We start from the raw sequence: 81,850 nt of genomic DNA on the forward strand, positions 1-81,850 counted from the left end.
TTTAGATGTCTTTGCAAACACTATTTTATCAGAAAGCTATGAATCTTTTTTAGTTGCACTTAGATCATAAATTCAAGGCATAAAAAATATACCTTGGGGGTAGCTTTTGCTGTCCCTCCAAGGTATATTATAGAACCATAAAAAATAGAGAAAAATTGATTAAATTACATCAACTTTTCTCTGTTTTTATATTTCAATATGTAAAAGGGTATGTGGATCCCTTTTTTATTATAGTATAGTCTATTTGGATAGACCCTTACTATTAGAATTTAAATTTTTATGAATAGTTCTTTCAACCTTTTTTACATCTTTTTCAGGCGGCAACTCTTCAGGTTTAATGCCTCGATTTACTAGCATTTTACGAATGGTTGAGTTATTTTGGATGTGCTCATCTGTAATAGGAGATTCTCCGTACATATCATTTTGTTCTACATTATGATTCGTCATTTCTGTAGCTAAATTCTTTGCTGCAATAGTTACTGTTGGGAGGAAATCAGCTAATGGACGATTTCCCTTTACACCGAGTTTAGTTTTCATAACTTGTGTAGAGTGTCCACCAAATAATGCAGTATCACCTTTTGAACGTATTCGCGCAAAACCATTGCTGTCAACACCGCGTTCATAGATATTTTGAGATAGTCTTTTTTCTGATTCTTTTAGCTGAGCCCTAGCCTCTACACGCTTGACATCTTTCTTGTATTTTTCATAACATTCTATATCTTCACGTTCATTAGTTTTTACTACGAAGTATGTTTGAGCGAGTGCTATAACTTCCTTTCGTGGATCTCCATTCATTGCGATTAAATAACAAGCGTATTTAGTTAACTTTACATCTTGTACATATCGTTCAGTGGAGCTCCCGATTAGAACCATTTTGTTGACGTCAACAAAATGCAAGGAAACCGCATTATTACTGGATTTACAAGCAATTTTTGCTTTCTCAATTACTTTTGAAAAGTTTCTCCATTCTGAGTACTCGAGAATTTCTTGCAAATCTCGGGCATACCAAAATGCATTTCCTGATTCATCTATCTGTTTAATAGATTCAAAAGGAGATATATAAGTATTACCTACACCACCATGAACTTTCTCAGAAAAAAAGAAAAACATTTTAAGCTCACCTCCTAGTATAATTTTTAGGTATAAAGTACTATTAAAGCACTGCAAGACATTTACAAAATCTACTGCCATATATGAATTTAAGCTTTTAAGTGTATAATACAATAAAATTGCACAAAAGGAAAGACGTCGAAAAATATTTTGTTTGTAAATACTTTACAATAGGGTAATCCCAATTAGTGTAAAATATTTGACTACTATAGATCGTATCTGACTCAGTATCACTACTTAAATTGTATTTCCCCCTCTTCTCGTGTATAATAACAACTATAAAGATTTTTAAGGATAAAGAATTAAACAGGAGGCATGGAATGAATCGATTCCAAATGGAACTTGCTGGTCGCACGTTATCGATTGAAACTGGCGAATTAGCAAAACAAGCAAGTGGTTCTGCATTAGTACAATATGGTGATACGGTTGTATTGGTTACAGCAACGGCATCTAAAGAGGCAAAAGACATTGACTTCTTCCCATTGACAGTGGATTATGAAGAAAAAATGTATGCTGTTGGTAGATTCCCAGGTGGTTTTATTAAACGTGAAGCGCGTCCACCAGAATCTGCTATTTTGAATAGCCGTTTGATTGACCGTCCAATCCGTCCTTTATTCGATAAAGGTAGCCGTAATGAAGTACATGTAGTAGCTACTGTATTATCTGTTGATCATGACCATGCACCTGAAATCTGTGCATTGATTGGTGCTTCTGCGGCATTATCCATTTCCGATATTCCTTGGGCAGGTCCTATCGCCGGCGTGCGCATGGGTCTTGTAGAGGGCAACATTGTAGTAAACCCAACAAAAGAACAATTAGAAGCAACTACATTAAATATGGTAGTTGCTGGTACGAAAGACGCTATCTTGATGGTAGAAGGGGAAGCGAATGAAATCCCTGAAGATATCATCTTAGAAGTGATCATGACAGCTCATGAAGAAATCAAAAAAATCGTAGCTTTCCAAGAAACTATGGTAGCTGAAATTGGTCATGCTAAACGAGCGTTCCCAATTAAAGAAGTAGACCCAGTGGTAGCAGAAGCAGTTCGTGCTTACGCACATGCAAAATTAGATGCAGCTGTACGCTGTGCAGATAAAGTGCAACGTGAAGAGCAACAACAAGCTGTATTTGAAGAAGTGTTGGCTCATTTCGTAGAACAATTCCCAGAACAAGCTAGCGATATCTACGCTACATTAGAAAAAATGGTGAAAGAAATTGTACGCCACATGATTACGGTAGAAAAAATCCGTCCAGATGGTCGTCAATTAGACGAAGTGCGCCCTATTTCTTGTCGCGTAAGTGCATTGCCACGTACGCATGGTTCTGGCCTGTTTACACGTGGTCAAACACAAGTATTAAATATTTGTACTTTGGCTCCATTGTCTGAAAAACAAACCATCGATGGCATTGGTTTAGATACAGAAAAACGATACATTCACCATTACAATTTCCCATCTTTCTCCGTAGGGGAAACTCGTTCTTCTCGTGGTCCTGGACGTCGTGAAATTGGTCATGGTGCGTTGGCTGAAAGAGCTTTATTAGCAGTACTTCCAACAGAAGCAGAATTCCCATATGCGATGCGTTTAGTATCTGAAGTATTAGAATCCAATGGTTCTAGTTCCATGGCCAGCGTATGTGGTTCCACATTATCCTTGATGGATGCAGGGGTACCAATTAAAGCTCCAGTAGCAGGTGTGGCAATGGGTCTTGTAACACAAGATGAACATTACACAATCTTAACAGATATCCAAGGTATGGAAGATGCTTTAGGCGACATGGACTTTAAAGTAGCTGGCACGACAAAAGGTGTAACAGCTATCCAAATGGATATTAAAATTTCCGGTTTATCTCGTGAAATCTTAGAAGAAGCATTAGCACAAGCTCACAAAGGTCGTATGCACATCATGGGTAAAATGATGGAAGCTATCCAAGCACCACGTGAAGAAATGTCTAAATGGGCTCCTCGCATCGTAACGATGAAAATTGATCCAGATAAAATTCGTGACGTTATCGGTACAGGCGGCAAAGTTATCCGTGGCATCATTGAAGAAACTGGCGCTAAAATCGATATCGAAGATGATGGCACTATCTCCATTGCTGCAGTAGAAGGGGAAGCAGCTGAAAAAGCAATCCAAATCATTACGAACTTGACAAAAGAAGTGGAAGCAGGCGAAGTGTACATGGGTAAAGTCACTCGTTTGATGAACTTCGGTGCTTTCGTAGAAGTATTGCCAGGTAAAGAAGGTTTGGTTCATATTTCTCAATTAGCAAAAGAACGTGTGGAAAAAGTAGAAGATGTAGTGAATGTAGGCGATGAAATTATGGTCAAAGTTATCGAAATTGATGACAAAGGTCGTATCAATTTATCCCGAAAAGAGCTATTGAAATAATCGAGGTGCACTATGGATATTCGTGGATTTGAAGTAGTGTCTGCCTTTGAAGGGCAAGGCATCAATTTGCCGAAGCGTAAGACTTCTGAAAGTGCAGGCTATGACATTGAATGTGCAGAATCTGTTGTGGTAGGACCTAAGGAAACGGTATTAATTCCGACAGGACTGAAAGCGTTCATGCATTATGATGAATATTTGGCGATCCACGTTCGCTCGAGCATGGCCATTAAACGAGGTTTGATGCTCACAAATAGTACAGGGATTATCGACTCTGATTACTATAACAATGAAGATAACGAAGGTCATATTATGATTGCTGTGTACAACATCACAGACGCTCCTGTTGCCTTGGAAAAAGGGGAACGAGTAGCGCAAGGTATCTTCTCGAAATACTTGCTGACCAATGATGACGATGCGCGTGGTATTCGTACGGGTGGTATCGGTAGTACAGGAAGTAAATAACAACATATACTAGGGAATGTAGTGACATTTCTTTCACTAGAGAGTTTTAAGCGGTAGTCTTAGGACTCTCTAGTTTTTATGAAACTATACTTTCATAGAAAATGCAATGACCTATGAGGGGTACACATTGAATTTCATTGTTAAAATGGAGTATAATATAGCTTGATATAGTCTATCCTAAGGAGGATGAACCGTGTTTACATATGCAAAACAACAATGGGAATTAGGTAAAAGAATCTATGGATACCATAGCTGGCGTGAAAAACGACGTATCTTTTTGTTCACCGCCCGTTCCTATAAAAATAAATCTCAGCTGAAACAGTTAGAAGCATATTTTGCAAACTATCGTAGCTATTCTAATTTGCTACAAGATCAAGAAGGGATTTGGGAGATTATTAATCGCGTATTCTTGTATAAAGAATCGACAGCCCAAGAACGCTTGACGTGTATTACTCAACATTTTGATGCATTACCAAAATATTTCACGGACGGTGCAATTCGTGCTTTGTACAGTCCCTCTGAAAGTGGTATTCGTTTATGGCATTCTGAAGAATTAGCTTTAGAGTCTATTCTACAATATATGCCTGGGCAACGAAAAGAAGGATTACTTAGTTTGATCTTAACCTACGAAGGGGATGGAATCTATCATATTAACTTCCGATTAGGTGTGGATCCATCGGGACAACCATGTATTTGGGTTGGTACTATTCAGGGATATAAAGAGGGTTTAGATAAGGCGAAAAAGCTAACGAAAAAAATGCATGGCTACCGTCCTAAAAACTTTATGTTCTTTTTATTACGCCAATTAGCCACTTGCTTAGGTATTGAGACCTTGTATGCAGTGTCCGACGAAGGGTTCTATACAAATACACATTTAATTCGTTTCAATCGTCATAAGTTAGTGAAATTTGATGACTTTTGGGAAGAATTAGGTGGTCATGTATGGGAGAAAGATTCTAGGTTCTTTGTGATTCCTTTAGCAGAGGAACGTAAAACTTACGAAACGGCGAAAACACATAAACGAAATATGTATCGCAAACGCTATGAAATGTTAGATACTTTTATAGAAGAAATTCAACAGCAAGGAAAGACCTTCTTGCACAACCAATAGGAGGATACGGTATGAAATGTCCTTATTGTCATCATGATGAAATCAAAGTGACAGATTCACGGTCTACAGACGATAATAATATTCGTCGTCGTCGAGAATGTATGAGCTGTGGCAAGCGGTTCACGACCTATGAAGTCATTGAAGATTTACCGATTATGGTGATCAAACGAGATCAGAAAAAAGAATTATTTGATCGATCTAAATTGATGAATGGCTTGTGGAGATCTTGTAGTAAACGAGGGATTTCTACGGATCAATTAGAATCGATTGTGAATGAAACAGAAAAACAAATTCGTATGGAAGTAGAGCAAGAAGTGACTACGGAACGAATTGGTGAAATTGTATTATCCTTGTTGAAAGATGTAGACCAAGTTGCGTATGTGCGATTTGCCTCCGTATATCGACAATTTAACAATGTAGAAAGTTTCTTGCAAGAATTACACGAATTATTGGACAATTATGGAAAGGATACAACACATGAGTGAATTACATCCAATTGTTAGTGCCCGTTTTTCAGATCATGTAGACACATTGAGTGCTACGTATGAAGTGATGGGTGTTATTGAAGCTATGGCGGAGCGTTGTAAAGTAGCGCTAGCAGCAGGCAATAAAATTTTATTTTGTGGTAATGGTGGATCTGCTGCAGATTCTCAGCATTTAGCAGCAGAATTAGTAGGACGGTTCCAAAAAGAACGCCGTTCTTTGGCTTCTATTGCATTGACTACAGATACGTCTATTTTGACAGCCGTAGGCAATGATTATGGCTATGATGAAGTATTTGCACGCCAAGTAGATGGCCTAGGCCGTTCCGGAGATATTTTGATTGGTATTTCTACATCTGGGAATAGTAAAAATGTAGTGAAAGCCGTAGAGTCTGCCCGTAATATCGGTATGCATACCTTTGCCTTTACTGGTGAAGGAGGTGGAAAGATGGCAGAATTATGTGATTTAACGTTTGCAGTGCCATCAAAAGTGACAGCCCGCATTCAAGAAATGCATATTTTAGCGGGTCATATTTTATGTGAACTGGTGGAAGAAGACTATGCCTAATCGTACATTACAATCCTTTTTACTTCGTGATTTGCCACAGTTACAAGTAGGGGTTATTGGAGATTGCATGTTAGATCGCTATATTTTTGGTGATGTAAGTCGTATCTCTCCAGAATCTCCGGTACCTGTGAACTTAGTACAACGTGAAACGGAAGTTTTGGGCGGTGCCGCTAATGTGGCGAATAATTTAGCGCAATTAGATTGCCAAGTGCATATGGCATCACGGATTGGTGATGATGTACATGGCAAAATTGTACGTCAATTATTAGAAGAGAATGGCATACAAAGTACAGGCGTTTTTACAGAAGAGTCTATTCCGACTACAACGAAAACACGTATTTTAGGTGGGCAACAGCAAATGATTCGCTTAGATTATGAAGTGAATCAGCCCTTGTCCAGTGATAGTGAAACAGAGATACTTACTTGGCTAGATGAGTTGTTACGCAAAGGTTTACAAGGTCTTGTGATTTCTGATTATGGGAAAGGTATTTGCCAACCATCCTTGCTAAGCCAAGTATTCAGTAAAACTCGAGCTGCTGGCATTATGACTATTGTGGATCCGAAAGGTTCTGATTGGTCAAAATATAATGGTGCCACTTGCATTACTCCGAATGTGAAGGAACTTAGTGAAGCCGTAGGCTATGAAGTACCGAATACAGATGAAGAAGTTGTGAAAGCAGCGCACCATATTTTACATAAGATGGAACTAGATTTTATCATTGTTACTCGTTCGGCTAAAGGGATTACCTTAGTTCGTAAAGATGGTAATGTATGGCACAATGCAGAGACAAAACAGCAAGATGTATTCGATGTGAGTGGTGCTGGTGATACGGTTGTAGCTATGATGCTTACTACATTAATTGCGGGCTTATCTATCCGAGCCGCTTTAGTAGCTGCCAATGCAGCAGCGGGTGTAGTGGTGTCTAAAGTTGGTACTTATCCGATCCATCGTCAAGAATTATTAGATTTATTGTCTTCTATGAAAGCTAAAAAAGAAGATAAAGAAAGTGTCTATTCTGTAGAAGCATTAGCCCAAAAGATCCGGTTTTGGCAAGATCGGGGCGAAGTGGTTATCTTTACAAATGGATGCTTTGATATTTTACATCGGGGTCATTTGACTTATTTAAAAGAAGCAGCTAGACTGGGTGATCATTTGGTGGTGGCCCTTAATTCAGATAGTTCTGTACGCCGTTTAAAAGGGGATAGTCGTCCTATCAACCATGAACTAGATAGAGCCTTGTTGATGAGCTCTTTAGGTTATGTCGATGGTGTGGTTCTCTTTGAAGAAGATACACCAGCAGAGGTGCTTTCACAGTTGCGACCAAATATATTGGTCAAAGGTGGAGATTACAAGCCAGAAGAAGTAATTGGCAAAGAGTTTGTAGAAAAAGTGCAAATTTTGCCGTTCCAAGATGGATATTCCACAACAGGAATCATTGAACGTATTCAAGGATTAATAGAGGAAGGAAAACTATGATTATTGTTACTGGTGGTGCTGGCTTTATCGGCTCCAATATTGTAAAACAGTTGAATAATAAAGGTCGCAATGATATTTTGATTGTTGATGATTTAACGGATGGTCGTAAAATCCGCAACATTGAAATGTTGGATTTTGCAGATTATATCGATTATGAAGATTTTGATACTGCGGTAGAACAAAATACCTTTGATTGTGGACCTATCGAAGTGGTATTCCACGAAGGTGCTTGTGCAGACACTATGAATTATGATGGTAGATATATGATGAAAAATAACTATGAAGGATCTAAAAATCTCTTTCATTATTGCCAAGAACGTCGAGTTCCTTTCATCTATGCATCTTCTGCATCCACCTATGGACATGGGACTAATGGATTCCGCGAAGACCCATCTTGCGAACAAGCTTTAAATCCATATGCGTATTCTAAACTACTATTTGACCGCTATGTAGCAAAATTTAGAAACCAATTACAATCTCAATGTGTGGGCTTACGCTATTTCAATGTCTTTGGACCGAATGAAACACATAAAGATAAGATGGCATCTTTGGTGCGTCAAATGTATTATAAATTGATGGAAACTGGTGAAATTACACTCTTTAAAGGCATCGATGGATATGGTGACGGTGAGCAAACCCGTGATTTTATCTATGTAAACGATGTGGTAAATGTGAATTTCTATTTCTGGGAACACCCTGAAATTAGTGGTGTATTCAACTGTGGTACAGGTCATGCACATACATTTAATGAGTTTATGAAAGCTGTTATTTCCTTCGCTGGAAAAGGCGAGATTCGTTATATCGATTTCCCAGAAGTATTAAAGGGTAAATACCAAAGCTATACGCAAGCAGATACAACAAAATTGTTAGCTGCTGGCTATGACAAAGGATTTACACCATTAGAACAAGCAGTCCATGAGTATTGTGCGTTATTACGTGATAATGAAGGGTATGTAAAATAATGGAAACTAGAAATGTATTATTTTTAGATCGTGATGGGGTTATTAACGTGGATGTAGGATATTTGAGTAATCCTGCACAATTAGAATTTATTCCTGGTGCTATTGAAGCTATGAAAGAAGCCCAAACACGTGGGTATGATATTATTGTAGTGACAAACCAAAGTGGTGTCGCTCGTGGATACTACACAGAAGACGATGTGCATACGTTACATGAAGAAATGTCTCGACGATTAGAGGCAGAAGGTGTGAAAGTATTGGCGTATTATTACTGCCCACACCATCCAGAAGGAACGGTGGCAGAGTACAAGAAAGACTGCGATTGTCGTAAACCAAATCCAGGGATGTTAACGAAAGCAATTCAGGAATGGAATGTAGATGTGGATGGCAGTTTCTTAGTGGGTGATAAACCGTCTGATGCGCAGGCTGCGGAGTCCATTGGCATGCGTGCCTACCCATTTGAAGAAGAAAACTTAATGACATTCTTAGAACCTATTTTTGCTTGGGAAGAAGGCAGAAAGCTATTGGGGCTGTAATGGTAGAACGAACACTTGTATGAGGCACCTCATAAGGTGTTCGTTTTCTTGTAGTGTAAGAAAAGTTACATTTTATGATTGACGGAATAGCTGATTTGTACTACTCTATACGAGGAACTAACTGTATAGTCTGTATCAAGAAGAACAGAACTGAGTTCCATTTTTTAGTATTGGTTCGACTTATATCCTAAGGGAATAAGAACGGAGGAAAACATGGAAAAAGAAACAGCGTTGCAAACACAACCATCGCAAAAATTTACGGTACGTCAATTAACGATTATTGGCTTATTGGCAGGGATTACGATTGTACTTGGCATGACAGGATGGGGCTTTGTGCCAATCCCACCAATTAGTGGGACCATCTTGCATATTCCAACCCTTTTAGGTGGTATCGTAGAAGGTCCTAAAGTGGGGATGTCAGTAGGGTTCTTATTTGGTGCTTACAGTATGGTACGAGCGTATATGTCACCGAATGTTTTATCTTTCGTGTTTATGAATCCAATCATTTCTATATTACCAAGAATGTTGATTGGTTTAGTAGCAGCGTTGGTATATATGTACTTGCCAGTTAAGGTAAGAGCTATCCGTATTGGTGTAGCCGCTTTCTTAGGAAAAGTCACAAGTACTATTCTTGTATTGACTGGTATTTATACAATCTATGGTGTAGAATTTGCAAAGGCAACACACATTTCACAAGAAGCTGTATTTGATGTGGTGATGGGTATTGCATGGTCTCATGGTATTCCAGAAGCACTATTAGGAGTAGCCGTTGTAACACCTGTGGCACTAGCTGTCATCAAAAAATTTAAATGATAATGAAATTGAGTGTATAGACTGCTCATGCATTCAAGTACGGATTTTTTAAATCGGATATAATCAAGAAGTGAATTAGCAAAGACTGATCACTTCTTGTTTTTTTATGTGTTAGGAGGAGTATACTCATGAATTGGAAAAACGATTAATCTACTTTGTGGGTGATAAACCTTCTGATGTACAGGCTGCTGAAGCGATTGGAATGCGTGCCTATCCATTTGAAGAAGAAAATTTAATGACATTCCTAACACCTATCTTCGCTTGGGAAGAAGGCAGAAAATTGTTAGGGCTGTAATGGTAGAACGAACACTTGTATGAGGCACCTCATAAGGTGTTCGTTTTCTTGTAGTGTAAGAAAAGTTACATTTTTTGATTGACAGAAGCGCTGTTTTGTACTACTCTATACGAGGAACTAACTGTATAGTCTGTATCAAGAAGAGCAGAACTGAGTTCCATTTTTTTATTATTGGTTCGACTTATATCCTAAGGGAATAAGAACGGAGGAAAACATGGAAAAAGAAACAGCGCTGCAAACACAGCCATCTCAAAAATTTACGGTGCGTCAATTAACGATCATTGGTTTATTGGCAGGGATTACCATTGTACTTGGCATGACAGGATGGGGCTTTGTGCCAATTCCGCCAATCAGTGCCACAATTTTGCATATCCCAACTATCTTAGGTGGTGTTGTGGAAGGCCCTAAAGTTGGTATGTCCGTAGGGTTCCTATTCGGTGCGTATAGTATGGTACAAGCTTACATGGCGCCTAATATTTTATCTTTTGCATTTATGAATCCTATCATTTCTGTATTGCCAAGAATGTTGATCGGTTTAGTAGCAGCGTTGGTATATATGTACTTGCCAATCAAGGTGAAAGCCATTCGTATCGGTTTAGCAGCTTTCCTAGGAACAGCGACAAATACAATCCTTGTGATGACTGGTATCTACACAATTTATGGAGTAGAATTTGCTAAGGCAACACACATTTCACCAGAAGCTGTATTTAATGTGGTCATGGGTATTGCATGGTCTCATGGTATTCCAGAAGCCCTATTAGCAGTAGCTGTAGTAACACCAGTGGCAGTGGCAGTGATTAAGAAATTTAAATGATAATGAAATTGAGTGTATAGACTGCTCATGCATTCAAGCACGGATTTTTTAAATCGGATATAATCAAGAAGTGAATTAGCAAAATCTAATCACTTCTTGTTTTTTTATGTGTTAGGAGGAGTATACTCATGAATTGGAAAAAACGATTAACCTATTTTGTACTAGGAGCTACTATGGTGGCGACTGCAGTAGGTATTGCTGGATGTGGTAGCGATACAAAACAAGCAGCACCAGCTGAAAAAATGAAAGTCGTTACTACCGTATTCCCTGTATATGATGTAGCGAAACAAGTTGGGGGCGATAAAGTTGATGTGTCTTTATTAGTGCCTCCAGGAGCAGAACCGCATGATTGGGATCCAACTGCAAAAGATTTAAAAGAAATTGGTACTGCAAAAGTATTCCTATATAGTGGTGCGGGCCTGGAACCAACAGAAAAGATCTTAGCAAAAGATGTATTACAACAAGCACAACCAGTAGAATTAGCTAAATCGTTAACATTGTTGCCAGCTCCAGATGAAGATGAAGACGAACATGATCATGACCACGATAAAGATCACGATCATGACAAAGATCATAAAGAAGACAAACATGACCATGATAAAGCTCAAAAAGAAGACAAACATGAGCACGAACATGAACATGGCGAGTTTGATCCACATGTATGGTTAGACCCAATGAATGTTGCTAAAGAAGTAGATGCTGTTGTAGAAGCCTTCTCCAAAGCAGACCCTACGAATGCAAAATACTATGAAGCAAATGGCAAAGCATACAAAGAAAAATTACAAGCTTTACATGCTAAATATGAAGAATTTGGTAAAACACAACACGATAAACACTTAGTAGTTAGCCATATGGCATTTGGTTACTTAGCAAAAGCATACGGCTTTGAACAATTAGGTATCATGGGTGTATCTCCAGATGCAGAACCAACACCAGAACGTATGGCGGATATTGTGGCTTTCATCAAAGAACATAATGTAAAAGCTATCTTCAGTGAAGAATTGGTAAGCCCTAAATTGGCGAATGCCATCGCTGCTGAAACTGGAGTAAAAGTGTATGTATTGAACCCAGCTGAAGGTTTAACAGAAGAACAAACACAAAAAAATGTGACATACCTTGACATCATGGAAGAAAACCTTAAAACATTGAAAGAAGCGTTAGCTCACTAATTCCTGTTCCTTGCGCTTGCTTGAATCGGTATTAGATGATAATATATAAGAGTAAGTTTGTGCTTAGGAGGAATGAAGATGTCTAAACGTATTCGTACAATTAACACTGAATCCCTACAAAAAACTGCTAAAACAGGCGGCTGTGGCGAATGTCAAACATCTTGCCAATCTGCTTGCAAAACTAGCTGTACAGTAGGCAACCAAGTGTGCAAACAAAAATAATCATTGGATTAGCAACAAGCTGTTCACCATTCGGTGGACAGCTTGTTTGCTTTATATTGTATCTAGGATTATACTAAAGTGTTACAAGAAAACCAAATCCGTAACAGGAGGAGGTGACAGTATGTATAACCCTTTAAAATCTTTTATAGTAGCAGTCATGGCAAGTGTAGCTAGCTACTACATTTGCAAATGGATTGATATGTTACTTTGCTTGTAACAATCCTAGATTTTGTATGAATCTATAAAACATACAAAAATCCCCTTAGATGTACCAGATCTAGGGGGATTCTGTATGCTAACCCTTTATATCTTTAGCTTGTCTAAATTATAACATATGTACTTCAAAAGTACAATTTTTTGCATACTATAATTTTAGAAAAAGTATACCCTATATTGATAGGTTTCTATACGTTGCGACTATAAAGTGATATAATACAAGTTAGACTTTAGTAAGTTAATGGAGGTATGAATGTTAGAATTACAACCGATGATTCATAAATTTAAAATGAAAGATAAGTTCTTTCTACTAGACGTGAATAGTGGCATTATCCATGTTATCGATGAGCTTATCGATCGCGTATTAGATATCTATAATGGTACAAACCGTGAGGCTGTACACAGTGCGCTAGATGCGACAGAGGATGCAGCAGAATTAGACGAAATTATGGATGAGTTAGATGAACTCATCAAAGAGGAAATGCTCTTTGCTCCTATGTCTGCAGAGTTCAAACTTGTAGTGGATGAAAAGCCAATCGTCAAAGCTCTTTGCTTAAACATTGCTCATGATTGTAACTTAGCTTGCAAATATTGTTTTGCCAGCCAAGGTGATTACGGCGGAGTGAAGCGAGAATTAATGAGTTTTGACGTGGCGAAACGTGCCGTAGATTTCTTGATTTCCATGAGTGGCCCACGCCAACATTGCGAAATTGACTTCTTCGGTGGCGAGCCTTTGTTGAACTGGGATGTAGTGAAACAGACCGTAGAATATATTGAATCGATTCAAGATAAATATGGAAAGATTTTTAAATTAACCTTAACGACGAATGGTGTGTTACTGACACAAGATAAAATCGATTATGTGAATGAGCATAATATGAGTTTAGTTCTTTCTTTAGATGGTCGAGAAGATGTACACAATAGCATGCGTCCAAGTGCAGGTGGTAGAGATACGTACCAAACGGTAGCGAAAAACTTAGTCAATGCAGTCAAACAGCGTGATGGTCGTGAATACTATGTACGTGGTACTTACACGCATAATAATTTAGACTTCTGCAAAGACGTAGAAGCTATGTCCGACTTAGGCTTTGAGCATTTGTCTATGGAACCAGTGGTTGGGGAAGACGGCGCTTATGTATTGCGTCCAGAAGATATGCCAATCATTGAAAAAGAATATGAAAAATTGGCAGACTTATATTTAGAACGTCAATTAGCTGGTTGGGGTGAGAAGTTTAATTTCTTCCACTTCCGTATGGATTTATATCGTGGACCATGTATGGCAAAACGTTTACGTGGTTGCGGAGCGGGTCATGAGTATATGGCGGTTGTACCAAATGGGGATATTTATCCATGTCACCAATATGTAGGTAAAGATGGGTATGTAATAGGTACTGTTTTCGATGGTTTGAAAAACTACGATATACCAACGCAGTTTAGAAACACTCACGTATTTACGAAAGAAACATGTGCTAATTGCTGGGCAAAATTCTTCTGCTCTGGCGGTTGCCATGCGAATAATGAAACATTAGGTGGAGACCTTAGCACACCATACGAAATGGGATGTAAATTACAGAAAAAACGGATTGAATGTGCTATTATGATCCAAGCTGAACTTGATGCAGCGGGGATCCGACAAGAAAATCACTAAAATTATATAACAGAAGGGAGGCGGGTTCTATGAAGGCATACACCATACATGTAACGGGCATTGTACAGGGCATAGGATTCCGCCCCTTTGTGTCTAAACTAGCTCACGAATTAGGAATCGTGGGCACAGTGAGAAATGACACGAGCGGTGTGGAGATACACGTACAAGGTGTGGATGCAGATTGCCAACTGTTTGTAGAGCGATTGCAATCTGAGTTACCTATACATGGACGTATCGATACCTTACAAATGGAACCGACGGAATTACAGACTTTGGATGATTTTACCATCATCCTTTCTCATGGTGTGAAAGGACATGCCTTTATTGGGGCTGATATGGCGCCTTGCGAGGCGTGCTTGCAAGAGATACAAGACCCTGAAAATCGACGCTTTCACTATGGGTTTACGAATTGTACGAATTGCGGTCCTCGGTATACGATTATTGAAAGCACCCCTTACGACCGTGATACAACATCAATGAAAGTATTCCCTATGTGTGAAGACTGTCAGAAGGAATATGACGACCTAAGCGGTCGGAGATACCATGCAGAGCCCAATGCTTGCGAGCACTGTGGCCCTATGTTTACATTGAAAGGTACAGATGGTACGGTGTTTGCTAATGGACTGGATGCGATAGAGCAAGCCAAAGAGCATATACAAAATGGTTCCATCGTAGCACTAAAAGGCGTGGGCGGCTATCACTTGGTGTGTGATGCTCTACAAGAAACAGCAGTGCAAACCTTGCGACAGCGCAAAGGACGACCTCGAAAACCCTTAGCGGTCATGGCAGGGTCCTTGGAGACTGCCAAACAGTATGTATACATTTCTGAAAAGGAAGAAGAACTATTGTTGAGTCCTGCAAGGCCTATTGTATTGTTGCAAAAGATAAAAACGTATAATACGAATACTATACATTTAGAAACATGTGCCACTTCTGAGTGTGATACGGTTCTTAAAGAGATGACTGATGTAAATCAGAAAAAACATGTTTTTAATCAGGAATGTTGTAATGCATGTACTCAAAAGACGGCTATAGACGTGACGTCACAGATAGTGCCTGTAGCCCCTAGTGTAGCCCCTGGTATGGCAACATTAGGTATCCTTTTACCTTATGCACCGTATCATTACAGCTTGATACCCTCTGATGCTTTGTGGGTGATGACCAGTGCCAACCGCAGTGGTGATCCTGTGCTATATGATGATGCACAGGCAGCAGAAGAGCTACAGGGCATTGCAGATTATATATTGACGCACAATCGGGAGATTATTTCCCCAGTGGATGATTCGGTGGTGCAAGTGGTTCAGAATGAGCCGATTCTAATCCGCCGTAGCCGAGGATACGTTCCTTTGTCCATTCCTGTAGTACCATTAGAGAAGAGCTCTACCATGCTTGCCATGGGTGCCGATATGAAAGCTTCTTTCGGCATGAACCGTGGGTCTCATGCCATCCTTAGTCCCTATATGGGGGATATGGAACATGAGCGAGTGCAAGATTTATTGTGGACTACGACGAAGCGTTATGAAGACTTATTTCAATTACAGCCTACTCAAGTCATTGTGGATGCCCACCCGAATTATTATACCTCGCAGTGTGGTAGAATCTATGCAGAGAAGCATCAATTACCCGTCATGGAAGTGCAGCATCATCATGCCCATGTGGCAGCGGTACTGGCGGAGTATAACATTCAGGAACCAGTATTAGGGATCTGCTTTGATGGGACAGGATATGGCACAGATGGCACTTTATGGGGTGGTGAATTTTTATATTGCCACAAAGAACATATGGAACGGAGGGCACATTTGAGTTATGCCCCTTTGCCAGGTGGTGAAGTAGCCGTACGAGAACCGTGGCGCCAAGCATTATGGTATGTAAATCAGCTGTATCCAACAGGAGCGCCTACCGTGATAGAACAGTGGAAAGAATCACTGCCTAAAGGGTGGCAATTGTTAGAGAAAATGATGTCCCATATGCAGATGATACAGTCTTCTAGTAGTGGTCGTTTATTTGATACCGTCGCATCTTTGTTGGGGTTAGGTCATGTCCATCTCTATGATGCTCATCTTGCCATAGAGTTAGAGCAACTGGCGCTTTCAGAGAAGGGCACTATCCTAGACATGAAGATGGATGGAAGCGTATTAGATACAATGAGTTTAGTACGATCTGTGATAGAACAATTAAAAGATGGTGAAAGTGTAGCAAAAATCTCAGCGAACTTTCACAGAACTTTGATATATTATATAGGACAGATGGCGAAACGATGTTGTGAGGAACGACACATTTCGCATATTGTCTTGTGTGGAGGAGTATTCCAAAATCGCATTCTTCTAGAAGGAGTGATGCAAGAATTACAGGAATACACAGTCCACATGCCTACCCAAAGCCCGATGAATGATGGCGGTATCGCTTTAGGGCAATTATGGTTAGGAAGTTATATGAATAGATAGGAGATACTATGTGTTTAGCAGTACCAGCACAATTGGTGCATATTAATGAAACAATTGGTACCGTGGAATTAACAGGGGTGCAACGAGAGTGTAGTCTGTTATTGGTGCCAGAAGCAAAAATTGGAGATTGGTTATTAGTCCATGCGGGCTGTGCCGTACAAATTGTAGATGAGGAGGAAGCGCGTTTGACCCTTGAGGCATTCCGCGAATTAGAAGAACTTGAACAAGATTACTTTAACGGAAAAATCGAAAGTCGCAGCTAGTTTACTAGAGCGCATTCACGAATTACATAATCCAGAGGAAACTGTACGATTCATGGAAGTCTGTGGGACCCATACAGTGGCTATTTTTCGAGAAGGGATCCGTCAAATGTTGCCGAAAGGTATAGAATTGATCAGCGGTCCTGGATGCCCTGTGTGTGTGACAGACCAACAATATATGGATCAAGCCTTGGCGTATGCGGCTCGAGAGGATGTAGTCATCGCTACCTTTGGAGATATGCTGAAGATTCCTGGTACCACAGGTAATTTATGGCAGTCGAAAGAAAATGGGGCTCATATTGAAATTATTTATAGCCCCATGGAAGTACTTGGATTGAGTGAACAATATCCAGATAAAAAGATTATTTTCTTGGGTATCGGCTTTGAAACGACTATTGCTGTTATTGCAGCTACTATTCAGGCGGTGCATGCTAAGGGAGTAAAGAATGTATTTTTCTTAATTTCTCATAAACTGGTGCCTCCTGCATTACGAGCTCTATTAAGTAATCCAGATCATCAAATTGATGGATTCCTATTGCCAGGTCATGTAAGCGTTATCATTGGAGAACAGCCGTATCAGTTTTTGGCCGATAAATATCATATGCCAAGTTGTATTGCTGGCTTTGATGGTGTGGAAATTTTAGCAGCTATTGTCAATCTCTTAGAACAACGTAAAGAAAAGAAATTTTATGTAGGAAATACGTATCGGTCCGTAGTGGCGAAAACGGGAAATTCCGTAGCACAACAATTAATGGATACCTTGTACGAACCGTCTGATGATGGTTGGCGTGGTATTGGTGTACTGCCCGCATCGGGTTTAAAATTGCGCGGAGAATGGTCTGCCTATGATGCGTTGGTGCAACTACCTTTAGAAACATTTACAACTAGTGATGGACCGAAAGGCTGCCAATGTGGCTCTGTCATTCAGGGGATGATTCATCCTGATGCATGTCCTTTATTTGGTAAACTTTGTACGCCAGAGCATCCAGTAGGAGCTTGTATGGTATCGGTAGAAGGCAGTTGTTCAGCTTGGTATAAATATGGTTTTTCCAGTGGTGGAATGACCTGGGAGGAATAAATGGAACGTATTCGCTTAGTCCACGGTAATGGCGGTAAATTTAGCCATGAATTGGTGGACCAATATATTGTGAAATATTTTTCGAATCCAATATTAAATGAATTACATGATGGCGCTGTATTTCCTGTTACAACGGGACGTATGGCTATGAGTACAGACTCCTATGTAGTGACACCGCATATTTTCCCTGGTGGCAACATTGGGAAATTAGCTGTATGCGGTACGATAAATGATTTAGCCATGATGGGCGCAGTGCCTCAGTATTTGTCTTGTGGACTTATCTTAGAAGAAGGATTGCCTATTTCTACCTTAGAAACCGTGCTACAAACCATGTCAGATATGGCACAACTTTCAGGAGTGTCCATTGTCACAGGGGATACGAAAGTAGTAGAAAAAGGTTCCGTTGACGGCATCTACATCAATACTGCTGGCGTAGGTATCGTACCGGACTATGTACAGTTAGGTACGTCTTATATTGAAAGTGGTATGAAAGTCATCATTTCAGGCACTTTGGGTGACCATGCGATTGCTGTCATGGGAACTCGGTATGGATTAGATCTGCCTGATACGATACAAACAGATTGTGCGCCTTTACATAAAATGGCTCATAAGTTGCTAGAAACCTTTGGCAAAGATATTGCCTTCTTTAGAGATCCTACTCGTGGTGGATTAGCGACGACGCTCCAAGAGATTGCCAACTCCGCACAAAAAGGGATTCGCCTACAAGAATCTGCTATTCCTGTTCGTGAGGAAGTGCAAGCCGTATGCCAAGTGCTAGGGTACGATCCATTGTATTTGGCAAATGAAGGGAAGATGATTGTCATTGTACGCGCTGATGTGGCAGATGAGGTAGTGCAGATGATGCGAACTTTCACAGAAGGTCGTGATGCGGTTATCATTGGCGATGTGGTGAATGGCAATGCCGGCAAAGTAGGATTACAAACGGCAGTAGGTGGGATTCGCCTCTTGGATATGCTGGGAGAGGATCAAGTGCCACGAATTTGCTAGAAAATTGTAATATTTCATGAAAAAATCATACATATCCCGTATACTTTGTATAGAATAAAAATGTATTTTTTGATACAATGGAAAGGAAAAGGAGGATATTACGATGAAAAAACAAATCGTAGCTGCTATGGTAGCATTCTCAGTAGCCACTGTAGGTGTTGTTGGCGTTCAACAAGCACAGGCATTTAATTTAGGAAGCTTAGTAGGAGGCGTATTAAAAGTAGGGGGCGTGGGCTTTCTAGTGGATAAGTACGGTGACTCCATCAATAATTTCTTGAATAATTTATTAAAGCAAAATAATTTGAGTACTACGTACTCAACAAAAGTAGTTCCTATTGTAAGTCTAGGTAAAGGCGGCCATATTGGTGCGGCGCAGGTAACAGGCCCTAGTAGTGAAGTGGAACGTGTTGAGGCGGTAGCGCAAATAGAGGCTAGTTTTAATTCCGTAGCTCGCGTAAAAGGACTAGTACCGATTGATAGCACAAACCCAACGACTGCTAATCGCATTCAAGGGGTCGGTGTATCGGCAATTATAGATTTGAAGATTTAATGGATTAGCACGGGCTTGCCCGTGCTATCTATGTGTTAGTAGAGATGAGGAGATACTATGAAACGTTCTGCTGTATTGGGAGCCGTATTCGCTCTTTTAACAACAAGTGTATGGGCTGCACCAGACACTGTTTTAGAAAAAACAGAAGCCTTAGAAAGTACTGTATATGGTAAAGTGCAAGTAGGGGCCTTAACAGATCGAGTGCATCAATTGCAAGATACTATTTTGGGAGCCAAACAACAAGGCAGTATTACTGGTCAAGTGGAATCTTTGTACAAATCTGTAGAAGGGCAAGGTACAAAGGTAACGTTACATCAGGAAGTGAATGCTTTGGAATGGATGTATTTCGATGAAGTTCATAGTGGATCTCTTGTAGAGCGCATTGGGGAAATGGAACGCAGTGTGAATGGGCTAGAAACAAAAGGCTCCTTACAAAGTCGTGTACAAAAACTAAAACAATCTATTTTTGGCACACAAGTAGCGTTAAAAACTAAGACTGGCACAATTGGAGCAGATCAAGTATTTACTCTAGAGTTGACAGAACCTGTGACATCTCAAAAAAATGTAAAAGATGATGTGGTACATGTCAAAGTAGCCGAAGATGTAATGGATGGAGAAACTTTGTTGATTCCTAAAGGTACGGTAGGAACTGGGCATATTACAGAAATTACAAAAGCTCGTTCCTTTGGTCGTAATGCCAAATTGAACATTGTATTTGATCAATTACAAGGTATTGATGGCACAATTTTCACAGCTATCCAAGGGGAAGAAGCAAAAGCGAAAACAAAAGGCGAATTAAAAGCGGCTGGTGCCTCTGTAGCGGGAGCTGTGTTATTGGGGCCAGTGGGCTTAGTAGGTGGTTTCTTTGTAAAAGGTAAATCCATTGATTTACCAGCAGGAACGCTTGTATATGTACAACCGGAATCTTCTGTTACTATTTCTGGTATAGAAATACATGGTGTGGATACCGGCATAGCTCCTAAAGCTCCAGTAGAGCCAGTGGCGGCGCCAAAAGCAGCAGAGCCAGTTGCTACACAAGCGCCAGTTGTAAAAGCAAAAGCAGAACCAGTGCAAGTAGTACCAGATGATACATTAACAGAAAAACCTGTTATTATTGTAAAACGCGAGCAAAACTAGGAGATGGGCATGAAAAGATATTCTGTAACAGCCGCTGCTATTTTGACGGCATTGGCGTGTACACAAAGCCATGCACAAACAGTAGATACGACAGCTCCAGTATTTGAAGCGGAGCCCCAAGTAGCTACGGTTCAGTATGTGCAAACTCCTATGGGTTCCACTGTATCTACGGATACAAAGTATGTACCAAATCTGCAAGTGAAGCCAGTAGCTCCTAAAGAAAAACAAGAGGTACAAAAGCCAGCTGTGCCAGTTCGTATTGATGCAGATAAAATGTATTATAATGATACCACTGGTCGTGTATGGGCTAATGGCTCCGTAGAAGTTGAACGTGGCAATCAACAACTATTGTCGCAAAACATAGAAGGTAATGCGAAGACACAACAGTATGAAAGTACATCAGATTATCGCTTTTTAGAAGATAAAGGGGACACAAAAGACCTAAAAGGTTCTCATATTACCTACAATGCGACTACTGGTGAAGCGCATACAAAGGACGTATTTGGCTATGCGGATCCATATTGGGTGAAAGCAGAAGTAGGGGACTTTGATGGTAAAACTGGGCGTATTGAAAAAGGTTGGTTAACCACAAAGCATGCCATTGCTTTCAAAGGGGCACCGGATTATCGTGTAGAAGGGGATTATATAGAAGTATTTCCTGGAGATAAAGCCGTTATCCATAACGCCAGCTTTTATATTAAAAATAAACGAATCATTTCTGTTAAAAAATATACGGTATCTTTGCGTCAAGATAAACAAGGTCAAGTGAGTGTATTTTCCTTTGTGCCAAGACCAAAATATAATTCCTCTGATGGATTGAGTTTAAATGGTAAAATTGACTATCCTGTATCTAAGCGTGGAGAATTATTCTTGCATTATACATGGGGAACCAATATTGGTTTTAAACCATCCTTTGGATATGTGCATTTCTTGCCTTGGGGTGAAGCAAAGGTCGCGTACAGCCGTGAATCTGCTACACTAAATGCGAAAAAAGTATGGGTTGAGAAGAAGCCAGAAGTATCGCTTCATACACATGCCTATCATGTAGGGGGCACACCGTTCACCATTCGTGGCGGTGCTAGTTATGGTAAATGGTATGAGGGCAATATCAAAGGAACTCATGCAAAATACTTTGGAGAAGTTTCACATGATCCAATCCATGTAGGTAAGCATACCCATGTTACCTTCTATGGAGGCTACCAACGAGATTACTATGGATATAATTCCACGGTTCGCTCCATGCCATACTGGGGCGTTGGAGCTAATACAGATGTGGGACCACGAGTGAAAGTTTGGACAGGGTATCGTCAAAGTAATGTATCTGCCTTAGTAGATTCTCCATATCCATTTGACCAAATTGATGTGAAGTACAACTTGTATTATGGATTGAGTGTGCAAGCTACACGATTGGACCGTTTCAGCGTGCAATTCCAAAAAGACTTGCAAAATCATGTATTGCGCTATGTGGATGTGACGTGGCATCGAGACTTACATTCCTTTGAAGGCTCTTTGACATATCGCACGAAACAAAAGAAATGGGAATATACATTGGTAGCGAAAGATTTTTAATCTAAGGGGACGCCATGAAAAAAGTTAGAAAAGCAGTCATTCCAGCGGCAGGCTTTGGGACGCGCTTTTTGCCAGCCACTAAAGCACAACCAAAAGAGATGTTGCCTATTGTGGATACACCAACTATACAATATATTGTGCAAGAGGCCATCGATTCTGGTATTGAGGATATTTTGATTATTACAGGGCGCAATAAGCGTGCTATTGAAGATCATTTTGATACTAGTGTGGAGTTGGAGCAACTATTGCAACAACAAGGCAAACAACAACATCTAGAGATGGTACGAAACTTGGCGAATATTAAAGTTCATTACATTCGTCAGAAAACAGCCCGTGGCTTAGGTGATGCGATTTACTGTGCGAAGTCTTTCATAGGGGATGAGCCATTTGCTGTTCTCTTGGGAGATGATGTGGTGTATAATCCACAAAGTCCATGTTTAAAGCAGTTGATTGATTGTCATTACGCCCATGATGGAGTGACAATTTTAGGTACTCAATTTGTAGATCCCGAAAAAGTTAGCTCTTATGGTATTGTGTCAGGACATGAAATTGAACCGAATGTGTACGAAGTAGCTGGGCTAGTGGAAAAACCACCACTTGAATATGCTCCATCGAATTTGGCCGTATTGGGTCGTTATATTTTGACTCCAGACATATTTGACGAGTTAGAAAAAACGCCTCAAGGAGCGGGCAATGAAATTCAGCTGACTGATGCTATTGCTAGACTTTCATCAAAAATTCTAGCCTATTCCTATGAAGGGGTACGTTATGATATAGGTGATCGATTAGGCTATTTAAAAGCTACTGTAGAATATGGATTACGCAATCCGCAGTTGGCAGAGGCTTTCAAAACCTATTTACAAGAACTAGACATCGATTCTGTTATGAATCATAAAGCCTAGTTGCAGATATATAAGTAACGGATGTTATGAGGTGCATGCCTCGTGACATCCGTTTTTGCATATCTACTCACTGCATAGTAAGAATACATTGTGATACATATCACAGATACTTGTATTTACTAAGGCTAATACCGTGTATATGATGGGGCTCATATTGTGAAATACTTAATTAAATGTTAGAATATAAGAGAATATACATAAGTATAATAAGTTACAACGAATGAGGAAACTATGGCAACAAGATTAAAATGGAAACAGTCCGAAATTAAAGAAAACCCGCTTTTTTCTAAATTGAGAAGTACGATAGAAACAGCGTTTTATGGAAATAATGTAACACCTGTTAAATCCATTGCACAGGCCTATGAGTTAGCAGCTAAGGAACCTGGTGTCATTGTATTAGATATGCCAATCTACCGTGCGGAAGAGCAAGGTTTACCACAAGATGCAAAAGTATTAGTTACTAATAATGGTAAAACTACAGGTCGCTATGCAAAAGCACGTCGTATCATCGGTGATGAAGGTATTAACGAAGTAGAATTATGTGATATTGCTCGTGAAGCTGTGTATGATAGCCGTCATAAAGAGTGGATTTCTGCGCAAGCTATTGTAGGCTTGGATGAAGCTTTCACCGCTCGTGCACATTTAATGATTCCTAAAGAACATGCTTCTATCTTGTACTCCTGGGCTATCAACTTCCAATTTTTCAATGAGGAAGTAAAGGCTTTTTACAGAGAGAGTAAGGAAATTCCTGAAGGGGATATTTTTATCTATTCTGATCCAGATTATGTGGTAGAAGGATACCCTGGAGGACTAGCTATTTTTGACCCTGCTCATAACTGCGCTATGATTTTAGGTATGCGCTATTTTGGGGAACATAAAAAAGGCACTCTTACATTAGGATGGTCCTTGGCAAATCGTTATGGTTATGTGGCATGCCATGGTGGTATGAAACGATATAACTTACAAGATGGTTCTTCCTATACGATTGGCGTATTTGGGTTATCGGGCTCGGGTAAATCTACCTTAACCCATGAACAACATGATGGACGCTATGATATTTCTGTGTTACATGATGATGCGTATATCATTCATACAGAAGATTTATCCTCTATTGCTTTAGAACCCACATATTTTGATAAAATGCAAGACTATCCGGTGGAACATCCTGCCAATAAATATCTATTAACATTGCAAAATGTTGGGGTCACCTTAGATGAAGATGGCAATAAAGTTGTTTTAGCAGAAGATGTGCGTAATAACAATGGTCGTGCTATTAAATCGCAATTCTGGACAGACAATCGTGTGAACTTTGTGAAAGACCCAGTAAATGCTATCGTGTGGTTGATGAAAGATAAAACGTTGCCACCGATTTTAAAAATTGACGATCCAATTTTGGCGGCTACTATGGGTGCTACGCTAGCAACACGTCGTTCTACAGCGGAAAAATTAGATGACAATGTAGATCCTAACGCATTGGTTATTGAACCTTATGCAAATCCATTCCGGACCTATTCCTTGCGTACCGATTATGAAAGCTACAAAAAATTATTCACTCAATCTGGTGTAGATTGCTATATTATGAATACAGGTTTCTTCTTGGATAAGAAAATTCCAAAGGAAGTCACATTAGGCTTGTTAGAGGGCTTAGTGGAAGGTAGCCTTAATTTTGAACCATTCTATAAATATGAAAACTTAGAATATGTAAAAGTAGAAGGTTTTGAACCAGATTTTACAGTTCGTGAGTATCATCATATTCTTCATAAAGCATTTGAGTTCCGTTATGATTACATTGAAAACTTAAAAGGAACAAAAGATGAGTTGCCTGACGAAGTATTAGATGTGTTAAAAATCATTATGTAGGGGGACTAACAATGAAGCAAACATTATCTTGGGGTTCCGTAGCCTTTATTGGAACTATGCTGTTCGGCATGTTCTTTGGGGCAGGTAACTTAATTTTCCCAGTTCACTTGGGGCAAGAAGCAGGTCAAGCCTTATGGCCAGCTATTATAGGTTTTTTAGTAACAGCTATCGGGCTACCATTCTTGGGTATTGTTGCTATGGGCGTGTCTCGTAGTAATGGCTTACAAGATTTAGTGAGTCGCGTACATCCAATGTACGGAAAAATCTTTACCTTATTATTGTACATTACCATTGGTCCTGCATTTGCCATCCCAAGAACGAGCACAGTATCCTATACTATTGGATTTGAACCATTTCTTGGTGGTGTCAATCCAGATCTTGCATTAGGTGTATTCTCTGCAGTGTTCTTTATCATTGCTATTTTGTTCTCTTTGAACCCAGGCAAGTTGATGACCTACATCGGCAAGGTATTAACACCATTATTCTTAGTATTTCTAAGTATTTTATTGATCACTGTAATGGTTATGCCAATGGGCGATTACACATCAGTGGCGCCACAAGGGGAATATGCGACTCATCCGTTCTTTAAAGGTTTCACTGAAGGTTACAACACGTTAGATGTATTGGCATCCTTAGCATTTGGTATTATTGTCATCCGTGCTCTACAAGGAGTAGGAGTGACAGAACCTAAGGATATTGCTATGGGGCTTGTGAAAGCTGGACTTATTGCGTGCTCCATTATGGCTGTTATCTACGGTTTCTTAGCCTACAGTGGTGCTACTAGTGTAACCACATTAGGCCTTGCGAAAAATGGTGGTATCACCATGGCGCAAATGAATGCGTTCTATTTCGGCAACATAGGGGCAGTGTTATTGGCGATTATCGTTACCTTAGCATGCTTAAAAACATGCGTAGGCTTAATCGGTGCTTGTGGTGAAACATTTGATGAAATGTTCCCGAATACATTGGGCTATCGTGGCTATGCATACTTAACAACAGCAGTGGGTTTCTTAATTGCTAATGTGGGATTAACAAAAATTATCGAACTCGCCATCCCTGTATTGATGTTCTTGTACCCATTGTCCATTACGATCATTTTGTTATCTTTTGCAGCACCAATCTTCAAAGGAAGACAAGCGGTATATGCTTGGACAACAGCTTTTGCTTTATGGGCGGCACTAGGCGATGCTATGGCAACGGCGCCAGCATTTATCAATCAATCTGGATTTGTCCAATGGGCATTACCATATTACGGAATGCTTCCATTTGCCTCTATCGGCATGGGCTGGATTGTGCCATCCATTATCGGTTTCGTTGTGGGTATGGTGCATATCGGTATTGTGCGAAAATAATAGTATATGCTTGTACATACACTAGTTGATATGTTTAGTGTCGCGGTGTAAGTATCTTGTAAGACAAATTAATAGTGTAATATAGATAAACGACTAGGTTGTAAGGATCTAGTCGTTTTGTCTATCTTGACAAGTATGTTTCGATGTTCATTATTATAAACATGGGCATTAATTTTCCGGGCCTTAAATATATTTTACATAAAAATATTGGATTCTATAGAAATTTCAAATTATATATTTTCTATTACTTTCACATGTGGTATAATCTCTATATCTTTCCCATAGAAAGACTGTAGGAGGTAGCGCGAGGCTACCAATGTAGTATAGTAGAAAGGAGATTTTTATGTGGAAAAAAGGACTGGCCCTGTTGGTGGTCTGTCTGGTGGGGTTCTCGGTATGGCATGAATCTTCACTAGAAGCACCAGGAGGAGGCAAGATGTACCGAGTAGGTATCTTGCAATTAGCGGAGCATCCCGCATTAGATGCAGCAAACAAAGGTTTCGTAGATGGATTACGTGAAGAGGGATTTGTAGACAATGTGATTCTTGATCACCAAAATGCGCAGGGAGATCAATCTAATCTAAATACCATTGCCCAACGATTTGTGGCACGTAATTCCGATTTAGTGGTGGCCATTGCGACCCCAGCAGTACAGGCTATGGCGAATGCGACGAAGGACATTCCTGTATTAGGCACTGCGGTGACGAGCTTTACTACAGCACGACTTGTGGATAGTGATGAACATCCAGGTGGTAATGTGTCGGGCACCACGGACATGGTACCTATGGAAAAACGGGTCGAACTAGTACATCAATTATTGCCGAATGCGAAAAAAATCGGCACCATCTATTCATCTAGTGAAGTGAATTCACAATTACAAGCAGAGAGTTTTAGAAAAGAAGCGCAGAAATACGGTATGGAATTAGTGGAAATTACCGTATCCAATGTGAATGATGTACCGCAAGCAGCGAATCAACTAGCTATTATGGGTATTGATGCAGTGTACTTTCCAACAGATAATATCATAGCTTCATCCTATGCGAACATCGTCACTATTTTTAGTAGCGCTAACTTACCAGTGTTTCCCTCTGATGAGACATGGTTAAAAACAGGTGGATTAGCAGCCTATTCTGTAGACTTTTATAGATTAGGGGTTCAAACTGGACATATGGCGGCTCGTGTACTTCGCGGTGAAAGTACGCCGGATAGTATGCCAATCGAGATGCAAGAGCCTATTAAATTTGTATTCAATCAAGATGAAGCAGATCGCTTGCATATTCAGATTCCAGAGTCATTGCGACAACAGTAGTATAGTAGTGGGGGTAACCCCGAGTAGGAGGATCTATGACAAACTTAATTATTAGTACCATTGCACAAGGCCTATTATGGGCATTGTTGGCATTGGGTGTATTTATTACTTTCAGAATTTTAGACGTAGCTGATTTAACAGTGGAAGGTAGTTTCCCTATGGGCGCTGCTAATTCAGCGGTATTGATTACCATGGGTGTGAATCCTTGGCTGACAGTGGTGATAGCAGGTATTGGCGGTATGGTTGCCGGTGCTGTGACGGGATGGATACATACAAAATTAAAAATCCCTGCATTGCTAGCGGGGATCTTAACGATGATTGCCTTGTATTCTGTGAACTTGCATATTATGGGGAAAGCAAACATCTCTTTATTACGTATGGATACAGTGTACTCTGCTATTCATAGTATGGGTGTTTCTAATGCGGTGGCATTGACGATCATTGGTGTAGTGGTAACGGTAGTAGTGGGATTATTCTTATTCTGGTTCTTCGGTACTGAACTAGGAACATCCATCCGTGCCACAGGTGTAAATCCACAAATGATTCGTGCCCAAGGGGTGAACACAGACACTATGATCGTTCTTGGTTTATTATTGTCCAATGGATTTGTAGCTGTGTCAGGTGCTTTAATTGCCCAATCTCAAGGCTTTGCAGATATCGGTATGGGTGTAGGCACCATCGTTATCGGTTTAGCATCTGTTATTATCGGGGAAGTACTATTTGCTTCTTCTTCGGTAGTGCGCAAACTATTTGGTAACTCTTCCTTCGTGTTGAGCCTCGTGGCAGTTGTATTCGGTTCTATTATTTACCGTATTGTTATTGCTGCTGTGCTATACCTAGGTATGCCTCCAAATGATTTGAAATTATTTACCGCTATATTAGTAGCTCTTGCCTTATCTTTACCAACGTGGCAAGGTAAATTTCGTCGTAGTTAAGAGGAGGGTGCACATATGTTAGAATTAAAAGGTATTGTGAAAGCCTTCCATAAAGGCACTGTGAATGAAAAAATTGCTCTTCGTGGCATTGATTTACGCTTAGAAGATGGCGACTTCGTGACTGTTATCGGTGGTAATGGTGCCGGTAAAAGTACGTTGTTGAACTCCATTGCAGGTGTATTCTCCGTGGATGAAGGTACATTGCATATTAATGATGTAGATGTGACGCATATGGCAGAATACAAACGAGCCAAATACATCGGTCGTGTATTCCAAGATCCTATGTTAGGCACAGCTGGGAATATGCAAATCGAGGAGAATATGCTCCTTGCTTTGCGCCGTGGAAAACAAATGGGATTGTCTTGGGCGTTCAAAGAAAATGAAAGAGAATTATTTAAACAACAGTTGGCACGTTTAGATTTGGGCTTAGAAAATCGGTTGTCCTCCAGTATGGGATTATTAAGTGGTGGTCAACGCCAATCCATTACTTTGTTGATGGCCACTATGTTGAAACCAGAAGTGCTGTTGCTAGATGAACATACGGCAGCCTTAGATCCTAAAACGGCAGAAAAAGTATTACAACTCACTGATGAACTAGTCAAAGAACATCATTTGACTACTCTGATGATTACCCATAATATGCGTGATGCTTTACGATTTGGTAATCGCTTGATCATGATGGATAATGGTAAAGTTATTTATGATGTACGAGGAGAAGAAAAAGCTAGCTTAACGGTACAAGATTTATTAGAGCGCTTTGAAGTAGCCAGCGAAAATACCCTCAGTGACCGCATGATGTTAGGGTAAGTACTTTACTTTTACCACAAAGTATAGTATCATAGATACCGATGTATTAACCTAGGCGAGGTAATTGAGTCTCCGCCCATTACTTTGGCCTATGGAATTGTAATTTTTAGGAGGACATGAAACATGTTAACTACAGAAGCTAAAGCAGCTATTATTAAAGAATTCGCTGTTCACGAAGGTGACACTGGATCCCCAGAAGTACAAATCGCGATTTTAACTAACCGCATTGTATACTTAACTGAGCATTTAAAAGAACACAAAAAAGACCATCATTCCCGTCGTGGTCTTTTAAAATTAGTTGGTCAACGCCGTAATATGCTTGACTACCTTCGTCGTAAAGACATCGAACGCTACCGTGCGATCTTAGAAAAATTAGGCTTACGTAAATAATCTTACGTATTACAAAAAGCGGCTTCGGCCGCTTTTTTGTTATATATGAAGATATTTTCACAAAATGATTTGCAATATTGAAAATGAATGCTATACTAATAGGAAACCTAATGTTTGTTTTATAGTAAGAAGGGAAGTACGAATGAAACAAGTGAAACGAAATGCAACGCGGTTACTATTATTATCTATGGTTACGGTAGCGTTGGGCAGTTATACAGGGTATGCTCATGATGCGCAAGCGATAGAAGAAACGGTGATATTACCAGATGTAACGGTAACGGCAACGAGAACCTTACAAGATATTTCAAAAACGCCTAGTTCTATTTCTGTGGTGACAGCGAAGGATATTGAAAATCGAAAAGTGGATACGGTTGCAGATGCGATACAATTATTACCAGGGGTGTATAAAAGTCAAGCTTCGGCAGGTGAAATACAAATCCGTGGATTCAATTCTAAAAATATATCGGTACTCGTTGATGGCGTGCCGATGAATAATTCTTACGATAATAAGGTGGACTGGGAAGTGATTCCCGTTCATTCCATTGAACGCATTGAATTAGTGAGAGGTGCTAGTTCCTCCTTGTATGGTGGCAAGGGTGTTGCAGGTGTTATTAGCATCACAACGAAGCAAGTAGCTCCGAAAGCTGATCGCAAGGATATTCGTTGGCACGGTAAGGTGAATGGTGGTACCTATGGTACATGGAATAATGAACTTGGATTTGATGCTCGAGTGTCTGATACGGTAGCGATTGGTGTATCTGCAGAAGAGCGTCGCACAAATGGGTTCCCAGGATTTTTTGTGACAGACAAGAGCAAAGCAATTACTAGTAAGGTAAAAGCGATTACACCAGATATGCCGTTGGAACAATTGAAAAGTGGTAAATATGTGTTAGGGAATCGTGGGGATAAATCTTTGCATAATAGAAATCTATCTTCTTATATCACGTTAGATTTGGGTGATAAACAAACATTAACTTATCGCTACACCTATGCAAATCACAAATATTCTTATCATAATCCAACAAGTTTAGTAATAGTGAATAGAAACCCCACTTTCACTGGAAATATCAAAATCGATGATACAAAGTACGTAGAAGTGAAAGGCGATGGATTCTTAGGGTATGATGCAGAGCGTGAGTATCAAAGCCATAGCTTGCAATATAAAAATGAAGCGAATAAATTGCATATTTCTTTGGGCTACTTAGATAAAAAGAAAGATGGCTATTCTGTGCCAGAAAAAGCTACAACTGGTGATTATGAAGGACCAGGTTCTCACTCCTTCTATCCTGGAAAAGCATACAATCTAGATGTACAAAAGGCATGGAAGGCTCAAGGAAAACATCAAATTGTAGGGGGATTGAATTGGAAACAAGAACGGTTTGATCAAGAAAAGATTTCTTTACAACATTGGCGTGATAAAAGATCTAAAGATACTAATGTATTCCCTAACGGCGTGAGTGAAACGAATGCAGGGGCATCTCGTACGGTGGCAGCCTTTGTACAAGATACGTATCGTCCTAATGATGATTGGGCCGTTTATGCAGGTCTTCGCTTAGACCATTTTAAAAAGTACGATGGATCCCATGGGGAGTATAAAAAGGAAACGAAATCCTATGATGTAGTACACCACAACGATGGTTCTTATATTGAAGTGAGTCCTAAGTTGTCTGTAGAACGATACCTTGACGATTCCACTAACGTCTATGCATCCTATGGTCATTCTTTTGCACCGCCAACCTTGTACCAAGTGTACCGTTACGGAAAAACATCTAAAACTCCTATTCATGCAAATCCAGAGTTAAATCCAGAACATTCTGATACCTTTGAACTTGGTTTGAAAAAATCTTGGAATGAAAGCACAAAATTAAACGTAGCCGCCTTTTATGTGAATACAAAGGATAAAATTCAATATGTTACATTTAAAAAGACAGATGGTACTGAGGATTACAAAAAATATATTAATGTAGGATCAGAAACACGTCGTGGTGTAGAACTAGAACTTCGTCACAAATTGTCTAACAAATGGTCTGTCTTTGGCAACTATACATGGCAAATGGGATATATAGAAAGCAAAGCTTTGGTCAATACAGATCAAAGTGATGGAAAAAAACAAAACTTTGATATTCCAAAACATCTATTCCATGGTGGTTTTGAATACAATAGTGGCAAGTGGAATGCGATTTGGGATATGCAATACGTAAGCTCCCGCAACAGCAAAGATACTGCCGGTGGTGAGCCGGAGTCAGAAGATGCGTACTTCTTGACTAATGCGTCCGTAAATTACAAAGTATCCAAAGAAGCAACATTGCAATTCGGAGTACAAAATATCTTCAATCGTGAATACTATGCGAGAGAAGCAACAGGTGGCCGTACGTATAATGTAGGCATGAAATTCAAATTCTAATACAACTATAATATTAATAATATGAGACGTTCCGACGAGGGGCGTCTCATTTTGTTACCTACTAGATGTTGTATAACCAATTGGAATAGTACTACCATAGGCAATGACCTATACCAATGGTATACTAAAGGCGATATAAAAATATTCATAGTAGAGGTCCAAGTGATTCGTAAGGGGAGTATGTATGAATTATAAACGGAATGTATTGGCAGGTCTTGTTATAGCATGCTTGAGTGCTGTACCGGTTGTACGTGGGGCAACAGCAGAGGTAGACTTTCAACAGGTGGTGACGCAACCAGAGCACATTGAGGTAAATACAGCAGGGCGAGCGGTGGCAATGCGCAAATACCATGAAGTGCTCAATTATCCAGAGGGGGTACACATTAAGGTGAACGGTGTAGGGTACGATACGGTGCAGCAGAAGCATCATAATGTAACCGGTATCTATGCGTTAGATGGTACAAATGTGACAGTCTACAAGGGATTGCAAATTGATATGAAGAATGCTAAACCCTATGACCAAGCGGATGAGCTGGCACATTATTACATGAGCGGCATTTATGCAGGCTTTGGACGAAAACAGATTGATGATCCTAAGTACGATACGAAAATTGTGGTTCATGGTCCAACGGTGATTCATGCTATTGGCAATGGCGTGCAGGCTAATAAAGATAGTTATATTACGTTGGATGGTCCTGTGAAAATTGAAACTGTGCCATTTGAGCAGGCAGATGTGTATGCTGCTATTGTCGAAGAAGGTAGTATTGGTATTGGCACTAGTCGGTTGGCTGATACCTATACAGGCACAACGATTTCTTCTGTGGGGCAGGTTGATCAGTATCCGACAGTACAAGTGACGGGTAATCTTGGGGTGCTTAATAAAAACTATGGATTGAATCCTAATCCTGGACGTCATGGTTCGTATATTGTGATGAATTTAGGGACGAAGGACTCCGTGTGGACTGGGGCGGCATTAAATGAATTTGCTGAAAGTGGCGATAATCCGCACCAATCAGGGATTTCCTTGGTATTAAAAAATAATGCCACTTGGCATCATCAATGGATGGGAGCTAAGCGACATCGTACTGGTCATGAAGAACTGCTGTTGGCTACAGGGAAAGGATATGCTTTCACAGGAAGCCACATTCAAAATCTTATTGGTGGGGATACTCCAGAAACGGCAGGTATCATATACCAAGAAGATGTATATCCTATCGTAGTGGATGTATTAAAAGGGTATATTAAAGTAGTAGACCGTAGACCTGCTACAATGGATGGAAGCGCACCAATCCATGTAAGAAGCAAGGAAGGAATGTTGACCATTCTCAAATAGCTATGCATATTTTGCATAGTAATAAAGAAAAGCTTGCATGCTATTATCATTTTAGAGTATAATTGTATGGAAGTATTATTACTTGGTCATAAAAGGTGGTTATATGAGTCGTATAAAGAAGGAAGAACGACAACAGTTATTGCGCGAAAAACTGAATATAAGTCCCTTCACGACAGATGAGGAATTGGCCACATATTTTGGTGTCAGTGTTCCTACCATACGATTGGATCGTTTGGCTCTAGGCATTCCTGAATTACGTGAACGGATTAAGGCAATGGCACAAGAGCATTCTGATGATCGACAGCATATTGATCGGGCAGATGTGGTAGGAGATGTCATTGATTTAGCAGTAGGACAATACGGCATCAGTGTTCTTCGCACTACAAAAGACATGCTGGATCGCTCTGGTTACGTGGAGGCACAATATTTATATGCGCAAGCGAACTCATTAGCGAGAGCCATTGTAGGTGTACCTACGGTAATCGCTGGAGTTGGTAACATTAAATATAAAAGTCTCGTTAAGAGTGATGTCAATTTGGCGGCGAAAGCAGAGTTAGTGCGACAACGAGGAGAAAAATTCTTTATAAAAGTAACAATCAAAGATAACATAAAAGAAGTGTTTCGCGCTAAATTCATTATGGAATCTGTGGTAGAATAAAGGTGAATTATGAAGATTGCAGTAGATGCTATGGGTGGCGATTTTGCTCCCCTCGAAATAGTCTTAGGCTCTATTGCCGCTGTGCACGAATACGATACGATGGATATCGTGCTTGTCGGTGATGAAAACAAAATAAAAGAAATATTAGAAGCAGAAGGTGAACTGGATAATCCACGAATTTCCATTCATCATGCCAGCGAAGTCATTGAAATGCATGAGCATCCAAGTATTGCGTTACGCAAGAAAAAAGATGCGTCTATTGCAGTGGCTACACGTTTAGTTCGTGATAAGGTATGTGATGCGGTCATTGCACCAGGTAGCACTGGGGCAGCTGTGGCATCAGCTTTGTTAGGATTGGGAAGAATTAAAGGGATTGAACGTCCTTGTATTGCAACACCACTACCAACAGCGAATGGAGTGACCATTATGCTCGATTCTGGTGCGAATGCAAATAGTAAACCGAAACATTTAGTGCAAGGCGCTATCATGGGATATAACTATGCACAATTGTTGCTTGGTAAACCTAACCCAACGGTAGGTTTGTTGAATATTGGAGAAGAATCGACTAAAGGTAATGAAGTTGTGTTGGAAACCTATCCTTTATTGCAACAACTAAAAACAATTCCTTTCAAAGGAAATGTAGAAGGTCGTGATATTCCCAAAGGAACAGTAGACGTAGTAGTTTGTGATGGATTTGTAGGTAATGTGGTGCTCAAGTTTGCGGAAGGTCTTGTAACTGTGGTACAAGATATTTTAAAAGAGGGCATCAAACAAAGTAGTATTATCTCTAAACTGGGAGCCTTATTGATTGTTCCTGTGTTTAAGAAAATAAAAAAACGACTAGATCATACAGAAAATGGCGGAGCGCCTCTATTAGGCGTCAATGGTGTATTTATCATTTGCCATGGTAGCTCAAAGTCTAAGGAAATTATGACAGCTATTAAAATTGCTGGAGATTTGGTAGATCGGAAATTGATTGAACATATTTCCTCAAGTATTCAAGAAGAAGGGACCCTAACATATGACAATGCTGAATAAGCCAGTCGGAATTATTGGTACCGGTAGCTATGTGCCAGAAAAAGTTCTTACAAATGCAGACTTAGAAAAAATGGTGGATACTAGCGATGCTTGGATTCAAGAACGAACAGGCATTAAAGAACGTAGAATAGCACCAGAAGGTGTAAATGCTTCAGATATGGCTACAGAAGCGGCAAAAAAAGCCTTAGAAGCAGCTAAGTTAACAGCAGAAGATATCGATTGCATCATTGTTGCCACCTTAACAGGCGATATGGCAATTCCATCTACGGCATGTTTAGTACAAGCGAATCTAGGAGCTACAAAAGCGGCAGCCTTTGATTTATCGGCAGCTTGCTCAGGATATGTATACTCTTTGATTACGGCTAGTTCCTATATTAATGCAGGATTATTTAAAAATGTCCTTGTAGTAGGCGTTGAAGTATTATCTCGAGTAGTAAACTGGGAAGATCGAAATACATGTGTTCTTTTCGGCGATGGCGCTGGAGCTGCTGTAGTGTCTACAGTAGAAGAAGGGTATGGTATGCTCGGTATGGATATGGGTGCTGACGGAAGTGGTGGAATGCATTTATGTATTCCATCTGGAGGTACTGCATTGCCACCGACTACGGAACGCCGTGAAGAGGGGTTAACTTTCATTCATATGAATGGACAAGAAGTATATAAATTTGCTGTAAAAACTATGGGTAAAACTGTATTGAAAGCTCTAGAAATGGCAAATATGGAACTGGAAGAATTAGACTTCTTCATTCCACATCAAGCGAATACTCGCATTATCAAATCTGCAGCAGATCGTTTACATCTGACAGAAGATAAAGTATTTATTAATTTACCTAAGTATGGAAACACATCAGCAGCATCCATTGCGATTGCTTTAGATGAAGCAGTGCGTGCAGGAAAATTACACAAAGGAGATAATCTTGCCGTTGCTGGATTTGGTGCAGGATTAACTTGGGCAAGTCTAGTAATGAAATGGTGCTAAGGAGGAAAAGATGATTAAGACTGATATTTGTGATTTATTAGGGATAGAGTATCCTGTTCTTCAAGGTGGTATGGCTTGGTTAGGTACAGCTGAATTAGCAGCTGCAGTATCTGAGGCAGGCGGTTTAGGAATTATCGGTGCAGGACATATGCCTCCAGACGTATTCCGTGCTGAAATTCATAAATTAAAAGAACGTACAAGTAAACCATATGGTTGTAACATTATGTTGATGTCTCCATTTGTGAACGAAGTTATGGAAGTTGCTTTAGAAGAACGTGTTCCAGTAATCACAACGGGGGCAGGTAATCCATCTACATGGGTGCCAGCTTTCAAAGAAATCGGTACAAAAGTTATTCCAGTAGTGGCATCTGTGCTACTAGCAAAACGCTTACTTCGTGGCGGTATTGATGCAGTCATTGCAGAAGGTACTGAGTCTGGCGGCCACGTAGGGGATATTACTACTATGTGTTTAATCCCTCAAATCGTAGATGCAGTGGACGTACCTGTAATTGCAGCTGGTGGTATTGCTGATGGTCGCGGTATGGCAGCAGCCTTAGCATTGGGCGCTAGCGCTATCCAAATGGGTTCTCGTTTCGTTGTATCTGAAGAATGTATTGCTCATGAAAATTATAAAGATGCAGTATTAAAAGCAAAAGATCGTTCCACAGTAATGACTGGTTTGACAACAGGTCACCCAGTTCGTATTATTGAGAACTTATTGGCTCGTAAATATCAATCCCTTGAGTTCAGTGGAGCACCAAAAGAAGCTCTTGAAAATCTAGGTGCTGGTACACTTAGAAAAGCTGCTATTGAAGGGGAAACTAAAAACGGTTCCGTTATGATTGGACAAATTGCAGGTATGTTAACAGACGTAAAACCTTGCGCAACAATCATTCAAGATATTGTTCGTGAAGCAGAAGAAGTTATGTTGAACTTGAAATCTGTTATCCGATAAGCAGGAGGAAAGCTTATGAAAACAGCATTTGTATTCCCAGGTCAAGGGTCTCAAAAAGTAGGTATGTTAAAAGATTTGTACGAAGCGTATCCTATCGTAAGAGAACGTTTTGCACAAGCCGATGAAGCATTGGGATATTCCATTTCACAATTATGTTTTGAAGGTCCAGATACAGAATTAGTAAAAACAGCAAACACACAACCTGCTATTTTAACAGCTAGTGTGGCGTGTTATGAAGTGTTAAAAGAAAAAGGCTTTACACCTGATATCGTAGGTGGTCATAGCCTTGGTGAATATAGTGCTCTCGTAGCAGCAGGGGTTCTTGATTTTAAAGATGCTGTGTATGTTGTACATAAGCGTGGTGAATATATGCAAGAAGCAGTGCCATTAGGCGAAGGTGCTATGGCGGCTATCTTAGCATTGCCACGTGAAGAAGTAGTTCGCATTTGTGCAGAAGTGAACGATACGGTAGGATCTGTACAAGCAGTTAATTTTAACTGCCCAGGACAAATCGTGATTGCAGGTGCTACTAAAGCTGTAGAAGTAGCAGCTGAAAAAATGAAAGAAGCTGGTGCTAAACGTGCCGTTATGTTACCAGTAAGTGCTCCTTTCCACAGTCGCTTGATGGAACCAGCAGCAAAACGTTTGCAAGAAGAATTAGACAAAATCGAAGTGAAAGACGCTCAAATTCCAGTTGTAGCGAATATTACTGGGGAAATCTTAAAAGATGGAGCTACTATTAAAGTAGCCTTAGTAAAACAAGCAGCAGCACCAGTACTTTGGGAAGATTGCGTGGCTACTATGGTAGACTTTGGGGCTACTCGATTTGTAGAAGTAGGTCCTGGAAAAGTATTAACAGGTTTCACTAAAAAAATTAACAAAGCAATGGAATTAGCCAATGTTGAAGATGAAACATCCTTAGCAGCAGCGATTGCATTCTTACAAGGAGAATAAAATGAATTTAACAGGTAAAGTAGCGTTAGTTACTGGTGCGTCCCGTGGTATCGGTCAAGCCACTGCTATCGATTTAGCAAAAGCGGGAGCAGATATAGTAGTAAACTTTATTGGTAATGAAGCAGTTGCACAAGAAACTGTAGAAGCCATTGAAGCATTAGGTCGTAAAGCGATTAAAATTAAAGCGGATGTTGGCAATGCAGACGATGTACAAGCTATGGTAGATGAAGCAGTTGCTGCATTCGGTCATATTGATATCCTTGTTAATAATGCAGGTATCACTCGTGATGGATTATTGATTCGTATGAAAGATTCTGATTGGGATGATGTATTAAACATTAACTTAAAAGGTGTGTACTTAGTAACTAAAGCAGTTGCTAAATTGATGGTAAAACAACGCGCTGGTCGCATTATCAATATGACATCTGTATCTGGTGTCACTGGTAATGTAGGACAGGCCAATTATGCCGCTGCCAAAGCAGGGGTAATTGGCTTTACTAAAACTTGTGCAAAAGAATTAGCAGCTCGTGGTATTACTGTGAATGCAGTAGCACCAGGATTTATTGAAACAGCAATGACAGATGTATTACCTGAAAAAATTAAAGAAGGTATTGCAGCGACAGTTCCGTTTGGTCGTATGGGTCAACCGGAAGAAATTGCTAGTGTAGTAACGTTTTTAGCGTCTGACTTTGCAAGTTATATTACTGGCCAAGTTCTCAATGTAGACGGCGGAATGGTGATGTAAACGCAAGATTCTATAGATAGACTACGTGAAAGGAGGTGTACGTAATGAGCACATTTGACAAAGTAAAAGCTATTGTTGTTGAACAATTGGGCGTTGACGAATCTGAAGTGGCTATCGATTCCACTTTCATCGATGATTTGGGCGCTGACTCTCTTGACATCGTTGAATTGATCATGGCATTTGAAGAGGAATTCAATATCGAAATCCCTGATGATGTTGCTGAAAAAATCAAAACTGTAAAAGATACAGTTGATTACATCGATTCTACAAAATAAGTCTTAGCACTTATGCACCACGAAAGGGGGCCTAGCCCCCTTAGTGGATGTGCACATAGGAGGAATAATAGTGAAACTCCCTGAACTTAGAATAGGGAAATTGGTAGCCAAAGTACCGGTAATTCAAGGTGGAATGGCAATCCGATTGTCTACAGCTCGGTTGGCTGCAGCAGTTGCAAATGAAGGTGGTATCGGCCTGATTGCAGCATCTGGCATGCCTTTTGATGAATTACGATACGAAATACAATTAGCAAGAAAATTATCGCCTACGGGCATTATCGGTATAAATGCAATGGTAGCCGCTACAGAATTTTTAGGCCTTGTAAAAACGGCCATTGAAGAAGGCATTGACCTTGTTGTAGCTGGCGCTGGATTTTCCAGAGATATGTTTGCCTTAGGACGTGAATCTGGTACGCCTATCGTACCTATCGTATCCACTCCTAAATTAGCTCGTATTTCTGAAGGATTAGGAGCCTCCGCAGTCATCGTGGAAGGTTGTGAAGCAGGTGGTCACTTAGGTACAGACCGCTCCTCTCGTGAGCTAGTGCCAGAAGTAGTAGCAGCTGTAAAAAACATTCCAGTCATCGGTGCTGGTGGGGTTCTTGATGGAGCAGATATTGTGGAGATGATTAAACTCGGTGCTAGTGGTGTACAAATGGGAAGCCGTTTTGCTGCTAGTGTGGAGTGTAATGCTTCTGATGAATTGAAAAAAATGTACGTTCGTGCAGATGCTCCAGAAGATATTGTCTTGATTCAAAGTCCAGTGGGACTTCCAGGACAAGCATTGCGTAATAAGTTTGCAGAAACAGTGTTAGACGGTACAGTACCGCCACCTACAGAGTGTCATCGATGCTTAAAGCATTGTTCTCACAAATTCTGTATTATTAAAGCCCTTTCACGTGCTCAACAAGGGGATGTTGAAACGGGATTAGTGTTCTCAGGTAATAATATGCGAAAAGTAGATTCCATATTACCTGTGAATGAGATTTTTGCTCGCCTAGTTTCAGAGGCAGCAGCCATTGATTAAATGAGATTATAAAGAGGTGGAATAATGGAAAGACGTGTTGTTATTACTGGTTTAGGTGCTGTGACACCAGTGGGAATCGGTAAAGATGACTTTTACAATGCATTACTACGTGGCGAATCCGGTATCGGTCCAATTACTCGATTTGATGCAAGTGATTATGCGACTCGTATTGCAGGGGAAATTAAAGATTTCGATCCAACACAATTTGGAATCGACAAAAAAGAAGCGCGCCGTATGGATCGCTCTGCAGCATTTGCTATTGCAGCGGCTGTGCTTGCTCAAAAAGATGCTGATTTAGATTTAGATAAAGAAGACGCAGATCGTTGCGGAACAGTAGTTGGTACTGGTATTGGCGGTATTGATTCTATCCACGATGTATATGTGACTTTATTTGAAAAAGGCCCAGGTCGTGTAAGTCCATTTGCAGTGCCTATGATGATTGCCAACATGGTATCTGGTCGTGTATCTATCCAATTGGGATTAAAAGGACCAGTAGAAACTGTGGTGACAGCTTGTACATCTGGTACTAATGCAATTGGTGAAGCATTCCGCATGATTGCACATGGTCAAGCAGACGTTATGTTCGCTGGTGGCACAGAAGCGGCAGTTTCCCCAGCAGCAGTAGCTGGCTTTGCATCTATGAAAGCTATGTCTACACGCAATGATGAGCCTACAAAAGCATCTCGTCCATTTGCAGCTGATCGCGATGGATTTGTAATGGGTGAAGGTTCTGGTATCGTTGTATTAGAAGAATTAGAACATGCGAAAGCACGTGGTGCTCATATCTACGCAGAAGTAGTTGGATATGGTACAAATGGCGATGCATACCATATTTCTTCTCCAGCACCAGGTGGCACACAAGCTCGTAAATGTATGGAATTAGCATTGAACGATGCAGGTATTAAACCTGAAGAAGTTGATTATATCAACGCTCATGGTACATCTACATCCATTAATGATGCAAATGAAACATTGGCAATTAAACAATTATTTGGAGACCATGCTAGTAAATTAGCTGTTAACTCCACAAAATCTATGACAGGTCATTTATTGGGTGCTGCGGGTGCTATTGAGGCGATTGTTATGGCTATGGCTATAGAAACTGGCAAAGTACATCCAACAATTAACCTTGATAATCCAGATCCAGAATTGGATTTAGATTATGTATCTGACGGAGCTCGTGATATGAAAGTTGATGTAGCTCTTTCCAACTCCTTTGGTTTTGGTGGACACAACGGTACTATCGTTGTTCGTCGTTATGAGGCGTAATTGTGAATGCTCCTAAAAGTAGCAAAGTAAGTAGCAAAGCTCGTGAAGAATCACTTCACGAGCTTGTTGCGAATTTACATTTGCCATTACAAAATATAGGTACTTTAAATCGTGCCTTAACACATTCTTCCTATGCGAATGAACATAAGTTATCCCATGAACACCATAATGAACGTTTGGAGTTTTTAGGGGATGCTGTACTAGATCTTATTATAGGTGAATATTTATTTATTACATATCCAGAAATGACTGAGGGTGAACTGACTCGCTTAAAAGCTTGTACTGTATGTGAAGGTTCTTTAGCTGAATGTAGTCGTATGTTGGAATTAGGTACCTACTTACGACTAGGTAGAGGAGAACGTCACTGCGGTGGAGCTGATCGAAACTCTATTTTAGCAGATACCTTTGAGGCTGTCTTAGGAGCTATCTATTTAGAGTGTGGTTACGAAGTGGGAAGACAGTTCGTTTTGAGTCATTTGCATGGATATCTCCAAATGGCACTTTCAGGAAAAGTAGGAAAAGACTTTAAAACATTGCTCCAAGAGTTGGTACAACAAAAAGGAGAATCTGTGATACGGTATCATGTCATTAATGAAGAAGGACCAGATCATAATAAGTTCTTTACTATGGAAGTAGTGATTGATGGAGTGCCATCAGGAGTAGGTTCTGGGCGAAATAAAAAAATAGCAGCTCAAGCGGCTGCTAAAGAGGCTTATGAAAAGCTCATACAACAGTAAGGATTGAGGGGTGGGGAACCACTCCCTTTTTCTTTGATGAGGGTTACATACACGAAATATCTATAGTTAAGGGGGATTCTATGAGGAAAGTAAAACAAGAGAAAACTAGACTACTTCCATTTTTTATTCCTCATATTGGGTGTCCTTATATTTGTGTATTTTGTAATCAGCCACGTATATCGGGTCAACAAGAAATGGTATCGGTGGATACTATCCGTAGGTCCATTCGTGAGGCAATATCTGAGCAAGGTCACAAAGGACAATGGGAAGTGGCATACTTTGGCGGTAGCTTTACGGCTATCCCGCAAGAAGTGCAAGATACATTATTGGAACCTGCTAAAGAAGCATTTCAGCAGGGAATCATCCAAGGAATACGATTATCTACGAGACCAGATGCCATAACAGTAGAACGACTGACAGAGCTTTACGAGAGTGGTGTACGGACCATTGAATTAGGGGTACAAACATTAGAGGAGTCCATGCTAGTGGAGGCTAAACGAGGACATACGGTAGAGGATGTTGAACAGGCTTGTAAAATGATTCGAGAACAAGGTATGACACTAGGCATACAGTTACTTCCTGGATTACCAGGAGAGACGTGGACGACTTTAGTAAATACGGCGGTGAAAGCAGGACAATTACAGGCGCATTTGTGTCGTATTTACCCTGTGATTGTTATTGAAGATACAGAACTAGCTGATCGTGTGCGTCAAGGTAGTTATGTACCATTAACCATAGAACAAGCGATAGCATATAGTGCTTTTTTAAAATCTTATTTAGAACGTAAAGGCACACAGATTATACGTGTAGGATTACAAAGTACAGAAGATTTTGATGCTGGTCGTGGCATTGTAGGAGGACCCTATGCACCTGCGTTTGGAGAATTAGTGGTGAACTATGAATGGCGCCAGCAGATCCAGCAAACAGTAGAAGATCACCTAGAAGTGTTTGGTGTGATTCATAAGGTTATCGTAGAATATCCAAGGCCTTTCACATCAAAAGTGCGTGGATTGAAGAATAGAAATATAGAGTACTTTGGGCAGGAATATGAGCAGATAGAATGGGCTTGGAAACAAAAAGCGGAAGATAACCATACTGGAATCGTGCATGTCACGATAGATGATGTATTATATAGCTTGGGTCTTTAATGGGACTCCTACGGTTATATAACACTGGATTGACTCATGTTTTGTATAGATAGTATATGATAAGGTGTGGAACATAGGTATAAGTATAAAACGAAAACTATAGACATTGTATAATTTTAGAATGTACTTATTTATAGATAGAAAGGAAGCAGTCATGCAATTATTGCGATTAGAAATGAAAGGATTTAAGTCCTTTGCTGATAAAACTGTAGTGTCTTTTTCTCCAGGCATGACTGGGATTGTAGGCCCTAATGGTAGTGGTAAAAGTAATATTACTGATGCGATTCGTTGGGTTTTAGGGGAATCAAATGTGCGCCATTTACGTGGACAAAAAGCAGAAGATATTATTTTTTCTGGCACAGAAGCTCGTCGCCCGCACAATACGGCAGAGGTAAACTTAATCTTTGATAATACTGATGGCACTTTGGGTAAAGAATTGGCTGAAGTAGTTATCACACGCCGTATGTATCGAAATGGTGAAAGTGAGTTCCAAATCAATAAGAGAAATTGCCGGTTGAAAGATATTCATCTATTATTAGCTGATACGGGCTTAGGCAAAGATTCTATGGCCATCATCGGACAAAATCGTATCGATGCTATCTTGAATAGTAAACCAGAAGAACGGCGCTTAATTTTTGAAGATGTGGCAGGTATTTCTCGCTTTAAAATGAATAAAGAAGATGCTATTCGACGCATCAATAGTACAGATCGTAATATGGAACGATTAGATGATGTAATGAGTACTCTTGGAGATCAATTAGTAGAATTAGAAGCAAAAGCTAATGTAACACGTGAGTACAATGCATTATCACAAGAGAAACGCAGCTATGATGGGGCCATTGCGTTTCATGAGTATAAAACGGCAGATCGTCTATTTACTCGACAAGAGAATGAAAACTTATCCTATCTTCGTGAGCAAGAAGAATTAGAATCTACTTTAGATACGATCCAAGAGTCCTATAAGGCTACACAAAATGAATTGCAAGCATTTCGTGAAACTCAACAAAGTATGGAAGATGAATATGCTACCCTGCAAGGCAAACTAGGAGAGCTCACAGGGCAAATTGAAGTAGCCCGCCTAAAAGAAGCCAATATGGTGGCAGAGTTAAAAGATGGGGAAGAACAGTTAGTAGCTTGGAAAGAAGAAATTAAGGAGAAAGAGCAACAATACGACCGAGATGTAGAATCCTTGAAAGACCAGGAAAGCACTCTCACATCCATTGGAGAAGAGGTGAAACAAGCTGAATCTCATCTACAAAGTACCCGAGATGCTCTTAGTCAAGTGAAGGCTAATTTAGATAGTATGCGCGTTGCTGAGCAACAGGCTCATGAGCGTCATATCAGTGTGGTGCGAGAGTTGGAAGAAGCTCGTCATCAACTAGCAAGAGCAGAAGAATTAGAGACACAAAAGAAAGATGATGCGCAACGCTTACAAGCTACTTTACAAGATTTAGAGCAGTCTATGACACAGGCAAGAGCACAGTTAGAGGCACAGCAACAGGTTGTCAATGAAGCGCAAGAAGGATTGCAAAGAACCCGTCAATCTTTACAACACTTAGAGGATAGACGTCGACAAAACAATCAGAAATTAGTAGACATACAAAGAACACTGCAATCTAAAGAAGGCCGATTAGAACTATTACATAGTTGGGAAGAACTACACGAAGGCTATTTGGATGGTACAAAACATGTATTACAAGCAAAAGAAACGTGGTCTTCTCATATTCGTGGAGCTATCGGGGATGTATTCACTGTGGAAGAGAAATTCTTAGTAGCCATTGAAACAGCCTTAGGTGGAGCTATCCATCAGGTGATAACGGATACTGCAAAGATTGCCTCTGAAGCAGTACAATACTTAAAACGCACACAAGGTGGCCGTGTTACGTTCTTACCAATGGATATGGTAAAGGGAAAACGACTTGATCATAAAGCGTTACAATCTCCTTATGTATTGGGGCTCGGTGTAGACTGTATTCAATTTGACACACAATATACAGGTATATTTAACCAGCTCTTAGGGCGCACATTGATTGTAGACACATTAGATCACGGATTAGCATTGCAAAAGGAATATCATCAACAATTGCGGATTGTTACCTTAACAGGAGAGCAATTGCAACCAGGTGGTGCCTTAACGGGCGGTGCCACAAAACGTAAAAAAGTATCTATCTTATCTCGTAAAGAAGAGCAAGACACATTACAACAAGATATTCGTACATTACGTGACAAAGCACAGGAATTAACACAGTCTTTACAAGAATTAGACAAAGAAATTGAAACTTTGACACAGTCTGGTAAGGATTTACGCCAAACCTATGAACAAGAAGAATTGCAGTTACGTAGCTTACAGCAAGAGAAACAACGATCCCAAGGTGAGCAAGCTAACTTAAGTGGAATGGCGCAGACCTATGATGAGGAACTACAAAAGACTAAAGAAAAACAAACTACATTAGGGGAGACAATTAAAAAGCTGGCAGGTGAGCTTTCACAGTTGGAAAACCGTGAAGGGCATCAAGAGCAAGTCACAACCTTAGTGTCTCAAGAGCAAACTTTACAAGAACAAGAGCGTGACCGAAGTGAAACGTTACAAGGAATACGCTTACGCTGGGAACAATCTCGATTGTTGTTAGAGCAAAGTAAAAAAGAAGTAGCTCAAATTGAACAATATATGAAAGATAAGACAGTAGAGATTGAAAACTTAGATCATCGAATTAGCCAATTACGTGAAGATGTCATACGCTTAGGTGGTGGACCTGTTTTAACATTAGAATCAGAAAAACAAGCTATAGAAAAACGAGTCATCACCATTGGAGAATCTCGTAAAGGTGGCCAAGACAAAGTACGCACTTGGGAGTTGCAATTAAACCAATTACAAGAAGAACGAAATCAAAAAGAACAGCGACAACGAATTGTGCAGAAGAAACTAGTAGACTTACAAGAGGGCTTAACAAAATATCAATTACAAGGCGAACAAGCATTGGAACAATTAGGCGCTTTAGGGTATACTAAACAAGAGGCACAGAATATACACTTAGGTGGCTCTGTAAATGAGTGGAAACAACAACAGGTGAACTTGGCAAGACAGATTGAAAGCCTAGGGGCGATCAATCCTAATGCCATTGCAGAATATGAAGAAGCGGAAGAAAAGCTAGCATTCTATCATGCGCAAAAAGAGGATTTGGTGATAGCTAAAGAGCAACTTGAAGGTGTTATCGCTGAAATTGATGGGGCTATGTCTGAGCAATTGCAAGGAGTTCTTACAGAGATTCGTGAGAAGTTCCAACATGTATTCTCTCAATTGTTTGGAGGCGGTACAGCGCAGATTGTAGCATCCAATCCAGAATCAATTTTAGAAAGTGGAATTGACTTTTATATCCAACCGCCAGGAAAGAAACGTCAGCAATTAAGCTTGTTATCTGGTGGGGAACGAGCGTTGACAGTCATTGCATTATTGTTTGCTTTGCTAGATTATCGACCAGCTCCATTCTGTGTACTTGACGAAGTAGATGCCGCTTTAGATGATGCTAATGTGGAACGATTTAGCCAATATTTGCATAATTTAGGGGATGCCACACAATTTATTGTGGTGACCCATCGGAAACGGACTATGGAATCAGCCCATGTCTTACAAGGGGTGACTATGGTGGAACGAGGGGTATCCCGGTTGTTAACCGTGGCCTTTGATGAAGTGAAGGAGGATAGCGATTATGGCATTTAGTTTTTTTGACCGTGTGAAATCGGGTTTAGAAAAGACAAAAAATAATTTTGTAAAAAAAGTGGAAACTATCGTTATCGGTTATGCTGAAATCGATGATGATTTTCTCGATGATTTAGAAGCTACCATGTTGACGGGCGACTTAGGTCCTAAAACTACGACGTATTTAATGAAAGAAATTCGTCGTGGCGTCACAGAAGGGATTATCAATAATACTGGAGAAGTCATGCCTTTCATGGAAGAACGCATTACAGAAATGTTAGGCGCTCAAGAAGAAGTGTTGGAGCTCCATAAACCAGAAGTGATCTTGGTTGTAGGTGTCAATGGTGTTGGTAAAACGACGACTATTGCTAAGTTAGCCCATTACTATGCGGAACAAGGCAAAAAAGTGATTATTGCAGCAGGGGATACATTCCGTGCCGCTGCATCTGAACAATTATCCATTTGGGCAGATCGTGTAGGTGTATCAATTGTCAAACATAAGGAAGGTGCTGATCCAGCAGCAGTTGTGTTTGATGCCTGTGCATCAGCCATTGCTAAAGAAGCAGACTTAGTCATCGTAGATACAGCAGGTCGTTTGCACACAAAAGTAAACCTTATGGAAGAGTTGAAAAAAATTGGTCGTGTAGCAGACAAACAAATTCCAGGTGCTCCGCATCAAACCTTATTAGTCTTAGATGGCACTACAGGTCAAAATGCAGTGAGCCAAGCAAAATTATTTGGTGAAGCAGTACCTGTGACAGGAATTGTAGTGACCAAATTAGATGGTACTGCTAAAGGTGGTGTAGTTATCTCTATTAAAGAAGAATTAGGTGTTCCTGTGCGTTGGATTGGCGTAGGTGAGCAAATAGATGATTTGCGTCCTTTCAATGCGAAAGAATTTGCTAATGCCCTTTTTGACAAGGGAGAATAATGGCCATGACTAGAAAACAATTATATGAATACGTTGTGGACCAAAATGAAATGAATGGCTATGGTATTGATGGGGACAGCCTTGAATGCGCCGTAGATATTATGGAATTTGTAGGTGGTGATTTATATCGTCCCCTCACACGATTGCTTTTGAGTAATTGGAAGGAAATTGCTAGCCGTATTGAAAGTTATACGGATGAGCAATGGAGCTTTGTCCATCGTATCGCTGAGAATATGAAACTATCCTTAGAACATGACCATGGTGATGAAAGGCATCTTTTATCGGATCATGGGATTGCGATCTCCATCGAAATGCTAGAGGGGGATGACACAGCTACACAAACCTTACAAGGAGATACGCCAATTACAGAAGAAGAATTGCGACGTATACGTGGCAAGGGATAGATATCTAGCGCCTATTGATAGGGCAATGCTAATAGGGCTTAGTCTGTAGTAAAGGTACTGTAGGGCTCGGATATACATACTATTACAATACTATAGTAGACAGTGAGAGAAAAGTTGGATCTTAGATTCAGCTTTTCTTTTTGTATACTCGATATACGTATTAGTTAAAGTTCAGAAAATTATAGTAAGAATACTTATGATTATATAAACAATCTAACAGATAGTAGAAAATCAAAACGGATGCTTTCTAATGAGCATAGGTGATTGGTATATATAGTATTTGTATCGAACATACAGTACAATAATATGGACATTCATGGTATAATATAGAAGTTACTAGATATAGAATTGACAGTGAACTTTCACGTTAACAGATATAGAAGATATAAGGAGGGACTATGAGCGGATTGCATCATTTTCCTGAAGAAGGCATACCCTTTCAAGTAGAGGCGCCGTACTCCCCCATGGGAGACCAACCAAAGGCTATCGAGTCCTTGGCGGAAGGCATTGAACGAGGGGAATGGGCACAGGTATTATTAGGTGCTACGGGCACGGGAAAAACATATACTATGGCAAAGTTCATCGAGGCTGTGCAAAAGCCGACCTTGATTATCGCCCACAATAAAACATTGGCGGCCCAATTGGCTAGCGAGTTCAAGAGCTTTTTTCCTAAGAACGCAGTGGAATACTTCGTGTCCTATTACGATTATTACCAACCAGAGGCGTACATTGCCTCTACCGATACATATATTGAAAAAGATGCATCCATCAATGAAGAAATTGATAAGTTGCGCCACTCGGCGACAATGAACTTATTTGAACGGAAAGATGTTATTATCGTCGCCTCTGTTAGCTGTATTTATGGCTTAGGGGACCCAGAGGATTATAGTACCCTCTGTGTATCTCTGCGACAAGGTCAGGAATATAGCCGTGATGACATTCTTCGCAAATTGGTGTCTATCCAATACACTCGAAACGATATGAACTTTGTGCGTGGTACCTTCCGAGTGCAAGGGGATACGCTAGAGATTTTCCCTGCCGGCACTAGTGAAAGAGCCATTCGGGTAGAAATGTTCGGCGATGAAATCGATCGCTTAGTGGAAATTGATGTGCTTACAGGGGATGTGATTGTAGAACGGAAACACGTGGCCATCTATCCAGCCTCTCACTATGTAACGACGAAAGAAAAGTTAGACCTTGCTATCGGTCGTATTGAAACAGAGTTGGCTGAGCGTTTGGCATACTTTAATGAAAACGGTCGTCTATTAGAAGCACAACGATTGGAACAACGAACACGATATGACATTGAAATGATGCAGGAAATGGGCTATTGCTCGGGGATTGAAAATTACTCACGCCTGTTGTCTAACCGTCAACCAGGGGAAGCGCCGATGACCCTCATCGACTACTTCACAGATGATTTCTTGATCATCATTGATGAATCTCATGTTACATTGCCACAAATTCGTGCTATGTACAATGGTGACCAAGCACGGAAACATAATTTGATCGATTACGGATTCCGCTTACCGTCGGCGGCAGATAATCGGCCTTTAAAATTTGAAGAGTTTGTGGAGCGCATTAACCAAATTGTTTACGTATCTGCTACGCCAGGTCCTTATGAAATGGAAGTACAAACTAATGTAGCAGAGCAAATTATCCGACCTACTGGATTATTAGATCCTATCATTGAGATTCGCCCTATCAAAGGGCAAATGGATGATTTACTAGGGGAAATTAAAGAGCGGGCGAAGTCGGATGAACGGGTGTTGGTCACTACGTTGACGAAAAAAATGGCAGAAGATTTAACGAATTATCTGAAAGAGATGGGCATTCGTGTGCGCTATTTACATTCCGATATTGCTACCATTGAGCGTGCCGACATTATCCGTGATTTACGGGCTGGTGTCTTTGACGTTCTCGTAGGGATTAACTTGTTACGAGAAGGCTTAGACATGCCAGAAGTGTCCTTAGTGGCTATTCTAGATGCAGATAAGGAAGGTTTCTTGCGCAGTGATACATCCTTGATTCAGACTATAGGCCGTGCAGCTCGTAATGAAAAAGGGAAAGTTATTATGTATGCAGACCGCATCACGGGTTCTATGCAACGAGCTATAGATGAAACTGAACGCCGTCGTGCCTTGCAAGAGTCGTACAACACAGAACATGGCATCACACCTCGTACTGTGCGCAAAGAAGTGAAAGACTTAATTGAATTGACCAAAGTAGAAGGCGAAGCTGCTGCACCTAAAAAAGGACGCAAGCCTAAAGCAGATAGTCCTGTGGTCTATGATAGTACTGCACCGACAGAAGTGGTGGCAGAAGCGGTTGAGCCACTTTTACCGAAATCGCAATACGAAACGAAAGAAGAGGTGTTCAATGCCATTGAAGAGACCACACGCCTCATGAAAGCAGCGGCGAAACAATTAGAATTTGAACGAGCTGCGGAGTTGCGTGATGAATTAGGTCGATTGCGCCAATTGTGGTCAGATATGAACGAAGAATAGGAGATATTTTGAAAGATCAATTAATTATAAAAGGAGCCCGTCAGCATAATTTGAAGAACATTGACGTGGCTCTACCAAGAAATCAATTCATCGTATTAACAGGCTTAAGTGGGTCCGGTAAGTCATCCCTAGCCTTTGATACGATTTATGCAGAAGGACAACGCAGATATGTAGAGTCCTTGTCTGCTTATGCTCGTCAGTTCTTAGGGCAAATGGATAAACCTGATGTAGATTACATTGAAGGGCTTTCACCGGCTATATCCATCGACCAAAAGACAACGAGCCGCAACCCTCGTTCTACGGTGGGAACAGTGACAGAAATTTATGACTATTTGCGATTATTATTTGCCCGTATCGGTCGTGCGTACTGCCCTACTTGTGGAGAAGAGATTGCCCAACAGACGATTGAGCAAATTACAGATTTGGTTATGAAATTGCCAGAACGCACTAAAATTATGGTCATGGCTCCCGTGGTACGAGGTAAAAAAGGGCGCCATGAAAAAGTGTTGGAACAAATTCGTAAAAATGGCTTTGCTCGTGTTCGCATCAATGGAGAGATACATACTTTTGAGGAAGAAATTTCCTTAGATAAAAATAAAAAACATACCATTGAAATCGTCGTGGACCGTCTTGTTATAAAAGAAGGATTAGAAAGTCGTTTGACGGACTCTTTAGAAACGGCTATACATCATGGAGAAGGTTTTGTCATTATCCAAGAGGTAGATGGACCGGCTCACCAATTTAGTGTTCATTTTACATGTCCGAATGGACATATTTCTTTGCCGGAAATTGAACCTCGTATGTTTTCTTTTAACAGTCCATTTGGTGCCTGTCCATCCTGTTTGGGTCTAGGTAGCACTATGGAGGTAGATGAGGATCGAGTGATTCCTGATCCGACCGTATCCTTTGCAGATGGTGCCGTAGCGCCTTTAAGCTCCAATCCGAATGCGTGGTTCATGCGCCAATTAGAGGGCTTGTTGAAAGTTCATGGGTATACATTAGATGCTAATTTTTCGGAACTACCTACAGCCTTACAAAAAGAAGTCATGTATGGTAGCACTGAGAAAGTGACCTTCGATTATGAAAATATGCGTGGTGAGGTCAAAACATTCCACACCGAATATGAAGGCATTTTGCCAATGGTGAAACGTCGTCATGCAGAGGCCACTACAGATAGCATGCGAGAAGAGTTTGAATCCTATATGTCTATTAAACCATGTACAGCTTGTAAGGGAGCCCGTTTGAAACCGGAATCCCTTGCCATCCGTGTAGGGGATAAAAATATAGATGAAGTGACACAGCTAACAATTAGTGAAGCGGTGAACTATTTTGGTAATCTACAGTTGACGGAACGAGAGGCTTTCATTGGTGCTCAAATTTTAAAGGAAATCAATGCTCGTTTAGGATTCCTGAATAATGTAGGCTTAGATTATTTGACGATGAATCGTAGTGCTGGTACCTTATCTGGTGGGGAAGCACAGCGCATTCGGTTGGCTACACAAATTGGTTCGGGCCTCGTTGGGGTTTTATATATTTTAGATGAACCATCTATTGGTCTGCATCAACGAGATAATGATCGGTTAATTGAAACACTGAAAGGCTTGCGCGACTTAGGCAATACCTTACTCGTGGTAGAACACGATGAAGATACGATGCTAGCGGCGGATTATTTGGTAGATATTGGACCAGCCGCCGGTGAACATGGTGGTCAAATCGTGGCGCAAGGTACAGTGCCAGAGGTAATGGCTGTAAAAGAATCCATTACCGGTCAATACTTAAGTGGTCAAAAATATATTCCATTACCAAATGAACGAAGAAAACCTACGAAAGCTTGCTTAGAAATCCGTGGTGCTAAAGAGAACAACTTGAAACAAGTGAATGTGAAGTTCCCTATCGGATTGTTCACTGTTGTGACAGGAGTCAGTGGGTCTGGTAAATCCACACTAATTAATGAGATTTTATATAAAGGTGTAGCTAATGCACTTTACAGAAGTCATCATAAGGTAGGAGCCCATAAGGAGATTCGCGGTTTAGAGTATGTGGATAAAATTATTAATATAGACCAAAGTCCCATTGGTCGAACACCACGCTCGAATCCAGCCACCTACACAGGTGTATTCGATGCGATCCGCGAGCTGTATAGCCAAACAAATGAAGCGAAGATCCGTGGCTATAAAGCGGGGCGATTCAGCTTTAACGTCAAAGGCGGTCGCTGTGAGGCGTGCCGTGGGGATGGTATCATCAAAATTGAAATGCATTTCTTGCCAGATGTATATGTACCGTGTGAAGTATGTAAAGGAACTCGATATAACCGAGAGACCATGGAAGTGAAATACAAAGGGAAAAGCATTGCCGATGTATTGGATATGGTTGTGGATGAAGCGGTAGACTTCTTTAGTGCGATCCCAAAAATTCACCGTAAATTGGTAACCTTGCAAGAAGTGGGTTTAGGATATATTCGCTTAGGCCAAGCGGCGACGACTTTATCTGGTGGTGAAGCGCAACGTGTGAAGTTAGCTACTGAACTGGCTCGTCGCAGCACGGGAAAAACCTTATATATCCTAGATGAACCGACTACGGGCCTTCATGTGGAAGATATTCGTAAATTGCTAGAGGTGTTGCAAAAACTTACCGATGGTGGGGATACAGTAGTGGTCATCGAGCATAATTTAGATGTCATTAAAACGGCGGATCATATTATTGACTTAGGTCCAGAAGGCGGTTTCCGAGGCGGTACCATTGTGGGCACTGGCACCCCTGAGGAGATTGCTGCTTTACCTGAAAGTTACACTGGTAAATTCTTAGGCCCCGTGTTAGAGAAAACTAGGAATTATATGGAACAACATCCGTTGCCTACTGAGGACACACCATGAATCCTATTGATAGACAATTGCAAGCAGAAGAAGTAAACTTTAAGCTATCTCGTCAACAAGACATGATGATGGGGGATGCGGAACAGCAAGCGTATATACTTGAAAAGGTCAGTCATCTGCCGACCACGCCTGGAGTATATTTATGGCGTGACAAGTACCAGCGAATCATCTACGTAGGGAAGGCTATCAACCTGCGCAATCGAGTGAGGTCCTATGTGCAACAAGATGTGAATCGTTCTGTGAAAGTGACCGCCATGATGCGCCGTGCTTGGGATGTGGAAACAATCCAAACGAAAACGGAAATGGAAGCGCTTATCCTAGAGGCAACATTAATTAAGGAACATCATCCGAAATACAATATTATGCTTCGCGATGACAAGACATATCCTTATGTGAAAGTCACTGTGCAAGAGGATTTTCCACGCCTCTTTATGACTCGTCGTTTAGAACGAGATGGTGCGAAGTATTTTGGACCTTTCACAGATGTGACAGCAGTGCACCATGTGCTGCGTATTTTGCGTTCTTACTATCCACTGCGCACTTGTAAAAGTATGAAAGTAGAAAGACCTTGTTTGCAATATCATATGCACTATTGTGAAGGGCCTTGTATGAAGTATGTAACGGTAGAATCCTATCGTAAATACATCGATGATATTGTAGCTCTTTTTGAAGGGAAACAAGTTAAGGTCATCCAAGAGATTACGTCCAAGATGGAGCAAGCTTCAGAAGATTTGGAGTTTGAACTAGCTGCTAAGTATCGTGATGACTTGTTGAGTATCCAAAAAGTACAAGAAAAGCAGCGCATGGTCACACAGCGAGGTGATATGGATGTACTAGGCATGGCCATCGATGGTCCTATGGCGTGTATTCAACTGTTTTTTATTCGCAGTGGTAGGCTGTTGGGACGAGAAAATTACTTTGTTCAACATGAAGGGGATGGTCCAGATCTGGTGATGACGGAGTTCATTAAACAGTATTATGGAGGATCTACATTCATTCCTAAAGAATTGCTATTGCCCATGGATAGTGTGGACCGTGAACTGTTTAGCGAATGGTTCACCTCTATGAAAGGGCAACAAGTAGAAGTATCTGTGCCACAACGAGGCTATAAAAAAGACCTCATCAAGATGGCAGAGGAAAATGCGCAGAATTTCTTGGCAGAACGCCGTCGCCAGTGGCAATACACTCTCGATAAGTCCGGTGGTGCTGTTAAAAAATTAGCGGAAGTGCTAGACTTACCACGATTGCCAGAGCGCATGGAATGTTACGATATTTCCCATATGCAGGGGGCAGAAACGGTGGCATCCATGGTCGTCTTTGAAGGTGGAAAGCCAGCGAAACGAGAGTATCGCCGATTCAAGCTGAAAACAGTACAAGGGAAGCCGGATGACTTTGCCTCTATGGCGGAAATTATGGAACGCCGCTATGGCAATGAAAAAGATTGGCCTATGCCAGATTTGATTATCATCGATGGTGGTAAAGGACAATTAAATGCAGCGTTACCAGTCATCCGGGCTATGGGTGTGACCGATGTTCCCGTCATATCTTTGGCAAAACGAATCGAAGAAGTATTCATAGAAGGAGAATCGGAAAGTATTATTCTGGAACACCATACACCAGAATTACAATTACTACAGCAAATTCGTGATGAAGCGCATCGATTTGCCATCACCTATCATCGTAGATTACGTGGAAAGCGGAATTTAGAATCTGTTCTAGATCATGTAGAGGGCATAGGGCCGAAACGAAGAAAAGCACTGTATAAGCATTTTGGAAACTTAGATGCCATGCGTGTAGCGGAGTTACATGAACTGGAGAACGTTGAGGGAATGAACAAAAAAGCGGCGCTTGCTGTGTATGAGTTCTTTCGGCGGAATTTACGCTAGGGGAAACGAGCAACACATTCCTCCACAAACTGATCCTACGGTAGGTTTGCTCCGGAATATGTTGCTCGTTTTTTGCATAGATTAATTTTGATGCCTCACAGAAAGAACTCATCCACAGGTGGAGCGCCGAGGAGAGAATGGATACTTGTAATTCTATGTAGTTTGTGGCGTTTTGCGTAAATAGTATAAAGAAAAGAGCACGACACATTCCTACGCAAACTGATACAGTGGTTAGGTTTGCTTCGGAATATGTCGTGCTCTTCTTGTATTTGTGTCATTTGGGTAATAAAAAATGCCACAAGGGCACCATCCTTAATAGGATCTCTAAATAATGGGTTGTTCGTTTCTTGCATAGATTAATTTTTGATGCCTCACGGAAAGAACTCATTCACAGGTGGGGCGCCGAGGAGAGAATGGATGCTTGTTTCTCTATGAAGTCTGTGGCGTACGGGATTTAAGCTAGCAAAGGGAAGAGCACGGTATACCTCTCACAAACGGTATTTCATAATGTTTGTTCGGGGCACACCGTGCTCTTCTTGTGTTTGTGTCATTTGGGTAATAAAAAACGCCACAAGGGCGCCATCCTTAATAGCATACTAAATGATGGGTTGCTCGTTTCTTCCATAGATTGATTTTGATGCCCTACGGAAAGAACTCATCCACACTTGGGCGTTACTTGTTTTGTTATGAAATCTTGTGGTGCTTATTTATATAGCAAAGGAAACGAGCAACATATTCCTCCACAAACTGATACAGTGGTTAGGGTTGCTCCGGAATATGTTGCTCGTTTTTGGTGTTGTTTGATTTAGTCAATAAGGGCGCCACAAGATATTCTACGCTGGTGCTGCATTTCTTATGGATAGATTGTCTATTTTCTGAAAAATATCTTTTAAAAGATAACGTTTTGTATATTTTATGCTATAATGAAAATATAGAAGGATCACCAACGTGAGTTGGGCTCGTCTCTTCCTAAATATAGGAGGAGGTGGTACTATGACAAAGTTTGAAAAAATCTATTTAACGATTTTAATTTTAGACTTATTAGTACAAATCATTGATTTGTTCAAATAATCTTGAAATAATTAATGAAAAAGCCTAACGCAAAGAGGTTGGCAGACCTCAACACGTTAGGCTAAATTCATTTCCAATATTCCAGAGATGAGCCTAACGCCTTCGACACGTTGGTGGCCCTTCTTTTTGTTACGTATAGTATACCACATTTTGTGGAAAAGATAAAGGTGTGACGTATGGTCACACCTTTTTATTTATTTTGTTGTTGTTTCGTCGTCTTCGCTAGGTCCTAACATGGAGTAGAATGCCCATAGTAGAATAAACCAGAATGGTGTAAACATGAGGGCGATGCGTGTGTCGCTTTGTAATGCTAGTACCACTAAGATGAATACGAAGAACGCTAGGATCAGGTAGTTCATGAATGGGTACAATGGCATTTTAAAGGTAGACTGTTTCGCCAACTCTGGTTGCTGTTTACGATATTTCAGATGGCATACGACGATGATGGCCCAAATATAGATAAAGCAGAATGTGGAGATGGATGTAATCATGATGAATACGCTTTCAGGCATGACATAGTTCAAGACTACGGTAAATAGTAAGGCCGCAGCGGAGAATAGTGTTGCCTGATACGGTACGGCATGGTTCGTCAAGCGTTTCATTCGGCTCGGCGCATGTCCACGTTTGGATAATGCGTAAATCATACGGCTCGTGGAGAAGATGCCCGAGTTTGTAGCAGAGGCTGCGGATGTTAGAACAACGAAGTTTACGATGCTCGCAGCAGCCAGGATGCCCACTGCATTAAATACAGCCACGAAGGGGCTAGAATTTGGGTCTACTGCAATCCATGGGTAAATACTCATGATGATGGCAAGGGATCCGATATAGAATAGAATGATTCGCAATGGAATATTGTTGATAGCCATAGGGATAACTTTTTTTGGATTTTCTGTTTCCCCAGCTGTAAGACCTACCAATTCAATACCTGTGAAAGCAAATACTACCATCTGGAAAGACAGGATGAAGCCCATCGCCCCATTTGGGAACCAACCGCCGTAATTCCAAAGATTCGCAAAGGCCGCTGCCCCCGCATTGGTAGTGAATCCTGTAAGGATCATAATAAGACCAATGATGATGAGTGATACGATGGCAATAACTTTTATTAATGCGAACCAGAACTCCATTTCACCAAAATGTTTTACGGCTGTTAAATTCATAATTAGTAAGACTGCCAGTACAACGAGGGCTGGAATCCATTGGGGCATCCAAGGGATCCAGTATTGCATGTACAAGCCTACCGCAGTTAAGTCTGCCATAGCTAGTGAAAGCCAACAGAACCAATAGGTCCAACCTGTGATGAAGGCAGCTCGATCACCTAAATATTCTTCTACAAAGTCAATGAAAGAATGGTGATCTAAATTGGAAAGCAATAACTCTCCTAAGGCACGCATCATAAAGAAACAGATAATACCTGTAATCAGATACGTGAGGAGGATAGAGGGGCCCGCTAAACTAATAGATCGCCCAGAGCCAAGGAATAAACCTGTGCCGATGGCACCACCGATGGCTAATAATTGAACGTGGCGATTTTTAAGACCACGCTTTAACTCTTGTTGCGAGTCCGTCATAGTAAAACCTCCTTAATGCAATATAAACTTTTATATTTGATAATAGTAAACTATTTTCTATAGAATGTCAATTATCTACTAGTAAAATAATAGTATGGTTAGGCGGTAAAAAGGCTTTCACGGGACTCTAAGAAACACCTATGAAAGCCGAAAACTATATGTAATATTTTCAAGTATACTTAAAAACATATTCACATACATGTATATGTTGTTTTTCAAGGCTAGAGATGATGGTATACATTTAATGTGATAGGATGCAGATAGTTTTATGAAAACTATCTAATAGTAAGCAAGCTTGAATGGCTCTATTGATGAGAATTATAGGAAGAAACTAATACAGTATAGATATGGATAGCAAATTATACCAGATGATTATGTAAGTCCTCTAGAATACGTTGAGCCACGTTTTCAGGTGTTCCCATATTTTCAACTTGTACTTGTCGGAATTTTTCATACAGAGGAGCTCGTTCTGTGTACAATTGTTGCAATCGTTCTATACCACCCGAGGAAAGAACACGTCCTGCGGTATCTAATTCTTCTAAAGGACGATAGATTTCATAGATACGTCCATTTTGTCTTAAGGGTGCATAGTTTTTTTGTATAGTAACAGCACCGCCACCTGTAGAGATGATGAGCCCATTTTGTTTGCCTACATCTCCGATAATCTTGGACTCTATAGCACGGAATGCAGGTTCACCGTGAGTCAAAATATACTCACTAATGGAACCGACTTCCTCGGTAATGCGATGGTCTATGTCGACAAGTGTTCGTTCTGTTAGTGTTGCTAATGCTTCACCGATGGTAGTTTTACCAGACCCAGGCATGCCGACAAGAACAATGTTTTCTTGGTCTCGGCGGAATTGCTTGTATAGGTCTGAAAGAATACTTTCATCATAGGTACGATGTAAAAATAAAGTGCTCGCCGCAATGGCTTGAGCTAACAAGAAGATGAGTCCATTCACATGAGGAATGCCGAGGTTTTCCGCCTCTAACAAAATTCCTGTACGATGGGGATTGTACACCAAGTCGATAACGCCCTCTAAGCGCTTAAACGGTGCTAACTGAATACTTTGATTCGGACAGTGCGGATACATGCCTACAGGTGTACAGTTAATAATAATCTGTGTTGTTTCGTGAAAGTGGTGGATACTTTCATAGGTAGGTTCTGCATGACGACTGATATGAGTAATAGATTTAGCCCCCAATCGGTCTAAGGCGACGTGAACCGTTTGAGAGGAAGCGCCGTCCCCAAGGATGACACAATGTTTGTCTGTGACGTCAATGTGAGCCCAAGCGAGGGTGGCTAAGAATCCGTCATAGTCGGTATTCGTGCCATACCAGGTTCCATCTGCTTGACGCACCATGGTGTTAACGCAACCGATGGCTTTCGCAAGGTCGCTAAGATGGTCGCAAGCGTGCATGGCATCTACTTTGTAAGGAATGGTAATGTTCAAACCTTGCAAATCAGGACGTTGCAAAAAGGATTGTACATCCTCTGGTTCTACTTCAAAGATAGTATATTGTGGATTCCCTAAAGCACTGTGAATCATGGGGGAATAAGTGTGGCCCAAGGTGCGGCCTAATAATCCAAACATTTACACCTCCAACGTACGATGACTGAAATGACGGAATGCATGTGGGTTATGTTCCAATACAAAATCTAAGAGGACAAGAGCTGTCAAGGCTTCTACCACAGGTACGGCACGGAGCGCTACGCAAGGGTCATGGCGACCTTGAATTTGTAACACTTCCGCACTGTGGTTACTGAGGGACACAGAGTGTTGATTATGATAAATAGACGGTGTCGGTTTGATACCCACCTGCATGACAAGAGGCATACCATTGGTGATACCGCCCTGGATGCCACCGCTGTTATTCTTCTCTGTACGAATACCTTCATCGGTGATGATGAAAGGATCGTTTTGCTCACTTCCACGGGAGGCACAGCCAGGGAAACCAGAGCCGAAGGAAATACCTTTCACCGCAGGCATACCAAAGAGTGTGGCGCCTAAGCGATTTTCAATGCCGTCATAATTGGGATTCCCCATGCCAACCGGTAAACCGGTGGCAAATACTTCTACAATGCCACCAGTGGAATCGCCGGATGTTTTTAACTCCAATACGAGTTGCTCTGCTGTATGGCGTTGCACACGGTCTAGCATAGGAACCACTTCTGTGCTGATACTAGCAAGCTTGTTCATGGGTGGATTCGTATAATCGACCTGTGCATCTTGGACGGTACCCACTTGTGCTAAGTGCGCTCGTACATGAATGCCGATGGATTCCAACAGTTGTATGGCAATGCCACCAGCTACGCATACAGGGGCGGTAATACGAGCAGAGAAATGACCGCCTCCACGCATATCCACATACTCGCCATAGCGCATGCGAGCGGTGTAATCCGCATGGGATGGGCGTGGTATATCTCGTAGATTATTGTAATCGCCACTTCGTTGAGATGTATTTTGAATCGTAAAAGCCAAAGGAGACCCGCTCAATCTGCCTTCTACAATACCTGCTTGAAACTCAGGGATATCTGCTTCTTTTCGTTGTGTTTGTAATTGATGCTGCCCTGGAGCCCGTCGGTTTAGGAAGGCTTGCAAAGCTTCTAGGTTGACCGGAAAACCGCAAGGAAGTCCGTCTACAACTCCGCCAATAGCTTGACCATGAGAGGCTCCGAAGGTGGAAACTCTCACAGTACGACCGAAATAGGATGCCATAATTACTCCTTTTTGTGTGATAGATACAGTGTAATGGTTACTATTTACATGCTAATAGATACGAATTCTACCATAGTAACATGTGATGATTAAGAAAATCGCATAAAAAATTAAAATATATAACATACGCTTTTCGATAATAGATTAGTTAGAAGATGTATTGTTTGTCATGTGATAGCAAATTATCTACAACTTTTATATTCTATGAGTTTTGCCGCCTAACAATTTCCAATCTGTAAAGAAATGAGGGTACGACTTGCTGATGGCTTCGCTGTCTTTCAAAATCATCGGGGAAGTTGCGATGAGTGCATTTAATGCACCAGCCATGACGAGACGATGGTCGTTTACACAGTTTACAGTGCCTCCCGTAAGAGTGCCTGTTCCCGTAATATATAGACTATCTCCTTCCATGCGAACAGTATCGCCAGAATCACGAACTAACTGTGCTACCGCTTCTAAACGGTCCGATTCTTTTAACCGCAGGCGTGCCCCATTGATGAAAGAAGATTCGCCTTCTATGGAGCAAGCTAAGCTAGATAGAATCGGTAATAGATCTGGCATTTGTTCTAAATTCACATGGATTGGCTGATGTGCTTTGCCAGTAACCGTGACAGTAGTACCATTCCAAATACAAGTAACACCAGCACTTTCTAAAATGGAAAGAATCCGTTTATCTGCTTGTACAGAATCAGGTCGCAATCCTGTGACAGAGATAGATTGACCTGTCATAGCGGCAGCTACCAACCAAATAGCGCCATTAGACCAATCTCCTTCAATGGGGTATTGCTCATTGCCGTGAAAATGTTGGTTTTCTTCAATAGTAAAACTTGGATGCCCGTCCTCGGTGGAGCCTTCTATTACGTGTACACCAAAGTTTTTCATGGTTTCTATGGTTAATGTCACATAGTCTTTCGATTGTAAGGGACTTGTGCAATTCACGGTGGTGTGTCCTAACTGTGGTGCCGCTAAAAGAAGACCGGAAAAGAATTGAGAACTTACGGTCCCTGTCATGGAGAAGGTACCACCTTGTAGGCGACCAGTCATAGTGAAAGGGGGTGCGTCTTGAGAAAAGGACACGCCATGGTCTTTCATTTCGCTCAGCAATGGTTCTAGTGGTCGTTCTGGTAAACGCCCTTTGGCATCGACTTTCACAGTGTCGCAAATAGAGGCGGACACTGGTAAAAGTAAGCGTAAGGTCGTGCCTGATTCGTGGGGCAATACTTGACCTATACTAGGCGCAGGATTAGGTGTTACATGAGCCACACCATGTTCATAGGTGATGGTGGCACCCAAAGCACGTAAAGAATCCATGGTAGCATCAATGTCCTTAGAAGAGTGGGAAATTAAAATGGTGCTAGGACTCGCAGCAAGGGCAGCTGCAATGAGTGCCCGATGGGCGTGGGCCTTAGCGGGTATGGATGGGATTGTGCCGGATAAGGGCACATTAGAAACATGTTGCATAGGAGTCCTTTCTTCTATTTGGGCATCTTAATACAATGTGATAATTAAAACCACAACTATAAAAAGTAATTAGTATTACAGTATGTATTTACTATGGAATATTAGTTACGATACTTATAAAATGCAGTATGCGGCGAGTTCCTCGAACTTCACTTTTTTTAGCACCGATGTGCCATAACCCGTAGGAACCACGATGGTAATGGAAGAACCAGAAGCTTTTTTGTCATGACTGGCTTCTTCTAAGATAAGATCTCTTGAAATCGTCGTTGAGGTGGGTAATTCATGGGCTATTAGCAACTGTTCAATACAAGCAATAATGGTAGGGTCTAGTTCTTCGTGGGCTACGGCGCCTCTTGCCATAATGAGTAATCCTAATGCCACCGCATTACCGTGAGGGATGGTGAAAGCACTACCATGTTCGATGCCATGGCCAAAGGTGTGACCTAAGTTCAAGGTCGCACGAAGACCACTTTCCTTTTCATCGACTTCTACTACATAAGCTTTGATACGCACACATTGAGTGATGATAGTATCTACATCTTTCGGATGTTGTAACAGTGGTCGTTCACGAAGTTGATCCAACAACTCGGGATGTCCTAAGAAACCGTATTTAATGATTTCACCACATCCATTAATCCATTCTTCCTTTGGTAAGGTAGACAGTGTTTCTGGATCGCAGAGGACAAGGATGGGTTGTTTGAAAGCGCCCCATAAATTTTTACCGCAGTCTAGGTTAACCGCTGTTTTACCGCCTACAGAGGAATCCACAGCCGCCAACAAGGATGTAGGTATTTGTACATAATCGATACCCCGTAAAAAGGTAGCAGCAGCGAACCCCGCAAGGTCGCCGACGACGCCACCACCTAAGGCGATGATTAGGTCTTTACGAGTTAGCTTTGCTTGTCCTAATGTTTCCATAAGGTCCATGAGACGATGCCCGTTCTTTTCACTTTCACCATGAGGGAATGTGTAGGTATGAACGGTGTAGCCAGCTGTTTCTAGAGATTTAGAAACTGTAGATGCATAGAGAGGGCCCACATTGTCGTCAGTGACAATCATGACGGAACAAGCTGGTTTGATAGCTTGCAAGAACTCAGCTATGCGAGGTAAGCTATTTCGTTCGATAATCACATCGTAATCAGTGGAGGCTTGAATATGAATCGTATCCATAGGTGTAACCTATTTATGACCTAATGCATCACGAAGAGTGAACACTTGGCTAGCCAAAGTGACAAATTGATCTGGACGTAAGGATTGTGGACCATCGCATAATGCTTTTTCAGGATTGTTGTGCACTTCAATCATTAAACCATCAGCGCCGCCACCAACAGAGGCTAAGGATAAAGATGGAACTACACGGCTCATGCCAGCTGCATGGCTAGGGTCCATGATGATTGGCAAGTGGGACAACTCGTGCATCATTGGAATAGCGGTTACATCTAATGTATTACGTGTACGTGTTTCAAATGTGCGGATACCGCGCTCGCAAAGGACGATTTGCTCATTCCCTTCGCTCATGATGTATTCCGCAGCCATTAACCATTCTTCGTAAGTAGCGCATAGACCACGTTTTAATAAGATTGGTTTACGTAATTTACCTACTTCTTTTAAAAGGTTGAAGTTTTGCATATTACGAGCGCCGATTTGTAGCATATCTACATTGTCGAAGTATTCCAATTGGGAGATATCCATCACTTCTGACACAATCGGTAGACCAGTTTCCTTTTTTGCCTCTTCTAGTAACGCTAAGCCACTTGGTCCCATGCCTTGGAAAGAGTAAGGAGATGTACGAGGTTTGAAAGCACCACCACGAAGAATGCCAGCACCGGCAGCTTTCACGGCTTTCGCTACTTCGATGACTTGTTCTGGTGTTTCTACAGAGCAAGGGCCTGCGATGATAGCGAAGTGACCGCCACCAATTTTAGCATCACCTACAGTGACTACTGTGTCTTGTGGGTGGAATTTACGATTTGCTTTTTTGAAAGGCTCTTGGATACGCATTACCTTTTCTACGTAAGGAAGAGATTCAATGGCACGTAAGTCTACACGAGATGTATCACCGATTAAACCGATGATATCTTGTTGCTCTCCATGTACTGGATGTAATGTAACGCCAGTGGCCTCTAATTGTTGACGTAATTCTGTAATTTGTGTTTCTGTTGCTGTAGTATGTAATCGAATAATCATAATGTCCTCCTAAATTAAATCGTATGTGTGTAGGTATTCGTGAGTGGTGGTATAGGAAGATATACAAAAAGGGCTACCCGCCTATACCTAGTACGGGTAGCCCTTATCACTATTTAAAGCCACTCAGTGATGATACCTAAATTAGTGTAGCTCAAATAGTCCTTTACCCGCAGTGTGGATAAAGAACCAATAAAATGTATTTGCATTTGTTGTAGCTAGATTGATTTGGTTCATCATTGTAGTGACTCCTTTCTTTCAATAATTGCGTTTAGTATACTCCTTTTATTTAAGTTTGGCAAGAAAAAATTCAAATTGGGCTCAAAATTAGAAGCAAATGTAAAAATGGATTCTTAAAAAGGCTGAGAATCCAGTGATATGATTATTGGGGGTTGTATCTCTACATAGTGTTTTAGAGTTTCAGTATTTATGATAATTTTATCAATTATAACTAATTAACATAATAATGCTTTACTATATAAAGTATGCATAATAGCGTATTTATAGGTATATAAGTATGTACGAAGTACAAATAACAATGTATAATGATGGTAATTTATTGATATCTATTATTGATATCTATTGTTGGTTGTGGAGGTCTTTATGAAAATTACACGTCATGTATCAGCAGTAATGGCTGCATTAGTAGTAACAGGAATGGCTTATTCCGTAATGGCTACAGATATTACTAAGTATAGTGATAAAGCAGAAAACTTAATTGGTTTATCGTTGGGCGATCAAAAGCAAACGGAACCTGCGGTTAAACATATAGAAGATACGTTAACCGTAAATGTACATGGTAAAAGCTTAATGGACACAGGTAAATCTAAAAATGTAACAGGGATTTATACTGTATTTGGATCTCAATTGACTATAGATAAAGATCTTATTGTACGATTAAAAAATGATGCACCAGCAGATAAAAAAGATTTGGGGCATTATTATATGAGTGCTGTCTATGCTGGTCTTGGTGGTAAGGTGCCACATCATAACGATAATCCTGACAGAGACTATGGTGATAGCAATATTCATGTGAAAGGCAATGTAGATATTGACGCTGTGGGGGTAGGATTGCAAGCAAATCACCGAGGCCATATTATCGTTGATGGCGGTGGTCGTATTATAACCTATCCTCTTAAAACATCAGATACCTATTCTGTTGTGGCAGAGGAGGGCGATGTATATGTGAATGCAGGTACCGATGGTAAACACCCAGGTATGAAGGATTTAGTAGCTGTTGGTAATGTGGGGTTAATTAATAAAGATTATGGTGAGAATCCAAATCTTAATGAAGCGCCAGCAAATATCGGACTAGCTTTTACAACCTCTAACTCTAGTCTTACTGGTGCTGTGTTAAATGAATATGCTGAAAGTAATAAAAATCCGCATAATTCTGGTGCCGATATATATTTACAAAATGGTGCTACTTGGAATAATGAATGGATTGGTAAGGAACGACCTACACCAAGAAAACCACGTCCATCAGGAGATGATGCAGCGTACTTATATAAAGGCAGTAAAGTTCGTAATCTTGTAGGTGGTGCAAATCCAACTGCAGCAGGTATGATTCATCCTATCGATGCTCGTCCTATTACGATTCAAAACTATAGCGGTTTTGTAAATGCTAATTATAAAACAGGTGTGCCAGCGAGCGAAGCTGGCAATGGACAAATCATTATCCAACATGCTGCTGATCATAGCCACATCACTGTACAAGGTGATAGTGCTAAGAATTTGACTGATGATGCAAGTTATCGTGCAGAAATGAAATCGTTAGCCACTAAATTACAATATACTGGGAATGATAAGAAACTAGCTGCTGCCGTTCAAGTTAATGAAGGTATTACAAGACCGGCTGCTATGATTGAACTTGGTACAAATGCATTTGATGCACAAGGTAATCTTGTTGTTGCTGATATGGCGACTGTAACACATGCTAGTGAATCTTCGGTAGTAAATAGTACGAAATCTGCTCTTGTCTCTACAGCGATGGCTTGGAGTGATACTACGAACGATTTACAACGTCGTTTAGGGGATCTTCGTTTGGCTACTACGAATGATGGTGTATGGGCCAAATACATCGGAGGCGAATCTAAAATGACAGAGGGTACCGATGCTCATATGAGATATAATGGTGTACAAATTGGGTATGATCATAAGGTATCCAATGGTTGGACTCTAGGTGGCGCTCTACATTACAGTACCTCTAGCAACTCTTATGGTATTGGTAATGGAGACAGTAAAATCAGTGGTATTGGATTATATGGTACCAAGCAACATGATGATGGAAGTTACTTAGATGTCATTGCTCGTGTAAACCGCTTGTCCAATAATTACAAATTTTACCTCGAAGAGAAACAACAATTGAATGGTGATTATCATACATTTGGTACCTCTTTCAGTGTTGAATACGGTAAACGTATTAAGAAACAACATGGTTTCTACATGGATCCTAGTGTAGAATTGATTGTAGGTCGTTTGAACGGCGTATCCTATGATGCTAATATTGTTAATGGTGGATCTATGCATGTGAAAGCTGATGCTGTTAACTCTGCAGTAGGTCGATTGGGATTTGGCATTGGCAGAGAAACAGAAACATCCAACATCTTTGCAAAACTCGCATTGGCTCATGAATTCTCTAGTAAGGTCAATACGACATATTCCGCACCAGGTAATCCAACGGTACATACAGAACTTGATTTGAAAGATACATGGCTTGATGCTGAAATTGGGGGCTCCTGGAGCGTTCGTCCAAGTACATATGTATATGGTACATTCACTAAAAATTTTGGTGCTACTATAGACAATACATGGCGTATTGATGCGGGAGTACGACATAACTTCTAATTACATCTTGCACTAATAGTCCTTATAGCGTATGCTGTAAGGACTATTAGTATGTAAGGAGGTCAGTATGATAAAAGTCTTATTCATCTGTCACGGTAATATTTGTCGCTCTACGATGGCAGAGTTTTATATGAAGTATATCGTTAACAAGGCGGGTTTAACGAATTCTATTTATATTGAGTCCGCAGCTACATCTCGTGAGGAGATAGGAAACGATACCCATTATGGAACTAAACAAAAATTAGATGAAATGGATATTCCTTATACTCGTCGCAAGGCCCGACAAGTGACGATGGATGATTATCGTAATTTTGATTACCTCATTATTATGGATGAAAATAATGCACGAAACTTGCGTCTCATTATCGATGATGATGTTGACCATAAGGTGTATAAGGCTATGGCCTTTGTTGGAGAAAGTCGAGACGTAAAGGACCCTTGGTATACGGGAAATTTTGACGAAACCTATGATGATATAAGCCGTAGCTGTGATGCCTTATTAGATCTGATCAAAGAGCAATTATAAGAAAAAAGATAATGTAATAAGCCCCCAATAGTATCTGAATTAGATATAACATTGGGGGGTTCGGTTTTTATGGAAATTCAAATTGGGCTCAAAATTGGGCTCAAATGCAAAAAATGGATTCTCAACAACTATGAGAATCCAGTCATATCAATGGTGCGCCTAGCAGGAATCGAACCTGCGCACCCGGTTCCGGAGACCGGCGCTCTATCCCCTGAGCTATAGGCGCATGTATACCGTTAAAGTATACCATGAAATACTAGGGAGTACAATAGGGAGAAGATAGCACATACTACATTGAAAGTTATCGATTTCTATCATACTCTCGTATACAAGGACATCTCAATTGTGTTATAATATACTAATTCGCATGATACATATACAAGATTTTAAAGGAGGACCCTTTTATATATGCAAATTAAATTTGAAGATTTACACATTAGCGAACCCATTTTACGAGCTTTAAACGACATGGGGTTTGAAGAGCCTACACCGATTCAACGTGAAGCGATTCCAGTGGCGAAGTCTGGTCAAGACATGATTGGTCAAGCACAAACTGGTACTGGTAAAACAGCTGCTTTTGGTATCCCAGCGTTGGAGCAAGTGGATCCAACGATCCAAGATCCACAAGTATTAATTCTTTCGCCGACTCGTGAGTTAGCCATCCAAGTGGCGGAAGAATTAAATAAAATGGCGCAACATACAAATATTCAAGCTTTGCCAATTTATGGTGGACAAGATATTGGGCGTCAATTCCGTATGTTGAAAAAACATCCACAAGTGATTGTAGCAACACCTGGTCGTTTGATGGACCACATGGAACGTAAATCTATTTTTTTTGACCATGTAAAAGTTGTCATTTTGGATGAAGCAGATGAAATGTTAAACATGGGCTTCGTAGATGACATCAATAAAATTTTGACAGCTGTTCCAGAAGAACGTCAAACATTATTGTTCTCTGCTACCATGCCAAAAGCAATCCAAGAATTAGCGGAAACATATTTAACAGAGCCAACATTAATCCGTATGAAACCGACACAAGTCACAATGGATTTAATCGAGCAATACTATATCGAAGTACAAGATCGTCAAAAATTTGATGTATTGTGCCGTTTGCTAGATATCCAAGCTCCAGAATTGGCAATTGTCTTCGGTCGTACAAAACGCCGTGTAGACGAAGTAACAGAAGCGTTGAAAAAACGTGGTTACATGGCAGAAGGCATTCATGGTGATTTGTCCCAACAAAAACGTGACTCTGTGATTCGTCAATTCCGTGAAGGTACTATCGATATCTTAGTAGCGACAGACGTAGCGGCTCGTGGATTAGATATTAGCGGCGTCACACATGTATATAACTATGATTTACCACAAGATCCTGAAAGCTATGTACACCGTGTAGGTCGTACTGGTCGTGCTGGTAAAGCAGGCGTAGCGATGACATTTGTTATCCCTCGTGAAATTGAGCATTTACATGCCATTGAACGTTTGACAAAACGTAAGATTGCTCGTCGTAAAGCTCCATCCTTGGGTGAAGTATTAGAAGGACAACAAAAAATTGCAGTAGAGAAGTTAATTGCTTTAGCAGATAATCGTGAAGAATTAGCAAGCTATCGTTCTAGTGCAGAAGAATTGTTGAATGATATCGATTCTGTTACTTTATTAGCGGCTGCTTTGAAATTGTTGACAAAAGAGCCAGACACAACACCGGTAAGCATCACAGAAGAAGCGCCACTTCGCGTGCGTCGTCGACGTGACGGTGGACGTCGTGATGGCCGTCGCCGTGACGATCGTCGTAGAGATGGTCGACGTCGTGATGACCGCCGTGATGGAGATAGAAGACGCTCTAGTCGTGACCGTAATCAACGTTCCAATAGCGGAGAACGCCGTTCCCGTGATGGACAAAAACAACAAAAACATCAAGGTAGCGGTTTCAAACCATATTTTAAAGATTAATTTTGTCAAGAGACGATATTTAAAATTAACGAATTCTGATTATTGTTTGGGAATGAACTTTCTGATATAATATTAATAGAGTTACAGTGTTTTAATCTCACAGTTTTGCTTCCAAGTGGAAAGGATGTGCGTTATGGATATTGCACAAAAATTGCGAGAAGAAGGTTATAAAGTAACGCCACAGCGTATTGCTATTTATAATGTTCTTTACGCAGAAAACAACCATCCCACTGCGGAAATGATCTACCAAAGTTTACGGGAAGACCATCCAAGTATGAGCTTGGCAACTGTATATAAAACGATGGAGATTTTTGAACGCATTGGTATAGTTCGTGTCTTAGACTTGGGCGATGATTGTAGCCGATATGATTGGGATACAAGAAATCATCCGCACGTACGTTGTACAATGTGTAATCGCATTAACGATTTACATGATGTACAAGTCAATTGTCTAAGAGAAGAAGTGGCACGCCACAGTGAATATGAAATTACAGGACTTCATGTGTCTTTTGAAGGCATTTGTCCAGAATGTTTGCGTAAAAGCTCACATTAATTAGTAATGGAAACCGTCTAGTCTTAGATTAGAAACAGCTCAATAAGGGATAATTGCTTATAATAAACAATTATCCCTTATTTTTATATCTATATAAGTCTTATTGGCTCATGATATACTTACTAGTAGAATAGTGTGTCATAAAGATGAAACCATGTAGGTGTGCTAGTACAGGAAATGCTTTGTAGAGATAGAAGTTAATAAGAACACAGTTTACAATATGGTAGAGATTAGAGTTAATTATACAGAATATTAGTAATAAGGAGTTATACATGAGTCAATTAACAATTGGATGTCATTTATCCATTAGCAAAGGATATTTACATATGGGAAAAGAGGCACTGTCTATTGGTGCCAATACATTTCAATATTTTACGAGAAATCCTCGTGGTGGTAAGGCACGTGCCTTTGACGAAGCAGATATGAAAGCCTTAGATGCATTCCTAAAAGAGCATCAATTTGGTAAATTATTAGGACATGCGCCATACACATTAAATGCTTGCGCCGCAGATCCAGGACTCCGTGAATTTGCAAAAAATTCTATGCGTGAAGATTTAGAGCGATTGGAATATTTGCCAGGACATTTATATAACTTTCATCCAGGTAGCCATGTGAAACAAGGTGTGGACCAAGGTATCGAATATATCGTAGACATGTTAAATGAAGTGATTTTTCCAGGTATGAAAACTACCGTTCTATTAGAAGCTATGGCAGGGAAAGGTACGGAAGTAGGTCGTAATTTTGAAGAGTTAGCACGTATTATTGATGGAGTAAAACACAAAGAATACATTGGTGTTTGTGTGGATACTTGTCATATTCATGAAGGTGGATACGATATCATTGAAAATTTAGATGGTGTGCTGGAGGAGTTTGATCATTTTGTAGGCTTGGATAGAATCCATGCGGTGCATTTGAACGACTCCAAAAATCCTAGAGGCGCACATAAAGATCGTCATGAAAAAATTGGAGAAGGGCATATTGGTATTGAGGCCATTGCTAACTTTATTACCCACCCAAAATTACGTCATCTACCATTTTATTTAGAAACACCAAATGAGTTAGATGGATATGCAAAAGAAATTTCTATCTTACGGGAGATTTATGCAAACGAGGTGTAAGTATGCGCATACTACATACAGCAGACTGGCATTTGGGACGACTATTTTATAATGAACATTTAACAACAGACCAAGCCCATGTGCTGGAACACCAATTCTTTCCTTTGTTGAAAGAGGAAAAGATTGATTTAGTAGTACTCGGTGGGGATGTCTTTGACCGCTCGGTGCCACCTATTGAGGCTATTGAGTTGTGGGATTCTGTACTCCATCGATTAGCCTTTACAGAGAAGATTCCCATGGTAGCTATTTCAGGTAATCACGACAGTGGACCACGGCTTGCTATGGGGCGTAGTGCCTGGAAAACACATGGCATCCATTTGCTAGGACATGCCCACCAAGGCATGAAACCCATAACATTTCAAGATGCACATGGTCAACTTGATGTGTGGGCATTACCTTATGGAGAAGTGCGAGACATACAGACAGAACTGAATCGAGTAGGTATTGTTGGTGAAACCATAGAGTCTACAATGAATGTCGGATCTAGTAAGCCTAGCAAGAAACGTCGAGTTAAATGTGAATCAGCAGATTTATTTGCTTCTTTAAGTGATGAAAGCATTACGAATCTAAACAATTCCTCTTATATAGATAATACTGATATTTCTAGTATCGATGCTGTGGAAAATGATATACGCATTGATACAAACAAATACAACATGACTATTGCAGATGCGTATCAACAGTGGGCATCCTATGCGACGAGTCGTTCACAGCGCTATCGCAGTCTTTGTCTAGCCCATGCCTTTGTGGCAGGTGGTACTGAAAGTGAATCGGAGCGCCCTCTGTTAGTGGGTGGATCAGTACAAGTGCCGACCACGGTATTTAAAGACTTCCACTATACGGCATTGGGGCATTTACATAAACCACAACGAATTGGGACGGACCATATTCGCTATAGTGGTTCTTTGTTGACGTATTCCTTTGATGAGGTGGGGTATAGCAAAAGTTTCACTATCGTTGATATGGATAGTAAGGGGGCTACAACCATCAGTGAAATTCCTATTGTAGGGCGTCGACAGTTTGTAAGCCTTACCGGTTATTTTGATGACTTACTAGCTAATGAAAGTCTGCATACACAGCATCATAATGATTATGTGGAAATACGATTGTTAGATACGGCACCTGTAGTGGATGGGATGCGGCGCTTGCGAAAAGTATTTCCTTACTGTATGCGATTAGAATTGGTAGGTCGCATGGAAGTGGTGCGAGATACAACGGGAGCTAAACGATTTAAGGAATTAAATGAACGAGATTTGTTCGCTCAATTTGCCAAGGAAGCTAGGAATGAAGAGCTTTCACAAGAAGAATTAGACTTTATGGAAGGTTTGTGGCATCGTGTATTAAGGGAGGAAGAAGCATGAGACCCTTACGATTGGAAATGACTGCCTTTGGGCCCTATCCTAAGGAAGTAATCCTTGATTTTGCTGTGTTGTCTAATCAATCTATGTTTTTGATTACAGGGCCTACAGGGGCAGGTAAAACAAGCATATTGGATGCCATTGTGTATGCTCTGTATGGTCAAACGAGTGGTGGTCTTCGTGATGGATCAGATATGCGCAGTGATTATGCAGATGCCATAACACCTACATCAGTGATGTTTGAGTTTAAAGTAGGTGACCACCGGTATCGGATGGAACGAACGCCGAAGCAAGAATTGCTGAAAAAGCGTGGTACTGGTACAAGGACCGTATTGGCTACGGCTGCCATCAGTGAATGGATTGATGATGAATGGAAATTACTTACTACGAAAGCCCAAGAAATCCGTGACTATGTGCAACAGATTATCGGATTTCGAGTGGACCAATTTTTACAAGTTGTCCTACTACCACAAGGTGATTTTAGAAAATTATTAGTGGCGCCTACATCAGAACGGGAAGTGCTATTACATACGATTTTTAAAACTTCAGTATATAAACGCATGCAAGACCTACTGAAAGAAGAACTGGCCAAGGCTACCGTAGGGATTCAAGATACATTGCAAAAGGTTGAGTTTTTGCTGAGTACCTACACAGTAGATACGTTGCAGGACTTAGTGGCGTTAGTGGAAGAAGAACGTAAGTACTTAATTGAACGTGAAGGGGAACGCAAGGAGAAGCAACACCAATATGAATCATTGCAAGTGGCCTATGTAAAGCATGAAAATTACGCCCATTTATTAGCGCGCAAGGAGCAGTATAGTAAGGCTTTAGCTAGTCATAAAGAGGGGGAAAAAGAACATATTGCATTAGGGGAAACGATTGACCGTTGGGAACGGTTGGAAAAAATTCGCATTCCTCTGAATCAATATGAGAAGTTACAAGGTACTTTCAATACAAATAAAGAAAAGCTGGACATATTAGAAACATCTTTGCAATCTGTAGCTGTATTGTTACAAAGTTTGGATTGTAAGCGTGAACAGCTAGAAATGCAAGCGGACACGTATGCAAAGCAAAAAGAGCAATATCACCAATTGCAGGCCTTGCAACAAGAAGTGGAACGGTATGGTGAACTCTTGGAGAAACGGACTGCATTAGAGGTGGACCAAGTGCAAAAGATACAGCAACAAGGTGGAGTGCAGGAGATATTGGCAGCAAGTCAAACCAATATAGAAATGCAGCGCCAGTGCTTAGAAGAAATGAATCTTAAGTTACAAAGTTATACTTCTTTAGGTGAGGAAAAATTATGTACTAGTGAACTGAAGAGTTGGTGGGATTCCTTAAAGGGTGTAGTAGATAAATTGTGTAGTGCTTGGGAGACTCAAACTGTGTATAGTAAGCAGTTGGAGGAGGAACGACAGGCCTGTAAGACTCGTGAAGGACTATATCATCATAATGAGCAATTATTGCGACAACACCAAGCTTATGAAGTGAGTTTGCAATTGGAAGAACAAGCGCCATGTCCTGTATGTGGTTCCCTCGACCATCCACAGTTAGCACAAGCTCCATCGGAAGAGATTGTACGTGAAACGGTAGATAGACTCCGCCGAGAGTTCCAAGTTAGTCAAACACAGGTGGCAACGATAGAAACTAAGTTAGCTCACAGTGAAGAAGAAGTAGAACGATATAGTAAAGAATGGAATCGTCTATGCGAAACCTACCCAAAAGTTACAGAAGATGTTCAAAGAGAATCTATACTGCGCTTGGGTCGGATATTGGAAACAGCTATAAAAGTCAAGGAAATAGACATGGTAGCTGAACGCCTCCAATGGTGGCAGAAAACTGTGGATATAGAAATAATAGACCAGACTTTCAAAGAGATACAAAAAGAGTTAGTGAATGCAGAAAAGGATAAAATAGAGTTAGAAACAAAACTCAGTACATTGCAAACAGAATTGCAAGCAGTAGAAGCTAACTTTCATGCCAAACAACTAGAACTGACAATCTTAATAGGTCAAATAGAAACGATAAGTCAAGATGTTCAGCATATAACAACAGAAATACATCGTATTGAAAAGAGTATAGCCCCTTTCACAGTGGATACGTATATGATGGAACTGAAAGGATTGTCGGATGCTTTGAAGCGATATGAAGCGGACTGTAAAGCGGTAGAGGAAGAACGACAAATGAGTCAAGCAAAACAGGCTGCACTCACTGCAGAAGTAGGTGCCCTCAGAGAGCACAAAGTGCGCATGAAACAGGATATAGAAAGTTTGAGCAAGGATATTGAACAAGTATTAGCAGCGGAATCTCTTACCATCGATACATTTAAAAAGGAATCTCATGCATTTGATACATTGCCAGCATGGAAAGAAACCTTTAATGCCTATAACAGTGAAACATTACGGTTAAACTCCTTGTTAGAAGAAGTGAAAAATGATTTAGCTAGTTATGCCACTGCACCAAAGGAAATAGACAAAGAATCGGTTGACGGCTTACAGCAAGAATTGAAAGATTTAGGGGAAGTCATTGGTACTTTAAAATCGCAAGTGACTGGTAAGGAAAAAACTATCCAAGAGATTTCAGAGTTAGAAGCGACTACCAAAGAGTTGTCGGACCGTCGGGCCTTTATTTTTGGGTTAGCTGATTTAGCGAATGGCGGAGATTCAGGTATGAAAGGTGTCAGTTTTGAACGCTACGTGCTGGGTGCTATCCTGGAAGAAGTATTGAGTGCAGCAAACTTACGACTTCATGATATGAGTCGTGGTCGTTATCGACTAGAACGATCATTAGAGGAAGGAGGCCGTGGTGCCCGAGGATTGGACATTGCTGTCTTTGATGCCTATACAGGGGCGAGCCGTCCTGCCAATACTCTGTCCGGTGGGGAAACCTTCTTGGCATCTTTAGGGCTGTCTATGGGATTAGCAGATGTGATCCAATCCTATGCAGGGGGCATTCATCTAGACACTATGTTTATTGATGAAGGTTTTGGTACTTTGGATCCAGATACATTAGATGTGGCAATGGAAACGCTAGTGGCATTGCAATCCCAAGGTCGATTGGTGGGGATTATATCTCATGTACCAGAATTGCAACAACAAATTGGTGCACACTTGGTGGTGACAAAAACCGATGAGGGAAGCAGGGCTTACTTTCAAGTACAGTGATTGTATTCCCTTGGTACCTATGTTAGAATAATACTGTTATTTACTAGGAATTAAGGAGGAAGTATGAAATTTAGCTTTGCTCATAATAATATTAATGTGAAAGATTTGGATAAGAGTCTATCCTTTTACAAAGAAGCCTTAGGATTAGAAGAAGTAGACCATATTGATGGAGAAGATGGATCTTTTAAAATTGTCTATCTAGGAGACGGTACTAATCCTCATCGTTTAGAATTAACATGGTTGCGTGATTGGGATCGTCCTTACAATTTAGGTGACAATGAATTTCATGTGGCATTCTATGTAGATGATTATGAAGGTGCTTTGGCAAAACATAAGGCTATGAATTGTGTAGTCTATGAAAACGAAGCGATGGGTATCTATTTTATCGCTGACCCAGATGGATATTGGACTGAAATTATACCGGCAGGAGCCTATTAATATGGAGCATATGTTAACTCGCCTACAATGGTTGGTAGGGGAAGAAAAAATTAAAACTTTGCAGGGTAAGAAAGTCTTGCTATTTGGATGCGGTGGTGTTGGCTCTTTTGCGTTAGAAGCGTTAGTGCGTTCAGGTGTTGGTCATATTGTCATTGTTGATGGCGACCAAGTAACGATGAGTAATATTAATCGCCAACTTATTGCGTTGCCAAGCACTGTGGGTCGACGCAAGGTAGAGGTGGCAAAAGAACGAGCCTTAGCAATCAATCCTAATCTACATATTGAAGCCTATGATATGATCTATACTGGTGAAAGTCATCCAAATTTCATCACCGATATTACCCCGGATTTTGTGATTGATGCTATCGATATGGTAAGTGCTAAACTATCTATCATTGAAACGTGTTATAATAGTCATATACCATGTATATCTTCTATGGGCACAGGTAACAAAATGTGGCCAGACCAATTGAAGATTACAGATATTAGTAAGACCCATACATGCCCATTGGCGAAGGTGATGCGTAAAGAATTACGTCGTCGTGGCATTAAAAAGCAAACTGTATTATTTTCAACAGAACAACCGATGACACCGAACCGAGATGACGATTCTAGAAGTCCAGGTTCCTGCGGTTTTGTTCCGTCTGTAGCAGGATTGCATTTAGCGGGTCACGTGATTAGAACTTTTTTGGAGGTACAGTAATGAAAAAGGCAATTATTCATATGGAATACGGTGACATTGTTATCGAATTATTTGAAAACGAAGCTCCTGGCACAGTAGCTAACTTTGTAAAATTAATCAAAGAAGGTTTCTACGATACTTTGAAATTCCATCGTGTCATCCCTGGTTTCGTAGCACAAGGTGGTTGCCCAATGGGGACTGGCGTAGGTGGCCCTGGTTACACAATTCCTTGTGAAACTAAAGGCAACCCGCATAAACATGTTCGTGGCGCTTTGTCTATGGCTCATCGTGGACCTAACACAGGAGGTAGCCAATTCTTTATCGTCTATGAACCACAACCTCATTTAGATGGTGTTCATACTGTATTCGGACAAGTTATTGAAGGTATGGATGTAGTGGATAAAATCCAACAAGGCGACCGTATGCAAACTGTTGAGGTAGTAGAAGACTAATGGCAGGAATCAAACGCTATCGTATTGAACATCCTGAATGGTTGCAAGTGAAAAAGGATGGGAATTTTTCCTATGGGTATGACCAAGAATGGTATGCAGATGCGTGGAAACGCTTAGCAGGTTGTGGACCGACTACGGCTACACAGGTGATTTCCTATGTGCTTTTCCGTGATGGTCATTTACCTGTGGAGACTGCTGCAGACGGAGACCAAGCCTTGGAACGTATGAATCAGGTATGGGAATACGTGCGCCCTCGTTATGGTGGTGGACTCTATAAAAGTACTTGGTGGGAACAAGGTGTCAACCAATATATGGCAGATAGTAATCTGCCATATACCGTGAAACGATTGCCGATTTTTCCTCTGAAAGGAAGCCCTTATACGGTAGAGGAAGTAACAGCCTTTATTCAACGTGGTTTGGAACAAGATTGTCCTGTCGCATTTTTGAATCGTCATCGTGGACAGGAAGAGGGTCTATCTACATGGCATTGGGTTCCTATCGTATCCATGCAAGTCAACAATGATGACACACGATGTGTTGTCTATGATGAAGGTATGGAACGAACTTTTTCCCTACGCCGTTGGTTACGAGATAATTTGCTGGGTGGAGCTTTTTTATACATCCAGCCACAATGTGAGGAGTAAGACATGACACAATGGATTAAAGAAATGCAATCCCCTCATCTTGCGTTATGCGCAGAAGTGGATGAAATTTTATATTCTGGAAAATCCGACTTTCAAACGATTGAAGTCGCTCATAGTTTAGAATACGGTAATATGCTTGTTTTGGATGGTGTGTTTCAAACATCGGAACGAGAAGAATTTGTGTATCATGAAATGATGAGCCACATTCCGTTATTCCTACATCCAAATCCTAAGCACGTACTGATCATCGGTGGTGGTGATGGTGGTGTTGCTAGAGAATGTGTACGACATAGCTGTGTAGAAACAGTGACAATGGTTGAAATCGATGGTAAAGTAGTGGAATTAGCAAAACAGTATTTGCCATCTATTGCTGATGCAATGATCCGCCAAGATCCAAAATTGACAGTAACTATTGGTGACGGTATTGGTCATGTAGCGGAAAAAGAAAATTTCTATGATGTAATCATCGTAGATTGCTCGGATCCAATCGGTCCTGGTGAAGGTTTATTTACAGAAGAATTTTACAAAAATACCTATCGTGCATTGAAGGAAGACGGGCTGTTTGTACAACAAACAGAATCTCCAGTGATGCACCAACAATTAGTATCTGACGTGTTCTACTATGTGAATAAACATTTCCCTGTGACTCGTCTATATACAGCATTTATTCCGTTGTACCCGACAGGTATGCATTGCTTTACTATGGGATCTAAGAAACATGACCCATTAGAATGGGATCCAAATCGTGCTCAAGATTTTACAACTAAATACTATAACTATGGCATCCAAAAATCTGCTTTCGTATTGCCAACATTTGTAAAACAATACTTACAAGCTCGAATCGCAGAATAAATCCTTTACCTAGGAGTGCTATAGATTCGAAGTTATGGACTAGCACTTTCCTCGTGAAAGTGCTAGTTTTGCGTATGGGCGTTACCATCGAATAGGGTTGATATTCAAAATAATAGGTAAACTTATGGTATGTTTGTGAAGTAGATATATTACAATATAGTCGTTAAGTGCAACTGGTGTAGCGTAACTCTTTATAACTATAAAGCTTGAAAAAATATTTGTGATATATAGTATTGAAATTCCTAGTGAATAGGTATACAATAAGAACAATATTGTAGTTACAATGAAATATATAATACACTTTTATTCATGTGAATTAACAAAAGGGGAGACTATAATGAAACAATACGACTTACTCGTTATCGGCTTCGGTAAAGCTGGCAAAACATTAGCTGCCACATTTGGCAAAGAAGGAAAGCAAGTAGCTTTAATTGAACAAGATCCAGCTATGTATGGTGGTACATGCATTAATATCGGATGTATCCCTACAAAAACAATGATCGTAGGCGCTGATAAAGGTAAAAACTACGAAGCAGCGAAAGCAACTCGTGATACAGTAGTAGGCAAATTAAATGCAAAAAACTTAAACATGTTAACATCCAATCCAAATGTAACGGTGTACACTGGTCATGGTAAATTTGTTTCCAATAAAGAAGTAGAAGTAACAACAGCAGACGGTGTGGAAACATTGACGGCTGAAATTATTATCATTAATACAGGTGCTACTAATGTAGTGCTTCCAATTCCAGGGCTATCTACATCTAAATTTGTATATAACAGTACTGAACTACAAGCGCTACATACATTGCCAAAACGGTTAGGTATCATTGGCTGCGGTAATATCGGCATTGAGTTTGCTAATCTATACGCGCGATTAGGTGCTGAAGTAACTGCTTTTGAAAGTGGGGACAGAATTTTAAAACGTGAAGATGCAGATGTAGCTGCCTTGGCACAACAATATCTAGAAGAAGATGGCATCCGATTCCACTTTAACGCTGTCACAAAAGAAATTAAAAACGTAGGTGATACTGTGGTAGTGGTGACTGAAAGTGGAGAAGAGTTTGTTTTCGATGCGCTGTTACATGCTACAGGTCGTAAAGCAAATACAGAAGGTCTTGGCTTAGAGCATACAGATATTCAAGTTCGTCCTAATGGTTCTATCGTAACAGATGAAACATTGATGACAGCTGTTCCTAAGGTATTTGCTGTAGGCGATGTAAACGGAGGTCAACAATTTACATATGTATCTTTAGATGACTTCCGCATTGTCAATCGTGTATTGCATGGGGATGAAAGTTATACATTAGGTAATCGTTCACACGTGCCATATTCTACTTTCATTACACCTGCTTTATCCCATGTAGGTTTACATGAAGAAGAGGCGAAGGCACAATACCCAAATGCTGTAACAGCGGTATTACCAGTGAACAATATGCCACGTCATGCAGTCAATCAAGATCCACGTGGTGTATTTAAATTAACAGTAAATAAGGATACTGGTTTGATCCTAGGTGCTACTTTGTTTGGTAAAAATTCCGAAGAGTTAATTAACATCATTAAAATGGCGATGGACAACGATATTAAGTATACATACTTACGTGACCAAATCTTTACACATCCAACAATGGGTGAAAACCTAAATGATTTAGCTAAGCTAATTTAATAAAGAGCTTACCAATGATATAAGATAGTAGTAGAATATTAGGTGCTACGTAATCCCTTAATATATCAAAAAAATGTACGGCAAAAGAGGAATAGTAAAATAGTCCCAAAATAACTAGAGGAGTGTTGATAGCAAATAATCAACATTCCTTTAATTTTGTATATAGTAAGTAAAACATACAAAACTAAACTATAGACTATCTTAATAATCTATTACGGTTGATAGTGAGGAATATCTATAGATGAGATGAATGTTGAAAATATACTTTGAATTAGCAGGTAACAAAAGTAAAATACAAGTATATAAGAGAAAATGGTGATAGAAATGTAAGTGGAAATAGAAAGAGTACTCCATGATAAAAATAGAAAATAAAATATTAAAAAGGGGTTTACAAGAAAAAGATTATTTGATATACTTTAAAAACATCAGCGGTGCTCATGTCATGACCTAATGGTTAGCATGAGATAGTAGAACAGTTAAAAAAGTTTTTTAAAAAGTGGTTGACACAAAAAACATTAACTGATATACTAAATATCGTTGTAAGGCACGATAGTGCTAAACAGAATAAATATCCTGTGGTGGGTATGGTGAAGCGGTTAACACGGCGGATTGTGGCTCCGTTATGCATGGGTTCGATCCCCATTACTCACCCCACAACACAGGGGTGTAGCCAAGCGGTAAGGCATCGGACTTTGACTCCGACATGCGATGGTTCGATCCCATCCACCCCTGCCATTTTATGACCCACTAGCTCAGTTGGCAGAGCACCTGACTTTTAATCAGGGTGTCCCGCGTTCGAGTCGCGGGTGGGTCACCATTTACTCAACATGGCCCGTTGGTCAAGCGGTTAAGACACCGCCCTTTCACGGCGGTATCGGGGGTTCGATTCCCCCACGGGTCACCATA

Annotated in this window: 67 protein-coding genes and 5 tRNA genes; 64 read left to right on the forward strand and 8 right to left on the reverse strand. The window is 40.6% G+C overall.

The window, feature by feature from the left end; genetic code table 11:
• Window positions 1-240: 240 nt before the first annotated feature.
• The gene (dinD, locus tag EO118_RS06070) at window positions 241-1,110 is read right to left on the reverse strand and encodes a DNA damage-inducible protein D (protein WP_127069165.1); all 870 of its coding nucleotides are present in this window, start codon (window positions 1,108-1,110) and stop codon (window positions 241-243) included.
• Between the two features lie 320 nt (window positions 1,111-1,430).
• Here dinD and EO118_RS06075 point away from each other — a divergent pair, with 320 nt between their 5' ends.
• The 47 genes from EO118_RS06075 (at window position 1,431) to uvrC (ending at window position 55,693) form a co-directional block, all read left to right on the forward strand.
• Entirely contained in the window at window positions 1,431-3,500 is a 2,070-nt protein-coding gene (locus tag EO118_RS06075) for a polyribonucleotide nucleotidyltransferase (RefSeq protein ID WP_127069112.1), read from the forward strand.
• 12 nt (window positions 3,501-3,512) lie between these two features.
• Window positions 3,513-3,962, forward strand: a complete 450-nt coding sequence (locus EO118_RS06080; protein ID WP_009353037.1) for a deoxyuridine 5'-triphosphate nucleotidohydrolase — start codon at window positions 3,513-3,515, stop codon at window positions 3,960-3,962.
• Window positions 3,963-4,155: 193 nt separating this feature from the next.
• A complete protein-coding gene (locus EO118_RS06085) occupies window positions 4,156-5,073 on the forward strand; it encodes a DUF535 family protein (protein WP_127069113.1) in 918 nt (305 codons plus the stop codon).
• 11 nt (window positions 5,074-5,084) lie between these two features.
• Window positions 5,085-5,558: a transcriptional regulator NrdR gene (nrdR, locus tag EO118_RS06090; protein ID WP_127069114.1), complete on the forward strand. Its 474-nt coding sequence runs from the start codon at window positions 5,085-5,087 to the stop codon at window positions 5,556-5,558.
• On the forward strand, window positions 5,551-6,123 hold the full coding sequence (gene gmhA / locus EO118_RS06095; RefSeq protein ID WP_127069115.1) for a D-sedoheptulose 7-phosphate isomerase: 573 nt from the start codon (window positions 5,551-5,553) through the stop codon (window positions 6,121-6,123). Before nrdR ends, gmhA begins: the two co-directional genes overlap by 8 nt.
• Complete coding sequence (gene rfaE1, locus EO118_RS06100) at window positions 6,116-7,600, forward strand: D-glycero-beta-D-manno-heptose-7-phosphate kinase (protein WP_127069116.1); 1,485 nt, start codon at window positions 6,116-6,118, stop codon at window positions 7,598-7,600. Before gmhA ends, rfaE1 begins: the two co-directional genes overlap by 8 nt.
• Window positions 7,597-8,562 (forward strand): ADP-glyceromanno-heptose 6-epimerase, encoded by a 966-nt coding sequence (gene rfaD, locus EO118_RS06105; RefSeq protein WP_062401879.1) that lies wholly within the window; start codon window positions 7,597-7,599, stop codon window positions 8,560-8,562. The genes rfaE1 and rfaD overlap by 4 nt, the downstream gene beginning before the upstream one ends.
• Window positions 8,562-9,095: a D-glycero-beta-D-manno-heptose 1,7-bisphosphate 7-phosphatase gene (gmhB, locus tag EO118_RS06110; RefSeq protein ID WP_127069117.1), complete on the forward strand. Its 534-nt coding sequence runs from the start codon at window positions 8,562-8,564 to the stop codon at window positions 9,093-9,095. The genes rfaD and gmhB overlap by 1 nt, the downstream gene beginning before the upstream one ends.
• A gap of 213 nt (window positions 9,096-9,308) precedes the next feature.
• Window positions 9,309-9,908: an ECF transporter S component gene (locus tag EO118_RS06115; RefSeq protein WP_062401874.1), complete on the forward strand. Its 600-nt coding sequence runs from the start codon at window positions 9,309-9,311 to the stop codon at window positions 9,906-9,908.
• Window positions 9,909-10,041: 133 nt separating this feature from the next.
• Complete coding sequence (locus tag EO118_RS06120; RefSeq protein WP_009353045.1) at window positions 10,042-10,203, forward strand: hypothetical protein; 162 nt, start codon at window positions 10,042-10,044, stop codon at window positions 10,201-10,203.
• Window positions 10,204-10,417: 214 nt separating this feature from the next.
• Complete coding sequence (locus EO118_RS06125; RefSeq protein ID WP_127069118.1) at window positions 10,418-11,017, forward strand: ECF transporter S component; 600 nt, start codon at window positions 10,418-10,420, stop codon at window positions 11,015-11,017.
• 128 nt (window positions 11,018-11,145) lie between these two features.
• Entirely contained in the window at window positions 11,146-12,186 is a 1,041-nt protein-coding gene (locus EO118_RS06130) for a metal ABC transporter solute-binding protein, Zn/Mn family (RefSeq protein WP_127069119.1), read from the forward strand.
• Between the two features lie 78 nt (window positions 12,187-12,264).
• The gene (gene scfA, locus EO118_RS06135) at window positions 12,265-12,408 is read left to right on the forward strand and encodes a six-cysteine ranthipeptide SCIFF (protein ID WP_009353042.1); all 144 of its coding nucleotides are present in this window, start codon (window positions 12,265-12,267) and stop codon (window positions 12,406-12,408) included.
• A 469-nt stretch (window positions 12,409-12,877) separates the two neighbouring features.
• A complete protein-coding gene (gene scfB / locus EO118_RS06140; protein ID WP_127069120.1) occupies window positions 12,878-14,272 on the forward strand; it encodes a thioether cross-link-forming SCIFF peptide maturase in 1,395 nt (464 codons plus the stop codon).
• A 29-nt stretch (window positions 14,273-14,301) separates the two neighbouring features.
• Window positions 14,302-16,716: a carbamoyltransferase HypF gene (locus EO118_RS06145; RefSeq protein WP_127069121.1), complete on the forward strand. Its 2,415-nt coding sequence runs from the start codon at window positions 14,302-14,304 to the stop codon at window positions 16,714-16,716.
• An 8-nt stretch (window positions 16,717-16,724) separates the two neighbouring features.
• Window positions 16,725-16,979, forward strand: a complete 255-nt coding sequence (locus EO118_RS06150) for a HypC/HybG/HupF family hydrogenase formation chaperone (protein ID WP_126939224.1) — start codon at window positions 16,725-16,727, stop codon at window positions 16,977-16,979.
• Window positions 16,936-18,054, forward strand: a complete 1,119-nt coding sequence (gene hypD / locus EO118_RS06155; protein WP_127069122.1) for a hydrogenase formation protein HypD — start codon at window positions 16,936-16,938, stop codon at window positions 18,052-18,054. The genes EO118_RS06150 and hypD overlap by 44 nt, the downstream gene beginning before the upstream one ends.
• Window positions 18,055-19,062, forward strand: a complete 1,008-nt coding sequence (hypE, locus tag EO118_RS06160) for a hydrogenase expression/formation protein HypE (protein ID WP_127069123.1) — start codon at window positions 18,055-18,057, stop codon at window positions 19,060-19,062.
• Window positions 19,063-19,165: 103 nt separating this feature from the next.
• Entirely contained in the window at window positions 19,166-19,612 is a 447-nt protein-coding gene (locus tag EO118_RS06165; RefSeq protein WP_127069124.1) for a hypothetical protein, read from the forward strand.
• A 57-nt stretch (window positions 19,613-19,669) separates the two neighbouring features.
• Window positions 19,670-20,749: a hypothetical protein gene (locus EO118_RS06170; RefSeq protein ID WP_127069125.1), complete on the forward strand. Its 1,080-nt coding sequence runs from the start codon at window positions 19,670-19,672 to the stop codon at window positions 20,747-20,749.
• Window positions 20,750-20,758: 9 nt separating this feature from the next.
• The gene (locus EO118_RS06175) at window positions 20,759-22,318 is read left to right on the forward strand and encodes an OstA-like domain protein (RefSeq protein ID WP_127069126.1); all 1,560 of its coding nucleotides are present in this window, start codon (window positions 20,759-20,761) and stop codon (window positions 22,316-22,318) included.
• A gap of 14 nt (window positions 22,319-22,332) precedes the next feature.
• Window positions 22,333-23,220, forward strand: coding sequence for a UTP--glucose-1-phosphate uridylyltransferase GalU (gene galU / locus EO118_RS06180; protein ID WP_127069127.1), 888 nt, complete (start codon window positions 22,333-22,335; stop codon window positions 23,218-23,220).
• Window positions 23,221-23,451: 231 nt separating this feature from the next.
• A complete protein-coding gene (locus EO118_RS06185) occupies window positions 23,452-25,080 on the forward strand; it encodes a phosphoenolpyruvate carboxykinase (ATP) (RefSeq protein WP_127069128.1) in 1,629 nt (542 codons plus the stop codon).
• Between the two features lie 11 nt (window positions 25,081-25,091).
• Window positions 25,092-26,432 (forward strand): branched-chain amino acid transport system II carrier protein, encoded by a 1,341-nt coding sequence (gene brnQ, locus EO118_RS06190; RefSeq protein WP_127069129.1) that lies wholly within the window; start codon window positions 25,092-25,094, stop codon window positions 26,430-26,432.
• A 343-nt stretch (window positions 26,433-26,775) separates the two neighbouring features.
• Window positions 26,776-27,741, forward strand: a complete 966-nt coding sequence (locus EO118_RS06195; RefSeq protein WP_127069130.1) for an ABC transporter substrate-binding protein — start codon at window positions 26,776-26,778, stop codon at window positions 27,739-27,741.
• A gap of 35 nt (window positions 27,742-27,776) precedes the next feature.
• On the forward strand, window positions 27,777-28,676 hold the full coding sequence (locus tag EO118_RS06200) for an ABC transporter permease (protein WP_127069131.1): 900 nt from the start codon (window positions 27,777-27,779) through the stop codon (window positions 28,674-28,676).
• A 15-nt stretch (window positions 28,677-28,691) separates the two neighbouring features.
• Window positions 28,692-29,483: an ABC transporter ATP-binding protein gene (locus tag EO118_RS06205; protein WP_126940878.1), complete on the forward strand. Its 792-nt coding sequence runs from the start codon at window positions 28,692-28,694 to the stop codon at window positions 29,481-29,483.
• Between the two features lie 123 nt (window positions 29,484-29,606).
• On the forward strand, window positions 29,607-29,873 hold the full coding sequence (rpsO, locus tag EO118_RS06210; RefSeq protein WP_009353572.1) for a 30S ribosomal protein S15: 267 nt from the start codon (window positions 29,607-29,609) through the stop codon (window positions 29,871-29,873).
• Window positions 29,874-30,015: 142 nt separating this feature from the next.
• A complete protein-coding gene (locus EO118_RS06215; protein ID WP_127069132.1) occupies window positions 30,016-32,277 on the forward strand; it encodes a TonB-dependent receptor in 2,262 nt (753 codons plus the stop codon).
• 184 nt (window positions 32,278-32,461) lie between these two features.
• Entirely contained in the window at window positions 32,462-33,610 is a 1,149-nt protein-coding gene (locus tag EO118_RS06220) for a hypothetical protein (RefSeq protein ID WP_127069133.1), read from the forward strand.
• A gap of 103 nt (window positions 33,611-33,713) precedes the next feature.
• Window positions 33,714-34,268 (forward strand): transcription factor FapR, encoded by a 555-nt coding sequence (fapR, locus tag EO118_RS06225; RefSeq protein WP_126940875.1) that lies wholly within the window; start codon window positions 33,714-33,716, stop codon window positions 34,266-34,268.
• 9 nt (window positions 34,269-34,277) lie between these two features.
• On the forward strand, window positions 34,278-35,306 hold the full coding sequence (plsX, locus tag EO118_RS06230; RefSeq protein WP_127069134.1) for a phosphate acyltransferase PlsX: 1,029 nt from the start codon (window positions 34,278-34,280) through the stop codon (window positions 35,304-35,306).
• Window positions 35,290-36,285 carry a beta-ketoacyl-ACP synthase III gene (locus tag EO118_RS06235; RefSeq protein ID WP_127069135.1) on the forward strand — a complete coding sequence of 332 codons (996 nt, stop codon included), beginning with the start codon at window positions 35,290-35,292 and terminating at the stop codon, window positions 36,283-36,285. The genes plsX and EO118_RS06235 overlap by 17 nt, the downstream gene beginning before the upstream one ends.
• A gap of 10 nt (window positions 36,286-36,295) precedes the next feature.
• Window positions 36,296-37,240, forward strand: a complete 945-nt coding sequence (fabK, locus tag EO118_RS06240; RefSeq protein WP_062401833.1) for an enoyl-[acyl-carrier-protein] reductase FabK — start codon at window positions 36,296-36,298, stop codon at window positions 37,238-37,240.
• Window positions 37,241-37,255: 15 nt separating this feature from the next.
• Window positions 37,256-38,194: an ACP S-malonyltransferase gene (fabD, locus tag EO118_RS06245; protein WP_127069136.1), complete on the forward strand. Its 939-nt coding sequence runs from the start codon at window positions 37,256-37,258 to the stop codon at window positions 38,192-38,194.
• A 1-nt stretch (window position 38,195) separates the two neighbouring features.
• Window positions 38,196-38,939 carry a 3-oxoacyl-[acyl-carrier-protein] reductase gene (gene fabG / locus EO118_RS06250; protein WP_127069137.1) on the forward strand — a complete coding sequence of 248 codons (744 nt, stop codon included), beginning with the start codon at window positions 38,196-38,198 and terminating at the stop codon, window positions 38,937-38,939.
• A gap of 44 nt (window positions 38,940-38,983) precedes the next feature.
• Window positions 38,984-39,214, forward strand: a complete 231-nt coding sequence (locus EO118_RS06255) for an acyl carrier protein (RefSeq protein ID WP_009353552.1) — start codon at window positions 38,984-38,986, stop codon at window positions 39,212-39,214.
• Window positions 39,215-39,284: 70 nt separating this feature from the next.
• Complete coding sequence (locus EO118_RS06260; protein ID WP_127069138.1) at window positions 39,285-40,241, forward strand: nitronate monooxygenase family protein; 957 nt, start codon at window positions 39,285-39,287, stop codon at window positions 40,239-40,241.
• Between the two features lie 24 nt (window positions 40,242-40,265).
• Window positions 40,266-41,510 carry a beta-ketoacyl-ACP synthase II gene (fabF, locus tag EO118_RS06265; RefSeq protein WP_127069139.1) on the forward strand — a complete coding sequence of 415 codons (1,245 nt, stop codon included), beginning with the start codon at window positions 40,266-40,268 and terminating at the stop codon, window positions 41,508-41,510.
• A complete protein-coding gene (rnc, locus tag EO118_RS06270; RefSeq protein ID WP_370447236.1) occupies window positions 41,510-42,247 on the forward strand; it encodes a ribonuclease III in 738 nt (245 codons plus the stop codon). Before fabF ends, rnc begins: the two co-directional genes overlap by 1 nt.
• Before the next feature lie 80 nt (window positions 42,248-42,327).
• On the forward strand, window positions 42,328-43,395 hold the full coding sequence (locus EO118_RS06275) for an elongator complex protein 3 (protein WP_127069141.1): 1,068 nt from the start codon (window positions 42,328-42,330) through the stop codon (window positions 43,393-43,395).
• A 154-nt stretch (window positions 43,396-43,549) separates the two neighbouring features.
• Entirely contained in the window at window positions 43,550-47,113 is a 3,564-nt protein-coding gene (smc, locus tag EO118_RS06280) for a chromosome segregation protein SMC (RefSeq protein ID WP_164723848.1), read from the forward strand.
• Window positions 47,103-48,023: a signal recognition particle-docking protein FtsY gene (ftsY, locus tag EO118_RS06285; RefSeq protein WP_127069143.1), complete on the forward strand. Its 921-nt coding sequence runs from the start codon at window positions 47,103-47,105 to the stop codon at window positions 48,021-48,023. The genes smc and ftsY overlap by 11 nt, the downstream gene beginning before the upstream one ends.
• 5 nt (window positions 48,024-48,028) lie before the next feature.
• Window positions 48,029-48,427, forward strand: a complete 399-nt coding sequence (locus EO118_RS06290) for a hypothetical protein (protein ID WP_127069144.1) — start codon at window positions 48,029-48,031, stop codon at window positions 48,425-48,427.
• Window positions 48,428-48,825: 398 nt separating this feature from the next.
• Window positions 48,826-50,934, forward strand: a complete 2,109-nt coding sequence (gene uvrB / locus EO118_RS06295; protein WP_127069145.1) for an excinuclease ABC subunit UvrB — start codon at window positions 48,826-48,828, stop codon at window positions 50,932-50,934.
• A gap of 8 nt (window positions 50,935-50,942) precedes the next feature.
• Entirely contained in the window at window positions 50,943-53,807 is a 2,865-nt protein-coding gene (gene uvrA, locus EO118_RS06300) for an excinuclease ABC subunit UvrA (RefSeq protein WP_127069146.1), read from the forward strand.
• A 68-nt stretch (window positions 53,808-53,875) separates the two neighbouring features.
• Complete coding sequence (uvrC, locus tag EO118_RS06305; protein ID WP_127069166.1) at window positions 53,876-55,693, forward strand: excinuclease ABC subunit UvrC; 1,818 nt, start codon at window positions 53,876-53,878, stop codon at window positions 55,691-55,693.
• 1,265 nt (window positions 55,694-56,958) lie between these two features.
• Here uvrC and EO118_RS06310 read toward each other — a convergent pair.
• From EO118_RS06310 to aroF, 6 genes are all read right to left on the reverse strand, one after another.
• Window positions 56,959-58,332 (reverse strand): amino acid permease, encoded by a 1,374-nt coding sequence (locus EO118_RS06310; RefSeq protein ID WP_127069147.1) that lies wholly within the window; start codon window positions 58,330-58,332, stop codon window positions 56,959-56,961.
• Between the two features lie 359 nt (window positions 58,333-58,691).
• A complete protein-coding gene (locus EO118_RS06315) occupies window positions 58,692-59,927 on the reverse strand; it encodes a shikimate kinase (RefSeq protein WP_127069148.1) in 1,236 nt (411 codons plus the stop codon).
• Entirely contained in the window at window positions 59,928-61,052 is a 1,125-nt protein-coding gene (aroC, locus tag EO118_RS06320; protein WP_127069149.1) for a chorismate synthase, read from the reverse strand. It abuts the gene before it with no gap.
• Between the two features lie 195 nt (window positions 61,053-61,247).
• Entirely contained in the window at window positions 61,248-62,513 is a 1,266-nt protein-coding gene (gene aroA, locus EO118_RS06325; RefSeq protein WP_127069150.1) for a 3-phosphoshikimate 1-carboxyvinyltransferase, read from the reverse strand.
• A gap of 114 nt (window positions 62,514-62,627) precedes the next feature.
• The gene (gene aroB, locus EO118_RS06330; protein ID WP_127069151.1) at window positions 62,628-63,683 is read right to left on the reverse strand and encodes a 3-dehydroquinate synthase; all 1,056 of its coding nucleotides are present in this window, start codon (window positions 63,681-63,683) and stop codon (window positions 62,628-62,630) included.
• Window positions 63,684-63,692: 9 nt separating this feature from the next.
• Window positions 63,693-64,700 carry a 3-deoxy-7-phosphoheptulonate synthase gene (aroF, locus tag EO118_RS06335; protein ID WP_127069152.1) on the reverse strand — a complete coding sequence of 336 codons (1,008 nt, stop codon included), beginning with the start codon at window positions 64,698-64,700 and terminating at the stop codon, window positions 63,693-63,695.
• Window positions 64,701-65,300: 600 nt separating this feature from the next.
• Between aroF and EO118_RS06340 the strand changes: the two genes are divergently transcribed.
• Both EO118_RS06340 and EO118_RS06345 read left to right on the forward strand, forming a co-directional pair.
• Window positions 65,301-67,544, forward strand: coding sequence for an autotransporter outer membrane beta-barrel domain-containing protein (locus EO118_RS06340; protein ID WP_127069153.1), 2,244 nt, complete (start codon window positions 65,301-65,303; stop codon window positions 67,542-67,544).
• A gap of 67 nt (window positions 67,545-67,611) precedes the next feature.
• Window positions 67,612-68,070: a low molecular weight protein-tyrosine-phosphatase gene (locus tag EO118_RS06345; protein ID WP_127069154.1), complete on the forward strand. Its 459-nt coding sequence runs from the start codon at window positions 67,612-67,614 to the stop codon at window positions 68,068-68,070.
• A gap of 151 nt (window positions 68,071-68,221) precedes the next feature.
• Here EO118_RS06345 and EO118_RS06350 read toward each other — a convergent pair.
• Window positions 68,222-68,296, reverse strand: a tRNA-Arg gene (locus EO118_RS06350).
• 182 nt (window positions 68,297-68,478) lie between these two features.
• Between EO118_RS06350 and EO118_RS06355 the strand changes: the two genes are divergently transcribed.
• From EO118_RS06355 to EO118_RS06425, 15 genes are all read left to right on the forward strand, one after another.
• Window positions 68,479-70,020: a DEAD/DEAH box helicase gene (locus EO118_RS06355; RefSeq protein WP_127069155.1), complete on the forward strand. Its 1,542-nt coding sequence runs from the start codon at window positions 68,479-68,481 to the stop codon at window positions 70,018-70,020.
• Window positions 70,021-70,153: 133 nt separating this feature from the next.
• Complete coding sequence (locus EO118_RS06360; protein WP_062401787.1) at window positions 70,154-70,573, forward strand: Fur family transcriptional regulator; 420 nt, start codon at window positions 70,154-70,156, stop codon at window positions 70,571-70,573.
• A 272-nt stretch (window positions 70,574-70,845) separates the two neighbouring features.
• On the forward strand, window positions 70,846-71,691 hold the full coding sequence (locus EO118_RS06365; RefSeq protein ID WP_127069156.1) for a deoxyribonuclease IV: 846 nt from the start codon (window positions 70,846-70,848) through the stop codon (window positions 71,689-71,691).
• 2 nt (window positions 71,692-71,693) lie between these two features.
• Window positions 71,694-73,052 carry an exonuclease SbcCD subunit D gene (locus tag EO118_RS06370; protein ID WP_127069157.1) on the forward strand — a complete coding sequence of 453 codons (1,359 nt, stop codon included), beginning with the start codon at window positions 71,694-71,696 and terminating at the stop codon, window positions 73,050-73,052.
• The gene (locus EO118_RS06375) at window positions 73,049-76,213 is read left to right on the forward strand and encodes an AAA family ATPase (protein ID WP_127069158.1); all 3,165 of its coding nucleotides are present in this window, start codon (window positions 73,049-73,051) and stop codon (window positions 76,211-76,213) included. The genes EO118_RS06370 and EO118_RS06375 overlap by 4 nt, the downstream gene beginning before the upstream one ends.
• Window positions 76,214-76,276: 63 nt before the next feature.
• Window positions 76,277-76,651 (forward strand): VOC family protein, encoded by a 375-nt coding sequence (locus EO118_RS06380; protein WP_127069159.1) that lies wholly within the window; start codon window positions 76,277-76,279, stop codon window positions 76,649-76,651.
• A 1-nt stretch (window position 76,652) separates the two neighbouring features.
• Window positions 76,653-77,354: a ThiF family adenylyltransferase gene (locus EO118_RS06385; protein ID WP_127069160.1), complete on the forward strand. Its 702-nt coding sequence runs from the start codon at window positions 76,653-76,655 to the stop codon at window positions 77,352-77,354.
• Complete coding sequence (locus EO118_RS06390) at window positions 77,354-77,785, forward strand: peptidylprolyl isomerase (protein ID WP_127069161.1); 432 nt, start codon at window positions 77,354-77,356, stop codon at window positions 77,783-77,785. Before EO118_RS06385 ends, EO118_RS06390 begins: the two co-directional genes overlap by 1 nt.
• On the forward strand, window positions 77,785-78,429 hold the full coding sequence (locus tag EO118_RS06395; RefSeq protein WP_127069162.1) for a hypothetical protein: 645 nt from the start codon (window positions 77,785-77,787) through the stop codon (window positions 78,427-78,429). Before EO118_RS06390 ends, EO118_RS06395 begins: the two co-directional genes overlap by 1 nt.
• A gap of 3 nt (window positions 78,430-78,432) precedes the next feature.
• Complete coding sequence (gene speE / locus EO118_RS06400) at window positions 78,433-79,281, forward strand: polyamine aminopropyltransferase (RefSeq protein ID WP_127069163.1); 849 nt, start codon at window positions 78,433-78,435, stop codon at window positions 79,279-79,281.
• Window positions 79,282-79,618: 337 nt separating this feature from the next.
• Window positions 79,619-80,944 carry an FAD-containing oxidoreductase gene (locus EO118_RS06405; RefSeq protein WP_127069164.1) on the forward strand — a complete coding sequence of 442 codons (1,326 nt, stop codon included), beginning with the start codon at window positions 79,619-79,621 and terminating at the stop codon, window positions 80,942-80,944.
• A 578-nt stretch (window positions 80,945-81,522) separates the two neighbouring features.
• Window positions 81,523-81,598 (forward strand) — tRNA-His (locus tag EO118_RS06410).
• A gap of 6 nt (window positions 81,599-81,604) precedes the next feature.
• Window positions 81,605-81,679 (forward strand) — tRNA-Gln (locus EO118_RS06415).
• Between the two features lie 6 nt (window positions 81,680-81,685).
• Window positions 81,686-81,761 (forward strand) — tRNA-Lys (locus EO118_RS06420).
• Window positions 81,762-81,773: 12 nt separating this feature from the next.
• A tRNA-Glu gene (locus EO118_RS06425) sits at window positions 81,774-81,848 on the forward strand.
• The last annotated feature ends 2 nt before the right edge of the window (window positions 81,849-81,850 follow it).

This window comes from Veillonella sp. 3891, assembly GCF_003992315.1.
GTDB lineage: Bacteria > Bacillota > Negativicutes > Veillonellales > Veillonellaceae > F0422.

Bases quoted from the DNA above. Each gene is read 5' to 3' on its own strand.
- EO118_RS06170 (WP_127069125.1), top strand. From the start codon at position 19,670: ATGAAACGTTCTGCTGTATTGGGAGCCGTATTCGCTCTTTTAACAACA.
- EO118_RS06215 (WP_127069132.1), top strand. From the start codon at position 30,016: ATGAAACAAGTGAAACGAAATGCAACGCGGTTACTATTATTATCTATG.
- EO118_RS06365 (WP_127069156.1), top strand. From the start codon at position 70,846: ATGAGTCAATTAACAATTGGATGTCATTTATCCATTAGCAAAGGATAT.
- EO118_RS06310 (WP_127069147.1), bottom strand. From the start codon at position 58,332: ATGACGGACTCGCAACAAGAGTTAAAGCGTGGTCTTAAAAATCGCCAC.
- hypE (WP_127069123.1), top strand. From the start codon at position 18,055: ATGGAACGTATTCGCTTAGTCCACGGTAATGGCGGTAAATTTAGCCAT.
- EO118_RS06115 (WP_062401874.1), top strand. From the start codon at position 9,309: ATGGAAAAAGAAACAGCGTTGCAAACACAACCATCGCAAAAATTTACG.
- fabK (WP_062401833.1), top strand. From the start codon at position 36,296: ATGATTAAGACTGATATTTGTGATTTATTAGGGATAGAGTATCCTGTT.
- EO118_RS06385 (WP_127069160.1), top strand. From the start codon at position 76,653: ATGGAGCATATGTTAACTCGCCTACAATGGTTGGTAGGGGAAGAAAAA.
- EO118_RS06125 (WP_127069118.1), top strand. From the start codon at position 10,418: ATGGAAAAAGAAACAGCGCTGCAAACACAGCCATCTCAAAAATTTACG.
- scfA (WP_009353042.1), top strand. From the start codon at position 12,265: ATGTCTAAACGTATTCGTACAATTAACACTGAATCCCTACAAAAAACT.
- EO118_RS06370 (WP_127069157.1), top strand. From the start codon at position 71,694: ATGCGCATACTACATACAGCAGACTGGCATTTGGGACGACTATTTTAT.
- plsX (WP_127069134.1), top strand. From the start codon at position 34,278: ATGAAGATTGCAGTAGATGCTATGGGTGGCGATTTTGCTCCCCTCGAA.
- aroA (WP_127069150.1), bottom strand. From the start codon at position 62,513: ATGCAACATGTTTCTAATGTGCCCTTATCCGGCACAATCCCATCCATA.
- rfaD (WP_062401879.1), top strand. From the start codon at position 7,597: ATGATTATTGTTACTGGTGGTGCTGGCTTTATCGGCTCCAATATTGTA.
- EO118_RS06195 (WP_127069130.1), top strand. From the start codon at position 26,776: ATGTGGAAAAAAGGACTGGCCCTGTTGGTGGTCTGTCTGGTGGGGTTC.
- EO118_RS06205 (WP_126940878.1), top strand. From the start codon at position 28,692: ATGTTAGAATTAAAAGGTATTGTGAAAGCCTTCCATAAAGGCACTGTG.
- EO118_RS06235 (WP_127069135.1), top strand. From the start codon at position 35,290: ATGACAATGCTGAATAAGCCAGTCGGAATTATTGGTACCGGTAGCTAT.
- EO118_RS06075 (WP_127069112.1), top strand. From the start codon at position 1,431: ATGAATCGATTCCAAATGGAACTTGCTGGTCGCACGTTATCGATTGAA.
- gmhA (WP_127069115.1), top strand. From the start codon at position 5,551: ATGAGTGAATTACATCCAATTGTTAGTGCCCGTTTTTCAGATCATGTA.
- EO118_RS06255 (WP_009353552.1), top strand. From the start codon at position 38,984: ATGAGCACATTTGACAAAGTAAAAGCTATTGTTGTTGAACAATTGGGC.
- uvrB (WP_127069145.1), top strand. From the start codon at position 48,826: ATGAGCGGATTGCATCATTTTCCTGAAGAAGGCATACCCTTTCAAGTA.
- EO118_RS06165 (WP_127069124.1), top strand. From the start codon at position 19,166: ATGAAAAAACAAATCGTAGCTGCTATGGTAGCATTCTCAGTAGCCACT.
- EO118_RS06360 (WP_062401787.1), top strand. From the start codon at position 70,154: ATGGATATTGCACAAAAATTGCGAGAAGAAGGTTATAAAGTAACGCCA.
- aroC (WP_127069149.1), bottom strand. From the start codon at position 61,052: ATGGCATCCTATTTCGGTCGTACTGTGAGAGTTTCCACCTTCGGAGCC.
- nrdR (WP_127069114.1), top strand. From the start codon at position 5,085: ATGAAATGTCCTTATTGTCATCATGATGAAATCAAAGTGACAGATTCA.
- rpsO (WP_009353572.1), top strand. From the start codon at position 29,607: ATGTTAACTACAGAAGCTAAAGCAGCTATTATTAAAGAATTCGCTGTT.
- smc (WP_164723848.1), top strand. From the start codon at position 43,550: ATGCAATTATTGCGATTAGAAATGAAAGGATTTAAGTCCTTTGCTGAT.
- fabF (WP_127069139.1), top strand. From the start codon at position 40,266: ATGGAAAGACGTGTTGTTATTACTGGTTTAGGTGCTGTGACACCAGTG.
- galU (WP_127069127.1), top strand. From the start codon at position 22,333: ATGAAAAAAGTTAGAAAAGCAGTCATTCCAGCGGCAGGCTTTGGGACG.
- EO118_RS06390 (WP_127069161.1), top strand. From the start codon at position 77,354: ATGAAAAAGGCAATTATTCATATGGAATACGGTGACATTGTTATCGAA.
- speE (WP_127069163.1), top strand. From the start codon at position 78,433: ATGACACAATGGATTAAAGAAATGCAATCCCCTCATCTTGCGTTATGC.
- aroB (WP_127069151.1), bottom strand. From the start codon at position 63,683: ATGGATACGATTCATATTCAAGCCTCCACTGATTACGATGTGATTATC.
- uvrC (WP_127069166.1), top strand. From the start codon at position 53,876: ATGGGGGATGCGGAACAGCAAGCGTATATACTTGAAAAGGTCAGTCAT.
- fapR (WP_126940875.1), top strand. From the start codon at position 33,714: ATGAGTCGTATAAAGAAGGAAGAACGACAACAGTTATTGCGCGAAAAA.
- dinD (WP_127069165.1), bottom strand. From the start codon at position 1,110: ATGTTTTTCTTTTTTTCTGAGAAAGTTCATGGTGGTGTAGGTAATACT.
- scfB (WP_127069120.1), top strand. From the start codon at position 12,878: ATGTTAGAATTACAACCGATGATTCATAAATTTAAAATGAAAGATAAG.
- ftsY (WP_127069143.1), top strand. From the start codon at position 47,103: ATGGCATTTAGTTTTTTTGACCGTGTGAAATCGGGTTTAGAAAAGACA.
- EO118_RS06200 (WP_127069131.1), top strand. From the start codon at position 27,777: ATGACAAACTTAATTATTAGTACCATTGCACAAGGCCTATTATGGGCA.
- EO118_RS06130 (WP_127069119.1), top strand. From the start codon at position 11,146: ATGAATTGGAAAAAACGATTAACCTATTTTGTACTAGGAGCTACTATG.
- EO118_RS06275 (WP_127069141.1), top strand. From the start codon at position 42,328: ATGAGGAAAGTAAAACAAGAGAAAACTAGACTACTTCCATTTTTTATT.
- fabD (WP_127069136.1), top strand. From the start codon at position 37,256: ATGAAAACAGCATTTGTATTCCCAGGTCAAGGGTCTCAAAAAGTAGGT.
- EO118_RS06220 (WP_127069133.1), top strand. From the start codon at position 32,462: ATGAATTATAAACGGAATGTATTGGCAGGTCTTGTTATAGCATGCTTG.
- EO118_RS06175 (WP_127069126.1), top strand. From the start codon at position 20,759: ATGAAAAGATATTCTGTAACAGCCGCTGCTATTTTGACGGCATTGGCG.
- rfaE1 (WP_127069116.1), top strand. From the start codon at position 6,116: ATGCCTAATCGTACATTACAATCCTTTTTACTTCGTGATTTGCCACAG.
- EO118_RS06315 (WP_127069148.1), bottom strand. From the start codon at position 59,927: ATGTTTGGATTATTAGGCCGCACCTTGGGCCACACTTATTCCCCCATG.
- EO118_RS06345 (WP_127069154.1), top strand. From the start codon at position 67,612: ATGATAAAAGTCTTATTCATCTGTCACGGTAATATTTGTCGCTCTACG.
- fabG (WP_127069137.1), top strand. From the start codon at position 38,196: ATGAATTTAACAGGTAAAGTAGCGTTAGTTACTGGTGCGTCCCGTGGT.
- EO118_RS06395 (WP_127069162.1), top strand. From the start codon at position 77,785: ATGGCAGGAATCAAACGCTATCGTATTGAACATCCTGAATGGTTGCAA.
- EO118_RS06380 (WP_127069159.1), top strand. From the start codon at position 76,277: ATGAAATTTAGCTTTGCTCATAATAATATTAATGTGAAAGATTTGGAT.
- EO118_RS06375 (WP_127069158.1), top strand. From the start codon at position 73,049: ATGAGACCCTTACGATTGGAAATGACTGCCTTTGGGCCCTATCCTAAG.
- EO118_RS06080 (WP_009353037.1), top strand. From the start codon at position 3,513: ATGGATATTCGTGGATTTGAAGTAGTGTCTGCCTTTGAAGGGCAAGGC.
- EO118_RS06150 (WP_126939224.1), top strand. From the start codon at position 16,725: ATGTGTTTAGCAGTACCAGCACAATTGGTGCATATTAATGAAACAATT.
- EO118_RS06340 (WP_127069153.1), top strand. From the start codon at position 65,301: ATGAAAATTACACGTCATGTATCAGCAGTAATGGCTGCATTAGTAGTA.
- EO118_RS06185 (WP_127069128.1), top strand. From the start codon at position 23,452: ATGGCAACAAGATTAAAATGGAAACAGTCCGAAATTAAAGAAAACCCG.
- EO118_RS06290 (WP_127069144.1), top strand. From the start codon at position 48,029: ATGACTAGAAAACAATTATATGAATACGTTGTGGACCAAAATGAAATG.
- EO118_RS06405 (WP_127069164.1), top strand. From the start codon at position 79,619: ATGAAACAATACGACTTACTCGTTATCGGCTTCGGTAAAGCTGGCAAA.
- brnQ (WP_127069129.1), top strand. From the start codon at position 25,092: ATGAAGCAAACATTATCTTGGGGTTCCGTAGCCTTTATTGGAACTATG.
- EO118_RS06355 (WP_127069155.1), top strand. From the start codon at position 68,479: ATGCAAATTAAATTTGAAGATTTACACATTAGCGAACCCATTTTACGA.
- aroF (WP_127069152.1), bottom strand. From the start codon at position 64,700: ATGATTATTCGATTACATACTACAGCAACAGAAACACAAATTACAGAA.
- gmhB (WP_127069117.1), top strand. From the start codon at position 8,562: ATGGAAACTAGAAATGTATTATTTTTAGATCGTGATGGGGTTATTAAC.
- EO118_RS06145 (WP_127069121.1), top strand. From the start codon at position 14,302: ATGAAGGCATACACCATACATGTAACGGGCATTGTACAGGGCATAGGA.